The organism is Brevundimonas sp. ALps5, from assembly GCF_058681645.1.
Genome location: NZ_CM178744.1, coordinates 3,781,407 through 3,893,382, shown reverse-complemented (window position 1 = coordinate 3,893,382; position 111,976 = coordinate 3,781,407). Strand labels below are relative to the sequence as shown.

The following is a 111,976-nucleotide window of genomic DNA, read 5'->3' as shown; positions in this document are numbered from 1 at the left end:
TCGCTGCGCCAGATGGCTGTGTTCGCACAGGTGGTTTCGGCTGGCTCGATGGTCGCGGCGGCGGAGCGGCTGAAGATGTCGCCGTCGGCCGTCAGCCAGCATATCCGCGCCCTGGAGCGGGAGACCGGCATTCGCCTGCTGGCGCGCACGACCCGCCGCCTTCAGCCCACGGAAGACGGGCTGCGATTCTTCGAACATTGCCGTGCGATGCTGGACAACGCCGAAGCCGCGATGTCGGGTGTCGATGCGGCACGCGACACGCCGAGAGGCGATCTGCGCGTGACGGCGCCACTCGGCTTCGGCAAGCCGATCGCGGCGGCCCTTGCACCGCTGCTGCGGACATATCCCGATCTGCGTTTGACGCTTTCCCTGACGGACGACACCGTCGCCCTGAATGCAGAGCGTTGCGATATCGCCATCCGCGTCGGACATCTGGCCGACACGGACTGGGTCGCCAAACGGCTCGGCGGTCTGCCCGTCCATCTCGTCGCTGCGGCGTCCTATCTGGAACGGATCGAATGGCGGCCCGATCTCGAGCGCCTCAAGGCGCTCGACTGGCTGGTGCTGGAGGCCCACCATACGCGTGGCGCGGCGTTGGATGTTATCGACCCTTGCGGTGCGCCCCATCGTATCCGTCTCGACAGAAACGCCGTCCGAGGCATCGGCAGCACACAGGACGCGCTTCAGGCGCTCTGCGAAGCCGGCGCCGGCGTAGCCGTGCTGGCGGGACGCGATATAGCGTTTGCCATGGGAGATGACCGACTGCGGCCTGTGCTTCCCGGCTGGACCATCCCCGATCTGCGAATATCCGCGCTGACGCCGGACCGCGCATCCCGACTGGCCAAGGTCCGCTTCGGTCTGGATGCGCTGCTTCGCCATTTCGCGATGTAAACGCAGAATTGGGCCCCACGGCATTCCGAGACGATCAGCGAACATTCTCATCCGCTATCGACGGCTTCGTTTGATGGGATAGGTCAGCAGATCGCGATAGCCGCCGCGCATGTAGAACAGGCCGTCCGCAACGAGGCGGCGGACCTGGTTCTTCAAGGGGCTGACTTCCCAGTCGTTCTTGGACCGGCCGCGAAATCCGAGCAGCGCTTCGGCGATGACGCGGTAGCTGGCCCCGGCCAGTTTTGCGTCGAGCGCGCGCAGGATCAGGATATGCCGGTCGCGGGTCTGCGTCGGCAGGTCGTGCCGCCGGTCGCCGGGCGGGCGTCCGGCCAGCGCCAGCCAGAAGCGCAACGCCGCTTCGGCGCGCAACTCGAACAGGGTGTCGAGCGGCAGGATGACGACGAAGCCTGTCGGACCTTCGGGCGGAGCGTTCGCGAGCCAGAAGCGATGTTCCTCGCCCGATCCGCGCCAGAGACCGTGCCAGGCTCTGTCAACGGCCGGTCGTGCAGCCAGACCGGGAAGCCCCGGCAGCACGACGGGCATGGCGAAGTCACCGGGCGGATCGCCAGAGGGGCGAAGTTCGAAGGCGTCAGGCTGGAGCGCAGGTGTCCAGAAGAGCGATGCGCGATCGGCGGGCTGGTCCGGGTCCGCCGCGAAATCGCAACCCCCAGCGGTTGGAGAACGCGGTCTGCGCTTCGGTGTCGTGACCGGATATCCGTTTCATGCGATGGAAATCGCGGCGATACTCGTCGTCGCGGCGGAGATACTCCCAAGCGAAGCCGGCGGCAGGAATGCTTTGCGCATGTCCATAGGCGGCCGGCGCGCGCCAATCGAATCCTGGCATGGCGTCACCTCTTTCTTCCAGCATGGGATCAGCGCTGGAAAGACGAAGTGTCCACAACTTCCGATATACTTTGAAGTCAGCGTTATCGGATATGTAGATCGCGCATTGCGATCAATATTGGTGAATCATGACTTAACATAGCAGACGTGTTTTGGCGAGCCGGGCGCAGCCCGGCGAGCGGCGGCCGTGGCATCGACACGGCCGCGCCGCCGATCCGGATCGACGGATCGGCGGAAAATCGGATAGCCGCAAATAAGCAGAGCCGTGCAACCGGAAACCCGGCTGCACGGCTCCACGATCATCCGCGTTTCAGGCGCTGCATCCCTTCGGCCAGCGTCCACAGCGCGCGGTTCAGCCCGACATTCTGGTCGATGCCGTTGATGGCGCGGGTCTGGCTGCGACGAATACGGCCCTCGGCATTGGTGCGGCGACCGTCCAGCCCGCCGCGTATCATGTTCTCCTGAATGACGTTGAACGTGGTCCACAGGCTTTGCCCGACATCCTCGCGGCGGCGCGGGGCGATGATCTGATCGGGGCGGACGGGGCTTTCGTCCTCGCCATAGCGGGCGACAAGGCTGGCCTGGGCCAATACCCGCTGTTCGTCGTGCGACAGCCGGGTGTCCTTCATCGTCTCGGTCGCATCGATCAGACGCGGGAAGTCTTCGGCGACCGTGTAGACCCCTTCGATGATCTGATCCTGTATGCCGCCCTTGTGGGGGACGCGGACTTCCTCGAAGCGCTCGCCCGCGATCATGCTGTTGGTGCAGACGAACCGCAGCATCCCGGCGAACATCTGATAGGCCGACGTTCCATCGTGTGAATTCACGATGATGACTTCCGCCGCCTCGGGCTTGCCGATGCCGTCATCGCGGCGCAGGCGCAGCATATGCTTGGCGTGGCCGTGGCGGCTGCCGTCGCGCGGCACCGACTGCACGGCGAAGAACGGAAACCATCCTTCCTTCCGCAGCCCCTCCACGATCTCGATGGTGGGGACGTACACATAGCGGTCCGACCGGCTGTCATGCGCCTCGCGGGCGAAAACGGACGGGACGTGGCGGTAAAGGGCTTCGTTGTCGAGGGCTTCGCGCCCGCTGATCTGGTGGCTGTTGCGGCCGAACCGGGTGGCGAGTTGATGATACATGATCTGTCTCCGTGGGTCTGGGTTGGAGCGCAGCGCTGCGCTGCAACCCTGGCCGTCGCCGAGACCGGGGTAGCAAGGTGCAAGGGCGGCCGGGCCGGAGGGGGATCACCCGGCCTGCACGGAACGGAGGAACGACGTGGAGGAAGGCCGGGGACACCGGCCCGGACGAGCGTCAGCGATCCCTTGCAACGCGCGGGGGCAGCGCCCCTAGCCAGACCCGCCCGGCATGAGCGCCAACGGGCGCCGGGCATCAGGATCTGATCGGGATGTGCAAAGCCGTGGAACCTGAAAACCGTACATCCTGATCGCCGCATTCCCTGACAGGCGGTGACCGCCATGACCATGACGAAGCCCCGCTCCGGTGAGCGGGGCTTCGGGGCGTGTCCGGCTCAGTCGCCGTTGCGGCGGGACCAGATGAGGTTATGGGCTTCGCCGTCCTCGCCCTCGACCAGGCTGGCGTAGATGGGTGCGGGAAAACTCGGATCGTCCAGCTTGACGGAGAGGTACTCGCGCTGCGTCTCGCGGGCGGTCTTCTTCCAGGCTGCACCGAATTCTGTAGCCCCTGCGAAGATACGGAAGTCGGGGCCGCGCTCGCTTTCGCCCTCGGTGGGGACGAACTTGGCCTTGACGTTGAGGGTCAGGGTCTTGACTGCGCCGGTGAAGCCCGCGCCGTTTTCGTTCTTGGTGAAGGTGCCGATGGTCGCCATTGCCGTGTTCCTTTTCGCATCCGGCCGCGCCTGTCGCGACCTCGATGGTGGTCGTGCGACCGGGGACGATCGGCCCCGCACCCGTCAGGGCGGGAATGCAATGTACGGCGGACGGCGGCAGCTTTTTTGTCTCGCGATGCAAAGCGCGCCTGCGCGCGGCGGAAAAAAGCTGGCGACGGACGTTGCGGGAAGACGAGCGAGGCGCAGCCGGTCTTCGGTCAGACCCAATCCATTCGAGGACGCCGTGGGCGTGGCTGTCAACGAAATCGGAGGAACACAGCACTGGTGGCGGTCGGTCCCCGCGCCACTCACCGGAAACGTTCGCAAACCTTCGGTCGAGTCAACTTTACGCCTGACCTTCGATGGCAAGGTCCGCTCATGTTCACCGGCGGGCTTGGGTGCTTCCTGATCTTCGCCTTCATCACAGCACCGGCGTTGGCAGGCCGGAGACCATTGTCAGGCTGAGCAGCGTGACCGTCCTTACCCACGGGCGATCCGAGAATCCACGCGCGCAACCCGGCGAGATGTCGCTACCGAGACCGGAGAAACCGTCGTCATGGTCCTGCCGCCGTTGCTTTGAACGGATATTTCTGCACCCTCGCGCGTCTGAGCGGGGCATCATCAGCGGAAGGGCTACAACGCCGCCTTTCGTGTCAGCGATCGAAGCCGAATGGCGGACACGCGCCGTCGGCGTGGTTCCGGCGCAGCCGAGAGCGCGGCCCGCAGGGGACACCCGGATTTGCCCCTCGCATCACGTCGGCTGTTGAACGATACTCGGCCAAAAGCGATACACGCCGACCGGGGAGCAACGATTACATGATACTGCCGAGTCCGACCCATTCGAACTACACAAATCTTCTGACCGACATTGAGCGCGGTCAGGTCAAGATTCCGCAATTCCAGCGAGACTTCGTCTGGACCATGCAGAAATCCGCCGCCCTGCTCGACAGCGTCCTCAAAGGATATCCGGTCGGCACTTTCATCTTCTGGTCAACGAAAGACCGCCTGCGCAGCGTCCGCGATCTCGGCAACACGCCTCTGCCGGAGCCGAAAGACGGGGAAACCGTCTCATTCGTACTCGACGGCCAGCAGCGTCTCACCAGCCTTTACGCTGCGCTGCGCGGGATCAAGGTCGAGCGCAACTCGGGCAAGACCGACGACTTCGCCGACATGTTCATCAACCTCGACGCAGGCGAGGACGATCAGATCGTCGTGACGGAGGTCGCCGATCTGGCGGACGGAACGTGGATCAGGCTGCGCGACCTGATCCACGGCAGCTTCAAGACGCTCGCGGCCTACCCGGCCGACTATCACGAGCGACTATCGGAATACCGGCGCCGGATCGAGTCCTATGACTTCTCGATCATCCTTGTGAAGGACGTGCCGATCGACGTCGCCACCGAAATCTTCACGCGCATTAATGTTGGCGGCAAGCCGCTTAGCGTGTTCGAGATAATGGTCGCGAAAACATATGACGAGCCGCGCGAATTCGATCTGGCGGAGAAGTTCGATGAGCTGGTCGCCAGACTGGAGCCGCTCGACTACGAAACCGTCTCCGACGCGACGCTCCTGCAACTGGTGTCGCTGATCCTGACTAAGGAGTGCAAGAAGCAGACGATCCTCAAGCTCGGCAAGACCGCATTCATCGACACGTGGCCCCGTGCCACCGATGCGTTCGAGCGGGCCGTTGAGTTCTTCCGCAACAGCTACCGCATCCCGGTGTCGCAACTGCTGCCGTACAATACGTTGCTCGTGCCGTTCGCATATTTCTTCTTCCATCACCCGGACAAGCCGTCTGCCGCGCAGCGTCCGCTGCTCGAAGATTTTTTCTGGCGCTGTTCGCTGGGGGGGCGCTACTCGTCGGCGGTCGAAAGCAAGCTCGCGCAGGACGTTCGCCGGATCGACCGCATCCTGAAAGACAAGTCACCCGACTATGATTGGGCGGTGGACATCTCGCCCGACTTCCTGCTGGAAAATGGATGGTTCAACGCAGGACGCAGCTCGATCAAGGCGATCCTGTGCCTCTACGCCTTCCACGAGCCGAAATCGTTCAACGACGATTCCATCGTCAGCATTCGCAATTATTGGCTGAAACAGGCCAACAGCAAGAATTATCACCACTTCTTCCCGCGCACCTATCTCGGCAAAAAGAATGTCGAGGAATGGCGGATCAACAACATCCTCAACATCACCATCGTCGATGACTATCTGAACAAGCGAGAAATCCGCGCCAAGCCGCCTGCGACCTACATGAAGACATTCAAGAAATCGAACAAGGCGCTGGACAAGACTATGGCCTCGCATCTGATCGGCGACCTGGACGACTTCGGCGTGTGGGAGAACGATTACGACACGTTCCTTGCCGAACGGGCGAAGCTGGTCAGCGAGGAACTGAGCAAGCGGATTATCAGCCGTCAGATCGACACAGACGGTCAACCGTCGCGTGACGACGACTACGAAGAGGAAGCCGTCGCCTTCGAATGAGAAGCGGTTTCGATCCGGCAGAATGGAGGCCGCATGTTTGCGTCCCTTGATCTATGAGCGCTGATGACAATGCCAGCCTTGTCGAACGGAAAGACGCATCCGCGACCTTTGTAGTCCTCTCGGGCTGTTCGGGCGGTGGTAAATCGACGGTGCTGGCGAAACTGGCGGCGTTAGGCCACGCGGTGGTCGAGGAACCGGGCCGCCGTATTATAGCCGAAGAGATCGCCAGCGGCGGAACGGCGCTGCCGTGGATCGATTTGGAAGCGTTCCTGCGCCGTGCGATCGACATGGCGCTAGCGGACAGGGCGGCGGCGGCGGCAAACCAAGCTTGGACGTTCTTTGATCGCGGCCTTGTCGATGCCGCGTCGGCTCTGGAAGATCTGACCGGCGAGCCGGTGCTGCGCTCGCTCTGCATGGCACATCGCTATCATCGGCGCGTGTTCGTGACGCCGCCGTGGTCGGAGATTTATGTCACTGACGCGGATCGCAAGCACGATTTCGATGAAGCGGTCGCCGAATATGATCGGCTCGCACAAGCGTTCCCGAGCTTGGGATATGAAGTTGTGCCGCTTCCGAAGACGACGCCAGCGGCACGAGCAGACTTCGTGCTTGCGTCTCTCGAAGCTTTCAACGCGCCGGGTCGATAGACGAATCGGCCAACCGCACCAATGCCGACGCCCCGACGACACTGCCGCCGATGACGCAGAAAATCTGCCGCCAGACCTCTGACGGCATGGCCTCGCCGGTGACGCCGTGGACAAGGGCGTAGCCCGCAACGGCGGCGGGCGCGGCGAAGACCAGCGCCACGATCAGGCGCAGGACCGGCGAGCGTAGCGACGCGAAGGCGAACACCAGCAGGCCATAGGCGGCGGACCCGGCGACGAGGCCGACAAGGCCCGCGCCGATCAGGCCGGAGCCGGTGGCGTAGGCCATGCGCGCCGCTTCGACGGAGAGCATGAAGGGCAGCGCATACACGGCGAGCGTATAGGCCAGGACGCACAGTCCCGCGATCAAGGCCACGCTCATCAACATCACGGCGATCATGACGGAGTCTCCATAGCGGCGATGACGGTCGAAGTCATCGAACAGTCGAGGTCGGCCGGTCGCGCGGTGAACACCGCGCGACCGGAATTTTGGGGTGTCGGGCGGAAGGAAGGCCGGGACCGCTGATGCGATCCCGGCCCGGTCCTCACTCGGCGGCGATCTGGAAGGCGTCACCGTCCTGCTGCGCCTCGCCCAGCCACGCGGGCCGCGCCGTCTTCATGACGGCGGGAAGCCAACCGGTTCCAGCCAGAAGCTGTGCGGCAGCCTCCGCCATGTCCGTCTTCTTCAAGCCCGCGATCCGCTCCGCCGCCGCGTCGCTGACGGCCTCGCGCACGGCGGCGAGGATGTGCGCCTTGGTGACGCGACCGAAATAGGTCCGAACGGTGGGCGTCCAGTGCGCCGTCATGTCGAGCGCCACCGCCGTCGCCAGCCTTTCGGCCGTCGCATGGGCATGGGGCTTGCGCTCCCAAGGCTGCTTCACGGCATTGACGGTGAGCGAGGCGCAATGGGCGAACAGCGCCATGACGCTGGCATGGTCCAGACCGGCGATGAAGCCCCACAGGTCGGCCACGTCGCGCGGCATGTCCGCCGCCCATCCGGCATGACGATCCGCTAACGCCTTTCCCGCCGCCGTGTCCTCGATGCCATCCGCGTGGGATGCAAGGGCGCTGCTGGTCGGGCGGATTTCGAGGCAGGCAGCATCCGCCCCGCGATAGAAGGTCTGCGCCGCCAGCGTATGGGTGACGGCGATCAGCGCCATGTCCGGCTGCTCGCCCAGCGCAAGGCGAAGGCCCAGCGTCCGATGCGAGGTCAGGTCGCGGACGAGAAGGTCCGACAGCGGCTTGCCCGCATCCCCGACATCCTCGTCCTCGGTCTCCGATGCGGTAACGGTGTTGCCGTTGCCGTCCCCGTCACGGTCGCCGTCCTCGATGATCTCGCCGTCACCGGTGACGCGAACGCCGTCCACCACGCTGCCACCGTCACCGTCTGCATAATCCTCGGGGGCCGGCTGCTCGTCCTCGGCCCGGATGAAACCGCGCTCGATGCGGGCTTCCCCGTCATGGGAGAGGATGACGAACACACCGCCGCGCATGATCTCGTCGGCATCATAGGCATGACGCAAGGCGTCGATGCGCTCGATCTCGGCTTCCAACTCCCCGAACCGCTGATCCACGTCCTCGGGCAGTTCTTCGGCGCTGTCATACTGCTCGGTCAGCGCTTCATACTCTCCCTGCGCGGCGGCATAGGCGGCCTCGTCTTCCTCTGACAGGGCCACCGGATGCGGATAGGTGCGGCGAAGGCCGTTGCCGTGCGGATAGTCGATATGGGCAGCGGCCCACTTCCAGCCTTCCTCGGCCTTCACGCTCTCCGCGATTTCGTGCAGGTTCTCGATGACAAGCCGGTCCAGAAGCGCGGCATCCTCATAGAAGCCGCCGCGATCCTCGGTGAACAGGTCGCGCAGGATCACGCCGCCCGCTTCGGTATAGGCCTCCGCGCCGACGAAGACCGCCCGCCGATCCGTCGCCGCGATGTGCATCCGGGTCAGGTCGCGGCGGATGGTCGAGGGGTCCTTGTTCCACGACAGGTTCTCGTACACCTGCTCCTGCCGGGCCGGATCGTCCACGATGGCGAAGGCCATCAACTGCTCCAAGGTCAGGCCACCGTCACGGTAGACCTGCATCAGCTTGGGGCTGACAGCGCCGAGACGCATCCGCTGGCGCACGACATGGGCGGTCACGCCGAACCGGGCGGCGATATCCTCCGCACCCCAACCGCGCGTTTCGGCAAGCTCGCGGAAGCGCTCGAACTGGTCGGCGGGCGAGAGGTCTTCGCGCGTGACGTTCTCGTCCAGACTGATTTCGCTGGCGTCGTTCACGGTGTCGATGACGCAGCGGATCGGTTCGGTCTTCTTGATCTGCTTGCGCTTCACGCGCAGCAACTGCGCCAGCCTGCGGCCTTCACCGATGCTGACGAGATAGAAGCCGGTCGCGGCTCCCTCGGCGTCAAGCTCCGGCTCCACCACGAGGTTCTGCAGGATGCCCTTGGCGTGGATGCTCGCCGCCTTCGCCTCGATGGACGCCTCACTGTGCGGCGTCTTGCGGGCGTTGTTCGGATGCTTCTTGAGCTTGTTGAGCGGGATGAACACTTCCGCGCCGGTCACGGCAACGGGGATGGCGGTCGTCTCATTGGCAGGGGTCGTCATGGTCTTTCTCCTATGGGCTTGGGTTTCGCGCAGCGAAGCGCCGCGCTGAAACCCTGCCCGTCGGCGAGACCGGGGGGTGCAAGGGCCAGGGCGGCCGGGGTGGAGGGGGATCACCCGACCTGCACAAGCGGATGTCCGTCATGACGGATGTGCTGAACATCCCATCCGCGCGGAAGGTCGGGGAGACCACCCCGGCCGGCGCGGCTTGCCGCGCTTCACCCTTGACCGCGCCAGGGGGCGGCGCCCCCAAGCAACCCGCCCGGCGTGAGCGTCAGCGGGAGCCGGGGACAAAAAATCGGATCAGGATGTGCAAAGCCGAGAAACCGGAGAACCGTGCATCCTGATCGCCGTATCGTCTTGGGGCGTTGCGGGGTTTCCCCGCAGAAGGGGTCGGACGAGACCTTGGCTCGACCGCAGGGGAAAACATTCCCCTCAATAGATATTTGTGCGTATTTAGTCTGGGCAGACATGAACATCGCGGAGCATGAATGCTTCATCATGGCTCTGCTATTACTTTAACGGTCTTGATGGGTAGCGCAGATACCTCTCAGTTCATCGGATACGGGAGAATTTTTGTGGACTTTGAAGATCTCGTCACGGCGCTTTCGCCGCCACCAAACCGCATTGGAAAATCCAGCGGGGAGCACGAACACCATCTCTATGAAGGGGCGGTGATGGTCGCCTACGCCATGCACCTCTTGCGAACCCAGGACACCCGTCATGTCCGCGTCCACCCCGATGGAGAACATGGCAAGCAGTTCGACTTCTCAGGCTGGTTGCTTCGGCGTGACTTCGCCAAGGTTTCCAGCATCGGCACCACCAGCTATGGCGGCCTCTATCGGAATGCTGCGGGCCAGGAGATTACCGTCAATCCCAAGTCGGGTTTGGGGGATGTGGTCGCGGAGGTCGGCAGCCAGGTCATTTCGGCAGAATGCAAGGGTGGGATCATCAACACACGGCATTCGGGACAGGTGTCCCGGCTCTACAAAGGGCTGTGCGAGACGGTCGGTCTTTTGATGGCGACGCCATCGCAAGGGCGTCAGGTCGCGGTCGTGCCGTTCACGGAAAGCACCTTGCGTCTTGCGGAGCGACTGGCGCCGCGCTGCGCGTTGGCCGGTATCGAGATCGCGCTGGTCGGAAGTCGCGGCGAGGTCAGGGATGTGAAGCCGATCGCAGTCGCAGGGTAACCCTTCGAGATTCGGCGGCGGACGACGTGACATAACAACAATGAGGGAGAGAGAGATAATGAAGCGCGTACTGACGGTCGGGGTCACCTATACCGGCGAGACGATCGAAGGGGTTGAGATTGAAAATCTCGGGCTTTGCCAGGCTGGGGTCGATAAGGCGCGCGCGGCGTTCCCCCTCTACGAATACGACACGATCATTATCAATCCGCAGAGCTACACGCATTTCCTGTTCGGCGCAGAAGGCGAGTTCTCGAACGAGCCTCACGAACTGGGAAAGCTGAAGGGCCAGAACGACAGCTACGACATCGATGCTGCTTTCGATGCCGAGGACCGGGAAAAGGAGATGGAGGCCGCTATTGCGGCCGGTGCCACCGTCGTCTGGTGCCTGTCGGAGCCGAAGCGGATGAACTTCTACGGCTATCGCGAAACCCATCTGGGCTATGCGGCCCCGAAAGTTGCCGCGCTGGTGAAGCGTTCAGCGCTGCTGGTGAAGAAGGGCCGGCGGATGGGCGCGATCGATCACGACAGCCCGTTCGTGCGCTATTTCGATGTCCTGTCGAAGACGGGCTGGAGCTTATGTCTGTCAGATCCGGCCGAAGGCATGACGTCGATCGCCTCTACGCCGGAGGGCTACAGCCTCGGCGGACACGTTGTGCGGGGAACGACGGTCGGATGGTTGCTCACACCGCCGACATCGGCAGAAGCCGAGAACCAGTTGGTGCGAGACAGCCTGGCGTTGGAGAAGGCCGATCCGGCGCATGAGAAGTATCGTGGTATTTTCCTAAGCCATACCGGCGTCGACAAGCCGTTCGTGCGCCGCCTGCGTGACGATCTCCTCGCGCATGGCGTGCCGCGGGTCTGGCTGGACGAGGCGGAAATCGACATCGGCGACTCGCTCATCGCCAAGATCGACGAAGGCATGAAGCTCAGCCGCTACATTGCCGTCGTGCTCTCCAAAAAGTCGATCGACGCGCCATGGGTGAAGAAGGAACTCGATGTCGCGATGAACCGGGAGATCACCAGCGGCGAGGTTGTCGTGCTACCGCTGCTCTACGAAGCCTGCGAGCTGCCAGAGTTCCTGAAGGGCAAGATGTACGCCGATTTCTCAAAGCCCGAGGAATATGAGGCCATGCTGGCAAAGCTCTTGCGCCGACTGCGGATCACCTAATGGACGACGCAGCGCCGACGCCGAACGAGGCGATGCTTAGCGCGATGGCGGAGCTGTGGCGGCTGAGCCCGCCTGGGCCTGATAATCTCTTAGCTGCACCGGCGTTCGAGCGGCTGCGTGACGCCTGCCGTGACGGTTATCCTAATGTCGGGAAGAAGGGGCCGGCATTCGCCCTCTCGACCGCGCTGCGTTCGCTCGGTCTGCCATGCGGGCTTCGCGCGGACGCGGCGCATCTCGCATCTCCTGTCGAGGCGGCGGCAATGGGGCTCGACATGGCGCTGCGTGCGACTCATGCGCGCCGCCTCCATCTCGCGCCGCTGGATATGGCGGAGGAAATCCCATCGTTGGCGTTCGGGTCGGCGCGGATTGGCCGTTTCACTTCGGACGAGCTTCGCGCGTTCGTCGATACGACACGGTTGCAGCGCGTGTTCCAGGGCGTGGATTTCGATGCCGATCGATTTTCTGAATTCCACTGGCTGGTTGTCGAGGAGCATGTGGCGCTTGAAAACGAGCCGGAAGCGCGTGCCGTGCCGGTCCTTTTCATGGACATGCGAGAGGACTTTGGGCGGATCGAACCGCACAAGGGGCGATTTCCCAGCGCGCTTGAAGACGCGCTGTTTTTCTTCCTGCTCGCGCCTTGGGAAAGTTGGTCGACTATGCCGGAAGTCGATTGGCGCGGTTTCCGCGTCCCATGGGTTTATACGGTCGATAGCGACATCTTCGTGCGCCCCAACTCACCGCCGTCAGCCGATACGCTCAACTGGGAAGACCGCATCTATGACGACGGTTATGGCGGGACGGTCGAAGTCCAGCGCCCGCTGGAACTGCAACTGTCCGACGAGGCCAAGACGGGGATCACCGTCTGGGATCAACATCGGTGGACAATCGTCGAACAAGCGAAGCGGACGGTCCTGTTCGAAACGCCGATCTCCCACTTCCTCGTCCGCGCATTTCTGTCAGAGGACGTCGATGAGTTTCTGGCGCATGTAACCACCATCGAGGCGGCTTTGGGCCTACAGGCCGACTACCAGAAGAGTTTTCGCGTCGTCCCGGATCGGCACAAGAAAATGAGTCCGACGAAAAAGATGCGTGGACGGGTGGCCGGACTGCTGGGCAATCGCGACTATGCCGACCAGTACGAGACGCTCTTCAACGTCAGGAGCGCTTTCCTGCATGGCCGCGCGATGGCGTCGATCTCGACTGACGAGCAAGTTCTGGCTCGGTCGTTGGCGCGTCGCATCGTCGAAGCGCTCATTCTGGCGACACAGGCCGGACCGATCACCTCGCGCGAAGATTTCTTGGACGATCTGCTCGATAAGGGGATTCAATTGATCCAGGCGCCCGCAGCGTCAACGATCTAGGGCCTGTGGGGATTCATCGTGAGTTGATGACACCTGCGGCAAGGTAGATCATGGCTTCGAAGCTGCGGTCGGTTTTGCAGGCGCGCATGGCGATGCGCTTGAACTCTTTGATTTTGCAGAAGAAGTTTTCGATGAGATGGCGCCATGCGTAGATGGCGGCATCGATCTTGAGCTTCTGCGCGCGGGCCGGATGCTGTGAGATGACGATCCGGGCGCCGCGCTTGTTGAGTTCGGCGACGAGTGTATTGTTGTCGAAGGCCTTGTCGGCGATCAGCCCGTCAAAGGCGACGCCCTCGATCAGCGGCGGCACCTCGACACTGTCGTGGCGCTGGCCCGGCATCAGCCGGAAGCGCACCAAATTGCCCAACGCATCGGTCATCGCGAGGATTTTCGTCGTCATGCCGCCTTTGGAACGGCCAATGGCCTGGCTTTGAGTCCCCCTTTTGCGCCTTGACCGTGACGGTGAACCTTGACGATCGTGGCGTCGATCATGGCATATTCCAAGTCCGGCTCATCCGACAGCGCATCGAATATGCGCTTGAAAACATCGGCTTCCCGCCAATCCCGGAAGCGCCGGAACGCCGTGCTCCAGTTCCCGAACCGCTCCGGCAGGTCGCGCCATGGACTGCCCGTACGAGCAATCCACAGCACAGCCTCCAGGAACTGACGGTTGTTCCGACCGCTACGTCCGGGATCGCTCGGCTTGCCCAGACAATGCGGCTCGATCTTCGCCCACTGGGCGTCTGTCAAAACATCTCTGTCCATCCACAGCGTGAATCACATCCGCCTCGACTTGTGAATCCCCACAGGCCCTAGTCGTCTTCGCCATACCGACTACGATAGGCCCCAGGATATCCTCGCCCGAGAGCCACAAAGTCTGCCTCGCCTGCGCTATGGACGTTTAGCAGCCTGTCGGGGCCAAGGTGCGAGGTGGCATATAGGTCGAATCCGCCCCAATCGGTGTGACATGAGAGGGAGCGCGCGTAGAGTGCGATCACCGCTTTGGCCGCTGAATAGGCGTCGGGCGTGACGCCGAGGGGAACGGCGATCTCGAAAACGCGCGGGGTGCCTAGATTCGATAGCTTGTCGAGCATCTCGCCTTCTTCGTGATTGAAGTAGGCGGATTCACCACCCCAATGAGCGAGCAGAGATGTGACGCCGCCATCGTCGATGCGCTGCGGGTGAGATGTCATCCAGAACTTGCCGCCGCGCGAGCCGAGTTGGTCATTCTGAAAAGGGCTGGCCTCGAAAATCACACGCGCCTCGTCGCTGGTGAAGTCACCATCAGCCACTCGATCAGCAAGGCGTGCGCGCAAAAAGTCCAACGTCGCCGGATAAAGACCATTGTTCCTTGCCGAGGCCACTTCGCGGTCGGTCATGCGCGTATGATGCCAAGCCCGGATCGTGCGGGTCTGCATGACGGCCATTAAATCATCGGCGAAACGATAATAGGCGCTGGCATGAGGGTTGGAGGGGGGTGGCCCCCGCCGGTCCGATGCTTCGCGTTCCAGGTAGTTCGCCCGATCGGTTGCAAAGTAATCGACAAAGACCTGTTTTTGGCTGTGCAACACGTCGATCAACGCCGCGTCGAAGGTGTCGAGATTCCAGACGTCGATCGGCGCGGTCGTTGTTCGGTCACCGCGTCCAGCCGTTTGAGAAGATTTCATGTCAATTCGGTCTGAATTCCGCCGTCCAAGATTTGGCTGACAGGCGCGATCAAGAGACCGTCCTTTCCGACGAGCGAGAGACCGCCGATCCGTTCTTGCTGTCTCGGCACAAGGGGTTGTCCTTGGAGATACGTAGAGAACAATTCTTCATCCAGGCCAACGAAGCGAACAAGCCCAGGATCGGGAAGGAGTTTCGACAGCTCGTTGGCCTGGTCGAGGTCAAGATCGAGCGGCCCAAACGGCGTAATCACCACACCCGAGAAATGGCGCTTCTGATCATCGCCCTGTACCCGCACGCGCCGACTCGGCGTCAGGATTTTTCCATCCTCTCCGCCGGGCTTCAATAATCCGAGACCAATCGCCGTTTGTGCGACATGGGTGCGAGCGACCGCCTGGACCAAGTCTTCGATCTCTTCCGGTGTCAGCTTCTCTCCCTCCGTTTCAGGGTCGAGCACATAGAGATAGGGATCGCGCGACGGTGACGCCAAACCCCATCGCGACATGACGGCCCAACCTTTCACGCTCTTGGAACGCCAGCGCGGACCGCGAACAGTCGGTGTACGCTTTTGCACACGGACACCCATAATTTGTCCCTCCGCGGTCTTGATCGGACCAGGTTTACCGCCGCGCGTGGCATTCCCCTTTTGATGCGAGCCTTTTGCCTCGCCAATGGCGAGTTCGCCTGGCCTGGCGCATATCCAGTCGGGCATTTCCGTAAGCGAGCGCGGTTTCCGGCTGACGCGCCAGTTTGGTGAGAGGTGGAAATTGTCGCCATCGATCGCAGCGAACCAGACGAAATCATGGTTGAGCTGGAGATAGGCGCGCGCGAAGAAGCGTCCGAAGAGGGCGGAGAAAGCACGGCGCATTTCCGTACCGCGACCTGGACCCTGTTCGCGCCAGACGAGATTGGTGCCCGGTTCAAGCAGATCTTCGAGGAATGCAAAAAGAGACGTTGCTCGTGGCGCGGTCTGGAGAATTTCATTCCATGCGCATCGCGCGACATCGTCCATGTCGAAGGACATCTGACTCATCGGGTGCCCGCTTGGCATCCGCAGATGGGCTGGGCACGCGCTTGGAGGATCGATTATGTAGCGTTGGAATCTCGTGCTCATCCTGGGCGGGCCTATAAAAACGAATGCACGGTCAACGCGCCTGCGACGCTGGAGCCGACCCATTTCTCACCGTCCGCAGCCTTGAGGTCGATCGCATCGGTTTCATAGTTGACGCAAACGAGCGTCTGGACGGCCGGCTCGTCGAGCTGTGTCAAAGCCTCCACGAGACGGCGCTTGTTGTCGCTATCCAGGCCCAAAAATAGGCTGGAATCCACGATGATCATCCAAGGGGTCGGCCTTGGGTCTGCCCGGATCATTCGGAGAAGGACGTCGAACAGCGCGAAGCTATGTTCGGAACCAGCCAGTCCTCCCGTCTCATAAAAGAAGTCACTGCCGGCCGAGCGGACCTCCGCGCGATACTCGCCGATCCGGCGAATTCGCGATCCGAAGGTCGAGCTACAGAACAACTCTTCGCGCAGCGCGTCCCAGACCTGATCCTCGCTCATCCCAAGTTGCGGCGCGAGCGCGCGCAGATCTCGGCGAAAAGGGTCTTTGATCCGGTTGGGTTTCAGGCTTTGACTATCCAAGTATACGATGTTGAACAGCGATCGAGGCCAGTGTGCTGCGACGTTCCCGTTCACCTCTATATGAAGACGGGTCTGATGGAGTTTCGGGACACGTTTGAGGGCAACAGGCTCTTCGCTGAGCCGCACGGTTGTTCTCGCGCCGTTCACTGAGACGGCCGCCTCGATCATCATTGACGGGGAGCCAGCCCCGAAGAGGCGCCAGCGTTTGCGGAAATTCTCGAAGTTCACGCCGCCTGCAAAGGCCGCAATGCTCTCGCAAAGACTGGATTTCCCGGAACTGTTCAGTCCGAAAACGACATTGTGCCGACCAAGGGAGATGCTGGTCCGTTGGCGAAACGGACCGACATTCTCGATGGAGATGTTGGTAATTCCATGCTTGAGCAAACTGTCGGCGCTGGCGATGCGCGCGAAGACCCATTCCTGGTGTTGCGATTTCCAACGTTTCAGATCGTCAGCGGTGTGTCGGCTGGGATTGTCGTCGATCTGTTTTCCGTGGAGCTGGCACATCCAGATGCCGTTGGCCTCGCTCGCCCGTTCTTCAGACGTGAGGTTGCCGTCGTAGCGCGGCCCTCCTGACGAGGCGGCGGTGATATGGGCGCCCACTCCGACCATCGTCAGGCCCGACCTGCGATCGTCGGACGGGCCAATCGTCAGTTGTCGGCAATCAGGATAGGAACACATGTATCCTGCGCGCTGCGCCATCAGCCTAAGCGTAGGTTTCGTAAAATCATCGCGCGCGCCTGTCGAGGTCATAGGCGCCCCGATGCGCGCAACGGGTTGATGATCGTGACGCCGGCAAAGTCTTTCTCGTTATCGGTGACGACGGTGCATCCGTGAGCCTCGGCGACGGCGGCGATGATCGTGTCGAGCGCGCTGCGGGGCCGACCCTGCGATTTCCCCTCGGCCATCAGGCGCGCCCAGATCAGGCCGGCGTTTTCGTCGAAGGGGAGTATGCGGCCGACGAAAAGTGCCTGTGGACCCTCTGGCCCTGAGAACCATGCCTCAAGCTGATCGCGGCGTTTGCCGGCCGGCTTCTCCAGAACACCTCGACGGATTTCGGCGATGGTCAGCGAGGCGATGAAAAGGTCTTCGTCGTTTTGCTCCCCCATCCATGCGAGCAAGGACTCCGACGGGGCCGGTTTCGCGATGTCGCTGATGATGTTGGTGTCGAGCAGGTAGCGCATCAGATTTCGACGTCTCGCCCTTCTTCGCGGACCCGGACGAGATCAAGGTCAGCGCCCACGAGAGGGGAGCGTCGTAGCGCAGCCAGAATTCCCCCCTTCTTCGGCGGCTCGCCGCCGATGGTCTGGCTCACTGCCGCGCGGAGACGCGACGCCTCTGGGCCGTCTTCCGCAAGGCGACGGGCCAAGGACCGGATAAGGTCGCGATCGGCATCTCGCGCCAGTACCTCAAAGCGCGCCAAGCCGCGCTCGCTCAAGCGAGATCGATAGTTTTGAATGGCACGTTTTTGCGAGCTGCCCATGGCTACCTCCTAGATATTTCCAGTAATATAGCCGCACGGCACAATTTTTCAAGGATGCTCTGAAAGGCGAAGGAGCAGCCTCTCGCAACCATCGAAAACTTGGAAGGCCTATCAGATGAGAGGCATCTCCAAGGCCAGTGACGCGATGGTCGCGGCAATTGAAATGGGCGCAGTGCGGCATTAGAGGGCTATAGCGTAGATGTAGTGCTCATCATCGTCGGGCGCGGCCCGCCATCCTGCTTCGCGCTGCCGCGCTACGCAGGACGGACGTCCTGACCACTCAGGGACGTCTGACATGCCCCCGCGCCGAAAGTGCAGGAAGGGGCCTCTGTCTTCTGAACCTCATCTCCTGACCGGCCCATGCGCTTTGCGAAGCGGTGGGCTCGTCGTGTTCTGAAAGTCCGCTATGTCCGACCCCGTCCTGACCATCGGCATCGACTTCGGCACCACCAATACGGTGGTCGCGGTGACGCGCGGGGACGGCCAGGCCGAGGTGCTGCGGTTCGAGGCGCCGGTCGGCGACCTGACCGCCTTCCGCTCGACCCTGGGCTTCCAGATGCATCAGGCGCCGGGACAGGCGCCGGAGCGGGTGGTGACGGCCGGGCCCTGGGCCATCGACGCCTATGTCGAGGATCCGCTCGACACCCGCTTCATCCAGTCATTCAAGAGCTTCGCCGCCAGCGCCGCCTTCACCGAGACGGTCATCGACAATCGTCGCTACAAGTTCGAGGACCTGCTGGGCGCCTTCCTGCTGCAACTGCGCGGCCATGGCGGGGAGGGGATGGCTGAGCTGCCCGCCCGGATCGTCGTCGGCCGTCCCGTGACCTTCGCCGGCGGCTCGCCCGACGCGGCCCTGGCCCTGGAACGCTACGAGGCCGGGTTCGAGCGGCTCGGCTTCACCGACATCCGCTATGCCTATGAGCCCGTCGGCGCGGCCTTCTTCTTCGCCCGCACCCTGAAGACCGACGCCACGGTGCTGGTCGCCGACTTCGGCGGCGGCACCAGCGACTTCTCCATCGTCCGCTTCGAACAGACGCCCGAGGGCTTGCGCTCCCACGCCCTGGCCCGGTCCGGGGTGGGCGTCGCCGGCGACGCCTTCGACTACCGCATCATTGACCATCTGGTCTCGCCGGAGCTGGGCAAGGGCGGACTCTATCGCACCTTCGACAAGACCCTGCCGATCCCCCAGCGCTACTACGCCGCCTTCGCCCGCTGGGACCAACTGGCCCTGCTGCGCGCCTCGCGCGACATGAAGGACATCCGCGACATCGCCCGGAATGCGGTGGAGCCCGAGAAGTTGGAGCGACTGGTCGAGGTGCTGGACGACAATCACGGCTATGCCCTCTATCAGGCCGTGTCCGCGCTCAAGATGGCCCTGTCGAGCGCGGACGACGCGACCTTCGTCTTCGAGGCCGGCTCGGTGGAGATCGAGGCAGAGGTCACGCGCCAGACCTTCGAGGGCTGGATCGCGCCCGAGCTCCAGGCCATGGAAGCCGCCGTCGATCAGGCCCTGAATGAGGCGGGGCTGGAGCCGGACGGCGTGGACCGCATCTTCCTGACCGGCGGCACCTCCTTCGTCCCCGCCGTCCGCGACATCTTCGCGCGCCGCTTCGGCGCCGACCGCATCGAGACCGGCGGCGAGTTCGAAGCCATCGCCTCGGGTCTGGCCCTGATCGGGCGGGAGACCGATCTCGATCTCTGGACCGAGCGGCGATCCGCCTGAGCCAGGCCTCGGGGTTTCCCCGATGGCGGCGAGCGGGACAAGGCGCGACAGCTTGGCTGGCCGAAGGGGCCAGTCAGGGCAGGATCCTCCCGTGCCGAACCCATACCGCACCCTGCTGAGCGCGACCGCGACCGCGATCTTGGCCGGCCTCGCCGCCGCGCCGGCCCTGGCCCAGGACACCGAGAGCAACGACACCCCGATCGGCGATCATTCCGGAAAGGATGTCCCCTCGGTCGGCCAGACGCCGGACTATGTGATCCCGGACTTCCCGCCGAGAAGGCCGGCGCCGTCGGGGCCGGACGCGCCCTTCTTCACCCTGAGACCCAGCCTCTCCCTGATCGGGGACTGGACCGGATTCAGCCAGGACGACGAGAACATCGCCCAGATGGGCGATCAGGAAAACGGCGCCCAGATCCGTAGCATGCGGCTGACGCTGGCCGGCTCGTTCGGCCGCAACTATCGCGTCAGCTATCAGATCGCCGGCGAATACAAGGGTTTCGCCACGGATCCGGCCACGGACTGGCAGATGACCGACGTCAACCTGACCTTTCCCATCGGCGACCACACCAAGCTGATGGTGGGCAAGTCCAAGGAGAGCTTCTCCTATGAGATGGTCGGGGACTCGGCCAACCTGCCGCAGAGCGAACGGGTGCTGAACCCCTTCTTCATCTCGCGCAATGTGGGGGCGCGGATCACCCATGTGTTCGGGGAGTCCAGGCGGGCGACCTTCGCCTTCGGCGCCTATTACGACGCCTGGGAATTCCAGACAGACACCGACCGCGGCATGGACGTCGCGGCCCGGGCGACCGCCCTGGTCTGGGACGATCCGGACAACAACCGCTTCCTGCACCTGGGCCTGGCCTGGCGACACGTGGCGGTGGACGAGAACGCCCGCTACAAGGGCCGGCCCGAGACCAATATGGGCGACAACGCCGTGGACACCGGCGACTTCGCGGCCGACAGCGCCGAGCATTTCGGCGGCGAGGCGCTGCTCAACATCGGCTCCGTCTCCTTCCTCGGCGAATATATCGTGGCGAAGGTCGATTCCCCGGCCCACGGCGATCCGACCTTCCAGGGCTTCTATGTCACCGGCAGCTGGATCCTGACGGGCGAGACCCGGCCCTATGACCGCAATGTCGGCTATGCGCGGCGGGTGATCCCCGAGGGCCGGTGGGGCGCGCCCGAGCTGGTCTGGCGCTACTCCCGCGTCGACCTCGACGATCAGGACCTCTACGGCGGCTCCTTCGACCGGGTCATGGTCGGGCTGAACTGGTGGGCCACTACCCGCTGGAAATTCGGCGCCAGCTACGGCCACACCTGGCTCGACCGGGCCGGTCTCAACGGCGAGAGCGACAGCTTCCTGACCCGGATCCAGTGGATCTACTGACCGCACCGACGCTCCGGCCTCATCGCCCCTTCGCCGGCCCCGGCAAGCCGTCAACCCACGCCCTGGGCGGTGATCTCAGCAATGGCCGCCACGAGCGCGTCCATGTCCTCCATGCTGTTGAACAGATTGGGCGTCACCCGGACGCAGGCGCCGCGATCGACGCCGTCGCGAGCCACGGTGAAGATCCGGTGGCGCTCCAGCAGTCGCCGGGCGACCAGCTCATTGTCGCGCATGGAAACCCTCCCCGCGAGCCGGAAGGATGTGATGGCCCCGCACAGACCGGGCTCCTCGGGTGTCAGGATTTCGACGTTGGCGATCCCTCGCGTCTGGGCGACCCAGCGGTCGCGAAGCGCCCGAAGGCGCGCGCTCTTTCTCTGAAGGCCGATGCGCGCTTCGAATCCGAGGGCGGCATGGGTGCTCAGGAAGGCGGCCGCGTTCAGGGTTCCTGTGTGAACGCGTTCGGCGATGGCGTCCGGTCCGTCAGGAGGGGTGGCCAGGTCATGGTCGATGCGCGAGAGGGCGCTCTTGCGGATGTGCAACAGCCCGACCCCCAGCGGGGCGGCCAGCCATTTGTGACCATTCAGACCCACGAAATCGCAATCCAGATCCCGCAGGTTGAAGTCGAGCTGCCGCCAGCTGTGGGCGGCGTCGACGATCACATCGATGTCGCGCTCCCGCGCCAGGGCGACGATTTCGCGCACCGGCAGCGCCAGACCGGTCCGGTGGCTGACGTGGGTCAGCAGGGCGAGGCGGATGCGAGGATGGCGCGCGAAGGCTTCCGCATAGGCTTCGATCAGGGACGACCGGGTCGCGGGCTCGGGCAGGGCGATGCGGACCGCCTCGGCGCCCTCCCGCAGGGCGAGGCGCTTCATACCGTCCTGCATGCTGTCGTAGTCGAGATCGGCGTAGAGGACGGCGTCGCCCGGGATCAGGCGGTTGTAGCCGCCGATGAGGATTTTCAACGCCTCCGTGGCGTTGCGGGTGAAGGCGATCTCATCGTCGGGCACGCCCAGGGTTTCGGCGAGGCGGGCGCGGGCGTTCGCCAGGTCCTGCCCCATGCCGCGCCGGGCGTAGTAGCTGGTGTCGCGGTTCACGCGCGCCAAAGTCTCGAGGTAGTGGGCCTGAACAGGACGCGGCATGGCGCCCCAGTTGCCGTTCTCGAGCTGAATCACCTCGCGCGGAACCTCGTATTCCGCGGCGATCTCCTTCCAGAAGCCGTCGTCCTCCGCCTTCGCCGATCCGGGGTCGGCCGACAGGAGGGCCGGGATGGCGGCGCTCCGGGCAAGTAGGTCGCGGCGGGTGATCTCGGCCATGCCGATCCTTGCGATGAGGTCGACGCCCCTGCGGCGTCGGGTTCCGGGGCATGAGCGTCGAGCTCGCGCCACCGGGGTCCATTCTGGCCGCCGTCTGCGTCAGAATTTCTATCCCGACCGGGCGCCGCCCGCCGGCGTCCGAGTGGGACGGGCGCGTGACGGTGGCGACGACGGTCTGATCACCCGATCTTTCCCCGACGTGATCTTGTGAGGCCCCTCGCGGCGGTCTAGGGCTCTGGTCACCGAAATCCGGGCGACAAAACTTCAGGGAGACGACCCATGGCCGATCTGGCTCAAGTCACCGATCACATCCGCAACGCCGTCGGCGACAACTCCGGTCTGGGCAAGACCGTGAAGATCGACCTGGGCGACGCCGGCAAGATCTACATCGACGGCGCCTCGACCCCGAACACGGTCACCAACGAGGACAAGCCCGCCGACGCCACCGTCACCATCAGCTGGGACGACTTCATCGCCCTGTCGGAAGGCAAGCTGGACGGCATGATGGCCTTCATGCAGGGCAAGCTGAAGATCGCGGGCGACATGATGATCGCCCAGAAGCTGCCGGCGCTGCTGAAGCGCTGATGCGCGGCGGATAATCAGACCAGCGGACGGCGCGGCTCCCACGGGGCCGCGCCGTTTTCGTTTCGACCCGACTCCCAAGCCCGGCGCACGACCGGGGATCACGAAAGAGGATACGCACATGGACTTTCAGCACAGCGAACGCGGCCTGCACTGGCAGGAGCGGGTGCAGCGCTTCATGGACGACAAGGTCTATCCGCGCGCGGCGGAATACTGGGCCCAGGTCCATGCCGACCACACCGTCCAGCCGCCGATCATGGAGACCATGAAGGCCGAGGCGCGCGAGGCGGGTCTGTGGAACATGTTCCTGCCGGGCGAGCACGGGGCGGGCCTGACCAACCTCGAATACGCGCCCCTGGCCGAGATCATGGGCCGGTCGCTGTGGTCGGCCGAGGTGTTCAACTGCAACGCCCCCGACACCGGCAATATGGAGGTGCTCCATATGTACGGGAACGCGGCCCAGCAGGAGCAGTGGCTCAAACCCCTGATGGCCGGGACCATCCGCTCGGCCTTCCTGATGACCGAACCGGCCGTGGCCTCGTCCGACGCGACCAACATCCAGACCTCCATCGTCCGCGACGGCGATGAGTATGTGATCAACGGCCGCAAATGGTGGTCGACCAATATGGGCCACCCGAACGTCAAGATCGCCATCGTCATGGGCAAGACCGACACCTCGGCGGCGACCCACCAGCAGCAGTCCCAGATCCTGGTCCCCACCGACACGCCCGGCTTCCGCGTCGAGCGGATGCTGACCGTCTTCGGCTATGACGAACGCCCGATCGGCCATGCCGAGGTCGTGCTCGACAACGTCCGGGTCCCCGTCACCAACCTGATCGCCGGCGAGGGCCGGGGCTTCGAGATCGCCCAAGGCCGCCTCGGGCCGGGCCGCATCCACCACTGCATGCGCACCATCGGCGCGGCGGAGCGGGCCCTGGACCTGATGTGCGAGCGCCTGCTCAACCGCACCGCCTTCCGCAAGCAGCTGGCCGAGCATTCGGTCTGGGAGCAGCGCGTCGGCGAGGCCCGCACCAATATCGAGATGTGCCGTCTGATGGTGCTCAAGGCCGCCTGGATGATCGATCAGGCCGGCGCCAAGAACGCCAAGTCCGAGATCGCCCAGATCAAGGTCGCGGCCCCGCGTATGGCGCTCAAGATCATCGATGACGCCATCCAGGCCTTCGGCGGCGCCGGCGTCTCGGGCGACACGCCCCTGGCCGAGCTCTACGCGGGGGTGCGGACCCTGCGCCTCGCCGACGGTCCGGACGAGGTTCACAACCGCACCATCGCCCGACTGGAATACGCCAAGCACGGCGGCAAGCCGGTTCGGTAAGGGCCAAAGAACGGCGCTCGCCCGTTTTTGTCAGCAGCCGTTCGCCGAAGGGGCTTTTCTTCCGGCGAACGGCGGTTGATCCATGGCGAAGCTGACAGCCATCCCCATCTCCCCGCCATCGACGCTTGCGGTTCCCGACACAGGAACCAAACCGCGCCGGTGACATTTCAGGGCCGGGTGGGGAACCGCCGTGGGCAACCCGGGCGGAGGCTGTCGCTATGAACGATCTCGCACGTATTCCGTCGTCCGCTTCGGACGACATCGACCTGTATCGGGCCGTCCGCGCCCGGATGCCGGAGCTGGCGCAGGGTCTGTCGCCCGAGGATCTGGCCGCCCAGCCCATGGCCGACGCCAGCCCGGGCAAATGGCATCTGGCCCACACCAGCTGGTTCTTCGAGGAGATGATCCTCGCCGCCGAGCCGGGCTACAAACCCGTCGATCCGCGCTGGCGGCAGCTGTTCAACTCCTACTACGAAGCGCTGGGCCAGCGCGTCGCCCGGCCCGAGCGCGGCCTGATGACCCGGCCTTCGCTGGATGAGGTTCTGGCCTACCGCCGCGAGATCGACCGCCGCATGGTCGACCGGCTGTCGCGCGGCCTGACGTCCGGCGCCGAACGCTATCTGTTCGCGCTCGGCCTGCATCACGACCAGCAGCATCAGGAGCTGTTCCTGATGGACCTGCTCTATCTGATGTCACGTTCGCCTCTGGACCCGGCGGCCTATGCGACGGAGCCGCGCGAGGCGTCGGTTCAGCCTGCGGTCGGGGGCGTCACGCGGTTCGACGGCGGTCTGGTCACGATCGGCCATGACGGTCAGGGTTTCGCCTTCGACAACGAGGGACCGGCCCACAGCGTCTTCCTCCCGCCCTTCGCCTTGGCGACTGATCTGGTGACCAACGGCGACTGGATCCGCTTCATTCAGGACGGCGGCTATTCGCGGCCCGAACTCTGGCTGTCGGACGGCTGGGCGACGGTGAAGGCCGAGGGCTGGACAGCGCCCCTCTACTGGCATGCAGGGGAGGGCGGTTGGTCTGTGTTCGGCCTCGCGGGTCTCGCCCCCGTCGATCCGTCAGCCCCGGTGCGCCACATCTCCTTCTACGAAGCCGACGCCTACGCCCGCTGGGCCGGCAAGCGCCTGCCGACGGAAGCCGAGTGGGAGCATGCGGCTGTAACCGGCGGGGGCGCCTTCACGAACCTGTTCGGAGAGGTCTGGCAGCACACGGCCAGTAGCTATTCCCCTTACCCCGGCTTCAAACCGACCGATGGCACGGCGTCCGAGTACAACGGCAAGTTCATGGCCAATCAGATGGTCCTGCGCGGGTCGTGCTTCGCTACGCCTCCGGGCCATGCGCGGGCGACCTACCGCAACTTCTTCTATCCGCATCAGAGGTGGGCGTTCATGGGCCTGAGACTGGCCGAGGACGTCGCGCCCGACCGCGCCGTCGAAGATACCGATGAGAATGCCGCCTTCCGCGCCGAGCTGATCGAGGGGCTGTCAAAGCCGCAGAAGGCCGTGTCGCCGAAGTGGTTCTACGACGCCGAGGGCTCGCGCCTGTTCGAGGACATCACCCGCCTGCCGGAATACTATCCGACGCGGCAGGAGGCGGCCCTGCTCAAGGATCTCGCCCCGCGCCTGACCCGGGACTTCGGCGACAACGCGGTCCTGGTCGAGTTCGGCTCGGGGGCCAGCGAGAAGACCCGCATCATCCTCGACGCGGCGCCCGATCTGTCGACCTACATCCCCATCGACATCAGCCCCGACGCCCTGAACGAGGCGGCCGAGCGGATCACGGCGGCCTATCCGTCGATCGAGGTCGTACCGGTGGTCGGGGACTTCCTGAATCTGCCGCCGCTGCCGGAGCTGGGCCGTGGGCGCCGCATCGGCTTCTTCCCCGGCTCGACCATCGGCAATCTGGACCGCGACGCCGCCATTGACTTCCTGAAGGTCGCGCGCGCCCGGCTGGACGACGGCTCCCTGTTCATTCTGGGCGTCGATCTGGTCAAGGAACCCGAGCTGCTGGTCGCCGCCTATGACGATGCGCAAGGGGTGACGGCGGCGTTCAACAGGAACCTCCTGGTCCGCGCCAACGCGGAACTCGACGCCGATTTCGACCTCGACGCCTTCGACCATGTCGCGGTCTGGAACGCGGCCGAATCCCGGATGGAGATGCACCTGCGCTCGGCGCGGGATCAAAGCGTCCATATCGGCGACACCGTAATCCGCTTCGCGAAGGGCGAGACCATCCACACCGAAAGCTCGCGCAAATACACCCGCGCTTCGGTGATCAAGATGGCCGAGGCGGCGGGCTGGACCGTGACCCTGTTCGAGACCGGGCCCGCGCCCTCGGTCGCCCTGGCGCTGCTCAGCGCCAGTTGAAGGCGGGGCGCGAAGCAAGAAAAAGGCGGCGAAACCGTTCGGGTCTCGCCGCCTGATTTCTGCGTTCTCCGGGGAGGGGCTACTCTGCCTGGTTCTCGACGTCGTCGGGACGCCGCGAGCCATGCGAGGCCTCGCCGCCCTTGCGGCCGGCCTGGGCGGCCAGGCCCCGATCCTGCGAGAAGCTCCGCTTCTCGGACGGCACACTGGCCCCGCCCTTGCGGGCGATTTCGCGCTGACGTTCCGGGTCCATCGAGGCGAAGCCCCGCTTGGAGACACCCGAGGGGCGGTTGGTCTGACCTTCGGCCATTCGGCTGTTCCTTCCTGAGTAGTGTGGTGCTTGCGATGAAGAACCCAATGGGTCGGTCAAGGTTCCGCCTCGCGATCATCGGTTGATCGGAACAATCAACTTGCGTTTTGGTCGAACGTTCTCGAATCGCCTTCATCACCGCCGCCGGGCTGGATTTCAGGCAGTTCGTCGGGGGCGCCGCCCGGATCGATATCGGGCGTCTGCGCGGGCTCGTCGGGGAATTCGGGCGGCTGGCCCGGATCGATATCGGGGTCGGTGTGGCTCATGTCGGTCTCCTGTCGCGAGGAGAACGTTCAAACCTTCGCGATGTTCAGAAACCCGGGAACCCGACCCGGCGGGCGCCGGTTCTTCCGCCGAACTCCAGGGAGCTTTTCCGATGACTGAATCCTACACCCCGACCGCCGACGACATCCTCTCCGATGACCTGCGCGAGGAAGGGCCCGCGCAGCGTCTGGGTCGCAAGGCCGACACCCTGATCGCCGACGCCGAAGGCCGCGCCTTCGCCCGCTCCGAAGGCATCCGCAAGGCCGTCCGCTCGGACCTGCACCAGGGCCGCCTGTGGGCGAAGGATCACGCCGAGCAGACCCGCGAGCTTATCCGCGACAACCCGACGAAGACGGCGCTCTACGCGATCGGCGCGGGCGTCCTGATCGGCCTGCTGCTGCGGCGGTGATCTTTCACGTCCGGGCGCCGCGCGGCTCCAGCAGCGCCCGGATATCCGCCTGAAGGGCCCTGGCTTCGACGGACCCCGAGCCGCTCCGGCCCGTCGTGTGCATTGCCAGCAGCAGGGCCGTGAAGCCGCTGCCGTTGCGGGCATTGATGTCCGCGCCAGCATCCAGAAGTGCCTCCACCGCTGTGGCGGACCGCGTCCGGACTGCCAGGTGCAGCGGGGCCGCCCCGTCCATATTCCGCGCTTCCGGATCGGCGCCGGCCGCGACCAGCCGAGCGACGACCTTTGCCTGCGCGGCTGAACCCCAGACCGGCGAACCCGGTTGACCAACACAGGCGGAGTGGAGGGGCTCGGCGCCCCGGCGGTTGCGGGCGCGGAGGTCGGCGCCCAGGCCGATCAGCAGTTCAACGATGCCAGGGGCGTGGTTCGCCGCCGCGATATGCAACGGCGTGTCGCCGACATAGGCGGCTTTTGGTCGATGGAATGACGCGTCGGCGGTCAGGGCCGCCCTCGCCAGCGCCGGCGCTTCGCGCAGTCGCTGCTCCGCCTGATCCGCATCACCGCCGCTGATCGCCTGCATCAGGGCGAGCAGGGCCGGGTCATTGGGCGCGGACCGGTGTGCCATTGTCGCGGCCTAGGACGGCCCGGTCGGTTCGCGGAACAGCCGCGGCCCCAGCAGCGCCCGGTCAGACACGAACGGATTGGTCTGCCGCTCCTGCCCGAAGGTTGAGTGCGGCCCGTGGCCCGGGACGAAGGTGACGCCGTCGCCCAGTGGCCAGAGCTTCTTCGTGATCGACTGGATCAGGGCCTCGGGATCGCTCTTCGGGAAGTCGGTGCGGCCGACCGAGCCCTGGAACAGGACGTCGCCGACCTGGGCGAAGCCGATGGCGCGATTGAAGAAGACGACGTGGCCCGGCGTATGCCCCGGGCAGTGCACCACCTCCCAGGTCGTCTCGCCCAGCGTCAGGACGTCGCCGTCGTTCAGCCAGCGGTTCGGGGTGAAGGTCCGCGCCTCGGGCAGGCCGTAGCGCTGGCCCTGCATCGGAATGCCCTCGATCCAGAACAGGTCCTCGATGTGCGGGCCGATGATCTCGACGCCCGATTTCTCCTGCATCTCGGCGGCGCCGCCGGCGTGGTCGAGGTGGCCGTGGGTGATCCAGATCTGGTCCAGCGTCAGGCCGCGCCGCGCGATCTCGCCCAGAATGGCGTCGGCCGAGCCGCCGGGATCGATCACGGCGGCCTTCATCGTCTTCGTGCACCAGACGGTCGTGCAGTTCTGCTGCAGCGGCGTGACCGGGGTGATGAAGACGCCGACGGGCGGCTGAGGGGAGGGGCTCTGGCTCATCCCCGACAGATAGCGGCCCGCGCCCTCTGGCGAAAGCCGTCGCGCCGACCGGAGCCCGCCTGCTAGGAAGGCGGCATGCTGACCCGTCGCCACCTTCTGTCCGGCCTCGCCGCCGCCTCAGCCCTGACGGCCACGGGGGCCGCCCGCGCCGCCGACGGCCCCCGCCTGGCCATCACCATCGACGACTTCAACATCGCCGACGGCGCCCTGATGACCGGCGCGGCCCGCCATCGCGCCGTGCTGGACGCCCTCGACGGCGCGGGGATCAAGGCCGCCGGCCTCGTCGCGGGCAAATATGTCGACACCGCCGCCGGCGCCGCCCATCTGGCCGCCTGGGCCGAGGCCGGGCATCTGATCGGCAACCACACATACGCCCACGCCTACTACGGCGGATCGAACCCCGGCGACCTCGGCGCGGACATCGACCGCTGTGCGTCCCTGATCGCGCCATATGCCACGACCCGGCCCCTGTTCCGCTTTCCCTTCCTCGCCGAGGGACGGACGGCCGAGACCCGCGACCGGATGCGCGCCGTCCTCGCCGACCGGGGTCTGCATAACGCTCACGTCACCATCGACGCCTCGGACTGGTATGTGGATCAGCGCCTGCGCGAGCGGCTGGACAAGGACCCGAGCGCCGACGTGACGCCCTACGGCGACTTCCTCGTCCGCCACCTGCTGGACCGCGCCGCCTTCTACGACGGCCTGGCCCGCGACGTTCTGGGCCGCAGCCCGCCGCACACCTTGCTGATCCACCACACCCTGGCCACGGCCCTGTTCCTGCCCAAGGTGCTTCAGGGCTTCCGCGACGCGGGCTGGACCCTGATCGACGCCGAGGCCGCCTTCGCCGATCCGGTGTTCCAGTCGCAGCCCGACATCGCCCCCGCCGCCAACAGCCTGATCTGGCAACTGGCCAAGGCCGACGGCCGATTCGAGGCCCGGTTGCGCTCTCCCGGCGAGGACGGTCCCTATGAGAAGCCCGCCATGGACGGGCTGGGTCTCTGACCTGAGGCTTGCAACCCAAGGGTAGTCGTGCGAACGCCGTTATCGGAGGGTTGCATGACAGAAGAGTTGAACGTTTCGGAGGTGTCAGGCGATGGCCCTATGGCTCGCGCTGAAAAGCGCCGCCGTGCTTATGTGACCAACCTGATCACACTTTTTGCAATTGGCGTGGTTGCCGCTCTGGCATTCGCATTGTCAGATGATTTGGGAACACTGTTTGGCTTCGACTTTTTGCGAGAGTTTGCGTCCTTAACCCGAGTGTACGCTGGGCTCTTCATTTTGTTGGCCATTTTTGGAGCTTTGGGTATAGCGACGCAGGCTTACCTGAAGGACGGGACCTTCAATCCGTTTAGTGATATCTATGGGCTGTCTGAAGTTTTCTTAGATGAACCTGACGATCCTGATCGATCAGATTCTCCAAAGCCCCATTCATCGATCGCCGCACCCGCGAAAACTCCATCGGAGACTATCTCGGCCGATATTTCCACGCGGCTCGAGGCGGAGATCGAAAATCAGGATCGAAAGGCCAATCTCAATCTGATTCTGGGGGGCACGGGTGCGGTTGTTTCGACCGGCATTTTGGCGGTGTCGGTTTTCATGCCGCCTCATCTGGTGGACGCTAGGGCCTTCTGGTTCGTCGCCGGGGCGCGGTCGCTGCTGTCCTTGAGCGCCAGCGTCTTCGCCTTCTTCTTCCTGTCGACCTATCGCCGGAACCTGACCGAGGGCCGCTATTTCCAGAATGAACTCACCAACTTCCAGTCGAGGCTGCTCGCCGTGCGGCTGCATCAGGAGATGAGTCTGGTCAAAGCCGATCGCGGGGACGAGCCGCTTCTGGCGATGCTGGGCCTGCTGGCCGCCACCGAGCGGAACTTCATCCTCCGCAAGGGCGAGACGACCACGGACCTGCTGCAGAAGGATTTCGACCGCCAGGACAATCTCGCCCTGATGGCCACGCTTTCGACGCTGGCGGGGCAGGCGGCGCAGACGAGCGCTCCGGCGGTGGCACCACCGCGCACGGCGCGAGCCTCCGCGAAGAAGGCTACATCTCAGTAGCCGCACGTTCGCGTTGACCTTTGGAGCCTGTCTCGACATAAGGGCGGGCTTCGAGGCCGCCCCTGATCGGGGCGGCTCTTCTGCTTTATCCATTTCGCGTATGGCCGCGTTGGCCGGTTGCGCCCCAGAACGTCAGATCCCGACCATGCAAGTCGTCGAAAAATCCACCGAAGGTCTCAGCCGCGTCATCGCCGTGACCATCCCCGCCACCGAGCTGAACGCGAAGCTGGACGCCAAGCTGAAGGAAGTCGCGCCGCAGATGAAGCTGAAGGGCTTCCGTCCCGGCAAGGTGCCCGCCGCCCACGTCAGGAAGACCTTCGGCCGCGAGATGATGGGCGAGATCATCAACGCCGAGCTGAACGAGACGAGCCAGAAGGCCCTCGACGAAGCCAAGGTGCGCCCCGCCGCCCCGGCCGAGATGAAGCTGGTCTCCGACATGGAGAAGGTCATCAAGGGCGAGGAAGACCTGGCCTATGAGATGGAGCTGGAAGTCATGCCCGACTTCACGCCCGTCGACCCCAAGACCCTGAAGCTGACCCGCCCGACCTATGAGGCGACCGACGCCGATCTGGACGAAGCCCTCACCGAACTGGCCGGCCAGGCCAAGTCCTACGAGGACAAGAAGGGCAAGGCCGTGAAGGCCGCCGACGGCGACCAACTGACCATCGACTTCCTGGGCAAGCTGGACGGCGTGCCGTTCGACGGCGGCGCCGCCGAGGACGCGGACCTGGTGATCGGCTCGGGCCGCTTCATCCCCGGCTTCGAAGAGCAGCTGGTCGGCGCCAAGGTCGGTGAAGAAAAGACCATCGAGGTCACCTTCCCGGCCGACTACCAGGCCGCCAACCTGGCCGGCAAGCTGGCCACCTTCGACATCACCGTGAAGGCCATCAAGTCGGAAGTCGCCGGCGTGGTCGACGACGCCTTCGCCGAGCGCATCGGTCTGGAATCGCTGGACAAGCTGAAGGAGCTGCTGCGCGGCAACCTGAACCAGCAATACGCCGGCGCCGCCCGCTTCAAGCAGAAGCGCGCCCTGCTGGACCAACTGGACAGCGCCCACAGCTTCGACCTGCCGCCCAAGATGGTCGACGCCGAGTTCGACGGCATCTGGCAACAGGTCCAGGCCGACAAGGCCAAGGGCGACCTGCCGGAAGAAGACGCCAAGAAGTCGGACGACGAGCTGAAGGCCGAGTACCGCAAGATCGCCGAGCGCCGCGTGCGCCTCGGTCTGGTGCTCGCCGAGATCGGCCGCGCCAACAACGTCGGCGTCACCGATCAGGAACTGAACAACGCCATCATGGCCGAGGCCCGCAACTACCCGGGTCAGGAGCGTATGGTCCTGGACTTCTACCGCCAGAACCCCAACGCCGCCGCCCAGATGCGCGCCCCGATCTATGAAGAGAAGGTCGTCGACCTGATCTTCGGTCAGGCGGAAACCACCGATACGCCGATCACCAAGGAAGAACTGCTCAAGGAAGAAGAAGAGGGCTGAGGCTCCTTCCTCTGATCTGATCCGATCCTGAAAGGGCCGGTCCGTTCGCGCGGGCCGGCCCTTTTCGATTCCGCGACCCGCGACGGGCGCCCACCTTGCGTCAAGGGCTTGGCAACGCGATATGCTGTTCAATGAGGCGGCGAACTTCCGAGTCGCCGCCCACAAGCATCCGAGAAGGCCATATGCGCGATCCGATCGACTACATCTCCAATAATCTCGTCCCCATGGTCGTGGAGCAATCCAGCCGGGGCGAGCGGGCCTTCGACATCTTCTCCCGCCTGCTGCGCGAGCGGATCATCTTCCTGACGGGTCCCTTCGAGGACGGCATGGCGTCGCTGATCTGCGCCCAGTTGCTGTTCCTGGAATCGGAAAACCCGAAGAAGGAAATCTCCATGTACATCAACAGCCCCGGCGGTCAGGTGACCTCGGCGCTCGCGATCTACGACACCATGCAGTACATCAAGTCCCCGGTTTCGACCGTGGTCATGGGCATGGCCGCCTCGGCCGGCTCCCTGATCCTGACGGCCGGTGAGGCGGGCCAGCGCATCGCCCTGCCGAACGCCCGCATCATGGTCCACCAGCCCTCGGGCGGGTTCCGTGGCCAGGCCTCGGACATCGAGCTGCACGCCGCCGACATCCGCTATACCAAGCGCCGCCTCAACGAGATCTACGTCCAGCACACCGGCCGGACCTATGAGGAGGTCGAATCCACCCTCGACCGCGACCACTTCATGGACGCCGAGGCCGCCAAGGCCTGGGGCATCGTCGACCACGTCTACGACAAGCGGACCGAAGCCGAAGCCGACGGCATCAAGACCGTCTGATCCGACGATCTTTTTGGATCGAAGAGGGGTGCGCCGGACACGGCGCGCCCCTTTTTCTTTGTGCTAGCGTCGTTCCATGACCCTTCGCACGACTCTCTTCGTCATCGCCGTTGCGGCCGCCGCGACCCTGTCCGGCTGCTACACCTATCGCCTGACCGGCGACGACGTGGTTCCGACCGACGCCCGGCTGACGGCGGCGGGAATGCGGATGACGCCGGGTTTGCCGCTTGCCGAGGTCGGCGCCCGGCTGGGCCTGACGGTGACCGAGGAGACGCTGCCTGCGGCCTTCGGCCCGGTGGCCCTGACGCGGTTTGAGCATTCAACACCCAAGCCCCTGATCGTCTTCTGCGGCGGCAACATGTTCCGGCGCGAGCTGGGCGGGCAGAAGGTCGTGGCCCTGCTGGCTCCGCTCGGTGACGTCTGGATCTTCGACTATCCCGGCTATGGCGACTCAGCGGGGCAGGGGACGCCCGACCAGTTCGAGGCGATGAACCAGGCGGTCTCCGCCCGCGTCGACCACGCCTTCGCCACGGGCCGCACCGGCGATCTCGCCTTCTGGGGGCACTCGCTGGGCGGCACGGTCTGCGGCGATCTGGCCGGGCGCACCGACCACGCCTCCGACCTCGTCCTGATCTCGACCTTCCAGAGCTTCGAACAGGTCATCCGCGCCGGCGCCGCCCAGGAGGCCGGCCCCCTCGGCGGTCTGGTCCGGCCCGTGGTCGGCGACGACGTACCCCGCTTCGATCTGGGCGCGGCCCTTCAGGGCTATCGCGGAACGGCCGTCGTGGTTGCGGCCCGCAACGACGACACCGTGCCCTTCCTCGCCACCTCGCGACTGGAGCAGACCCTGCGCCGCGAGGGCGTCTCCACGCGGCTGATCGTCGTCCCCGCCGCCGACCATTCCGGCATTCAGGAGACGCCGGGCCTGATTGACCAGATCGTCGACGCCCTGAAAGCTGCCGGCTTCGGCGACTAATTCGCCGACTCTATGGTATGGGGCCGCCCATGCAGCACACACGCGATCAGAAGGGGACCGTCGAGGTCGACGGCGAACTCTACGACTGGGAGCTGCGCCGCCAGCCCCGGCGCACCACCGGCAACAACTGGGAAGGCATCGCCGTCAGCCTCTGGCTCCAGGGCTACAAGCGCGAGGCCATCATCCAGTTCCCTATGCCGATGCGCGCCAACGGCCACCCGGACCTCGAGAAGCAGAAGGTCAACGTCGACTACGTCAAGAACGCCGTCGCCGCCGCCATCGAGGCCGGCTGGGAACCCACCTCGCGCGGCAAGGCCGTCGAGTTCGACGTCGACGCCCAGGGACGCTAGGTTGGGGCGTTGATCGCCCCTACGGCCGTCCCTTGAACACCCGAAAGCCCTTCTCGGCGGCGATCTGGAGCATTTCCGTATCGCCCGAGGTGTCGCCATAGGCCGCAGCCAGCTTCACCTCGGGGCCATAGGCCGCCTGCAGCCGCCGCACCTTCTCCGGCCCCCGGCAGTTCGGCCCCGCGAAGGCGCCGGACACCCTGTCGTCGGCGTCGAAGAACAGGGGGGTGCCCAGAAGGGCGTCCGCGCCCAGCCGTTTTGCGAACGGCGCGACCGTGGTCACGGGCGAGGCGGTGACGATCACCCGGTGCGCCCCTTTGTCGCCCCACGCCTTCCAGCATTCCAGGGCGTCGGGCCGCATGAACCGATCCCAGACGGCGTCGGCGAAGCGTTCGGCGTCGGCCTCGAGCGTCGTCCGGTCCACGCAGCCGAGAAATTCGCGCACCGAGGCCGCCTTGATCCGTCCCCGGTCGCGGTCGCGCGCATAGTGGGCCACCGCCGGCGCCATCTTCACAAGACCCAGGGCCCAGCCCGCCGGACCGGCCCGCCAGCGCAGGAATTCGGTGAAACTGTCGCGGATCGTCAGGGTGCCGTCGAAATCGAACGCCACAATGGGTTGTCCGTCCGCCAGGCTGGTGTTCGAACCCGCGCCCGGTTCGCCCCTCTGGCGAACGGCGTCCGTGCTCCCCATGTCACTCATAAGCCGTGATCCCCATCCATACAGACCAATCCACGCTCATCACGAACTGCTCACCAGAGCGGGGTTGTGAGTGGCGTTGGGATGGGTGATTGTCATTTTTTGAATATCTTCGCGTCCATAGTGGTGGAATCAACGCGAAGGAAGCGCGTCAGTCTCAACCTCACCTGAGGGGAAAGGCTCCGCGAGAGTGAGAAGGGTCCATGACCAAAGCCGCCGGAACTGACGCCAAGAGCACCCTGTACTGCTCCTTCTGCGGGAAGAGCCAGCACGAAGTGCGCAAGCTCATCGCCGGGCCGACCGTGTTCATCTGCGATGAATGCGTCGAACTCTGCATGGATATCATCCGCGAAGAGCACAAGATCGGCTTCGTGAAGTCGAAGGACGGCGTCCCGACCCCGAAGGAGATCCGCGAGGTTCTCGACGACTACGTCATCGGTCAGGGCCACGCCAAGAAGGTCCTCTCGGTCGCGGTGCACAACCACTACAAGCGCCTCAACCACGCGACGAAGAACAACGACGTCGAACTGGCCAAGTCGAACATCATGCTGATCGGGCCGACCGGCTCGGGCAAGACGCTGCTGGCCCAGACCCTGGCGCGCATCATCGACGTGCCCTTCACCATGGCCGACGCCACCACCCTGACCGAAGCCGGTTATGTGGGTGAAGACGTCGAGAACATCATCCTGAAGCTGCTCCAGGCCTCGGACTACAACGTCGAACGCGCCCAGCGCGGCATCGTCTACATCGATGAAATCGACAAGATTTCCCGGAAGTCGGACAACCCCTCCATCACCCGCGACGTCTCGGGCGAGGGCGTGCAGCAGGCCCTGCTGAAGATCATGGAAGGCACCGTCGCCTCCGTGCCCCCGCAGGGCGGCCGCAAGCATCCGCAGCAGGAGTTCCTGCAGGTCGACACCGCCAACATCCTCTTCATCGTGGGCGGCGCCTTCGCCGGCCTGGAGAAGGTGATCTCGGCGCGCGGCGCGGGCGCCTCGATCGGCTTCGGCGCCAAGGTCAAGGAAATCGACGAACGCCGCACCGGCGACATCCTCAAGGGCGTCGAGCCCGACGACCTGATGCGCTTCGGCCTGATCCCCGAGTTCATCGGCCGTCTGCCGGTTCTGGCCACCCTGGAAGATCTGGACGAAACCGCCCTGGTCACCATCCTGACCGAGCCCAAGAACGCCCTGATCAAACAGTACCGCCGCCTGTTCGAGATGGAGAACGTCAACCTGACCTTCACCGACGACGCGCTCAACGCCGTCGCCAAGAAGGCCATCACCCGCAAGACCGGCGCGCGCGGCCTGCGCTCGATCCTGGAAGGCATCCTGCTCGAGACCATGTTCGAGCTGCCGACCTTCGAGGGCGTGGAGGAAGTGGTCGTCAACGCCGAGGTCATCGACGGCAAGGCCCAGCCCCTGCTGATCTACGCCGAGAAGAAGAAGGCGGCCGACGGCGCGGCCTGAGCCGGCCTTCAAGCCAGACGATCAAGGGGCGCATCCAGCCGGATGCGCCCCTTTTTCATGCCCGGACCGTTCCGTCCCGCTCAGCCCAGCGCTCTCAACAGGGCCAGAGCGAATTCGTCCATGGTGCGCTGGGAAACAGCGGTGTTGTTCAGGATGACCGCCGTGCCGCCACCGTCGAGCCGATGGCCCAGGACCGAGCGATAACCGGCCGTATTTCCGGTCTCCCAGGCCGCGGGGATGGTCATGCCCCCGATCTCCACCTGCCAGATGCGTCCGCCCAGCGCATATCGGTCCGAGGCGATCTCGACCGTGGTCAGGGCGCGGCGGGAGGCCGGGCTGAGGAAGCCCGTGTCATAGACCCCGTGCGAGAAGCGCTGCAGGTCCGCCGCTGTACTGAAATAGCCTCCGGCCGCCACCAGATAGCTGGGCCTCGGACTGATCCATTCCACAGGCGGCGCCACGGTCCGGTATGAGGTCGCATTGGCCGAGGCCAACTGGGTGGTCTCCATCATCCGCAGGGGATTCAGGACCAGCGCCCGCATCGCTTCGGGGTAGGGCAGGCCCGTGACGGCCTCGATTACCCCGAGGATGATGATCCAGTTGGTCATGGCGTAGTCGAAGCGCGCGCCCGGCTCGAACACCATGTCCCCCGAAGCGAAGGTGGCGATGGCCTCGCGCGTGGTCATCGGCTTGTTGATCAGCGTCGGATCGGCGCTGTTCAGCCCTCCGAACAGGTTCGGCACGCCGCTGCTGTTCGACAGCAGCCGGCGCAGGGTGACGCGGGCGCCCGTGTCGGCCCGATAGTCGGTCAGCCAGGTCGTGATCGGGGCGTCGAGATCCAGTTTCCCCTGATCGACCAGCCGCATCACCGCCACCGCCGTGATCCGCTTGGAGATCGAGGCGATGCCGAGCGGCGTGTCCGTCGTCATGGGCACGGCCCGTTCGATGACCGCCTGACCCGTCGCCCGGGCGAACCGCGTCCGCCCGCCCTGGCCCAGGAGCACCACGCCCTGGAACCCGCTGTCCCTGACCATGCCGTCGATCAACGGCGTCACACGGCTCTCCAGCGAGCTTCCGCCCGCGAGGGTGGGGCCGGGCAGGGCGGTCGCGGCTGCGGCGCCGCCGGCCAAAGCCAGCAGGGAACGGCGGTTGAAGCCTTGGGGTCTGGTCACGGTCACGCTAGAAAGCTCCTCACTCTTGTCGGGGACTGGCCGGTCGCGGCAGGGTGATCCAAACACCCAGATCCGCCGCCCGGAGCCCGTCTCATTGGTCCTGCCGACCGTCCTTCCAACCGGATTTCGGTGAACGACCGTGGGCGTCGGTGAGCGTCTGCGCGTCCGGGCGACGGCGCTTTTCCTCCTGCTCGCGGGACTGGCGGTCCTGATCGGGCCGGCGGTCCAGCCGCTGCTGACGTCGTCGACATCTCCCTCCCGTCCGGCCCTCGTCTGGAGCCTGTGCGACACCCCGTCGACCTGCCGACCGGTCCGGATCGACAGCCTGCGTCTCGATCGCCCGGTCACCGTCCTCAGGACCAGTTTCGTCGCCGATCGGGGCCGGACGCCGGCGCCGCTGACGGTCCACCTCGTCGCCATGGCCAGCGGCGAGGTCTGGTGGAACGGCCAACGCATCGGCGCGAACGGCCGCGTCGGTCCCGACCGCACCGCCGAGACCCCGGGCCGGTTCAGCGCCGTCCTGTTCGTGCCCCCGGACCTTGTCCGCGAGGGCCCCAACGCGGTCGAGGTCCGGCTGTCGGCCCATCACCTCTGGGCGCCGGTCGCCCGGCCCATCCATCTGATCGGCATCGGCGGCTATGACGACCCGCTGAAGGGAGCGCTGGTCCACTATCTGCCGACCCTGCTGGCGGTCGGACTGCTGGCCCTCGCCCTGCTGTTCAACGTCCTGCTGTGGGCCACCCGCCGTCCGCCCGCATCGGCCGCCTTCGCCGTCATGGCCGGAACGGTCCTGTGTCAGGCCGTGATCGAGGCCGGGAAGCTGGTTCAGACCTATGGCTATCCCTGGCAGCTGGGAAGGCTGATGGGCATCGTCGCCTGCGCCGCCCTCGCCGCCGCCGCCCTGGGCGGTCTGGCCTCCAGTTTCACCGCCGACCGGCGCGTGCGCCTCGCCCTGAACCTCGTTCTGGTCGCCGGGCTGACGGTCGCTGTCTTCGGCCCGCCCTGGTGGGACGCCAAGGCGCTGTGGGGCTTCCGTTGCGGCCTCGCCGTCCTGCTGGCCGGAGCGCTTGCGGGCCTGCTCGGAGACCGTCGCGGCGCCCTCTGGGTCGGTCTGGCCTGCGTCGCCGCGCTCGGCCTGTCCTGGACCCGCAACTTCCTCGACACCGGCTACTACTGGGGATTCCTGGCCCTGTTCGGCTGGTGGGGCGTCCACTCCGTCCGGTCGCTGCGGCGCGAAGCCTCCGCCCCGGCCTTGGGCCCGGTCGTGCCGGACGAGGCGACCCTGTCGATCCCGAACGGCGGCTCGCGTCACCGGGTCCGGGCCGGTGACATCCTGCATATCCGCGCCGACGACGACTATTGTCTGGTCCGGCTTGCGGACGGGCGAGAGCTGCTGTCGACGGCCAACCTGTCGGCCTTGATGGCGCTGGCCCCCGGCCGCTTCCTACGCATCCACCGCAGTCACGCCGTCAATCCGCGCTGCATCGCCGTGGTCCACCGCGCCGGCCGGTTCGCGCGCACGGTCGAGATGGAGGGCGGCGAGCGCCTCGCCGTCGGCCGCACCTACTGGACCCGACTGGAAGCCGGCCTCGGGTCGTCTGAGGGGTAGCCTACCGGGGGCGGACGGGTCTAGGGAGCGGTTCTGAACCGGAGGCCCCGCCCGTGACCCAAGCTGACACCGATCCCGACTTCGATTCCGGCGGTTATGACATCGACGACTGGTCGCGCCTCGTGGCCTTCACCGGCCGGGTGGCGACGCTGGACGACGTCCAGGCCAAGCGGGCCGTCTTCGCGCTCGACGATACCGAGCGGCCGTTCCCGCTGGATCTCGACCTGCCCCAGCCGGTGATCTGGTGGGAGGAGGACGGCGAACAGGCGGCCGTGGCCGTCCAGGCCGAATGCCACACGACCGCCGAGGGCGAGGAGATGGAGGTCGTCGGCCTGATCCTGCCGGACGGGGAGGCGGCCATCGCCCTGCTGGAAGACCTCGACATCGTCGACGACACCGACCCGACCTGGCGCAAGCTGGTCTCGAGCGCCGTCGACGGCGTTTCGACCGAGGACTGAACCTCAGGCCTCGTAGCGGATCAGCGGCGTATCACCCCGTAAATACAGGGGATGTTTCGGACTGCCGTCGCCGTTCTGGCCGAAGCACCAGAGCTCGACCCCATCGGCCCTCAGGGCGTCGATCAGGGCCTTGCCGGCCGGGGCCAGCGCCTTGTTCAGCTTGCCGTGGCAGACCACGACCTTGCCGGCCTTCGCCGCCTGGGCCCGGATCGTCGGCAGGTTCTCGGACGAGACCGCCTCGACGCCGGGCGCCAGCAGCATTTTCGGATCGGTGGCGCGATAGTCGCCGACATTGGCCTTGACCATGGCGTCGAAGCCCTCGCGCTGCGCAAAGGTCCATTCCCGCGCGCAGGTCGGGTCGTTGACCAGGGCGTCGGCCGTCGAGGGGTTCATGCCGATGAACAGCATGTATCGCTCGGGGAAGACCTCCCCCAGCCAGCGCCGCATCAGCTGGCGATAACGGCCGTCCGCGCTGAACGCCGCATCCCCCTTCACGCCCGGCATCAGGGCCAGCCGCACCTTGCCGCCGGGGTCATGCTGATCAGCCGTCATTATGGGCGCTCCCGGAAATCGGACTGGCGCCGATTCCCGCTGTGTTAGACTTCGGCTCTGGTCTTTGACATTCGCGCCGAACCCGCAAGCCCTTTGCACGCGGTCTTTTCGTTGGCGGACTCGATCGGACTTATTGCTTTCACAAATTCAAATGGTTGTAGATGTCTTCTGAGGTATCGCTTCCGAATTGCACTTTTTGCACTCACTCTTTTTCGAGTGCAAATACGGTGTCCGGATACCGCTCGGCTAGCCCTTGGCCGACCGCTCCGCCACCTTGGCCGCGTCCCACAGGCCGTCCATCTCGGTGAGGTCGGACTGGTCGGGCGTGCGGCCATCCTTCGCCAGCTCGGCCTCGATGAAGCCGAATCGGCGCACGAACTTGGCGTTGGCGCCGCGCAGCGCATCCTCGGGCTCGACCCCCAGCTTGCGGGCCAGGTTGGCGACGACGAACAGCAGGTCGCCCATCTCCTCGCGCGCCTTGTCCAGGTCGCCCGCGGCGATCTCGGCCTTCAGCTCCCCGACCTCCTCGTCCAGCTTGTCGAAGACCTCGTCGGTGGAGGGCCAGTCGAAGCCGACCCGCGCCGCTCGCCTGGTCAGCTTGGCCGCGCGGGCCAGGGCGGGCAGGCCCACGGGGACGTCATCCAGCACCCCGTGCTGGGCCTTGGCCGCCCGCTCGGCCGCCTTGATGTCCTCCCAGCGCGCCTTCTGTTCGGCCGCGTCGCCCTTGGCCGCTTCATCAGCAAACACATGAGGATGTCGGCGTACCAGCTTGTCCGACATAGCGTTTGCGACATCGTCGAAGGCGAACAGCCCGGCCTCCTCGGCCATGCGGGCGTGGAAGACGGTCTGGAACAGCAGGTCGCCCAGCTCGGACTTCAGCTCGGTCATGTCGCCGCGCTCGATGGCGTCGGCGACCTCATAGGCCTCCTCGATCGTATAGGAGGCGATGGTGGCGAAGGTCTGCTCCAGGTCCCACGGACAGCCGCCGTCTGGGTCCCGGAGTTTGGCCATGATGCCCAGAAGGCGCTCGATCGGGGTCATGCCTGAGGGGCCTCGGCGTCGCGGGCCTCCAGCGCCTGGCGGATCTCGTCATGGCGCTCCGGCGTCAGGGGATAGCGCCTCAGGATCACCGCCGCAGAGGCGATCAGCAGGGCCGGAACCGCGATGAACAACACCTGCAGCACCAGCAGCGAGGTCGGGCTGTTGCCCCCGATGGGCGGCTCGGCCTGGAAGCCGACCCAGCCCAGCACGACATAGGGGACCAGGGCGAAGACGTGGCCCAGCTTGGTCGTGGCGCTGAGGATCGAGAACATCAGGGCCGTGCGGTCGACGCCTGTCTCGAGCCGAACCTCGTCGCCCGCATCGGCCATCATGGCCCGCAGCAGGAACAGGCCGGCCGCATAGGGCAGACCCGCGATGAACATGGCCACCGCCGTCAGGGCGAAGCTGCCGCCGGGCAGCAGGGTCGCCACGACATACAGGGCCGCGAAGAGGGTGCTTGCCACGGCCAGGGCCCGGTGCTTGCCGATCCGCGTCGCCAGCTTCGCCCAGATGGGCGCTCCACACAGGCCGCCGACGAAGTAGAGCAGCATGAAGATGGAGGCCGCCGCCTTGTCGTAGCCCTTCACCTGATCGAAGAAGAAGAACAGCAGGGCCCCGGTGATGCCCGGCGCCACGCCCAGCACCACGTCCGAGGCCAGCAGCCGGGCCACCGTCGGGCGTTTGACGATCTCCCAATAGGCCTTCAGGCCGCCGTGGGCGGGCGCCCCCGCATTGACCGGCTCGGGCACGGCGAACAGGGCCAGGCCGATGGTGATCGGCAGGGCGGCGACGATGGCCCAGCCCATGACATGAACCCCGGCGACATAGTCCCCGAGCCCCAGCTGCACCACCGCGGCGGGCAGGATCAGGATGGCGATGACGCCGATGATGTTGAACGCCTGCCACCAGGCATAGACCCGGCTTCGCTGGTCGTACTGGGGCGCCAGAACCGCCGCCCAGCCCAGCTGGCTCAGGGTCCCGATCGAGAAGCCGATGTAGAGCACCAGCAGCCAGGCGAAGAGGTAGAAGGGGCCGGCGCCCGGCTTGACCATGACGAAGACCATCAGGGCCGCCAGCATCAGCACCGGTGTCGAGGCCGCCATCCACGGGCGGTAGCGGCCGAACCGGGTCCGCGTCCGGTCCATCGCCGCCCCGATCAGCGGGTCGGCGGCGATGTCGAAGGCCCTGACCGCCATGAAGACGAAGCCGACCATGGCGATGTCCAGCCCGACGTGGGTCGCATAGTACTCCGGCAGGGTGACCGGCAGGGCCACGCCGAACGCCGCCAGCGGCAGGCAGACGGTCGAGAAGGCCGCCAGCACCGCATTGGACCGGCGCGGCGATGCGGGGGAAGGCGAGGGAGCGGAGGCGTCGGTCGAGGACATGCGGCGATCCGTGCGGCCGGCCGGAGGATTCGGCCTGTCCCGTTATCGCAGCAATGACGCCGGGCGCAGAAGGCCAATTCCGCTTGCGGCCCGGGCCGTCCTCAGGCTTCCTCGCCCCATGGGTATGCGCGCCGTCCTGATGGCTCTGGGAGCCTTGATCCTGTCGGCCTTCGCGGGCGGGGCCTCTGCTCAATCGTGCGATCGGGCAGGGGCCCAGTGGTCGGGTCAGGCCTTCTCCAACGCCATCTCCGTCTATTCGCTGGAGTGGTCGCCGTTCGGCCGGCCCGAGATGGGCTGGGAGACCTATCTGCCCCTGCTGCAGCGCGAGCTGCGCACCGACTGCGCGCCGGGCACGCCCGACTTCGCCGCCGCGCTCGCCGCCTTTCAGGGGCGCTACGCCCTGACCCCGACGGGCGTCTTCGATCAGGCGACCTTCACCGTCCTCAAGGGGGTGCTGCAGGAGCGCCGGCCCTTCGTCATGGCCCGGACCCGCGACGAATGCCCCGACCCGCCGCCGCTGAACCAGTTGGGCTATCTGTCGCCGGAGGAGGAGCACGCCGACCGCCTGACCCGCCTCCTGCGCCGCGACACCCTGGACGCCTACCGCGCCATGGCCGCCGCCGCCCGGCGTGAGGTCCCGGCCATCGCCGCCGATCCGGAGCTGCTGCAGATCTTCTCGGGCTTCCGCGATCCGGAGGCCGACGCCGCCCGCTGCGCCGCCGAGGCCAATTGCGACGGGGTCCGCCGCGCCGCCTGCTCGCCCCACCGCACCGGCGCCGCCGTCGACCTCTATGTCGGCCATATGGAGGGGATGGGCGTCGACTCCACCGACCCCGCCAGCCGCCTCTACATGACGCGTGGGCCCACCTACCGCTGGCTCGTCGCCAACGCCGCCCGCTTCGGCTTTGTCCCCTACCTCTACGAGCCCTGGCACTGGGAGTACGTCGGGACCCCGGCCGCCCGTTACGCCGCTGGATCCTGACCATGCCGAACCCGATCACCCACAACCTGACCCGCCTGACCGAGTTCAGGGGGCGCGATACGCGCAGTCAGTTCTGGCCCTGGGCGGCCTGCGTGGTGGGCGGCGCCTTCGCGCTCTGGATGGCCACGGTGGCCCTGATGGTCTCCAGCACGATCGCCAAAGTCCGGGCCTTCACCGCCGCCCATCCGGAACAGGTCGAGATCACCACCTTCGCCGGCACGACCTCGGTCCAGATCCATGGGGACCATCCCGCGTTGACGCCGGACTTCGCCGTGATGGGCTGGGCCATAGGCGCGATCGCGATCGTCGCGGTCGGGCTGCTGGCCGCCGCCGTGGCCCGTCGTCTGCACGACCGTGGACGCTCGGCCTTCTGGGGCCTGGCGCCCCTGCCGTTTCTCGCCTTCGGTCTGGTCGGGGTTCAGGTGGTGATGCGCGAGATCACGACCGACGTGGAGCCGAACATGACCCTGTTCCTCGCCATCTTCCTGAACAACATCGTCTATCTGGGCGTGCTCCTGACCCTGATCATCCAGTTGTCCGGAGCGGGATCGCGCGAGGCCAACCGCTTCGGGCCGCCCGTCGGCTGATGCTCAGGACGCGGCCCCTGACGTCCGGCGAACAGGCCCTGGCCCGTTCCGTCTTCGCCGACGCCATTCCTCTCGACACAGTGCGCCTTCTGGCCAGTCCCTTCGACCGCGCCTTCGTGCCCGGCATCCTGTGGGGCGGGGGATGGATCGTCTGGCCGGGGCGCAGCCTGCCTGCCGACATCGCCCTGGCGCCCCTGTCGCTGCAGGCGACCCTGATCCACGAGCTGGTCCACGTCTGGCAGGCGCTGAACGGCGTCAACCTGCTGCTGGCCAAGCTGAAGGCGGGCGACAGCGCCGCCGCCTACGCCTATCCCCTTGATCCGGCCTGCGTCTGGGACCATCTGAACATCGAGCAGCAGGCCTCGGCGGTGGAGCACCGGTTCCGCCTTTCGCGTGGCCAGCGCATGCCCGCCGACAGTGTTTTTTACGACCGGTTGTGCCCGTTTCCGAAACCGAGTGTTTCCGCCTTCGGACTTGAACCTTGGGCTGGATGAGCTAAATCCGCTACCGACGCTGTTACTGAACCGCGTCCCTCATTCTCAAGGAGCGCCCCATGGCGAAGGTTCTGGTTCTCTATCATTCCACCTACGGCCATCTCGAAGCCATGGCCCAGGCCGTCGCCGAAGGCGCGGGCTCGGTCGAGGGCGTGACCGTCGACATCAAGCGCGTGCCCGAGACCGTGCCGGAAGAGCTGGCCAAGGCCTCGCACTACAAGCTGGATCAGGCAGCCCCGATCGCCACCGTCGACGACCTGAAGGACTATGACGCCATCATCGTCGGCGCCGGCACCCGCTTCGGCACCGTCGCCTCGCAGATGCGCGCCTTCTGGGACCAGACCGGCGGCCTGTGGTTCACCGGCGGCCTGATCGGCAAGGTGGGCGGCGTCTTCACCGCCACCGCGACCCAGCACGGCGGTCAGGAATCGACCATCCTCGGCTTCATCCCGACCCTGCTGCACCACGGCCTGGTCGTCGTCGGCCTGCCCTATAACTATCAGGAGCAGATGACCCTCGAAGCCATCCACGGCGGTTCGCCCTACGGCGCCTCGACCATCACCGGCGGCGATGGCAGCCGTATGCCTTCGGACATCGACCTCGGCGGCGCCCGCCATCAGGGCAAGCACATCGCCGAGATCGCGAAGAAGCTGCACGGCTAAGGCGATGACCACCCAACCGGCGATCTTCTTCGGTCACGGCTCTCCCATGAACGCGCTGGGCGGTCCCTATACCGCCGCCTGGCGCGAGCTCGGCGAGGCTGTGGGCAAGCCGAAGGGCGTGGTCATGATCTCGGCCCACTGGGAGACCCGTGGGCTGGGCGTCACGGCCCAGGCTCGGCCTGAGACCATCCATGACTTCGGCGGCTTCCCGCCGGCGCTGCATGCGGTCCAATACCCCGCGCCGGGATCGCCGGACCTGGCGGCGCGCGTCGCCGAGCTGGCCGGCGCCCTGCCGGTCGAGCAATGGGGTCTGGATCACGGCACATGGTCGGTGCTGGTCCATGTCTGGCCCGAGGCCGACGTGCCGGTCGTCCAGCTGTCCCTCAACCGCGACCTGACCGCGCGCCAGCACTATGAGCTGGCCAGGGCCCTGCGTCCGCTGCGGGAGGAGGGGATCGTCATCGCCGGCTCCGGCGACTTCGTGCACAACCTGCGTACCTGGAAGCGGGCGGAGGACGACGGCCCCTATCCCTGGGCGACCAGCTTCAACGACGCGGTCAAGGCGGCCTTCCTGCGCGGCGATCACGACGCCCTGATCGACTGGGTCGATCTGGCCGAGGACGCCCAGCTCAGCGTCCCGACCGACGAACACTATCTGCCGCTGCTCTATATCGCGGCCCAGCAGAAGCCCGGGGAACCCGTCGCCTTCTTCAACGACGAGATCGTCGGCGGCTCCATCTCGATGACGGGCGTCCGGATCGGCTAGGGGCCCTAGGCCGCCTCGACCATCTTCTGGATGGCGACGTAGTCGGTCTTGCCGGTGCCCAGCACCGGGACCTCGGCGACGGTGATGATCTTCTTCGGGACCGCCAGTTCGGGCGCGCCGTGGTCGCGGGCCCACTCCGACAGGCGGCTCGAGGAGGCGTCCTTGTTGTCGGTGACCAGCACCAGCTTCTCGCCCTTGCGGCTGTCGGCGATGGCGACCACCGCGTGGCGGTTGTCGGGCCAGACGGCCGAGGCCAGACCCTCGACGGCGGTCAGGGAGACCATCTCCCCGCCGATCTTGGCGAAGCGCTTCACCCGGCCGAGGATGGTGACATAGCCCTCGTCGTCGATATCGACGATGTCGCCCGTGTCGTGCCAGCCCTCGTGCAGCGGATCCAGCGCCTCCGGGTCCTCGGGCGAGATATAGCCCTCCATGACGTTCGGGCCGCGCAGGTACAGCCGCCCGCCGCCGGTGATGCCCGGCACCTCGTCGATGCGGTACTCGATGCCCGGCAGGATCTGGCCGACCGAGCCCGGCCGGTTGCGGTCGGGGTGGTTCACGGCGACCACGGGCGCGGCCTCCGTCGCGCCATAGCCTTCCAGCAGGGCCACGCCGCCGAACTTGGTGTTGAAGATGTGCCGGGTCTCGTCGCGGACCTTCTCGGCCCCGGCGACGGCGAACTCCAGGGTGGCGAAGTCGTCGGGCTCGGCGACCCGGGCGTACTGGTTCAGGAAGGTGTCGGTCGCGAACAGGATCGAGGCCTTCACCTGCGGCAGCAGGTCGGTGATCTGTTTGGCGTGCAGCGGCGAGGGATATTCGAACGCCTTCATCCCCTGCAGCAGCGGCAGGATGACCCCGCCCGTCAGGCCGAAGGAGTGGAAGGTCGGCAGCGGGTTGAACATCACCCACTCCGGCTTCAGGTCGATGTGCAGCGCCACCTGACGGGCGTTGGCGACCAGGTTCTTCTGGCTGAGGACCACGCCCTTGGGCGCGCCGAAGCTGCCGGAGGTGAACAGGACCACGCCCGGGCCGTCCGGGTCGGTCTTCGTGCGAAAGCGCTTCGGCGCGATGCCGGCGGCCAGGCCGAACAGCTTGTCGGCCAGTCCGATGGTGGCGCGGACGTCGTCCAGCCAGGTGATCTCCGCGACCTTGCCCAGGGCGTCGGTCAGCTCTTCCAGCTTGGCCTGCTGGATGAAACGCTTGGCCGAGAGGATGCGCTTGACGCCCGAGGTGGCCAGAGCCGCCTTCAGATTGGCCTCGCCGGCCGTGAAGTTGAGCATCACCGGCACGCGGCCGAAGGCGTGCAGGCCGAAGAAGGTGACCACCACTCCCATCGACGACGGCAGCAGCACGCCCACCCGCTCGCCCGGCTCGGTCATGGCGGCGATCTTGCGGCCCAGCACGAAGGCGGCGCGGATCAGGCCTGTGTAGGTGAGGGGCTTGCGGTCCTGGTCCTCCAGGATCTCCTTGTCGCCGAAGCGGGCCCGCGCCGCGATCAGGGCGTCGAACAGGGTCTCTTCATAGGCGGCCGGCTTAAGGGCGCTGGAGTTCGGGGCGAACGGCAAGCGGTAATCTCCTCCGGGAAGCTCCACGGCTTCCTCGCATAGGCGGCGGAACCTAGAGCCCTCGGCGCGGCTTGAAAAGATAAGTTACGTCGCGTGAAGGCGTTCCCGTCTGACAGGCGCTGAAACCGCTTGTGCTGGGCGCCAGCCTTGCCTTCCGGGCCCGGAAAGCCGAAATACCGGCCATGGTCACCCTGATCGACACCCTGAAGACGTCGCCCTCCGCCCTGCGTCACCCCGAGAAGCAGAACCGCCCGGAATCGGCGGTGCTGAAGAAGCCCGACTGGCTGCGGGTCAAGGCACCCGGCTCGGGCCAGTACAATGCGACCAGGGAGATCGTCCGCTCCAAGGGGCTGGTGACGGTCTGCGAAGAGGCGGCCTGTCCGAACATCGGCGAGTGCTGGAGCCAGAAGCACGCCACCCTGATGATCATGGGCGACACCTGCACGCGGGCCTGCGCCTTCTGCAACGTCAAGACGGGCTTGCCCCAGCCGCTGGATCCGGAAGAGCCCGGCAAGGTCGGTCTGGCCGTGCAGCAGATGGGCCTGAACCATGTGGTCATCACCTCGGTGGACCGCGACGACGTCGCCGACGGCGGCGCCGCCCACTTCGCCGAGGTCGTGCGCCAGATTCGCCTCCAGGCGCCCCAGACGACGATCGAGATCCTGACGCCCGACTTCCTGCGCAAGGACGGCGCGGCCGAGGTGATGATCGACGCCAAGCCCGACGTCTTCAACCACAACCTGGAGACCGTGCCGCGCCTGTATCTGAAGATCCGGCCCGGCGCCCGCTACTTCCACTCCCTGCGTCTGCTGCAGATGGTCAAGGAGCGCGACCCCAACCAGTTCACCAAGTCCGGCATCATGGTCGGTCTGGGCGAGACCAAGGAGGAGGTCATGCAGGTCATGGACGACATGCGCTCCGCCGGCGTCGACTTCATCACCATCGGCCAGTACCTGGCGCCGACCCGCAAGCACGCGGCCATCGAGCGCTTCGTGACCCCGGAAGAGTTCAAGGCCTATGAGGCGATCGCTCGCGCCAAGGGCTTCCTGATGGTGTCCTCGTCGCCCCTGACCCGCTCCTCGCACCACGCCGGCGACGACTTCGCCCGGCTCAAGGCGGCGCGTGAAGGCCAGAACAAGCGTTGAGGGCTGACGCCGCCCCGGTCTGGAGCCTTCTGTTCCGGATCGGGCTCTTCGCGGCCTTCGCCGATGTCGCCCTGCTGACGACATTGGCGGCCGGGCCTCTGCCCTTGAGCGCCAACCCGGTCTGGCTGACCTATGTCGCCGTCGTGGTCGGGATCGCCCTCATTGCCCTGGTGCTGCGCAGGACCGGTCGGCCTCAGCTGGCGGCCATCGTCATTGCGGCCGAGCTTCTGCCATTGGCATTCTGGTGCGTGCTGTTTATCGGCATGACCAACGGGATCGACGTTCTGGAACACCTGTCCCCCAATCCGCCGAGCGTCGCCGCTCCCCGACCGACAGACTGAGTTTGGCTCTCCACCGCGTCACCCGCATCCTGCCCTACGAACCCGCCCAGCTCGCCGCGCTGGTGGCGGACGTGCGCGCCTATCCGGACTTCGTGAAGTGGGTGACCTCCATGCGGGTCTGGAACGCGCGCGAGGAGGCGCCGGGCGTGACCCTGCTGGACGCCGAGGCCCAGGTGGGCTTCTCCTTCCTGAAGGAGCGGTTCTCGACCTGGGTGCGCCATGACCGCAATCTGCCGCGTGTCGAGGTCGGCCTGATCCGCGGGCCGTTCAAGCATCTGAAGAACCGCTGGGACTTCCATGAGGACCCCGCAGGGACCCGGCTGGAGTTCATGATCGACTTCGCCTTCAAGAGCCCGATCCTGAACGCCATGCTGAACGCCAACTTCGATCTGGCTGTCTCCAAGCTGATCTCCAGCTTCGAGGCCGAGGCGAAACGCAGGTACGGATGACCATGGCCTTCGACTTCGACGCGACCGTGGTGGGGGCAGGGGCCGTGGGCCTGGCCTGTGGACGGGCGCTGGCGAAGCGCGGCCTGACCGTTCTGGTGCTGGAGAAGGAAGGCCATATCGGCCAGGGCGTCTCCTCGCGGAACTCCGAGGTCATCCACGGCGGCCTCTACTATCCGACCGGCTCGCTGAAGGCCCGGTTCTGCGTCGAGGGCCGCCGGACGCTGTACGCCTTCCTGGAGAGCCACAAGATCGACTACCGCAAATGCGGCAAGCTGGTCGTGGCGACGGAAGAAGGCGAGGTCGCCCACATCGAGCGCATCTTCCAGCAGGCCACGACCAACGGCGTTGAGGGGCTGGAGCACCTGACCGGGGCCCAGGCGCGCGCCATGGAGCCGGCGCTGAACGCCCACGCCGCCATCCTGTCGCCGGAGAGCGGCCTGTTCGCCAGCCACGACTATATGCTGGCCCTGCAGGGCGAGATCGAGGACGCGGGCGGCTCGGTGGTTCTGTCGACGCCGTTCGAGCGGGCCGAGCCCCTGCCGGGCGGCGGCTTCACCATCACGGCGGGAGGCGAGGGCGGCGCCACGCTCACCACCCGCCTTCTGGTCACCGCACCCGGGCTCCAGTCCCAGCACGTCGCCGGTCTGATCGAAGGTTATCCGGCCGACCGCATTCCGGCGGGCCATTTCGGCAAGGGCGTCTACTTCCGCCTGACGGGCAAGGCGCCGTTCGACCGGCTGATCTATCCGCCGCCCATCGCCGGGGCGCTGGGCACCCATTACCGCAAGGATCTGGGCGGTCAGGCCGTGTTCGGACCGGATCTCGTCTATGTCGAGACCGAGGACTATTCCGTCGATCCGGCCAAGGCGGAGGAGTTCGCCCGCTATATCCGCCGCTTCTGGCCGGGCCTGCCCGACGGCGCCCTGACGCCCGACTACGCCGGCATCCGGCCCAAGCTGCACGGCCCGGGTGAGCCCCAGCCCGACTTCCAGCTGCGCGGCGCCGAGGACCATGGCATCGAAGGCCTGATGGCCCTGTTCGGCATCGAAAGCCCCGGCCTGACCAGTTCGCTCGCCATCGGCGAGGCGGTCGCGGAGCGGCTGATCGGTCAGGCTTCCTGAGAGGCGAAACAGCCTCTTGAAACTTCGGGCGTGTTCCGGCATAAGCCCCCGCTCGCAGGCGGCTCACCGATGGGCCGCCGCTTCTGTTTTTCGCGTTTCCCCTCCGGGAGCGCCGAGCCCTGAGATTGAGACGGACATGGCTGTTCCGAAGCGCAAAGTATCCCCCTCGCGTCGCAACATGCGCCGCGCCCACGACGCCCTGACCTCGAACGCCTACACCGAGGACAAGGACACGGGCGAGCTGCGCCGCTCGCACCACATCGACCTGAAGACCGGCACCTACCGTGGCCGTCAGGTTCTGACGCCCAAGGAAGACTAGTCTTTTCAGGCGTTTGACCGCTGAGGCGGTTGACCGAGATTTGAACGGCGCGCGATAGCCTCGCGCGCCGTTTTCGTGCGTTACAGTCCGGCTTCGATCTCCGGAGCCCTCCCCATGATTCGTCGCGCCGTCGTCCTGACCACCCTTGCCGTCCTCGCGCCCGTTCTGGCCCTGGAGGCCTGCGACCGGTCGAAGCCGGCGGAGAAGGCCGAGGCCCCCGTGGCCCGACCGCCGGTCATGGAGGCCCCCGTCGATCCGAATCTGCTGACCCCCGACGGCATCGGGGCGATTCGCATCGGCCAGACCGTCGGCGAGGTCCAGGCCCTGTCGGGCATGTCCGACACCCCGATCGCGGACCCGTCCGGCTGCAACATCTTCCACCCGTCGCGCGCGCCGGTCGGCCTGGTGGTCATGGCCGAACAGGGGCGCGTCACCCGCATCAGCCTGCACGAGGGGGCGACGGTGAAGACGGCCAAGGGCTTCGGCGTCGGCTCGGACGCGGCGACGATCAAGGCGACCTACGGCGGCGGCGTCATCGTCCAGCCGGCCAAGTACGAACCGGCGCCCGCTCAGGATCTCTATGTCTGGTCGAAGGGCGGCTCGACCCAATATGTCGCCGATCCCGAGGCGCGGGGCGTCCGCTATGAGGTCGGCGCCGACGGCAAGGTCACGGCGGTCCATGCGGGCGGACCCTCGATCCAGCTGGCCGAAAGTTGCGGCTAAGGCGCTCTCATCTGTCACAGAAGCGCTTCCGGGTTTGAGTTTCGGCGGTCGCGGGCTAAACCCCGAGGCATTCCCGAAATCAGCCGTCAGAGCCGCGCCTAAATGACCGACATCGCCGACATCGTCGCCCGCCAGATCCTCGACAGCCGTGGCAACCCGACCGTCGAGGTCGATGTGACCCTGGAGGACGGCTCCTTCGGCCGCGCCGCCGTGCCCTCGGGCGCCTCGACCGGCGCGCACGAGGCCGTCGAGCTGCGTGACGGCGACAAGGGGCTGTGGGGCGGCAAGGGCGTCCAGAACGCGGTCGATGCCGTGAACGGCGAGATCTTCGACGCCCTGTCGGGTATGGACGCGGAAGACCAGCGCCGCATCGACGAGGCGATGATCGCCCTGGACGGCACCGAGAACAAGGGCCGCCTGGGCGCCAACGCCATCCTCGGCGTCTCCCTGGCGGTCGCCAAGGCCAGCGCCATCTCGGCCGGCCTGCCGCTGTACCGCTACGTCGGCGGCGTCTCCGCCCGCGTCCTGCCGACCCCGATGATGAACATCATCAACGGCGGCATGCATGCCGACAATCCGATCGACATCCAGGAGTTCATGATCCTGCCGACCGGCGCCGAGAGCTTCTCCGAAGCCCTGCGCATGGGTTCGGAGATCTTCCACGCCCTGAAGAAGGCCCTGAAGGACGCGGGTCACAACACCAACGTCGGCGACGAGGGCGGCTTCGCCCCCAACCTGGCCTCGGCCGAGGAAGCGCTCAGCTTCATCACCAAGGCGGGCCAGTCGGCCGGCTATCTGGCCGGCGAGGACTTCCATCTGGGCCTCGACGTCGCCTCGACCGAGTTCTTCAAGAAGGGCAAGTACGAGCTGACCGGCGAGGGCAAGTCCTTCGACGCCGACGGCATGGTCGGCTACCTCGCCGACCTGTGCGAGCGCTTCCCCATCGTCTCGATCGAGGATGGCTGCGCGGAGGACGACTTCGACGGCTGGAAGCTGCTGACCGAGCGTCTGGGCGACCGCATCCAGCTGGTCGGCGACGACCTGTTCGTGACCAACCCGGCCCGTCTGGCCGCCGGTATCGGCGAAGGCCTGGCCAACTCGATCCTGATCAAGGTCAACCAGATCGGCACGCTTTCGGAGACGCTGGATGCGGTCGATATGGCCAACCGCGCGGGCTACACCTCGGTGATGAGCCACCGTTCTGGCGAGACCGAGGACTCGACCATCGCCGACCTGGCCGTCGCCACCAACTGCGGACAGATCAAGACGGGCTCCCTGGCCCGCTCGGACCGCACGGCCAAGTACAACCAGCTGCTCCGCATCGAAGAGATGCTGGGCGACCAGGGCGCCTATTACGGCGACGGCATGCTGCTGAAATAAAAGGAGAAGGGGAGGCCGCTCGCGGCCTGTCCACTACCTGACGCCGTTCCTCCACAGACCCGCCCGTCGGCAGCCCCGACCGGCGGGTCTGTTTGCGTTAGACTGCCGACTTCAGCCGGTCGCCACCCGTTCGTCGAATCCCGGTTTCACGATTGAAACAAAGGTTACGAACTTATGGTCAAGCTACCGTTTGTTAGGCATTTTCGGTGATGATCGGTCAACTGTACCCACGCTCAGAAGGAGCGTTCGCATTGCCCGAACGGATGAAACCGTATTCCCTGTCCGCATTCCTGTTTCTGCTGTTCGCCTACCTGGGCGTTCAGGCGATGACCGGGGAGCGGGGCCTGCTCAGCGGCCACGCCCGGGATACGCTACTGGCCCAGCGCGAGGCCGAACTCACCGAGCTTAGCCATAAGCGCGCCGACCTCGAGGTCCGGGCCCGCTATCTGCGAACCAATAGCCTGTCGCGAGACCTGCTCGAGGAGCGGGCCCGCGTGGTGCTCGGTTTCGCCGACCCGCGTGACTATGTGATCCCTGTTTCCGCCCCGGCGGCCTCGGGCGCAAAAGTTATGGCTTCCTGAACTATTGTTACAGCCGGACCGGCTCGCTTTGCGTTATGCGATCGAAGGCTGCTAAAGCCGCTTTCCGTAACGATAAGAAGCCCTGAAGCCAGTGTGGTTCTTCGGGGCTCTAGCCGGGAGATGCCGGATGGCGAAAGCCCCCTCCGCGAAGACCGCCGCGAAACCCGCGGCAAAGACCGACAAGATCCCCAATACGCCGACCGCGTCCAAGGAAGACCTGCTTCGCTACTATCGCGAAATGGTGCTGATCCGCCGCTTCGAGGAGCGCGCCGGCCAGCTGTACGGCATGGGGCTGATCGGGGGCTTCTGCCACCTGTACATCGGTCAGGAGGCCGTGGCCGTCGGCGTTCAGGAGAGCGTCAAACAGGGTCACGACAAGATCATCACCGGCTACCGCGACCACGGCCACATGCTGGCCGCCGGGATGGACCCCAAGGAAGTGATGGCCGAGCTGACCGGCCGCATCGGCGGTTCGTCCAAGGGCAAGGGCGGGTCGATGCACATGTTCGACGTGCCGACCGGCTTCTACGGCGGTCACGGCATCGTCGGCGCCCAGGTGGCGCTGGGCACCGGCTTGGCCTTCGCCGGCAAGTATCGCGGCGATGACTCGGTCGCCTTCGTCTATTTCGGCGACGGCGCCTCGAACCAGGGTCAGGTCTACGAGAGCTTCAACATGGCCCAGCTGTGGAAGCTGCCGGCCATCTACATCATCGAGAACAACCAGTACGCCATGGGCACGAGCATCGAGCGCTCGTCGTCCACGACCGAACTCTATATGCGCGGCGCCTCGTTCGGCATCCCGGGCGAGCAGGTCGACGGCATGGACGTCCTGGCGGTCAAGGATGCGGTCGAACGCGCCGTGGCCCGCGCTCGTGCGGGCGAGGGCCCCTTCATCCTCGAGGTGAAGACCTACCGCTATCGCGGTCACTCCATGTCCGACCCGGCCAAATACCGGTCCAAGGAAGAGGTCGACGAGGTCAAGAAGACCCGCGACCCGATCGATCACGTCAAGATGCTGCTGGAGGAGGCCAAGGCCACCGAGGACGAGCTGAAGGCGATCGACAACGAGATCAAGGCCATCGTCGCCGAGGCCGTGCAGTTCGCTCAAGAGAGCCCGGAGCCGGATCCGTCCGAGCTCTACACCGACGTCTACGTAGAGGCCTGATCCGTGACCGATATTCTGATGCCGGCGCTGTCCCCCACCATGGAAGAGGGCACGCTGACCAAATGGCACATCAAGGCCGGCGACACCGTCAAGGCCGGTGACGTCATCGCCGAGATCGAAACCGACAAGGCCACGATGGAAGTCGAGGCCGTCGACGAGGGCGAGGTTCTGGAAATCCTGGTGCCGGAAGGCACCGAGGGTGTGAAGGTCAACGCCCTGATCGCCCGCCTGTCCGGCGACGACGCCGGCGCCAAGGCCCCGGCCGCCACTCCGGCTGCTGAGGCCCCGGCCGAGGCTCCGAAGGCTGAAGCGGCTCCAGCCGCCGCCGCGCCCGCCGCCCCGAAGGTGGAACTGCGCGATCCGGAGTTCCCGGAAGGCACAAAACTGGTCAAGACGACCGTGCGCGACGCCCTGCGCGACGCCATGGCCGAGGAGATGCGCCGCGATGAGGCCGTCTTCCTGATCGGCGAGGAAGTCGCCCAGTACCAGGGCGCCTACAAGGTCAGCCGCGAACTGCTGCAGGAGTTCGGCGACCGCCGCGTGGTCGATACCCCGATCACCGAGCACGGCTTCGCCGGCCTGGGCGTCGGCGCCGCCATGTCGGGCCTGAAGCCGATCGTCGAGTTCATGACGTTCAACTTCGCCATGCAGGCCATCGATCACATCATCAACTCGGCGGCCAAGACCCTGTACATGTCGGGCGGCCAGATCCGCGCGCCCATCGTGTTCCGTGGTCCGAACGGCGCCGCCAGCCGCGTCGGCGCCCAGCACAGCCAGGACTATTCCGCCTGGTACGCCCAGGTGCCCGGCCTGAAGGTCGTCGCCCCCTATGACGCCGCCGACGCCAAGGGCCTGCTCAAGGCCGCCATCCGCGACCCGAACCCGATCGTCTTCCTCGAGCACGAGATGATGTACGGTATCGAGTTCGACGTGCCCGAGGTCGAGGACTACATCGTCCCGATCGGCAAGGCCAAGGTTCGCCGCGAGGGCACGGACGTCACGATCACGGCTCACGCCCGCATGGTCGGCTTCGCCCTGCAGGCCGCCGAGAAGCTGGCCGAGGAAGGCATTTCGGCCGAGGTCATCGACCTGCGCACCCTGCGTCCGCTGGACCACGAGACCATCGTCGAGAGCGTCAAGAAGACCAGCCGCCTGGTCTCGGCCGAGGAAGGCTGGGGTCCGATGGGCGTCGGCGCCGAGGTCGTGGCCCGGGTGATCGAACACGCCTTCGACTATCTGGACGCCCCGCCGCTGCGCGTGCACCAGGAAGACGTACCTCTGCCCTATGCCGCCAACCTCGAAATCCTGTCCCTGCCGGGCGTGGACAAGATCGTCGCGGCCGTGAAGCAGGTGATGGCGTGAGCGAGCCCGCGGAATTCCTGCTGACCGTTCCGGAGAGCGTCGCACGCGATCCGGACGCCATCGAGATCATCCGCATGTGGTGGTCCAACAAGGAGCCAGTGATGTCGGTGAAGCCGGCGTTCAAGGACCCGCTGCAGTTCGGCGAACTGCTCGCCATCGCCGCCAAGCACATGGCCCACGGCTATGCCGTGCGTCATGGACATGACGAACGCGCGGCCTATCACCGTATCCTTCAGGGCATGAGTGACGTGATCAAGGCCGACAATATCGGGACGGCGACCGAGCCGACCACGCCGACCGGAGGCAATTCCTGATGACCGACATCCTGATGCCCGCCCTGTCGCCCACGATGGAAGAGGGCGTTCTGGCCAAATGGCACGTCAAGGCCGGCGATGTGGTCAAGGCCGGCGACGTGATCGCCGAGATCGAGACCGACAAGGCCACGATGGAGGTCGAGGCCGTCGACGAGGGCGAAATCACCGAGATCCTGGTGCCGGAAGGCGCCGAGGGCGTGAAGGTCAACACCCCGATCGCCCGTCTGAAGGACGAGGGCGGCGCTGCTGCCCCTGCGCCGAAGGCCGCTCCGGCTGCTGCTGAAGCCCCCAAGGCTGAGGCCCCGAAGGCCGCTGCGCCCGCCGCTGCCGCTGCACCGGCGCCTGCCGCATCCAAGGCCGTTTCGGGCGAACGCGTCTTCTCCTCGCCCCTGGCGCGCCGTCTGGCCGCCCAGGCCGGTCTGGACCTGAAGGCCATCGCCGGCACCGGTCCGCACGGCCGCGTCGTCAAGCGCGACGTCGAGGCCGCGGCCAAGGGCGGCGGAGCCAAGGCTCCGGCTGCTGCTGCCGCCCAATCTTCGGGAGTGGCGCCGGAGTTCCGCAAGGTCCAGTCCCTGGCCCAGATGGGCATTCCGGACGGCAGCTACGACCTGATCCCGCTGGACGGCATGCGCAAGGCCATCGCCCGCCGCATGGTCGAATCCATCCAGCAGGTGCCGCACTTCCCCCTGACCATCGACGTCGAGATCGACGCCCTGCTGGCCGCGCGGACCAAGGTCAACGCCCTGCTCGAGAAGTCGGGCGTCAAGGTCTCGGTCAACGACTTCGTCATCAAGGCCGCCGCCATGGCCCTGAAGGCGGTGCCGGAAGCCAACGCCAGCTACAGCCCCGAGGGCATCGCCATGCACCACCACGCCGATGTGGCGATGGCGGTGGCGATCGACGGCGGTCTGATCACCCCGATCATCTTCAAGGCCGAAACCAAGACTCTGTCGCAAATCGCTGTAGAGTCGAAGGATCTGGCCAAGCGGGCGCGTGAGCGCAAGCTGAAGCCGGAAGAGTTCCAGGGCGGCACCTTCTCGGTGTCCAACCTGGGCATGTTCGGCATCAAGCAGTTCTCCTCGATCATCAACGAGCCCCAGGGCGCGATCATGAGCGTGGGCGCGGGCGAGCAGCGTCCGGTCGTGAAGAACGGCCAGCTGGCCGTGGCGACCGTGATGACGGTCACCGTCACCTGCGATCACCGCGTGGTCGACGGCGCCACCGGCGCCCGCTTCCTGCAGGCCTTCAAGCCCCTGATCGAAGATCCCGTGACGATGCTGGCCTGAGGTCAGCGGGATGACCTCGGTCTATGATTTCAGCGCTGTGGCCCTCGACGGCGAGCCGGTCTCCTTCGACCGGTTTCGCGGTCAGGCCCTGCTGATCGTGAACACGGCGTCCAAATGCGGCTTCACCGGCCAGTACGCCGGTCTGGAGACGCTGCACCGTCAGTTCGCCGACCAGCCGTTCGAGGTCCTGGGCTTTCCCTGCAACCAGTTCGGCAATCAGGAGCCCGGACTGGCCGACGAGATCGCGGCCTTCTGCTCGACGTCCTTCGACGTGTCGTTCCCGATGTTCGACAAGGTCGAGGTCAATGGCCCGCACCGGCATCCGCTCTACGCCTGGCTGACCAGCCAGAAGCGCGGCTTCCTCGGCTCGAAGACCATCAAGTGGAACTTCACCAAATTCCTGACCGACCGGGAGGGAAGGGTGGTCGCCCGCTATTCCCCCCAGACTGAACCCTCGGCGATCCAGGCCGACATAGAGAAGTTGATCTGACCATGGCTGCTGAATTTGATCTGATCGTCATCGGTTCGGGCCCCGGCGGCTATGTCGCGGCCATTCGCGCGGCGCAGCTGGGCCAGAAGGTCGCCATCGTCGAGCGCGAGAGCCTGGGCGGCATCTGCCTGAACTGGGGCTGTATCCCGACCAAGGCCCTGCTCAAGTCGGGCGAGAAGTATGAGAGCCTGTCCCATCTGAAGGACTACGGCCTGTCGGCCTCGGGCGCGACCTTCGACTTCGACGCCATCATCCAGCGCTCGCGCGGCGTGGCGTCGACGATGAACAAGGGCGTCACCTTCCTGATGAAGAAGAACAAGATCGAGGTCATCGAGGGCTCGGCGAAGCTCGAGAAGGGCCCGGCCGCTCCCAAGGTGGTCATCGATCTGAAGGCCGGCGGGTCGCGCACGGTCGAGGCCAAGGCGGTCATGCTGGCCGTCGGCGCCCGGGCCCGCGCCCTGCCGCAGATCGGCCTGGAGGCCGACGGCGACAAGATCTGGGCCTATCGCGACGCCCTGGCCCCCAAGAAGCTGCCCAAGACCTTCGTGGTCATCGGCTCGGGCGCCATCGGCCTGGAGTTCGCCAGCTTCTATCGCGCCCTGGGCTCGGAGGTGACGGTCGTCGAGGCCGTGGATCGCATCATGCCCGTCGAGGACGAGGAGGTCTCCAAGGCCGCCCAGAAGTCGTTCGAGAAGCGCGGCATCAAGTTCAAGGTCGGCGCCAAGGTGTCCAAGGTCTCCAAGACCGCCTCGGGCGTGAAGGTCGACGTCGAGATCGCCGGCAAGGCCGAGAGCCTCGAAGCCGAGGTCTGCATCTCGGCCGTGGGCATTACCGCCAACACCGACGGGATCGGTCTGGAGGCGCTGGGCGTCACCCTGGACCGCGGCCATATCGTCATCGACAGTCACTGCCAGACCAACGTCAAAGGCCTGTTCGCCATCGGCGACTGCGCCGGAGCGCCCTGGCTGGCGCACAAGGCCTCACACGAGGGCATCCACGCCGCCGAATACATCGCCGGCTACAAGACCCCGAACGTCGTCTCGCCCATCGCCGGCTGCACCTACACCCAGCCTCAGGTCGCCTCGGTCGGCGTCACCGAACAGGGCGCGCGCGAAGCCAAGCGCGAGGTCAAGGTCGGCCGTTTCCCCTTCCGCGTGAACGGCAAGGCCGTGGCGGCGGGCGAGGTCGACGGCTTCGTCAAGGTGATCTTCGATGCGAAGACCGGCGCCCTGATCGGCGCCCATATGATCGGCCACGAGGTCACCGAGATGATCCAGGGCTATGTCACCGCCATCACCATGGAAGCGACCGAGGAAGACATCCACGGCATCGTCTATCCGCACCCGACCATGTCGGAAGCCATGCATGAGGCGGCCCTGGACGCCTACGGGCGGACGATCCACCTGTAAGACCCAAGCCGCTCCTCATCCCGGCTTTCGTCGGGATGAGGAATGAAAGTGCGTCACTGACACCGGTGGACATTCCGCCGGCTTTCCCCGACATTCGTCATACAAATCGGCTTGAGACCGACGGAGGACGACGATGGGAAGGATGTTCTGGACCGCCACGGCGGCTGGACTGGCGCTGGGCGGGGCAGGGGGCTCGGCCCTCGCACAAAGCCCCGGCTGGTATGCGCAGGGCGACTTCGTTCCGGTCGAGCGGGTCGAGATCGTCATCGCCAATGACCTGAACGAGGACCGAAAGGGTCAGCCCATCGTCCTGCGCCGCGACCAGCTGCCCATGCTGGCCGATATCCAGGAACTGACCGCGACCGTCGTCGATCCCGACGGTGAGCCGCGTCCGGACCCGACCGCCGCCCAGCTGGCGCGTCAGGGGCCGCACGAGCGGCGCGGGGAGACCCACGGCCGGGCGCTCGACTATCAGTTCGACGATCTGGACAAGGACGGAATCTGGGACGAGCTGGTCTTCGCCTCGGACCTCAAGGCCGGGAAGCACAAACGCTTCTACGTCTATCGCGGCTATCAGCAGCGCGGCTGGAATCCGCACCGCACCCATGCGGCCATCGGCTCCTACATGCGCCACACCGTGCCCTTCTGGGAGAGCGAGAATGTGGGCTGGAAGCTGTGGTTCCCGACCGACATCGACATCTACGCCAAGCGCAAGCCGCTCCTGATGTCGAACCGGCTCTACATGGGCAACCTCGACGGCTACGGCGTCTCGGCCGAGAACCCTGACTACGGCGCCGACATCCAGTCGGTCGACGACAGTTTCGGCGGCGGCGGCATCGGGGTGTTCGAGGGGGATACGCTCCAGCGGCCGCGCTTCTCGCCCACGGCCGACCTCGAGCATCGTTTCAACAGCGGCCAGCAGTCCGACACCCGCTACGCCTTCGAGGTGATCACCAACGGGCCGGTGCGCAGCATGGTCCGCATCCGCACGATGAACTGGAACACGGGGCAGGGGACATATGCCCTGGAGCAGACCTACTCCGCCTGGGCCGGCCAGAACTATACGACCGCCGAGGCCCGCTTCCTGACCTGGCGGCCGGGGGCGCAGGGCGCCGACTTCGCCGTCGGTATCCGGCGTCGGCCGGGTCAGAATTTCGAGGTTCAGGACGGGAATCTGGTCGTCACCGCGGCGCCCGAGGCCCTGCGCAATCCCGACGACGTCGAGGGGCTGCAGCAGCAGGCGCCGATCCTCTATGCGGGCACCGCCCTGGTGGTGCCCGACGACGAGAACGGCCGCTACCAGTTCGTCGAGACGCGCGGCGGCAACCACGTCTACCGCATCCCGGCCCGCGCCGACGGGACCTATCGCTACATGCTGGCCGCCGGCTGGAGCGAGGGCGAGGTCCTGAAGACACCGCAGGCTTTCGCCGACTACGTCGCCGCCAGCGCCCGGAGCTACAACAGCCCGCCGCGGCTGGAGGGCGCGCGGGTGGAGCGCAAGCCGTAGGCGAGGGGCCCTAGCGCTTCTTGCCCAGTTCGGCGGCGATGTCCTTGGTCATGCGGCCGACCTTGCGGTGGGCGGCGGTGATCTGGTCCTTCGTCACGCCCCAGCGCTTCATCCAGTATTCGACGGCCTGACGCTCGGACAGGTCGAGCCGGTCCTTGTCGATGAAGCCGCGCTTGTCCTTGAGGCCGGCCATTACATTCTCTCGTTCATTAATAAAATCAGAGGGTAGGGAGTATATCCTGAGTCAGGACGACAGGCGTCCTTCGGCGAAGAAGGCCTCGATCCGGGCCTCGTAGGGGGCGACATCGAAGCCCTGGGCCGCCAGCCAGGCGTCGTTGAAATAGGTCGAGGCGTAGCGGTCGCCATGGTCGCACAGGATGGAAACGATCGAGCCGCGCATCGACGCCTCGGCCATTTCGGTGGCGAGAAGGGCGCAGGCCCAGAGGTTGGTGCCCGTCGATCCGCCGACGCGGCGGCCCAGGCGGCGGCTCAGCACCCGGGCGGCGGCGATGGAGGCGACGTCGGGCACGGCGATCATCCGGTCGACCACGCCCGGAATGAAGGACGGCTCGACCCGGGCGCGTCCGATGCCCTCGATCTTCGACGGGACTTCAGACGTCGTCTGAACTGTGCGGTCGGCCCAGTGACGGTGGAAGACCGAGGCCTCGGGGTCGGCGACGCAGACCTGCGTCTCATGGCGGTTGTAACGGGCGAAGCGACCGATGGTCGCCGAGGTGCCGCCGGTGCCGGCGCCGCAGACCACCCAGCGCGGGACCGGGCACGGCTCACGCGACATCTGGGCGAAGATGGCCTCGGCGATGTTGTTGTTGCCGCGCCAGTCGGTGGCCCGTTCGGCATAGGTGAACTGGTCCATGTAGTGGCCGCCCAGTTCACGGGCGAGGCGTTCCGATTCCGCATAGGCGTCGCCGGGCCGATCCACGAAATGGCACCGACCGCCGTAGAACTCGATCGCCTGGATCTTCTCGGGCGCCGTGGAGCGCGGCACCACGGCGATGAAGGGCAGTTTCAGCATCCGGGCGAAATAGGCCTCTGAGACGGCCGTGGAGCCGCTGGAGGCCTCGACGATGGTCATGCCTTCGCCGATCCAGCCGTTGCACAGCGCATAAAGGAACAGCGATCGCGCCAGACGGTGCTTGAGGCTGCCGGTCGGGTGGCTGGATTCGTCCTTCAGGTAGAGGGCGATGTCGGCGAGGGCCGGCAGGTCGACAGGGATCAGATGGGTGTCCGCCGAGCGATTGTAGTCCGCCTCGATGCGCCGCACCGCATGGGCCGTCCAGTCGCGGGAAACGCTTGAGGAGGCCGGATTTGCGAGGACGTCAGACATGGATACGAAATGCGCCTAAGATATATTATGCGAAATGAGCGATGCGGTCAGAGTGGGAAGGACGCGGTCCAGCCGTCGTATCCAACCTCAACGTTTTTCGGAACTCTGGTGCTCAAGTCGTTGTAATCCAGATCGATGTGCAGGTTCGTCAGCACGGCGCGTTCGACACCGGCGCGCGCGATCCAGTCCAGGGCCTGATCGACTGTCGCGTGCGTCGGATGCGGCGTCCAGCGCAGCGCATCGACGATCCAGAGCTTCGAGCCGCGCACGGCCTCGATGGCCGCATCGTCCAGACCCGACACGTCGCTTGAGTAACTCACGTCGCCGAGTCGATAGCCGACCGACCGGATCGGCCCATGGGCCTGGTCGAAGGTCACGACCGGCACTTCGCCGCCCGGGCCGTTAACACTCCAGCGTTGGCCATGCGGCGGGATCAGGTGAAGGTCCAGCAGCGCCGGATAGCCCAGCTGGCTCTCGAAGATGTAGGGAAAGCGCGGCTGCAGCGCGTCGGCCGTCGCCTGATCCATCCAGGCCGGAATCCGGGCGCGGCGGCGGATGGCGAAGACCCTGAGGTCGTCGATGCCGTGGGTCTGGTCGGCATGGTCATGGGTATAGAGGACCGCATCCACGGACGTCGCCCTGGCCGCCAGCATCTGCTGCCGGAGGTCCGGAGAGGTGTCGATCAGGACGCTGGTGACGCCTTCGGGCCCTTGGCGGCGCGCCAGCATCGAGCAACGCGTGCGCCGGTTCTTCGGCTCGGCGGGATCGCAGACGCCCCAGTCACCGTCGCCGCGTGGCACGCCGCCTGATGAACCGGAGCCCAGAATTGTGATCTCTAGCGCCGAAATCTCATCCATTAGATTAACTCGGGCTCGGGATGCGATCGAACAGATCGAAGAAGGCTTTGGTCGTCCGGGCCTCGGCCTCGGCCCGGTCCCAGCCGCGGACCTCGGCCAGTTTGTCGAGCACGTGACCGACATAGGCGGGCTCGTTGCGGCGGCCCCGGTGCGGCATGGGCGCCAGGTACGGACAGTCGGTTTCGACGATGATCCGGTCCGCCGGCATGGTGCGGATCACGGCCCGAACCTCTTCGGCGGCCTTGAAGGTGGCGATGCCGGAGACCGAGAACCATCCGCCAAGTTCACGAGCGATATCAGCCAATTCCTGACCACTGGTATAGCAGTGCATGAGGAATTTGAAGGCCCCCCTGCCCTGTTCTTCCTTCAGGATCGCAGCCATGACGTCGTCTGCCTCGCGCGTATGCACGACCAGCGGCAGGCCGGTCTCGCGCGCGGCCTCGATGTGGCGGCGGAAGACCTCGGCCTGAACGTCGCGCGGGCTCAGGTCGTAGTGGAAGTCCAGACCGCATTCGCCGATGCCGACGACGCGCGGCCGCCCCGCCAGTTCGACCAGATCGGCGGCTGTCATGGCCGTGTGGTCCCTGGCCTCGTGCGGATGGGCGCCGACGGTGCACCAGATGTCGTCATGGGCCATGGCGAGGGCGTGGGTGGCCTCGAAGGTCGACAGCTTGTCGGAGATCTCGACCATCAGCTGAACACCGGCCTCGCGGGCGCGGACGATGACGGCGTCTCGATCCTCGTCGAACTGGGGCGCGTGCAGATTGACGTGGCTGTCGATGATCATCCGGCGATCCTTCGGGTGCGGGCCACATCCGTCAGAGCCCCCGCCAGGGCGTCGCCACGGTCGAGGTTCAGCCCCGCCGTCCGGTCCGGAAGCTCGCTGAGCCGGCCCCAGAGCTCGGCCCAGGCGGAAGCTCCCTTGCCTGCGGGCGCCTGCAGCGCCTGCTCCTTCACCGCCGCAATCAGCCGGTCCAGCACCATGTCGAACTTCGCCTGGCCCTCGGCGCCCCGGAAGCCGTCGGCGACCGACAAGGCCTCGGCCCGGTCCAGCGACGGCTCCGACACCCAGCGCCGCGCCAGTTGGTCGGCCTCGGAGGTCGCGCCGGCGCTCAGGGCCAGGGCCTGACCGGGCGAGCCCCCGGCCATGGCGGCGATGCGGTCGGCCTCATCCGGGTCGACGCCGGAGCGATCCAGCACCAGCTCGGCCAGCGCATGCTGCGACCAGACCGGAAAGGCCAGACGGCGACAGCGTGAGCGGATGGTGGCCAGCAGGCGGCCCGGGGCATGGGTGACCATCAGCAGCACGCCATGTTCCGGCGGTTCCTCAAGAATCTTCAGCAAGGCATTGGCGGCATTGATATTCAGGTCATCGGCGGCGTCGATGATGGCGACGCGGGCCTGGGCCTGGGACGGGCTCTTGGAGAAGAACTCGGGCAGGTCGCGGGCCTGATCGACCGAGATGGTTTTCTTGGTCTTGCCGTTCTCGACCAGCTTCTCCAGCACCAGAATATCCGGGTGGGCCTGGGCGGAGATCAGTTTGGACACCGGATCATCGGGCCGGGCGCCGAGAATGCCGCGCGACGGGTCGGGCATGGCCCCCAGCAGGCGGCGGGCGGCGCGATAGGCGAAGGTGGCCTTGCCGACCCCCTCCGGCCCACACAGCAGCCAGGCGTGGTGCAGCCGGCCGCGCAGGCGGGCGTCCTCGAAGGCGGCCTCGGCCTGGGGCGAGGGCTGAAGATCGAAACGGTCGCGGGGATGGGCGGTCACCGGCCCATGATGGCGGGGCGACCCGGGCGCAACAAGCCCGGCGCCGCGATCAGACCGTGGAAATCAGCGTCCGGACACCAGAAGGGCGTCGCGCACGCCCCGCGCCATGATGGACTGACGCTCGCGTTCGGCCGCATTGGCGTCGTCCCACGGTCCGACCAGCACCCGGAAGTAGCGCTGACCGTCGACCGAGGCGGTGTTCACACGGGCTCGCCCGCCCAGCGATTCGGCTGCCAGATGAGCCAGGGTCGCGTCGGAAAAGGACCCGGCCTGAACCCAGAAGCGGTCGCCATCGCGGCGCTCGGGCTGCGGGGTTGGACGGTCGTTCGAGGCGATCTGGTATCCGGCGCCGGTCCCGGTGCCGCCGCCGCGCGGGGCCGGGCCCAGATAGCGGACCCTCACCTCTCCGACGCCGCGCGAGAGCAGGTCCAGCTCTTCGGCCGCACCGCGCGACAGGTCGATGATGCGGTTGTCAACGAAGGGGCCCCTGTCGTTGACGCGAACGATGATGGAGCGGCCATTGGCCTCGTTGGTCACCTCGACCAGGGCCGGGAGCGGCAGGGTCTTGTGGGCGGCGCTCAGCGCATGCATGTCGAACCGCTCGCCGGTCGAGGTCGCCCGCCCGTTGAACTGGTCACCGTACCAGGAGGCCAGACCCGTCTCATCATAACCCCTGGCGTCGCTCATCGGCCGGTACCAGCGCCCACGCACCTGATAGGGCCGCATGGTGCCGCTCACGATCGGAGCCGGATCGGTGATGACGGGGATGCGCGGCCGCCCTGCCCCCATTCCGGGCACGCCGGCGCAGGCCGCCAGTGTCGCGGTCGCCGCCGCCACCGCCGCCGCTCTTATGACGCCTTTCAGCGATCCTGCCCGCATGGTCCGTCCGGAAGTCTCGGGCCGATCCCGAGCCTTCAGTGTGGACGACGAAATTTCCGTTTTGGTTAACCGGGGCTTTCACTGCTAAGGAGCCCCTCCTCCACGCGGCCAGCCCACCGCGTGCGTCCGGATGGACAGGTGGCCGAGTGGTTTAAGGCAGCGGTCTTGAAAACCGCCGTAGGTGGAAGCCTACCGTGGGTTCGAATCCCACCCTGTCCGCCAATCTTTCCGTCGCCAGACGCGATGCGCTGCCTGCGCCCACATTCCAACGGTAGGTCGTTGCGCACCAGAACCTTTGAGCGTCAACAGGTCGGACTGAGCGCGATCCAAGATCGTGCGTTTCAGATCGGACGCCAGGAAGACGACCTTGAGCAGTCGCGCGGCTCAGGTGGCGGCGAAGCTCTCAGCGGTAGCAATCTTCAGGCCACGGCCCTCCTGGGCTGCGCATCGAGCATGAGGCGCAGACGACGGGACAGTCCGACCTGCTCATAAGGTTTGTCGATGACCTCGAATTCGTGCGCGTCCTGCAGGGAATTCTCTCCCACATATCCTGAGGTCAGCAGAATTCGCATCTCCGGGAACCGCTCGACAGCCTTGCGGGCCAGCTGAATCCCGTTGACCCCACCCGGCATGACCACATCGGAAAACAGCAGGTCGTAGGGCCCGGACGCGTCCAGCCGATCCAGGGCCTCGGAGGCGTTCGCGGCGGTGTCGCAACGGTAACCCTGGGATTCCAGAAGGTCGACGCACAGTTTCAGCACTTCGGGGTCATCCTCCACGATGAGCACCCGTTCCGACGCCACGACCAAGGTCTCGGGCTCCGCCTGCGCCCGGCTTTCCGCACGTTCGGCGCTGCGAGGCAGGCTGAGGGTGAAGGCCGCGCCGCGGTCCAGCGCCGTGTCCACGGTCACCTCGCCGCCCGATTGACGGACGAAGCCATAGACCTGAGACAGGCCCAGGCCTGAGCCCTTACCGACCTCCTTGGTGGTGTAGAAGGGCTCGAAAATTCGTGCGGCGACCTCGGGCGCCATGCCCGCCCCCGTATCGCTGACGGTGATCAGAACACGGCCTTCCGTCCGGGTCGCCTCGGTCCCGGCGTCGACCCGGATCGACAGCGTCCCCTCTCTCGCCATGGCGTCGCGCGCATTGACCGCCAGGTTGAGCAGGGCGTTTTCCAGATGGCTGGGATCGACGTGGGCGCATACGGAAGCGTCGGACAGGCCGAGATCGAGCGTCACCCCCTCCCCGATCGCCTGCTGCAGCAGGGGGGCGAAGTCCCGCACCAGGCCGTTGAGCTCGACGACGACCGGGTTGAGCTGCTGGCGGCGGGAGAAGGCGAGCAGCTGACGCGTCAGGGTCTGGCCACGCTCGGCGGCCTGGCGAATGGCGCCGACCTGTCGGGTCTGCTTGTCGTCCGAGAGACCCCGGCGCAGCAGGATGTCGGCGTTGCCGAGGACGACGGTGAGCAGGTTGTTGAAGTCGTGCGCCACACCACCGGTCAGCTGGCCCACCGCCTCCATCTTGCGCGCCTGGGTGAGTTGTTCCTCCAGCGACCGCCTGTCGGTGACGTCGAGGATAGTGCCGATGATCTCCATCCCGTCGCCGTCATGGCGCGGGGCCAGGACGCCCTGGTCGAGGAAGACGCGGTAGTTTCCGTCGGCGCAGAGCCACCGGTATTCGCAGGCATAGGCGCCGGTCTGCGACGCCGCCATGAGGCAATCCGCGACCGCCGCCACGTCGTCCGGATGGATGCGGCCGAGACCGATCTCGGGCTCCTCGACGAAGCGCATCGGCGCGAAGCCCGTCATCGGCGTGATGCTGTCGCTGACGAACAGGGCGCCGAACGGGTGCGTCGGCGCGCGCGAGGTGAAAACGATCGGCAGCGACTGGAGGATGGCGTCCTGGCGCGCATGGCTGCGTCTCAAGGCGGCCTCGGCCTCGCTCTTCTCCGCGCTGACCCGGGCGTTCTCCTCCAGCAGCCGGCGGCTCTGGTCAGCCTGGCGGCGGATCTCCAGCGTCTTGAGGTAGAGGTCGACCAGGATCGAGACCTTGGAGCGCAGGATGAAGGGATCGGCGGGCTTGAAGACCACGTCCACGGCGCCGGCCGTATAGGCTTGGAAGATGTGCGCCTCGTCCCGGAAGACGGCGGTGACGAAGACGATGGGCGTGTCGCGCGTGCGGGGATGCTCGCGGATCAGCCGGGCGGTCTCGTAGCCGTCCATGCCGGGCATGTGCAGGTCGAGCAGGATGACCGCGAACTCGTTGGTCAGCAGGCAGCGCAGGGCCTCTTCGCCGGATCGGGCGATGATCAGTTCATGCCCCAGCGAGGCCAGGGCCTCGGTCGCGGCGAAGGCGTTGCGCTCATCGTCATCGACGATGAGCACCTTCGCCGTAAGCGGCGGCAGCGTGAGCTTGTCCGGGGTTTCCATCCTAGCCGGCTGCCGGTTCGGGGGCGGCGATAAGGGTCTGGGACGCAAAGCGAGTGGCGTCGGTGCGCTGTATGGCCACCCGCATCACCGAGATCAGGTAGTCGATGTCCACCGGCTTGGACACATAGTCCGAGGCCCCGGCCTGGATGCATTTCAGCCGGTCCCCCTTCATGGCCTTGGCCGTCACGGCGATCATCGGCAGATTGGCGAAGTTCGACAGGGAGCGGATTTCCTTCATGGTCTCATAGCCGTCCATGTCCGGCATCATGATGTCGACCAGAACGACGTCGACCTCGGGATGCTGACGCAGGAGGTCGATCCCGGCCCGACCGCTCTCCGCATAGTGGAGATCGACGCCGAACTCCTCGAGGGCGCTGGCCATCGAGAAGATGTTCCGGATGTCGTCGTCGATGACCAGCACGGTTCGGCCCGTGAGAATGGCGTCCTCCTTGCGGGTCTGGGCCAGGGTCGCGCGGGCCGAGTCCGACAGCCGGTCCGTCGGCTCATGCAGCATGAGGGTGGCCTGTTCGACCAGTTGGTCCGGCGTCCGGGCCAGCCGCAGATAGCCCGCGAACACCGCCAGCCTCAGCCGACGCTCGTCCTCCGCCGACAGGGCGCCGGCGGCATAGACGACCGCGGGACGGTCCGCCGTCTTCAGATAGTCGATCAGCTCGCCCACCGAGGCGGCGTCGACCTCGATCACCAGACTGTCGCTGGGCAGGGCCGGCAGCTTGGCCAGGTCCTTGAGGCGCGCAACGCGGGTGACGGCGCCGAAGCCCGCCTCCAGCGTCGCGACCGCCTCGGCGCCCTTGCCGACAAGGACCAGACGCCGCTCCGACGTCGCCACGAAGCGGCGAACCTCATCGAGGCCGGCGACCACGCCTTCCCGATCGACCGGCTTGGCGGTGAAGCCGAAGGCGCCGATGGCCAGACCAAGCCCGGCCTGATCGTCGGCGGAGATGACATGCACCGGGATGTGGCGCGTCTCGGGGGTCCGTTTCAGCAGGTCGAGCAGCGCCAACCCGTCCATGTCGGGCAGGCCGACGTCGAGCATGATGGCCTGTGGCGCATACCGTAGGGCGAGCGACGCCGCCGTGATCCCTTCGCGGGTGATCACGCCCTTGAAGCCGCAGTCGTGGGCGAGCGCGAGCAGGATCGACCCGAAGCGCGGATCGTCCTCGACGATCAGCACCACCGCATCCTCGGGCGACAGGGTCTCGCGGTCGTCGGTGACCGGCTCGACCACGTCCTCGACCATTTCGGCGGGCGCGCTGCGGACCGTGACCTGTTTCATCGGCTCGCGGGTCGATGGAGCCTGGGCCAGGGCCGGGGTGAAGGCCAGCGGCAGGTACAGGGTGAAGACGCTGCCCTGATCGGGCTCGCTTTCGACCTTCAGCTCGCCGCCGAGGGTGCGGGTGATCTCGCGGCTGATGGAAAGACCCAGGCCGGTCCCGCCGTATTTGCGGCTGGTGGTGCCGTCGGCCTGCTGGAAGGCCTCGAAGATGATCCGTTGCTTGTCTTCCGGAATGCCGATGCCGCTGTCCTGGACTGAGAAGGCGACGACGCTGTCGGCAGCCGCCAGATGCTCGTTGCCGGGCGTCCAGCCGCTCTCGACCCGGGCGACGCGCAGAGCCACGGACCCCGCCGCCGTGAACTTGAAGGCGTTCGACAGCAGGTTCTTGATGACCTGCCGCAGGCGCTTGTCGTCGGTGTAGATCGAGGCCGGCAGGGTCGGGTCGATGTCGATCGTGAAGTCCAGCTTCTTGTCCTGCGCCAGCTGGGCGAAGGTCCGCTGCATCTGCTCGCGCAGGGAGGCGAACGGGGTGTCGCTGACGTCCAGGGTGACGGTGCCGGACTCGATCTTGGACAGGTCGAGAATGTCGTTGATCAGGCCCAGCAGGTCCGAGCCGGCGGCGTGGATGTTTTTGGCGAACTCGACCTGTTTGAGCGTCAGATTGCCTTGCGTGTTCTCGCTCAGCATCTTGGACAGGATCAGCAGGCTGTTCAGCGGCGTGCGCAGCTCGTGGCTCATATTGGCCAGGAACTCGGACTTGTATTTCGACGTCAGGGCCAGCTGTTCGGCCTTTTCCTCCAGCGCGAAACGGGCCTGTTCGACCTCCCGGTTCTTGGCTTCCACCTGCTTGTTCTGGGTCGACAGCAGGATCGCCTTGTCTTCCAGCTCGGCGTTGGACTGCTGCAGTTCCTCCTGCTTGGCGCGGAGCAGTTCCTCGGACTGACGCAGGGAGGCCGCCTGCTGCTCCAGCCGGTCGTTGGTGGTCTTGAGTTCGCCCTGCTGGACCTGAAGCTCGGCGGTCAGCAGCTGCGACTGGGACAGCAGCCCCTCGGTGCGCATGTTCGCCGCGATGGTGTTCAGAACGATCCCGATCGACTCCATCAGCTGGCTCAGGAAGGACTGGTGGGTCTCGGAGAACTCGCCGAAGGTGGCCAGCTCGATCACCGCCTTGACCTCGCCTTCGAACAGGGCCGGCAGGACGATGATGTTCAGGGGCGCGGCGCTGCCCAGGCCTGAGGCCACCCGAATGTAGTCCTGCGGCACATTGGTCAGAAGGATGCGCTCCTTCTCCTTGGCGCACTGGCCGATCAGGCTCTGCCCCATCCGGAAGGTCTTGGACAGCAGCTCCCGCTCGGTCGAGGCATAGGCGGCGGCGAGCACCAGGATCGGCTCCTCCTCGGCGTCCCGGTCGGAGACATAGAAGACCGCGTGCTGGGCGTTGATCAGCGGCGCCAGCTCTGACAGCACCATGTTCGACACCGTGGCCAGGTCGCGCTCGCCCTGCAGCATGCGGGTGAACCGGGCGAGGTTGGTCTTCAGCCAGTCCTGCTCGGTGTTCTTCAGCGTCTGATCCTTCAGATTGCGGATCATCTCGTTGATGTTGTCCTTCAGCGCCGCGACCTCGCCCGAGGCCTCGACGGTGATGGACCGGGTCAGCTCGCCCTTGGTCACCGCGGTCGAGACCTCGGCGATGGCTCGGACCTGGGTCGTCAGATTGCCGGCCAGCTGGTTCACGTTGTCGGTCAGGTCGCGCCACAGGCCCGCGGCGCCGGGCACCCGCGCCTGGCCGCCCAGCTTGCCTTCGATGCCCACCTCGCGCGCCACGTTGGTGACCTGGTCGGCGAAGATGGCGAGGGTCTCGATCATGCCGTTGATGGTGTCGGCCAGGGAGGCGATCTCGCCCTTGGCGTCGACGGTCAGCTTGCGTTTGAGGTCGCCGTTGGCCACCGCGGTCACGACGTCGGCGATGCCGCGCACCTGACCGGTCAGGTTGGCGGCCATGGAGTTCACATTGTCGGTCAGGTCCTTCCAGGTGCCGCCGACGCCTTCCACCCGCGCCTGCCCGCCCAGCTTGCCCTCGGTGCCGACCTCCTTGGCCACCCGCGTCACTTCCGAGGCGAAGGCGTTCAGCTGGTCCACCATGACGTTGATGGTGTTCTTCAGCTCCAGGATTTCGCCCTTCACGTCGACGGTGATCTTCTTGGACAGGTCGCCCTTGGCCACCGCGGTCGTCACTTCGGCGATGTTGCGCACCTGACCGGTCAGGTTGCCGGCCATGAAGTTCACATTGTCGGTCAGGTCCTTCCAGGTGCCGGCGACGCCCTTCACGTTCGCCTGGCCGCCCAGCTTGCCCTCGGTGCCGACCTCGCGCGCCACGCGGGTCACTTCGGAGGCGAAGGCGTTCAGTTGGTCGACCATGGTGTTGATCGTGGATTTCAGCTCCAGGATCTCGCCCTTCACGTCCACGGTGATCTTCTTGGACAGGTCGCCGTTGGCGACGGCGGTGGTCACCTCGGCGATGTTACGCACCTGACCCGTCAGGTTGTCGGCCATGGAGTTGACGTTGTCGGTCAGGTCCTTCCAGGTGCCGGTGACGCCGGTCACCTGCGCCTGACCACCGAGCTTGCCTTCGGTCCCCACTTCGCGCGCCACCCGCGACACTTCCGAGGCGAAGGCGTTCAGCTGGTCCACCATGACGTTGATGGTCGATTTCAGCTCCAGGATCTCGCCCTTCACGTCGACGGTGATCTTCTTGGACAGGTCCCCGTTGGCGACGGCGGTCGTCACCTCGGCGATGTTGCGCACCTGGCCCGTCAGGTTCGCCGCCATGAAGTTCACGTTGTCGGTCAGATCCTTCCAGGCCCCGCCGACGCCCCGGACGTTCGCCTGACCGCCCAGCTTGCCCTCGGTGCCGACTTCCCGCGCCACCCGCGAGACTTCGGACGCGAAGGAGTTGAGCTGATCCACCATGACGTTGATGGTCGACTTGAGCTCAAGAATTTCACCCTTCACGTCGACGGTGATCTTCTTGGAAAGGTCGCCGTTGGCCACGGCGGTCGTGACCTCGGCGATGTTACGCACCTGACCGGTCAGGTTGTCGGCCATCAGGTTGACGTTGTCGGTCAGGTCCTTCCAGGCGCCGGTGACGCCCTCCACCTGGGCCTGACCGCCCAGCTTGCCGTCGGTGCCGACCTCCTTGGCCACCCGCGTCACTTCCGAGGCGAAGGCGTTCAGCTGGTCCACCATGACGTTGATGGTGTCCTTGAGCTCCAGCACCTCGCCGCGGACCTGCACCGTGATCTTCTTGGACAGGTCGCCCTTGGCCACGGCGGTCGTGACCTCGGCGATGTTACGCACCTGACCCGTCAGGTTGTCGGCCATCAGGTTGACGTTGTCGGTCAGATCCTTCCAGGTGCCGCCGACGCCTTCCACCCGCGCCTGGCCGCCCAGCTTGCCCTCGGTGCCGACCTCGCGCGCCACCCGGGTCACTTCCGAGGCGAAGGCGTTCAGCTGATCGACCATCGTGTTGATGGTGGACTTGAGTTCGAGGATTTCGCCCTTCACGTCGACGGTGATCTTCTTGGACAGGTCGCCCTTGGCCACCGCGGTGGTGACTTCGGCGATGTTGCGCACCTGACCCGTCAGGTTGGCCGCCATGAAGTTCACATTGTCGGTCAGGTCCTTCCAGGTGCCGGCGACGCCCTTCACGTTCGCCTGACCGCCGAGTTTGCCCTCGGTGCCGACCTCGCGCGCCATCCGGGTCACTTCGGAGGCGAAGGAGTTGAGCTGGTCCACCATGGTGTTGATGGTGTTCTTGAGCTCCAGCACCTCGCCCTTCACGTCCACGGTGATCTTGCGGCTCAGGTCGCCGTTGGCGACGGCGGTGGTCACCTCGGCGATGTTACGCACCTGACCCGTCAGGTTGGCGGCCATGAAGTTCACATTGTCGGTCAGGTCCTTCCAGGTGCCGGCGACGCCCTTCACGTTCGCCTGACCGCCCAGCTTGCCCTCGGTGCCGACCTCGCGCGCCACCCGCGTCACTTCGGAGGCGAAGGAGCCGAGCTGGCCCACCATGGTGTTCACGACCCGGCCGATGCGCAGGAACTCGCCGCGCAGGGGCTGTTCCTCGTTCTCCAGATCCATGGTCTGCGACAGGTCGCCCTTGGCCACGGCGCCGATCACCCGGGCCATTTCGGCGGTCGGGTGAACCATGTCGGCGATCAGGGTGTTCACCGCGTCGACGCTGGCGGCCCAGGATCCGGTCGCGCCCGCGACCTTGGCCCGATGATTGATCTTGCCTTGCCGCCCCACAATTTCGCCGAGTCGATTGAACTCCCTGCTCATTCCGTCGTTCAGCTCAACGACGTCGTTGAAGGCCTCGGCCAGATCGCCGTCCATTCCGGTGAGATCGTCCGGCAGCCGGACGGAAAAATCCCCGCGCCGGAACGCCCGAAGCGCGGCGAGAAGCTGGCGGTTATCGAGGGTCGGTTGAGCCACGGCGGCAGCGGTCATCATGCGCTCACTACAGACAGGGCCGGGGCCCGGAAATCGGCCTGAACCCGCAAGCAGCGAACACGTGGGACACGACGATCGGCGCGTCTCCGCTCCGAAGCCCGACCTGAATGTAGCGCTGTCCCCGTAAGCCCCAACCAACCCAAACAAACCCGCTAACCCGCCGTCGGGTTCCGTACGCCGGCGAAAACTTCACGGGTTGCGCTGCGGACCGGACTCGCTAGCTTCTCGCCGCTGAACCCGATGCCGAAAACGCGGCGACACCGGAAAGGCCCAGTGGCTTCAAACACCCTCGGCGACGACCTGATCTCTTTCATCGACGCCGCGATTCCGTCCGTCTGGGCGCTCGACCTGATGATCCTGATGCGCAGCGAAGCCGGGCGCGGATGGACGTCGGAGGCCCTGATCTCGACCTTGCGCGCCAGCGATCAGATCGTGGCGGAAAACCTCAGGTCCCTCGAGCGTGCCGGGGTTGTGGTTTCGGAGGGCGCGGCCTGGCGATACGCGCCGCCCGCGTCGATCGACGCCCTTTGCGTGGCGATCGAAGCGACCTACCGTGACCGTCCGGTCTCGGTCGTCAACGCGATCATCCGACGCCGGACTGATTCGCTCGCGACCTTTGCGAACGCCTTCCGCCTTGGGGGAAAGAAGACGTGATCGGATCAGGTCCACAGATCGTTTATGGCCTGTGCCTGCTCGCCAGCACGGCGTGTGCGGTCTTGCTCAGCCGCGCCTGGTGGACGAGCCGCCAGCCCTTGCTGTTCTGGAGCGCGATCTGTTTCGCCCTGCTGGCGCTCAACAATCTGTTCGTGGTTCTGGACATGGTGGTCTTCGCGGACATCGACTTCACCCTCGCCCGTCAGATCAGCGCCCTGGCCGCCGTCGCCACCCTGCTCTACGGCTTCATCTGGGAGAGCGAGCGATGAACGCCCTGGCGCCGGGCGCGATCGTCATGGGCTATGCCCTGGCGAGCCTGTTCTTCCTGAAGTTCTGGCAGAGAACGCGGGACGGCCTGTTCCTCGCCTTCTCCGCCGCCTTCCTGCTGATGGCGGCGACGCCCTGCCTGACCGCGCTCCTGCAAATTCCCAAAGAGGAGCAAAGCCCCTTCTATCTGCTCCGGCTGATGGCTTATCTCCTGATCATCGGCGCCATCACAGCGAAATCCTTGAAGAAGAACCAAAATCCGGATTCATAGGCCCCAAGGGGGCAAAGGATTCTCGCGGCGATCGGGCGCGTGCCCATTCCGAAAGTCCTCCGGCAGGCGGACGACCCGAGGCATGAAGCGGCAGGGGAAACAGTCCGCTTCGGCCTCGAAGCGGAGGCGGTGTCGCGAAACGCCGGTGCGCCGGCCCGTGCTGAAGATTCCGCCGAACCCTCACCCTCTCAGGATGGAAGGCTGTCCAGCGCCGCGATCACCGCGGCTACGAAAGCCTTCGTGGTCCCCTGCCCGCCCACGTCGGGGGTGCGGGCGCCCGCATCCGCGAGGGCCTGATCGAGCGCCCGGTCGATCCGCCGCGCCGCCGAGCAGAGGCGGTCATCTCCGTCCCGCCGCCCACGCCAGTCCAGAAGCATCGCGGCCGAGAGGATGAGCGAGGTTGGATTCGCCGTTCCGGTTCCCGCGATATCGGGCGCCGAGCCATGCTGGGCCTGGGCGACGCAGACCTCCTCCCCGACGTTCAGCGAGCCGCCGAGGCCGAGGCCGCCGGCCAGTTCTGAGGCCTGATCCGACAGGATGTCGCCGAACATATTGGTGGTGACCATGACGTCGAACCGGCCCGGATCGCGGATCAGCAGGGCCGCCGCCGCATCGACGATGACCTCATCCAGGGTCACATCGGGATAGTCGGCCGCGACCGATCGGACCTCGCGCAGGAACAGGCCGTCGGTCATCTTCAAGACATTGGCCTTGTGAACGGCCGTGACCTTGCAGCGCCGTCCGCGTGCGAGCTCGAAGGCGGCCCGCGCGACCCGGCGGCTGGCGGCGGCGGTGATCTTTCTGACCGACAGGGCGGTGTCCGGATCGGTCATGAACTCGGGGACCCCGGCGAACATGTTGCGGTCGGCGTAGAAGCCTTCCGTCGCCTCACGCACGATCACGAGGTCCATCTCTGCATATCGTGAAAGCCCGGGGCGACTCCGGCAGGGCCGGATGTTGGCCCCGAGGGCGAACCGTGTCCGGAGGACGCCCGAGGGATTGGGACCGCCCTGGTCGACGGGCGGATAGTCGTAGTGGGACACCGGACCGAGGATGACGCCATCCACCTCGGGCACACGCGCCAGCACCGCGGGCGGCAGGGTCGTTCCCTGGGTCGCCAGGCTGGCCAGCCCGATCCCGGCGATCTCGATGTCGAGGCCGAGGTCCATGGAACGATCGACGGCCGCCAGCACCTCGAGTGTGGCGGCCGTGATTTCGGGTCCGATACCGTCGCCGGGCAGAACGAGAATTCGCATGTTCGTTCTCTCCGGCGACGGCCCCGGCCCGTCAAGCGCGTGGGGGAGTTAGAAGCGCGCCTTGACGCCGACGAAGAAGGTCCGGCCGATGATGTCGTAGGTGCCGGAGTCCGTCGTCAGCGGTTGGCCGCTGACGAACGGCGGGGCTTCATCGGTGATGTTGGTGAAGCCGGCGGTGAAGTCGTACCGGTCATTCAGATGCAGGGCCGCGTTCAGGTCGAAGTAGCTGTACGACGGCACGCCGGGCGTCGCCGAGGCCGGGTTGGCGACCTTGTCCTGATGGATCATGGCGTCGATGTAGCGCCACGTCGCGCTGATCGTGAACGGCCCGTTGGTGTAGCCGATCGAGGTGTTGGCCTTCCACTCGGGGTGGGCGATCTGCGGGCTGACCGACGAGTTGCCGATACTGCCCGCATAGTCGAGGACCGGCGAGCCCGGCAGCGAGGCCACATTGAAGCCGAGCAGATAGGTCACCGTCGAGTGCAGCCGCACCGAACCCCAGCTGGGCGACAGGCCCAGGGCCTCAAGCGGGAAACCCCAGTCGACCTGGGCGTCGATGCCGTCCGTCTCATAGGTCGCGATGTTCAGCGCCCCTTCACGAGCGAAGGAGATGGCGCCGGAGCTGCTGTCCCGGCTGAACTGCTGACAGAAGACGTTGCTGGTCGAGTAGGTCGGGTTGCTGACCCCGTCGCTGTTGAAGCAGCGCGGGATGATCGTGGTCAGCGCCAGGTTGCCGATCGCGTCGCTGATGCTGATGTTGTAATAGTCGATCGACAGATTGAACGACTGGAACAGCGGGCTGTCGAACTTCGGCGAATAGACCGCGCCGATCGTATAGCTGTCCGCATTCTCAGGCGTCAGATTGGGGTTTCCGCCCGACGATCCGAAGACCGTGTCATTGGTATAGACATAGGTCGGATAGAGGGCTGCGGGCACGCCCTGGGCGAGGCACAGGGCCTGGACCTGGGAGGCGTTCGCCCCCGTGCGATAGACACTGCGGCTGTCGCAGGGGTCGCCGGAGGTCGGCGGCGCGCCGATCGCGTTCGAACCCGTGATGGTCGGCGCATAAAGCTCGCCGAGGCTGGGCGCGCGAATGGCGTGCTGGAAACCGCCACGGAGCAGCAGGGAGTCGATCGGCTTCCAGCTGAGGTCGGCCTTGTAGGCGCTGACGCCGCCGAAGCCGGTGTAGTCGGCATAGCGATAGCCCAGATCGAGGGTGGCGCTGTTCCCCAGGATCCAGTCCTGGAATAGCGGGATCGAAAGCTCGCCGAACACCTCCTTCACCGTCTGGGTCCCGCCGGTGGGCACCGACGAGTCGAACGAGGGCGTGTCGCCACGCGCCAGAGCCGAGTCCGGCTGATAGTCGAAGCTGTTGCTGCGGTAGTCGACGCCCAGGGCGAAGCTCAGGTCGCCCGCCGGCAGGGTGTACAGCGGACCCGTGATCGAAGCTTCGAAGACCTTCTGTTCGGTGATGCTGGAGTTGTGGTTGTTGCGCACCGCGTACTGGCGGCAGGCGGCGCTCAGCGGGACGTTGCCGAACGGATTATACGCGAAGCCGACGCAGTTGCCGGCGGTGCTGGTGTAGTTGGCGGTGCCGTCCATGATCGTCTGGAAGGCGGCCTTGGAGACGTCATTGAACTGGACGTTGGCGTAGTCGGTCCGGCCGAAGGAGCCGTAGACGTCAAAGTTCCACGGCGTGCCCGGGACAGCCCCGCGCAGACCGGCGACGGCCTGGTAGACGTTGTAGTCGAAGGTCTGCTCCCGGTTGCCGGCGAAGGCCAGCAGCTTGGTCAGATTGAGCGGCGCGCCGGAGGGGCCGGGCCGGGAGGCCAGCAGGGCCTGCATCGCGGGGTTGCCGGTGATGAAGGGGCTGTTGACGGGGACGCGGAAGTACTTCCCGGGGCCGGACGAACCCGGCGCCGAGCTGTCGAACCCGCTGGAATGCATGAAGTTGAACAGGCTGTAGGCGGTGATGTCGTCGGTCAGGCGATAGTCGAACTTGGCCATCGCATTATGCTTCTCGAGCGGAACCTGCACCGAGAAGTAGTTGCCGAGGGCGACCGAGACCTGGCGGCAGTTGTTGGTGATGCCCAGCCCGACCAGCCCCTGATCCAGGCCACGGTAGTTCTGCACGCAGTTCGAGCCGGCCAGGGTCGTGAAGATGGTGCCGTCGGTATTGACGCCGATGGCGCCCGTGTAGAGACCGGTTCCGCTGATGGGCGTCGTGCCCGGATAGGTCGCGAGAATGGCGTTGACGGCCGCGATGGTCGGCTGGGAGCCGCCGAACTGGCCGGCCTCGATCAGGCCTTCCGGCGGCCGCGCCAGCAGACGGATGTTCTGGAAGAAGGGTCGCGTCGAGCCCGACACGCCTTCGCGATCGGCGTATTCATAGGCCAGAATCGCGCTGCCGCGGTCATCGGCGAAGTCGGACCCGATGACGGCCGTGAATTGATTGGTGGCGCCGTCGCCCTGGGTGGTGCCGCCGCGGCGGTAGCTGAGCTCCACGCCGTTGAAGTGGCTCCGGAGCTTGAAGTTCACGACGCCGGCGATGGCGTCCGAGCCATAGGCCGCCGAGGCGCCGCCGGTGATGACCTCGACAGTGCCGATCATCGAGGTCGGGATGGTGTTCAGATCGATGGAGCCGTTGGGGTTCTGGGCGACGAGGCGGCGGCCGTCGAGCAGCACCAGCGAGCGGTTGGAACCCAGACCGCGAAGGTCTGAATAGGATTGGCCGCCCGAGAAGCCGGTCCGGGCCTGGACGTCGCCGACCTGTGACACGCCCTGGGCCGCGGCGAACTGGGGCAACTGGCCGATCGCCCGGTCGAGCGTGGGCTGCCCGGCCGAAGAGAGAACTTCCTCGCCGACGGTGACGATCGGGCTGGAGGACTGATAGTCGCGGCGAGCGATCCGCGACCCCGTGACGATGATCTCTTCCACCGTCGTCGCTTCATCGGTCGCCTGGGCGTCCTGCGAGGGTTCCGGGAGAGCGGTCTGGGCGACGGCCGGAGACGTCAGGGTGAGAAGGCATGCCAGCGCCGCAGCCGAGATCGCCAGTTGCGAGCAACCTTCGGACAATGGGCGGCGACGGCGCGGGCTCAAGGCATGCGGCGTCGTTTCCCCACGAATGGTCATTGTAGTGCCTCCCTAGTTCTTCTTTTTCGATGCCGGTCCTTGTGGCCGACATTGCAACGTTAGGCCTGCTTTCCTGTCACCAACCTGTCACCGCTGATGATCATCTGAAGCATACTTTGCGAGGCGCACGGCGAGCCACGGACCGACCATCATGATGACCAGGAAGCGCACCACCTGAAGCGCCATGACGAAGGGCGCATCCGCGGCGCTGGATGAGGCGATGACGGCGATCGCATCCATGCCGCCCGGGCTGGTGGCCAGATAGGCCGTCAGAGGATCAATCCCGGTGAACCGTACAAGCAAAACCGCCATGGCGCCGCCGAAAGCGAGCAGCACGGCGCTGGCGAGCGCGAGGCGCGGCAGGGCGCGCGCCGACAGCAACAAGGTCTCACGGGTGAAACCGAGGCCGATGCGCCAGCCGATCAGGGCATAGGCGGGAATCATCGCCAGACGGGGCGGATCCACTCGCGCGATGTCCGTCAGGTTGAGAAAGGCGCCGAGCGCCATCGTGCAGATCAGCGCTCCGGCGGGAATCCGCAGCCACCGGCCGAGCAGGATGCCGGCCGCAACAACCGCTGCGGACAGTCCAAGCGTGTCCAGGGCCAGCCCCTGTGACCAGCCGGCGATCAAGGGCTGGCGCGCGACATGTCCGGTGAAAACAAGGGCGACGACCGAAGCGAGACCGGCGACCATCACCACCCGTAGATAGACCATCACCGCGACCAGCCGGGCATCGGCGCCCCAGGCCTGGGCGAGGATCACCATCGCTGTCGCGCCGCCCGGTGACGATCCCCAGATCGCGACCGTACCCGGCACCACACGCCAGCGCGCGAGCAGATAGCCCAGTAGTCCGCTGGCGAGAATGGTCGCCACGGTCGTCGCCAGAAACAAGGCCCAGTCCCGGGCAAGGGTGAGGAAGATTCCCGGCGTGATGGCGTGGGCGATCAGACATCCGACCAGGGCCTGGGCGATGACCGACAGGCTCTCGGGCGGCTTCAACCGCATACCGCCGGCGGCCAGGCCGATCGCGACGAGCATCGGCCCCAACAGCCAGGCGGCTGGGAGCAGCAACAGATCGAGACACAGGGCCAGGGCGACGGACGCGCCGCCCAGGACCAGCCAGTCGCGCGCCGCCCCCGCTCGATTCAAGGTGTCGAATACAAGGGGAAGACCCCCAGCAGCAGCGACGCCAGGAAGAAGACGACGAACGACCCGCACGCCCATTTCAGGGTGAAGCGCTGATGCTCGCCCATCTCGATCCCCACCATGCCCACCAGCAGATAGGTCGAGGCGACCAGGGGGCTGAGCAGATGGATCTGCTGCCCCACCAGAGCCGCGCGTCCCATCTCCTCCGCGCTGATGCCGTATTGCGCACCGGCCTGCGCCAGGATCGGCAGCATTCCGAAATAGAAGGCGTCATTGGAGATGAAGAAGGTGAAGGGCGCGCTGATCATCGCCGTGATGGGCGCGAGATAGGGACCCAGGGCCGGCGGGATGTTCGAGGTCACGGTCATGGCCATGGCGTCGACCATATGGGTGCCCGAAAGGATGCCGGTGAAGATCCCGGCCGCGAAGATCAGCCCGCCGACGGCCAGAGCGTTGCCGGCATGGGCGGTCAGCCGGTCACGCTGGTCGGCCAGGGATGGGAAGTTGATCATCATCGCGACGGCGAAGGCCAGCATGAACAGGACCGCCAGCGGCATGATACCGATAACCAGAGCGACCATCAGGGCGACGGTCAGCGCGAGATTGACCCAGATCAGTCTGGGACGCCGCGCCTCGGGATGGCTCTCTTCGTCTTCAGCCAGAATGGTTTCGCCGCTGGCGTCCTCATCAACGGCTTCGGGCGGCAGCTTGGCCAGGCGGTTGCGTTCGTGGATTCCGAAGCGGTAGGCGACGAACAGGACCCAGACGGCGGTCAGGGCCATCGGCAGGATCAGGGGCACGAAGATGGCCCCGGCGTCGAGCTTGAGCACGCTCATGACCCGGGCCGTCGGGCCGCCCCAGGGGAGCAGGTTCATGACCCCGCCGCTCATGATGACCACACAGGCCAGCATGCGGGGGTCCATCTTCATATGCCGATACAGGGGGAGCATGGCCGCGATGGTGATCATGTAGGTCGTCGCGCCGTCGCCATCGAGAGACACGACCAGCGCCAGAATCGCCGTTCCCATCAGGATCCGGACGGGATCGCCCTCGACCAGCCGCACGATCAGCTTGATCAGCGGGTCGAACAGACCGACGTCGATCATCAGCCCGAAATAGAGAATGGCGAAGACCAGCATCACGCCGGTGGGGGCCAGATCCTTGACCCCCGCCATCATCATGTCGCCCAGACCCGCCGCAAAGCCCGAAAGGATGGCGAAGGCGGTCGGAACGAGGATCAGGGCGATCAGCGCAGACATGCGCTTGGTCATGATCAGGGTCATGAAGGTCGCCACCATCGCGAAGGCGATCAGTGACAGCAAACCGTAGTCCGGACCGGTCATCAGCGCGGGGCCCGTGTGGAAGACGCGGTCTTGACCGGCGCGGCCTGGGCCGTCGGCGGGTTTGCAGGTTTCAGCATCGTTCCTCCCGAAGCGCGGACCGGTACATGCCGGGCCGTCTGCCGCTCATTTGCCCTGCGAACCTGTCATGACGCTGTCACCGACGCACGGACTCCGCGGAGACGATCACAGCGGCGAAAGTGACGGTGGCGCGGAGCCCGGAGCCCGACGGCCCGGCGTCAAGCTCGACCTCCGCGCCGATGGCGCGCGCCAGTGAATCGACGATGGACAGCCCCAGCCCGCTGCCAAGAGCCGGATTCCTGTGCAGCCGGGCGAAGCGCCCGAAGACAGTCGCGCGCTTGTCCGGTGGAATGCCGGGACCGTCGTCCTGAACAATCACCCTGACGCCGGCGTCGGTGTTTTCCAGCCCGACCCAGACCTGCCCCCCTTCCCGGTTATGCTTGATCGCATTGTCGATGAGGTTGCCGATCATCTCGACGGCCAGCATCTGGTTGGTCGACACCGGCCGCGCGCCTGGCAGGCGTTCGAATGTGAAGTCGATGCCGGCGCGCACCGCGGCCATGGCGTGTTCGGCCGCGGCGACGGCGGCCACCTCATTGGGGTCCACGGCTGATACGTCGACCCGCGACTGATCCGCGCTGTCAGCCCTCGCCAGGGCCAGCAGCTGGACGATCAGATGCTGAAGTCTGTCGCTGGCCTGGCTGATATCCTCGATCGACTGCCCGGCCTCCGCGCTTCCGGGGCGCGCCTGCCGCAGCAGGGAGATGTGGGTGCGCAGGATAGACAGCGGCGTCCGCATCTGGTGCGACGCGTCGGCAGTGAAGCGTCGTATTCCGATGATCGCGGAATCCAGTCGCGCGAGCATGGCGTTGAAGGCGCCTACGAGATCCTGCAGTTCGGTGGGCACCTGATCGAGCGAGAGGGGCGCGAGATCCGACGCCGCGCGACGATCCATCTCGCTTTGAACCCGATGTAGCGGGCGCAGTCCCCAGCGGATCGCCAGAGGCAACAGCGCCAGGGTGGCGCCCATGAGCACCAGCTCAAGGACGATGAGCCCGCCGAGCAGACGGTGGGAAATGCGCTGTCGGGCCCCGAGAGTCTCCGCCACCTGGACGATCACGACGCCGTTGATCTGGGGCAGTCGTCGCGCCTCGGCGACGATGCGCACGGGCTTGCCGAGATAGACCGCGTCGCCGAAGACCACACGGGTATCGCCCAGATCCGGCGGCGCGACATTCGGCAGATCGGCATAGCCGGTCAGGATTTTTCCGTCATGGCGCACGCTGTAGTAGACATTGTCCCGGGCCGCGTCTTCCAGCATGCCAAAGATGGCCGGCGACAGGTTCAGGCCGATCGCCCCATCCTCGACCGTCAGGGAATCGATGATCGCGCGTGACGCCGCGCTCAGGATCCGGTCGTTGACCGCCTGCACCGATTGATTGATGACCCACGCGGCTCCGATCCCGAGGATCAGGGCCAGCGACATCACCGGAACCACCATGCCGCGCAACATGCGCGAAGACAGTGACGGTGCGTGACGTTTGACGGTCGCTCCGCCCGCGGTCACGGGACCTCCAGCACATAGCCCAGGCCGCGGATCGTGCGGATGCGCGGGCCGTCGGGCTCCAGCTTGCGTCTCAGGCGCGCGACATAGACCTCGATGGCGTTGGGAGCGACGGCCTCGTCATAGCCGAACACCTCTGACGTCAGCCGCTCCTTGTCCACGACCTTGCCCACACGCGCGGCAAGCCGTTCCAGGACCGCCCACTCGCGTCGCCGCAGATCGATTGGACGGCCGTCGATCTCCACGGTGGCGCGGACGGCGTCGATGACCAGTTTGCCGATCGTCACGACAGCGTCCGCGTCGCCGCGGGCGCGACGCAACAAGGCCCGGATCCGGGCTTCCAGTTCGCTGGGTTCGAAGGGTTTGAGCATGTAGTCGTCGGCGCCGGAATCCAGCCCGGTCAGTCTGTCCTCCAGGGCGTCCCGGGCCGTCAGGATGAGGACCGGGGTCTTGTTTCCCGCTGAACGCAGCTTGCGGAGAACGTCCAGTCCCGACATCGCGGGCAAGCCGAGATCCAGGGTGATGAGGGCATAGGGCTCATCTGAGGCCATCACCCAGGCGGCTTCGCCGTCCATGGCGATGTCGATCGTGTATCCCGCGGTCCGGAGGGTGGCCGCCAGTCCTCGCGCCAGCGATTCATCGTCCTCAACCAGCAGAATTCTCGCCACGACCTGTATCTGCCCCTGCGTTGACTCGTCGGGACTATAGGGCGAACTCTGCGGCTGGCGATATCTCGACGAACGATCGAGAATCCGGGAGACGTCGATACCCTTGCCTATGACGCGGTCACTGCTGGCGCCCCTCATCGCCGTCGGCGTCGTCGTAGCGGCGCTGGCGGCATGGATCGTCGTGCCGATGGTGACGCGCGAAGACTTCACAGCAGCGGCCGATCGCGAAGGCGCCGTCGAGATCTGGTCGACAACCGACAGCGACCGGGTTCAGGAGCTGCTCGCCGACTTTCGCCGACTGCATCCCCGGATCAAGGTCACCTACACCGATCTGCACGGCGGCGATCTGCAGGCCGATTTTCTCCGCGCGGCCAAGGCCGGAAACGGCACGGCGGACCTGCTGTGGAGTTCCGCGATGGATCTGCAGATCAAGCTGGTCAACGACGGCTACGCGATGGCCTACGCCTCTCCTGAAGCCCCTCACCTGCCCGACTGGGCCAAGTGGAAGGACCAGGCCTGGGGTGTCACCGCGGAGCCGATCGTCATCGTCTATAACAAGAAGCTGATCGCCGCTGACCAGGTTCCCGACAGCCACGTCGCCCTGCGCCGCTTCCTTGAGTCCGACGCCGCTGCGGGACAGCGCGTCGTCGCCACCTATGACCCTGCACAATCTGCGGTCGGTTATCTCTATCTGTCGCAGGACGCCCAGGCCTCCAGCGAAATCTGGCGTCTGGTCCAGGCCATGGGACGTGACCGGCTGGACCTCTACACCTCCGCCGAAGACATTCTGCGCGAGGTTTCGGCGGGCAGGGCCGCGATCGGGTACAATATCGCCGGCTCCTACGCCCTCGACGAGCTGCCGAACCAGCCCGATCTCGGCGTTATCATGCCGCAGGACTATACGCTGGTGATGTCCCGGATCGCCATGATCCCCAGCACGGCCCGGCATCCTGCTGCTGCAAGGGTGTTTCTGGACTTTCTGTTGTCCCGGGCCGGTCAGGAACGGCTGGCCCAGAGGCACATCACGCCGGCGCGTCTCGACGCGGGCGCTCCTCCCCTGCTCAGCCGTTCGGTTCCACGGCGTGCGATCCGCGTGGGACCGGGCCTGCTCGTCTCCGAAGACCGTTTGACCCGGGCGCATTTCCTCTCGCTCTGGAGAGAGGCGGCAGCGCCGCCCGCCCCTGAGGTTGCCTCCCGCGGAAGGGCGCCGAGATAATCTGGCGGTTGACTGACAGCCCCGCCAATCCCGCTCAGACCGCTTCCAGAGCCCCGCTGGCGATAACCGGGCCTGTGGGCGCGCCGGTCGGGGAGCCGCCGCGCGGTTCGAGGCTGATGGCCAGGCTGCGGGTTTCGCCGTTGGGGCCGATCAGGCGGCGTGCGTCGATGGTGACGACATTGGTCCCGTCCAGCACGCCCATGGAGACCGGCGCCGAGCCGTCCGGCAGCATCCACAGCTCATAGGACCTGTCCTTGGGGCTGGGTCCGGTCACGGGGGCGATGATCAGCCGCTGGGCCGCCTTGTCGAAGGTGACGACGAAGCTGGTCGGGCCATCCTCGGAGGGCTTCAGCAGGCCGACCGCGGTGACGGCCGCGGCAGGCTGTTCGACAGACGGCGTCACGGGCGGCGCGACCGACTCCGGGGTCAGGACGATGACGGCAAGCGCGGCCGCGGCGGCCGTGGCGAAGACGGCCGTGCCCGCGCGCCAGACAGCGATGTTGCTCCAGAAGCCGGCGTTGTCATTCACCGGCGTCCTGGTCAGCCCCAGCTGGGCGGCGATGCGCAGCCAGACCACGCGCGGCGGCCGGACCGGGGCGACCTCGTCGATCATCGGCGCCAGGCGTTCGTTCCAGGCCCCGACCTCATCGGCGAAGGCGGGGTCCGAGGTCATGCGGCGCTCGGCCTCAGCGCGTTCGGCGGCCGTCTGGACGCCCAGGGCGTATTCCGCCGCCTGCTCGTCCGGGAAGGGATGTTCGGTCGTGTCGGTCATCCGCCGAGACAGGCCTTCAACCTGATCAGGGACCGGCGGATCCAGCTCTTCATTGTGCCGGTCGGTACGGCGAACATCTTCGCCACGTCTTCATAGGTCCGGCCTTCGAAGAAGGCGGTGCGGATGGCGGTGCGCTGCTGGTCTTCCAGCTCGTTCAGGCAACCGTCCAGCCGCGTCGAGGTCTCGGCGCGCAGCACCGTGTCCAGTCCGTCCTCGGCGTCGTCGGCGATTTCGCCCGCCTCGTCGATCGGGCGGGTGGTGCGGCGGCCGACCTGACGCTGACGGTCAATGGCGCGGTTGCGGGCCATGACGGCCAGCCACGTGATCGGACTGGCGCGCGTCTCATCGAAGCTCCCCGCCCGGGTCCAGACATTGATGTAGACTTCCTGCAGCACGTCCTCGGCCTCGCTTCGATCGTTCAAGATACGAAGCACCACGCCGAAGAGTTTCGCCGAGGTCGCATCATAAACGGCCTGAAGCGCGGAACGGTCCCCGCCGGCCACCCGGTGCAGGTTCAGCGTCAGGGCCTGGCGGCTGAGATCGGCGTCCATGCGTAGGCGTCTGCAATCCGTTGTGCGTCAACGCCTTGGGTCGCACGGCCCGCTCCGGTCCGCAAGTCAGCGGACGAGCAACCGCGACCCGAAATAGCCGGCGAGGGCCGCCGTGGCGCTGATGAAGGTCCCCCAGGCCATGTCGGCGAGGGTGATCCCGGTGCTCCACCGCGTCAGGGTCGCCTGGTTGGTGAGGTCATAGGTCGCATAGGCCACGAAGCCGAACACGGCCCCGTTGATCGCCGCCCGGCTCCACGCCCCCTCGCGCAGGGCCGGTCCCACCGCCAGGAAGACGATCCCGAACAGGAAGATGAAGTAGAAGGCCGCCGCCGGGGCCAGATTGACCTTCGTCCGCATCCAGTCGCCGAGCACCGGCCGATACAGCCGGTCGCCCATGACCGTCAGCCAGGCCACATCCAGCACCAGCATGGCGACGGCGGAACAGCCATAGGCGGCGACGTATTTCAGCATGGGCTCAGGCCTTCTTCAGACGATAGTGGCTGACGCCCCAGACCTGACCGTCGGAATCCCCGAACAGGCCGGCGGTGGCCATGTAGAAGCGCCGCCAGCGCCGGGTCCACAACGCCGCCTGATCGCCATAGACCTCGGTCATCAGGCCCCGGATCTCCTCGGCGTTGGCGTCCATGTTGCGCAGCCAGTCGTCGGCGGTGCGCTGGTAGTGGGTCCCGCTCCAGCGCCACTGGTCCTCGATGGTCAGAAGGTCGCCGTACTGGGCCATCAGCCCGTGGCTGGGCATGACCCCGCCGGTGAAGAAGTGCTGGGCGATGAAGTCCGCCTGGTCGGAGACCTCGAAGCGATAGGGCCGGTCGCGGTGGCTGAAGACGTGAATGAACATCCGCCCGCCCGGCTTGAGCCAGCCCGCGGCGCGGCCCAGCAGCGCCCGCCAGTTGGCCATATGCTCGAACATCTCCACCGAGACGATGCGGTTGAAGGTCCGGTCGGTCGAGAAGACGTTCATGTCGGCGGTGATCACCGTCAGATTGGTCAGGCCGCGCTTCTTAGCCTCCCCGTCGATGAAGGCCTTCTGGCTACGGGAGTTGGAGACGGCGGTGATCGTCGAGGCCGGATAGGTCTCGGCCATCCACAGGGACAGCGAGCCCCAGCCGCAACCCAGCTCCAGCACGCTCTGGCCGTCGCGCAGATCGGCATGCTCGCAGGTGATCCGGAGCGCGCTGGCCTCGGCCTCGTCGAGGGTGGCGTCGGGCGTTTCGTAGAAGCAGCTGGAGTATTTCCGGTGCTTGCCGAGGCAGAGCTCGAAGAAGCGGGCGGGCAGTTCATAGTGCTGCTGGTTGGCCGCGTCCGTGTGCTCCGCCACGGGGCGGGCGGCCATCTCGCGGGCGAACTCAGCGTCGATCCCGGACGGCTGGGTCTCGAGACCCCGGCGCGCATTGGCGACCAGAAGGGCGATGGCCGGGCGGGTCAGGAAGTCCGGAAACGGCGCGTCCTGCAGACGGTTCACGCTGTTGGCGATCAGGCTCATTCGGGTCGTCCTCAGGCTTTCGAAAATCGGGGGAAAAACGCGCCGACCCGCTTCTGATAGTCGGCATAGGCCTGCCCCTTCGACTGGAGCATCGCAGCCTCCAGCGGCGGCACGCCCGTCAGGCGGGTCAGGATCAGATACATCACAACGGGGGCGATCAGGGCCGACCAGCCCCATGGCCAGGCGCCGGTCAGGTCGATGGCGATGATCGGCCAGGCGACCCAGCCCAGCCACTCGAAGACGTAGTTGGGATGACGCGACAGGCCCCACAGGCCCTGATCCATGATCTTGCCCCGATTGGCCGGATCGGCCTTGAAGGCCTTCATCTGTCCGTCGGCACGGCCCTCGCCGAGAATGGCGATCAGCAGGATGGCTGCGCCGATCAGGTCCTCGGCGGTCAGGCCGCTTCCGGGCCTGAGGGCCGCCGCCGCGATCGAGGCGCTGAGCAGGGTTGTCGCGGGCGCCTGGACGATCGCCAGCCCGAAGAGCCGCCGGTCGAAGTCCTTGCCCCACTCGGCCTTGAGCAGCCGGTAGCGGGTGTCCTCCTCGGTTCGGGCGACGCGGATGGCGATGTAGGAGCCCAGCCGGATCGACCAGATCGCCACCAGAACCGCAACCAGCAGCTGACGCTCGGTCGGCGCGCCCTCGATCCAGCCCCACGGCGACAGGGCGGCGAGCACGCCGGAGGCGCCCGTGCCGAAGGTCCAGAAGACATCCGTCCAGCCGGCGTTTCCGGTCCTGCGCACCGTGGCCCAGGCGGCCGTCATCACGACCAGCATGAAGATCAGGACGACAGCGTGGACGATCAGCATGACGGTCGTCTCAGCGAGAAATCAGCTGACGGGTCGGCAGGCCCAGCCGCCCCATGCGCGCGATCAGCTCGGCCTTGCGCGCCGCCGTCATGGTCGGTTCGCGCGACAGCAGGGCCGGGAACTGGCCGTCCGCCGTGGTGGCGATCATCCAACTGTAGTCCGGGGCGATGTCGATGACCCAGTAGCGCTGGCGGATCAGGCCCGCGAAGAAGCTGGCCTCCCACTTGGCGTTGGTGCGGCCGTCCAGCACCCGGGCGCTGGTGTTGACGGTCGTTGTGCGTCCGTCGCGGCTGCCGCGATGGCAGGTCTGGGTGATGCCGAAGCTGTTCTCGCCGCGCCGGCTCCAGTTCTGGCTGGCGGCCCAGCAGTCGCGCTGATGATCGTTCGGCGTACGGGCGATCTCGTACCAGCGCCCCATGAAGCGATCGAGGTCGACGGTGACGCGCGGCTCGGGCGCTTGAGCATGAGCCGCGCCGGCCGCCCCGCACAGGAGGAACAGGGCCAGGGCGGCAGATTTCAGGTCAGGCATGATGCCCTCCGGTTTCGAGAGGTGAACCCCCGACGGTGACGGGATGGGACGGTGTGACGCCCCCGCGCAAACGCAGTCCCTTGAGCAACAGCCGAACCGCCTCCCAATGGATGCCGGCGATGACCTTGAGCGTCAGCAGCGGATGGCCCAGCCAGGCCGCCAGCAGGGCGCGGTCGGTGATCTCGGTGCGATGGGCGTTGAAGGCGGTGTGGAGGATGGCCCCCTCCCCGTCCTCGACGGTGATCGCCACGCTCGCGGCTTCGTCCGGCAGCCCTTCGGGCGGCCGGACGGTGAAGCGGTAGGTCAGGCCCATGTCCATGAAGGGAGAGACGTGGAAGGCCTTGTCCACCGCCTGCCGCACCGGCCCCTCAGCCCCACCAACCGGCATCAGATAGGAGTGTCGCCCGCCGAAGGTGTTCGACACCTCATAGAGGATGGCGCTCAGCCGCCCGTCCGCCGCATGGCAGAAGAAGACGCTCAGAGGGTTGAAGCCGTATCCCAGGATGCGCGGCAGGGTCAGCAGTTGCACCGGCCCGTCGCCCGCGATCCCGGCCTCGGCCAGCCGCGCCGCGATCTGGGCCTTCAGGGGCGTATCCGAGCGGTCGCCATGGTCCTTCGCCCGCAGGGTCATCAGGCCGAAGCGACCGGCGCCCAGCATCCTCAGCCGCCCGATCAGCCCGTCCCACTCGTCGAGATCGACCAGCAGCATAAAGACCCGGTACTTGAGGAAATGGGGGCGCGGACGGGTCCGGCGGTGGAACACCGTCCCGGCGTAGACGCCCGACGTGGTCCCGGAGGTGTTCATTCGGCGGCCATCTCGACCGCGACCGGCGCCGTCAGGGGAATGCGCCCGCTCTCATCGGCGACGGTCCACGGACGCCGCACCCCGCCGATAGCCTCGGCGACGGCCAGGCCCGCCTGAAGTCCGTCCTCGTGGAAGCCCGAGCCGAACCAGGCGCCGGCGAACCAGGTGTGGTTGACGCCCTGCAGCGCCCACAGCTGGCTCTGGGCGGCCATGGCCGTGGCGTTGAAGATGGGGTGGTCGAAGTCGCGGTCCTCCAGCACCAGGGCCGGGTCGGGCTCGCGCTCGGGGTTCAGGGTCACGAACAGATCGTCGCCAGGCAGCCCCTGCAGCAGGTTCATCCAGTAGGTCACCCCGGGCCGCGACTCCGCGTCCGCGGCCGGCCGGTCGCCGACATAGTTCCAGGCCGCCCAAGCGTTGCGGCGGCGCGGCATCAGACTACGGTCGCGGTGCAGGACGACGCGGTTCTTGCCGTACTGGATGTTTCCCAGCAGACCCCGCTCGCCCGTCGTGGGCTTCTCCAGAAGGGCCAGGGCCTGATCCGAATGGCAGGCCAGGACGACGTCGTCATAGGTGCGGGCATCGCCGCCGGACCACACCGTCGCCCCCGCTTCGTCACGGACGATCCGCTCGACCGGGCGGCTGGTCAGGATTTCGCCCCGGAAGTCGGCCGCCAGGGCCTCGACATAGGATCGGCTGCCGCCCGCCACCGTCTTCCAGTTCGGCTTCATGTCGACTTCGAGCAGGCGGTGATTGCGGTAGAAGCGCACGAAGGCCGCCGCCGGATAGTCGGCCATCTGCCGCGAAGACGACGACCAGATCGCCGCCGCCTGGGGCAGCAGATGCAGGTCGCGGAACCCTTCCCCGTAGCGCTTGCGGTCCAGATAGTGGCCCAGCGAACAGAGGGAGACGTCCAGATCGGCCAGGTCGCCCTCGGCCGTCCGGTGGAACCGCTTCAGGTCCGCCAGCATGCCCCAGAATTTCGGACTGGCCAGGTTGCGTTTCTGGGCGAACAGACCCTTCAGCCCGTGGCTGGAATATTCGAAGGCGCCCGCGTCCACGGACACCGCGAACGACATATGCGCCGCCTTCGCCTCCACCCCGAGGTGGTCCAGCAGGGCCGTGAAGTTCGGATAGTTGGGCTCGTTATAGACGATGAAGCCGATATCCACCGCGACGTCGTCCGGCGTGGTCACGGTGCAGGCGTGGCCACCGACCCGGTCGCCGGCCTCATAGAGATCGACGTCATGCGCCTGCGACAGCAGCCAGGCCGCCGACAGGCCCGAGACACCCGAACCGACCACGGCGATCCGGCGGCGTTCGGCGCCGGCGCCGTGAGAGCGCTCGGGGGGCGTCGGGATGCGGTCGTACATGAAGGCCCTGCGTTCTGAAGGTTGACAGTCATGCGCAGCTACGGACGGCGACGCATTCCGGATGTGGCGAACTGAAGCCTTGCAGTCTTTTTCGGTTCCCTTGACGGTTCGACGCATCCCTCCCACGTCTCGGGCGTAGCTGTTTCCGGCGTCTTGCCTACGCCGCCATGCCCGGAGACCATGATGACCGCGCCTCTCGTCGAAGACGCTCGCCCCGTCCGCCCCTCGGTGAATGAAGGGAGCCTGTCCCGGCGCGGACGGATTCTGCTGTGGGCCTTCCAGATGGCCGATCGGGACTGGCAGGGGCGCGGACTGACCTTTTTGACGCCCGACCGTCAGGCGCATGATTTCGGCCCCGCCTCGCCGGAACGCGCCGTGCTCGATATCCGCGACTGGCGCTTCTTCCGCCGGATCCTCGCCGGCGGCGCCATCGGCCTGGCCGAGAGCTATGTCGCCGCAGAGTGGGTCACGCCGGATCTGGCCCGCACCCTGATCGTCCTGGCCGACAATTTCGAACGTCTGGGCCGGCTGACCAGCGGCAATGCGGCCATCCGCGCCTTCAACTGGGCGGTTCACAACCTGGGCCGCCTGAACACCCGGGCCGGGGCCAAGCGCAACATCGTGGCCCACTATGACCTGGGCAATGACTTCTACGGCCGCTGGCTGGACCCCAGCATGACCTATTCCTCGGCGCTCTGGACGCGGCCGGACCAGGCGCTGGAGGCCGCCCAGCGCGAGAAATACGCCGCCCTCGCCGCCGCCGTCGATCTTCAACCCCACCACCGCGTGCTCGAGATCGGTTGTGGCTGGGGCGGGTTCGCCGAATACGCGGCGAAGGAGATCGGCTGCCACGTCACCGGCCTGACCCTGTCGCCGTCACAGCGCGATTTCGCCATTGCCCGGCTGGCGAGGGCGGGCCTTTCCGACCGCGTCGACATCCGGCTTCAGGATTACCGCGACACGCCCGAGACCTATGACCGCATCGTCTCCATCGAGATGTTCGAGGCCGTCGGTGAAAAGTGGTGGCCAACCTATTTCCAGACCCTGCACGACCGTCTCACCTCCGACGGCAAGGCCGGCCTCCAGATCATCACCATCCGCGAGGACCTGTTCGAAGCCTACCGGCGCGAGGTCGACTTCATCCAGAAATACGTCTTCCCCGGCGGGATGCTGCCGACCGAGACCCGGCTGGACCGGCTCGCTGCCGATCATGGGCTGAGCGTCTCTGGCCGCCTGCGCTTCGGCCAGGACTACGCCCGCACCCTGTCGCTCTGGCTGAAACGGTTCGACGAAACCGGCGGCGGTCCGGGTCCCGAGTTCACCCGGCTGTGGCGCTTCTATCTGGCCTATTGCGAGGCGGGTTTCACGACGGCGCGGACGGATGTGATCCAGCTGACCCTGACGAAGACGCCCGCGACCGACCTGTAGCGTTGCGAACGCCGGATTCGGGGGGCGGTCGCGAGCGTTCGGCGTCAGCCCCCGGAACGGCGTCCCCAAGCCCGTCCGTGGACAAGGCTGTAGAGGGCCGGAAGCACCAGCAGGGTCAGCACCGTTGAAGAGACGATGCCGCCGATGACCACCGTGGCCAGCGGACGCTGGACCTCCGCCCCTGCCCCGACGTTGAGCGCCATCGGCACGAACCCCAGGCTGGCGACCAGGGCGGTCATCAGCACAGGCCTCAGACGGCCGAGAGCGCCCTCGCGGATCGCCTCGCCGACGGGTCGTCCCTCGGCGATCAGGTCGCGGATGAAGGTGACCATGACCACGCCGTTCAGCACCGCTACCCCGGACAGGGCGATGAAGCCCACCCCCGCCGAGATCGACATCGGCAGCCCCCGCAAGGCCAGCGCCGCCACGCCTCCGGTCAGGGCCAGAGGCACGCCGGAGAAGACCACGGCGCTGTCCTTCCACGAGCGGAACAGGGCGAACAGCAGACCGAAGATCACCAGCGAGACCGCCGGCCCCACGATCTGGAGACGTTTGGCCGCCGAGATCAGCTGCTCGAACGTGCCGCCATAGGTGATCCAGTAGCCGGGGGGCAGGTCCACATCCTGTTCGACACGCTGACGCACCTCGCCGACGAAGGAGCCCAGATCACGGTCGCGCACGTTGGCGGTGACGACGATTCGTCGCTTGCCGTCCTCGCGGCTGATCTGGTTCGGGCCGGTCTCCAGCTGGATCGTGGCGATCTCGTTCAGCGGTACGAATCCGCGTGGCTGCCCCTCCGCCGCCGGCAGAGGGATCTGGATACGGCCGATGGCGTCGGTGTTGGAACGCAGGTCTTCGGGCAGGCGGACCACCACGTCGAAGCGGCGGTCGCCCTCGAACACCTGGCCCGCCGTGGCGCCGGCCATTGAGGTGGCGACGACCGACTGCACCTCCTCGACGCTGAGACCGAGGCGGGCGAGCGCCGCCCGGTTCGGTATGATCTGCAGCATGGGCAGGCCGGTGACCTGCTCTACCTGCGGATCGGCGGCGCCGCGGACGGAGCCGACGATCTCCTCGATCTCGGAGCCGAGCCGCGCCAGTTGATCCAGATCATCGCCGTGAACCTTGACGGCCACGTCGGCCCGGACGCCGCTGAGCAGTTCGTTGAACCGCATCTGGATCGGCTGGGTGAACTCGTAGTTGCTGCCGGGTATGGCCTGGACGGCCGCCTCCATCTCGGCGACCAGTTCGGTGCGTGGCTTGCGCGGATCGGGCCAGTCCTTGCGCGCCTTCAGAAGGATGAAGGTGTCCGTGACCGAGGGCGGCATCGGATCGGTGGCGACCTCCGCCGTGCCGGTCTTGCCGACGACCCGCTCGACCTCGGGGAACCGCGCCAGTCGGGCCTCAAGCGCGGTCTGCATGGCGATGGCCTGGGTCAGGCTGGTCCCGGGGATGCGCAGGGCGTGCATGGCGATATCGCCCTCGTCCAGGCTCGGGATGAACTCCGACCCCATCCGGGAGGCGACCAGACCCGCGACCAGCACCAGACCGACCGCGCCCGCCACCATCAAACCCCGCGCCCGGAGGGCGAACTCGAGCGCGGGCTGATAGGCGACCCGCGCCCGGCGCATAAGGAAGCTGTCCTTCTCACGCACCTTGCCCGTGACGAACATGGCCACCGCCGCCGGCACGAAGGTCAGAGACAGGATCAGGGCGCCGGTCAGGGCGATCACGACCGTGATGGCCATCGGGTGGAAGGTCTTCCCCTCCACCCCGTCCAGGGCGAAGATCGGCACATAAACGAGTGTGATGATCATCACCCCGAACAGCGACGGCCGGATCACCTCGCCTGAGGCTTCGGAGGCCAGGCTGAAACGCTCGTCGCGGGTCAGCAGACGGCCTTGGCGATGCTGGGCCTCGGCGAACCGCCGCAGGCAGTTCTCGACGATGATGACCGCGCCGTCGACGATCAGACCGAAGTCCAGGGCGCCCAGCGACATCAGATTGCCCGAGACCCCCGCCTGCACCATGCCGGTGATGGTCATGAGCATGGTGATCGGGATGACCGCCGCCGTGATAACGGCCGCGCGGATGTTCCCGAGCAGCAGAAACAGGACGACGATCACCAGCAGGGCGCCCTCGGCCAGGTTCTTCTCGACCGTTTTGATGGCCCGCTCGACGAGGTCGGTACGGTCGTAGACGGCCGTGGCGACAACGCCGGGCGGCAGCGCCTTCGACGCCTCCTTCAGCCGGGCGGCGGCGGCCTGGGCCACCACGCGGCTGTTCTCGCCGGCCAGCATCAGGACGGTGGCCAGCACCGTCTCCTTGCCGTTCTCGGTCGCCGCCCCGGTGCGCAGTTGCTCGCCCAGGCCGACATCGGCGACGTCGGCGATCCTGACCGGGACCGGGCCGCGCGTGGCGATGACGATGGAGCCCAGATCGGCGACCGACGAGGCCTGACCCGGCACGCGGATCAGATACTGCTCCCCGAACCGCTCGACATAGCCGGCGCCGACGTTGGCGTTGTTGCGCTCCAGCGCGCTCACCACCTCGGCCAGGGTGACGCCGTAGGCCGAGAGCCGTTCCGGGCGCGGAGTGACGTGGTACTGCCGCTCGAAACCGCCGATGGTGTTGACCTCGGTGACGCCGGGGGTGTTGCGCATCTGCGGCCGGATCACCCAGTCCTGAAGAGTGCGCAGGTCTTCGGGCGTATAGGGCGCGCCGTCCGCCTTGCGGGCGCCGGGCTCCGCCTGCAGCGTGTACATGAAGATCTCGCCCAGGCCGGTGGCGATGGGCCCCAGTTCGGGCGAAACGCCGTCCGGAAGCTGGGCCCGCGCGGTTTGCAGCCGCTCGTTGATCAACTGCCGGGCGCGATAGAGGTCCGTGCTGTCCTTGAAGACGACGGTCACCTGGCTCAGGCCGTAGCGCGAGATCGAGCGTGTGTAGGAAAGATCCGGGACGCCGGCGATGGCCGTCTCCACCGGGAAGGTGATGCGCTGTTCAGCCTCCAGCGGCGAATAGCCGGGCGCCTCGGTGTTGATCTGGATCTGGACGTTGGTGATGTCCGGCGTCGCGTCGATGGGCAGGCGCTGGAAGCTCCAGACGCCGACCGCGCAGGCGACCAGAACCAGCGCCATGACGACCCAGCGGAACAGGATCGACAGGCGGATGATGCGTTCAAGCATAGTGCGTCCCCCGCCTAGTGATCGTGGCTCGCGCCGGACTTCTCGATGTCCGCGCGGATGAGGAAGGCGCCGTCGACGACGTATTCGGTTCCGGGTTCGATCCCGCCCAGCACCTCGGTCCACTCTTCAGTGCGTCGTCCGAGGTTCAACATGCGCACCTCGTAGGTGTCGCCCACCTTCGCATAGACGACGGTGAAGTCCCGGAACGGCTGTAGCGCCTTTGTGCGCACCGCCAGCGGCGCCTCGGCCGCGCTGACCTGAACCGAGCCCTCGACGCCCTGACCCGAGCGCCAGCCGCCCGAACCGGCCGGGAGATGGACGTGCGCCACCTGGGTCTGGCTGAGGATGTCGGACGAGGGCAGGATCGCCTCGATGGTCGCATTGACGCGGCTGTCGCTGGTCAGGCCGCGCACTTCGACCTTCTGGCCGACCCGCACCCTCTCCGCGTCGCGCGGATAGAGGAAGAACTCGGCATGCAGTTGGGTCGGATCGCCGATCTCCAGCATGGGCTCGCCGGCGCCGGTGATCTGGTCGGGGTTGGCGTTTTTGGCCGTGATGATGCCCGGGATCGGGGCGGTGACGGCGTAGGTCTGAAGGCTTTCGCTGGATTCGACCCGCGCCAGCACCTGACCGCGCCGGACGGGGCTGCCCAGTTCGACGGCCATGGATACGATCCGGCCGGGATAGCGGGCGTGGACCTCGGCCAGACCCTCCGGCTTGATCTCGACCCGGCCGGTCAGCGGCAGGCTTTCGCCCAGCACCGCCGGACCTGCCCGCTCCGTGGCCACGCCGCCGGCGCGCGCCGCCTCCGCGGAAATGACCGTGCGACCTTCATAGGAGGCATAGGCCCAGTCCGAGCGTTTGCCCGAATGGACGGCCGCGACCGCCACGTCGAAGGAGTGCGGCTCCGACACGACGCCCGGACTGGCCAGATGGTCGCCCTGGGGGGCGAAGGTGAAGCGATCGATCTTGGCCCCGAGCCGGGTCAGGGCGATCGTCGCCTGAACCTGACGCGGATCCAGGGGCCTGTCCTTCAGATAGGGATAGAGGCGGAACAGCGGCTCCGGCCCTTCCTCGACAATGGTGACCTCCAGCGCGAAGTCTCCGTCGCGCAGCATCCGCCCGCCATGCGGGCCGCGCTCAGGGTCGGCGGCGGCTTCACCGCCCTCTGCCTTCTCACCGCCGCCCGAGCCGCATGCCGCCAGGGCGAGGGCCACGGCAGTCAGGGTCGCGCCGAACCATCGGCGCGAAGGTTGGAACGCTCTCATTGTTCGATCTCCGGGTTCTGTTGGGCGGCCCCCTGGGCCTCCATGCCGATCAGGTCGGCGTGCGCGCCGGTCAGCCTGTCGAGGCGCGCGCGGTCGTTGTGGAAGGCCTGCAGCACGGCGACGCGGCGCGCGCGGGTTTGCAGGAGGGCGGTGTGGGCCGCCATGACGTCGTTGTAGGTGAAGCCGCCCCGGGCGAAGCCTTCGCAGACCAGCGCCACGGCCCGCTCGGCCTGGGGCAGCGTCTCCGCCTCGATCCTGCGCGCTTCATTGGCGCGTGACAGAAGCTGGACCTGAAGCCGGGCGATCTCCCGCTCGCGTTCCATCCTCAGGGCGTCGGCGTCGGCCTGAGCCGCCGTTCCCTCGGCCCGGGCGCGATCGATGGCTCCCTGGTTGCGGTGATGGCGTTGCAGGGGGATCGAGCCGCCGAAGACCAGCGACAGGTCGTTGTCCCACATATGCCGGACACCGATGCTGACGGTCGGATCCGGGACGGCGCGGGCCTCCTCGACCCTGGCCTGGGCCTCGAAGATCGCCCTCTGGGCCTGAAACACCTCCAGATCCGCCGCCGCGACCTCGCCCGCGACGATCCGGGAGGCGCCGGTGTCCTCGAAGGCCGCTGGATCGAGAGAGAAGTCGGCGACCCCGCCCCAGAACTTGGCCAGGGTGATGCGGGCGATACGAGCCTCGACCTCGGCCTGATCGAAGTCGATCTGGGCCTGTGCCAGTTCCGCCTCGGCGCGGGCGCCGGCGAACAAGGGATCGCGGGCGGCGTCGACGCGGCGCTGAACCTCGCTCTGGAACCGCTCGGCGAGGTTGAGACGCTGCCGGGCGATCTCGACCAGGGCGTCGGCCGACAGGGCCTCGCCCCAGGCACGCTGAGCCTGTTCCAGCCGGTCGAGCGCGGCGACCGTCGCGCGGGCCACGATCAGATCGCCCTCGCTGCGCGCCAGGCCGGTGCGAGCCCGGCGATCCCCTCCCCGCTCCAGCGGCTGCTCATAGCTGAGGGTGGTCTGGGTCTGGCCCATGACGTTCCCGGCCCCGAGCGTGGGCAGGTTTTCGACCGTCAGGCCGATCGTGGGATTGGGCCGGACATCGGCCTGGCGCACCCCGGCCTCGGAGGCGCGCAGACGAGCGGCCAGACCCGGCCGGGCAGGATCGGCCCGGGCGGCGCGGGCCAGCGCCTGTTCCAGGGTGAGTTCGGGGACGGCAGGGTGCGCCCAGGCCGCTGGATCAGCGGTCTGGGCCAACGCGGGCGAAGCCGCGCCGAGGGCGAGCGCGAAAGCGGACAGGGCCGCACCTCGCGCCCATGATCCGGCGACGCCGGACATGACGATAGACAAGGGAAATCTCCAGAAAGAAGCGCGCGCGGCCGCGAGGCCACGCAGATCGGGTTCAGGCGATCAGGGGCTTCAGTCTGGGAGGGTCGAGAGGGCCGTCATGATCCGCGCCGGGCGGCGCGTGATCGAGGTTGGACTTCAACACGGCGCTGTCGGGCGCTCCGGGCTCGATCGGATGATCGACAGGCAGGATCGCCACCTGGACATCGCCGCCGTGATGATGATGCCGCATCGCCGGCTCGTCGGAGCCGTCCGCGGGAGCGCCTGTCAGGGCCGAGGTTCCGCTGTGCTCATCGCCGTCATCGACCAGAGCGTAGTCGTGGGCGTAGTCATGGGCTGTGAGCCCGGCCTTCGTCTGGCCCGCCATCGAGAACGGCCCGACAGGCTCGACACGATGCTGCATCGACAGCGCGCCGTCGATCTGGCCCGCGATCATGACGAGCGCGACAAGACCGATCCAGAACTGTCGCAACACCTGCGGCAAGAGGCCCCTCCGATGACCTCCGCATAGGCGGGTTGCGAGACGGTTGCAATGTGAGCCGTGGTCGCAGGTCGGGCGGGGATCGCAGGGTCAGCGCCGGGCGTTCGGGTCGGGGTTCCAGACCGGAGCGCGCCGTTCCTCGAAGGCTTTCGGCCCCTCCTCGAAGTCGGGATGGGCCCACTGGGACTTGAGCAATTCCCAGCCGTAGACATGGGCCGCCGGGTCCGAAAGCTCGGTCGAGCCCCAGATGGCGCGCTTGGTCAGGGCCATGGCCTGGGGCGAGTTGGCGCACATCATGGCGGCCAGTTTGCGGGCCAGGGCCATGGCGTCCGCGGCCGTGGGCTCCAGCAGGTCGACCATGCCGAGCGCATGGGCGCGCGACGCCGGCATCCGGTAGTCGCGCCCGGCCAAGCCCATCAGCAGGGCGGCTCCGATCCCCGCCTTCCGCGCGATCCCGACCGACTCCAGCGCGGACACGAGTCCGACGCTGACGTGGCTGTCCATGAAGTCAGCGCCTTCGCAGGCGATGACGATGTCGCTGTCGGCGACGAAGTGCAGGCCGCCGCCGTTGGTCAGGCCGTTGACGACGCAGATCACCGGCTTGGTCACCTCGCACATGCGCGAGGAGAAGCGGTTGGCCGCCGCATAGGTCTGGTTGTTCAGCCCGCCCATGCCGACGTGCAGACCCGAGACGTCGGCGCCGGTGCAGAAGTGACGCTCGCCCGCTCCGGTCATGATGACCACGCGGATGGCGTCGTCGCGGTTGACCCGGCCCCAGGCCTCTTCCAGCGCCAGCATCATGTCCGGGCTGATCGCGTTGCCGCGCCCGGGCCGGTTCAGGGTCAGGATCGCGACCTGGCCCTCCATTTCGAAGGTCAGGGGTGATTCAGGCGGGGACGACACGGTCACGCTCCAGCTGCTGGGCCGCGAGATCCTCTTTCAGGGCGCGGGCGGCGAGGAAGAAGTGCAGCGCCGACCAGGCCATGGTCACGGCCAGGAGGCACATGGCGTAGCGCAGCGACAGATGGCCGAAGCGCGGCGTCAGATAGTCGCTGGCCCAGCCGATGACATAGGGGCCGGCCGAGGAGCCGACGATGGTCAGGCAGAACAGCAGCACCGCCGAGGCCGTGGCGCGGATCTCGTCCGGCGCCAGCGACTGGGCCGCCGAGAAGGTCGGGGCGAAGTACATCAGCCCCAGCATGTAGACGAGGGCCAGAAGGATCATGGAGACCAGGGCGTCGGGGGCCAGCCAGGCGCCGAGCGCGACGGGCACACAGACCGCCATGGCGATGGCCGGCACCCATTGACGCCAGCGGGTGTCGCGCTTGCCCAGGACGTCCGCCAGCATGCCGCCGGCGAAGGTGCCGACCAGTCCGCCGATACCGCTGACCAGACCCAGCCCCAGACCGGCCTCGGCCGAGGTCATGCCGTGGGTCCTCATCAGGAAGGCCGGGGCGAAGACGTTCATCGCATAGCTGCCGATGGCGAACAGCGACGAGGCGGCGGCCATGTGCCGGAAGGAGCGCAGGCCGAAGAGGAACTTCATGGCCGAGAGGTAGCTGGTCCGGGCCACCCCGACCGTCGGCTCGCTGGAGGCGCCGCGCGGCAGGACGATCAGCGACAGGATGGCGACGATGACCCCCGGCAGGCCGACGAAGAAGAAGGCCTCGCGCCAGCCCCAGGCGTCGTTGATCCAGCCGCCCAGCGCCAGGCCGATGGTGCCGCCGATCGGCACGCCCAGCGAGAAGATGGCCAGGACCAGGGCGCGGCGGCTGTCGGGGAACAGGCGTGCGATCATGGCGTGGGCGGCCGGGGTGCTGCCCGCCTCCCCCGCCGCCACGCCCGCCCGGGCCAGCAGCAGGTGGAAGAAGTTCTGGGCCAGACCGCCCGCGGCCGTCATCACGCTCCAGAAGGCCAGGGACAGCCCGATCACCCAGCGCGCGCTGAACCGGTCCGCCGCCCAGGCGAGACCCAGGGCGGCGAAGGAATAGACGACGGCGAAGGAGACCCCGGCCATCAGCCCGATCTCGGTGTCGTTGAGGTGCAGTTCCGTCCGGATCGCGTCGATCAGGATGAAGGGCAGCTGGCGGTCGACGAAGTTGAGGATGTTGACCAGCAGCAGGACGATCACGATCGCCAGGCCCCGGCCGCTGAACGGTTTGATTTTCAAGCGTTTCGTTCCCAAGCCGCACAAATGGCCTGCGCGAGCCTAACGAGGGGGGCGCCCGCCGACCACGACATCGGCTTGACTTCATGCGACGGGGGTCGTGATCGCAACCGCAAGTCCTTGTTCTACGACGATGGATGATCCTATACCCGTGAGTATGGCTCCGACCCAGACCTCGCCGTGGAAGTCCGCCGACGACCGCCTTCGGGAGCGGGAGATCAAGCGCGAGGCGGTGCTGCGCGCCGCGGCCCGCGCCTTCAGCGAGCGGGGCTTCCACAATACGGCGCTGGAGGATGTGGCGCGGGACCTGAAGGTCACCAAGCCGACGGTCTACTATTACGGCGAGAGCAAGGAGGCCCTGCTGGCGGCCTGCTATCGCCGGGCGCTGGACACCCTGGACGACGTCACCCTGGCCGCCGGACCCGAGAGCGCCAGCGCGCGCGACCGGCTGCGCGTTCTGATCATCGCCTATGCCGAGGCGATTTTGTCGATCTACGGCCGCTGCCTGACGCGGGTGCCGGACAACAGCGTCTCGCCGCCTATCCGCGCCGAGCTGCGGGCGATCAAGCGCACCGTCGACGACCGCATCCGCGCCGTCCTTACGCAAGGCGTGCAGGACGGCTCCCTGATCGCCACCGACGTGAGGATGACCGCCTTCGCCATCGCGGGCGCCCTGAACGCCGCCGCCCTGTGGTTCGAGGACGATGGCCCGAAGACGGCGCGTCAGATCGGCGAACACTATGCCGAGCTGTTCGTCGGGGCGCTGGAGCCGCGCTAGTGGCCGGTGAAGACCGGGACTCGCTTGCCGAGGAAGGCGTCCAGCGCCTCCTCGAAATCCTCGGTTCCTGCGCAGGCGACGAAGGCCTCGAGCTCAGTGGCCAGGTGGTCGGCGAAGTCCCTGCCCGTCGCCTTGGCGATCAGGCCCCGGGTCAGTCGTGTGGCCAACGGCGGGCCGGATGCGATGCGGTTCGCCCAGGCCAGGGTCTCGGTCTCCACATCGGCGTTTGGAACCACGCGATTGACCAGCCCCAGCGCCAGCGCCCCCGCCGCATCGATCGGCTCGCACAGCAGGGCGATCTCCATCGCCTTGCGGGGGCCGACCAGCCGGGTCAGGGACCAGGCGCCGCCGCAGTCCGTGGGGGCGCCGACCTTCAGATAGGCCATGTTCAGCTTCGCATCCTCGCCCGCGATGACGAGGTCTGCGAACAGGGCGAGGCTGAGACCCGCGCCGGCCACCGCGCCCTGGATCGCCGCCAGTACCGGCAGGCCGCTGTCGTTGAGCGTGACCAGGGCCTCATGGATCGGGGCGATCAGCTCGCGCGCCGCCCGAGGGCGATCTTCGGCGGCCTTCAGATACGCCAGATCCCCGCCGGCCATGAAAGCCCGCCCCTCCCCCGACAGGACGACGACCCGCACCGAAGGGTCGGCGACGATCCGTTCGACCACGGCCCGGAACCCGGTCGTCATGGCGAGATCCAGCGCGTTCAGCCGCTCGGGCCGGCGGAACCGGATGCGGGCGATCCCGTCCTCGACTGTCAGTTCAACGACGTCGGTCATCGACGAAACTCCACTCTAGAAGACGCCGGGGTAATGGCCGCCGTCGACGACGATGCTCTGGTTGGTCACGTATCCGGCGTCGGCGCCGCACAGGAAGGCGCAGACGGCGCCGAACTCGCGCGGTTCGCCCAGCCGTCGAGCGGGCAGATCGGCGACCACGCCCTCGACGAAGGCGGCGTAGTTGACCCCGGCATTCGCAGCCATGGCGTCGAAGCCCGCGCGGGCGCGGTCGGTCAGGATCATCTCGGGCAGCAGATTGTTGATGGTGACATTGTCCGACACGCCCTCGCGGGCCAGCCAGGACACCGCCGCCGTCAGCCCGGCGCGCGGCCCGACCGACAGGGCCAGCAGCGGATGCGGCGCCTTCACATAGGCCGAGGTGATGTTGACGATCCGCCCGAACCTGCGCGCCCGCATCCCCGGATGCACCGCCCGGATCAGGCTCAGAGGCGCCAGCATGTTCGCCTCGACCGCCTGTCGCCATTGCTCTTCGTCCAGATCCCCGAACGGGCCGAGCGGTGGGCCGCCGCCGTTGGTGATCAGGATGTCCGGCTGAGGACAGGCCTTTAGCGCCAGCCGACGACCATCCTCCGTGCCGATGTCGCCCGCGGCGAAGCCGACCTCAACACCCGCCATCGCCCCGATTTCGGCGGCAGTCGCCGACAGGGATTCAGGATCGCGACCGGTAACGGTGACCCGCACGCCCTCGGCGGCCAAGGCCTCGGCGCAGGCCCGGCCCAAGCCCCGGCTGGCGGCGCAGACCAGGGCCGTGCGTCCGCGGATCTTCAGGTCCATCGCGGGCCTTCGTTTGAGTATGCCCCCAAAAGAGGAGCCGCCGGTCGCCCTGCCTGGAAGTGCAGAGGGGCGTCCGACGGCCTGAGGCGCGGGAGGAAGGGCTTCAGAAGTGGGCGGCGATGCCGACCCCGACGAGGCGCGGCGGCGAGAAGGCGTCCGACAGGCCCGGAGCCCCGTTGGTGCTGTTCATGCTGTAGCGTTCGTCGGTCAGGTTCTCGACCCAGAGCGAATAGGTCAGACGGCCTTGCGGGTCGGTCCAGGCCGCCTTGGCGTTGATGGTCGTGTAGGACGACTCCTGGGTCAGGTTTCCGGCCTGCCAGTAGAAGCCGTCGTTGTAGGACAGGTTGGCGGTGGCATAGAGCTCGCCGCCGGCGACGGTATTCTCATAGGTCAGGCGCGCATTGGCCTGGTACTTCGGCGCCCGCAGCATCCGGCTGCCCGAGGCGTCATAGGGCACCACGCTGGTGGCGCCGCCCGTCACGGGGTTGGGGATGAAGACCGAGGCCGTGGTGTATTCGTCGTAGTTGGCGGTCGGCAGGGCCGACAGGCCGACGTCGAACGACAGATGGTCGGTGATCGGCCCCCGCGCGGTGAACTCGAAGCCCTTCACCGTCGCCGCCGCCGCATTGTTCAGGGTCGAGACATAGGCCCCGCCCGGCAGGGAGGTGTAGGCCGTCACCTGGATGTCGGTGTAGTCGTACCAGAAGGCCGCGGCCGTCATGGTGATGCCCGAGAACCGGCCCTTGGCCCCGACCTCGACTGCCGTGATCTTCTCCGGCGCGACCGGAATGGCCGGCAGGGAGTAGGAGTTGTAGACCCCGCTCTTGAAGCCGTTCGAGGCCGAGACATAGATGTTGGCGTCCGGTGTGAAGTCGTACTGCAGCACGCCCCGGAAGGTCGGGCTTTCCCAGGTGTTCTCGGCCGAGCTGGTACGCAGGCCGGCGGCCCGAACGATGTCCGCGAAGTCGAACTGCTTCTTTTCGGAGGTGTAGCGGGCGCCGAAGATGCCGTGCAGCTTCTCGGTAAAGTCGTAGTTCAGCTCACCGAAGGCGGCATAGGAGGTCGTCTTGACCGTGTCGGTGAAGTTGGAGACCACCGTGCCCGTCGGGGCGTTGCCTGACACCGCCTGGAAGTAGGGGTTGCCCGCGGTCGAGTGGTAGTAGAACAGGCCGCCGATCCACGACAGGCGATCCTCGGACGGGCCGGAGAAGTTGAACTCCTGGCTGAAGGTGTCCTGGTCCTGGATCAGGCGCAGCGAGCTGACCGCGGCGCTGGACCGGTCGGTATCGGTCTGGAACAGACCCGAGGCGCTGCGATAGGCGGTGATCGAGCGGACGGTCAGGTAGTCCGACGGGTTCCAGGTGCCATCCAGGCTGACGCCCTTGGCGGTCGTGTCGATGATGGGGAAGGTGCCGCCCGGATAGTGGTCCAGGCTGCCGACCAGGACGCCCGGCGTGCTGGCGTTCAGGTTCTTGCCGTCGCGCGGGATAGCCGAGAAAATCGAGTTGTCGCTGCGGTCGGAATAGTCGGCCGCGAGGGTGAACTGCAGGGTGTCGCTGGGCTGGAACAGCAGCTTTCCTCGGATCGAGGAGTTGTCCGCCTTGGCCACCCGGGCGCCGTTCAGGGCCGGGGCGACGCTCTCGACATAGCCGTCGTTCTCCAGATGGAAGAGATTCAGCGAGCCGGCGATCGTCGAGGTGATCGGGCCGGTGACATAGGCGCCCAGCTTCACCTGTTTGAAGTCGAAGCCATAGTCGGCCGACAGCTCCGCGCGGGGCGTGAAGGACGGGGCCAGGGTGACGATGCGGATGGCGCCGCCGGTGGCGTTACGGCCGAACAAGGTGCCCTGCGGCCCCTTCAGGACCTCGACCCGCTGGATGTCCTTCAGGTCGAACATGCCCGCCAGGGGCGCGCCGATATAGACATCGTCGAGGTACATGGAGACGTTGGCTTCATCGCCCGCCGAAGTACCGACCGAGGAAATGCCGCGGATCGCCGGGGTGAAGGCGAAGCCGTTGTTCACGGTCACCAGACCGGGACTGATGTGCTGCAGGTTGGAGGTCGAGCCGATCCCGGCGTTCGAGAGCTCCTCCCCCGAGGTGGCGGTTACGGACATAGGCACGTCGAGCAGGCGCTCGGACCGCTTCTGGGCGGTGACGACGACGTCATCGACCTTGGCGGAGTCGTCCTGCGGCGCGGCTGACTGGGCGAAGGCGGCTCCGGCCGTTCCCAGTGCGGCCATGGCCACGCTGACGGTCAGAAAGCGCTTCATACGATAGGTCCGGTTCATTCCTGTGCCTCCCTCTGGCGGGTCCCTTATGGCGGGACCTTGATTTCCTTATACTGGAGAGTAGCCCCTATACGGCCCGTGCGAGACGACATTGGATTGACATGCCCCGACACGATTTTCGCCCGTGTCGCCTGCTGTCGCCGAGCAGAAAAAGCCGCTCCCGCCATGGAATTCCAGCGCTTTTGACGAAGAGCTAGACGCCGCCCGACATCGCATTGACTTCAGGCGACCGAGGCCGTCCGGGCCGTTGCCAACCCTGTCGCCGCCGATCACTGAGGACCGGTCGCGGACGTCCCGAGGGACCACCGCAGAGCCGGAAGCCGCCTGTCGTGACCCGTTTCAAGTCCCTGCTCATAGACGTCGATGACACGGGCGTGGCCGTCGTCCGACTAAACCGCGCCCCGGCCAACGCCGTCGACCGGGACATGTATATCGAGCTGGCAGATCTGTTCGCCGATCCGGACCAGATGGGCGACGACATCCGCGCCATCGTTCTGGCTGCCGAGGGCCCGCACTTCTGTGCCGGCAACGACCTGGCCGAGTTCATGTCGATGACTCCGGACAACGGGACCGAGCGGATGTGGCGGGTGCGCCAGGCCTTCTTCGCCATCCAGGACTGCCCTCTGCCCGTCGTCGGCGCCGTACACGGGGTCGCCATCGGCACCGGTCTGGCCATCGCCGCGTCCTGCGACTTCGTGGTGGCGTCGGAGGACGCGAAGTTCGGTCTGCCTGAGCTGACCGTTGGCGTCATGGGCGGCGCCCGGCATCTGGCGCGGATGGCGCCGCAGCCTCTGGTCCGGCGCATGTTCTTCACCGGAGAGCATATCCGCGCCGCCGACTTCGCCGCCGCCGGTGGGTCTGTTGTCGTCTGCCCGCGCGAGGACCTGCTGGACCGCGCCCGCGCCTATGCCCGCCGCATCGCCGGCTTCAGCCCCACCGCTGTCCGCCTCGCCAAACAGATCCTGAACCGGATCGAGATCATGGATCTGAAGGAAGGCTATGCGTTCGAGCAGGGCTTCACCGTTCAGATGAGCGGCCATCCGGATTCGAAAGAGGCCCTGCGCGCCTTCGCCGAAAAGCGACCGGCCGAGTACCGCCCCCGCTCCCCCACATGGAAGATCGAGGCATGAGCCGACCTGTCGCCCTCATCACCGGCGCCGGCACCGGCATCGGCCTCGCCACCGCCTTGAGGTTCCTGAAGGACGGCGTCGCCGTGGTCGGGGTCGGGCGGCGTCCCGAGCCCCTCGCCGAACTGCAGCGGCTGGCCGGCGACAAGGCCGACCGCGTCGCCGTCCTGTCCGCCGACGTCACCGCCAAGGACACGCCCCGCCGCGCGGTCGAACTGGCCATGTCGGCCTTCGGGCGGCTGGACTATCTGGTCAACAACGCCGGCGCGGGCAGCCCCAAGCCTCTGCACGAATCCGACGACGCCTTCATCGACGAAAGCCTCGACCTGATGCTGCGCGCGCCGATCCGGCTGACGCGCGAGGCCCTGACCGTGATGGGCAGCGGCGGGGCGATCGTGAACATCAGCTCGACCTTCGGTCTGATCGGCGGGATGCGGGCCGGGACCTATGCGGCGGTCAAGGCGGGGATCATAGGCCTGACCCGACATCTGGCGGTTCAGTACGGGTCGCAGGGTATTCGCGCCAACGCCGTGGCGCCCGGCGTCATCGCCACCGACATGACGAGGGATCGCCTCAACGACGAGCGCCTGCGCCGGATGAATTTCGACATGACCCCGGCCGAGGGCTGGGGCGAGCCCGAGGACGTGGCGGCGGCGATCTGCTTCCTGTGCTCGCCCGACGCCCGCTGGATCAACGGCCAGACCCTGGCCGTCGACGGCGGCTGGTCGACGACGAAGTTTCTGTCGCAGAAGGCGCTCGAGGCCGACTGGGTCGAACGGCCGGGCGCCGCCTGATGGCGACTTACCACTATCTCGTTCTGACGAAGGCGGTCGAAGGTCAGGAGCAGGCCTTCGCCGACTGGTACGACGACCAGCACATTCCCGACTGCCTGCGGGTGGCGGGGGTGACCGGGGCGAAGCGCTACAAGATTCTCAATCAGGTGCTGTCGCCGAACTCGGCCACGCCGACGCAGGACGCACCGTTCGATTCCCTCGCGATCTATGAGTTCGAGACGGACGACCCGACCGCTCTGGCCTTCCACCTGCTGTCGATCGCGGGGACGCAGGCCATGCCGCTGAGCCCGGCCTTCGACCGGACGGGGACGGTCAAGTTCATGGCGGTCGATGCCTGAGGTCCGGTCAGGACATCCAGCCGCCGGCGACGTCCACGACGGCGCCGGTCATATAGGCCGCGCCCGGTCCGGCCAGGAAGACGACCACCCTGGCGATCTCCTCCGGCTCGCCCAGTCGCTTCATGGCGGTGACGGTCAGCTGGGCCGCGACCTGTTCGGGCGCGATGGCGTCACTCATCGGCGAGCGGATGACGCCGGGCGCCACGGCGTTGACGCGGATTCCATGCGGGGCCAGCGCCTTGGCCAGACCGCGCGTCAGGCCCAGCACCGCCGCCTTGGACGCCCCATAGGCGACGATGGGGCTTCCCAGCTTTCCGGCGATGGAGGCGATGTTGACGATCGCCCCTTCCCGCCCCTCCTCGACCATCCAGCGGGAGACGATCTGGCTCAGCTGGAAGGGGGCGGTGGCGTTGATCCGCGCCGACCGTTCGAAGTCCTCGACCGAGGTCTCGAAGAAGGGTTTGGGGTCGTAGTGGCCAGCGTTGTTGACCAGCAAGTCGACCGAGCCGCCGCCCTCGCGATAGGCCTGCATCGCCGCGTCCACACTGGCCGGATCGGACAGGTCGCAGGTCAGGTAGGACCCTTGCGCGAAGGCCGCGCCCTCGATCCGGTCCATGCCGACGACGCGATAGCCCGCCGCCGCCAGCTCGATGCAGATCGCCTGTCCGATGGCGCCGAGGCAGCCGGTGACCAGGGCGGTGCGGGGCGTGTCTTCCGGAATGCTCATGGCGGGTTTGGTCGCTCTCCGGGCCGGCCGCCGCAATGGCGATCCCTGCCAAGTCCAGTTGCAAAACTGCGCGCACTTAGGCGTCTCGCCAAGGGGGACGACGCGATAGGCTCGCCGCCGAACGCCTCCTGGCGGAAATCAGGAAACCCCAGAATGTACAAACCCTTCGACGCGCCTTCGATGAGCCGGTTTGAACCCGTGCCGATGACGTTCGCCCTCGCCCGGACCGAAGGCGCGACCTGGTCGGCCGACGCCCTCACCGGCCTGAAGCAACGCGACCTCGGCATCGGCGCGGCCTCGGACGGTCAGGTCGTCGGCCGGGCGCTGAAGGCGGACGGAGCGGGTCAGGCGACAGGCTGGAGCGCCGCTTCCGAAGGCGCGCTCGGCCTCCTCTATGTCACCTCCGGCGAGATCGCCTTTACCGGAACGGACGGGACGACCGTGCGGCTCGGCCCGGACGACTGCGCCTTTCAGGGCGTGACCTCGGACGCCCTGGCCGTCGAATGGTCGGCGGACTTCGAAGGCTTCGAAACCACGACCACTGGCCGTCCCCCGCACCCGACGCTGGACTTCTCGTCCGTGCGCCTGCCCGAGGGCGTGCGCCGCTATGGCCCCGAAGTCTTCAAGGCTGACGGTGGCCCACGCACCTTCTTCGTCTATCGCGATCTCGGAACCACAGCCGCGACCGGCGGGCGGGTCCATATCCACGTGGTCCGCGCCATCGGTCAGATGGAGGGCGGCACCGGCTGGCACGTCCATTCCATGAGCCAGATGTTCCTCGTCGTCGCCGGCTGGGTCGACATCGCCGTCGATGGACAGCCGCCGGTCAGGATGTTCCCCGGCGACGCCATGTGTCTGGCCAACGGCATGCGGCACGACGTGGCCGGCTTCTCGCCCGACTATGTGGTGTTCGAGCTGTGCCTGCCCGCCGACTATTCGACCGTCCCGACGGTCGCTCCCGAAGACGCGGGAGCCGCCGCCTGAAACCGCGAACCACCAGATGAACCCGCTCAACTGGGACGACTTCCGCTTCTTCCTGACGCTGGTGCGCGCGGGCAGTCCGGCGCGTGCGGCCAAGATCATGTCGGTGGATCACACCACGGTTCGCCGCCGCGTCGCCGCTCTGGAGCGGGCGCTGGAGACCAAGCTGTTCGACCGGCAGAAGGATGTCTTCCAGCTGACGGCCCAGGGCGAGCGCATCCTGGAATCGACCGAGGCGGTGGAGAGCATCGTGCTCGGCGCCTCCGAGGAGGTGTCCGGCTCCGACACCTCGATCTCCGGGCCGGTCCGGGTCGGCGCCCACGACGGCTTCGGCAGCTACTACCTCGCTCCCCGGCTGGCCGAGCTGTGCCGCCAGCATGAGAGTCTGCGGGTCACCCTTGTCGCCAAGTCGCGCTTCTTCGACCTGTCGAAGCGCGAGGCTGACGTCGCCTTCGTGATCACCCGGCCGCAGCAGAGCCGGCACATCATCCGCAAGCTGACCGACGTCTCCCTCTACCTCTACGCCTCGCGCGCCTATCTGGACCGGTCGCCGCGCATCCGCTCGGCCGACGACCTGAACCCGCACCGGTTCATCGGATACATGCGCGACTTCGATTTCGAGCCGGCGCTCGACCCGACCTCCATCGCCTATTCCCGCCTGTCCCAGCCGGAGTTCGCCAGCTCCAATCTGGTCGCCCAGCTCCATGCCGCCTCGGCCGGCGGCGGCCTGTGCCTGCTGCCCGGATACATGGTCGAGAACGCGCCCGGCGATCTGGTTCAGGTCCTGCCGAAGGAGATCAAGGTCGTGCGCCAGCTGTGGATGATCATTCACCGCGATCTGCGGGCCGTGAAACGCTACCGCGCCGTCTGCGACCACGTCCTCGACTGCGTCGCGCGCGAAAAGCACCTGTTCGTCTGACAAGGAGAGACCCGTGACCCTCAGACTGGACGGGCGGACCGCCAT

At 66.6% G+C, this 111,976-nt stretch carries 107 protein-coding genes, 1 tRNA gene and 1 pseudogene (2 of these 109 only partly in view); 54 read left to right on the top strand and 55 right to left on the bottom strand.

Annotation, left to right across the window (positions count from 1 at the left end; all coding sequences use genetic code 11):
• Positions 1 to 891, top strand: partial view of a LysR family transcriptional regulator gene (locus ACW172_RS18595; RefSeq protein ID WP_492032891.1) — the 3' portion only. The gene continues 24 nt to the left of window position 1, outside the view; 891 of the gene's 915 nt are visible here — the last part of the coding sequence; its start codon lies off the left edge, out of view; the stop codon is at positions 889 to 891.
• A gap of 54 nt (positions 892 to 945) precedes the next feature.
• Here ACW172_RS18595 and ACW172_RS18590 read toward each other — a convergent pair whose 3' ends face one another.
• The 4 genes from ACW172_RS18590 to ACW172_RS18575 form a co-directional block, all read right to left on the bottom strand.
• Complete coding sequence (locus ACW172_RS18590) at positions 946 to 1,434, bottom strand: DUF2285 domain-containing protein (protein ID WP_248117531.1); 489 nt, start codon at positions 1,432 to 1,434, stop codon at positions 946 to 948.
• Positions 1,435 to 1,480: 46 nt separating this feature from the next.
• Positions 1,481 to 1,759, bottom strand: coding sequence for a transcriptional regulator domain-containing protein (locus ACW172_RS18585; protein WP_248117529.1), 279 nt, complete (start codon positions 1,757 to 1,759; stop codon positions 1,481 to 1,483).
• A gap of 274 nt (positions 1,760 to 2,033) precedes the next feature.
• Positions 2,034 to 2,876, bottom strand: a complete 843-nt coding sequence (locus ACW172_RS18580) for a DUF932 domain-containing protein (protein WP_248117527.1) — start codon at positions 2,874 to 2,876, stop codon at positions 2,034 to 2,036.
• A 389-nt stretch (positions 2,877 to 3,265) separates the two neighbouring features.
• The gene (locus tag ACW172_RS18575; protein ID WP_227439335.1) at positions 3,266 to 3,583 is read right to left on the bottom strand and encodes a DUF736 domain-containing protein; all 318 of its coding nucleotides are present in this window, start codon (positions 3,581 to 3,583) and stop codon (positions 3,266 to 3,268) included.
• An 816-nt stretch (positions 3,584 to 4,399) separates the two neighbouring features.
• Here ACW172_RS18575 and ACW172_RS18570 point away from each other — a divergent pair.
• Positions 4,400 to 6,067 (top strand): DUF262 domain-containing protein, encoded by a 1,668-nt coding sequence (locus ACW172_RS18570; protein WP_248117525.1) that lies wholly within the window; start codon positions 4,400 to 4,402, stop codon positions 6,065 to 6,067.
• A 53-nt stretch (positions 6,068 to 6,120) separates the two neighbouring features.
• Entirely contained in the window at positions 6,121 to 6,714 is a 594-nt protein-coding gene (locus ACW172_RS18565) for an AAA family ATPase (protein ID WP_248117523.1), read from the top strand.
• Here the strand turns inward: ACW172_RS18565 and ACW172_RS18560 are convergent.
• Positions 6,695 to 7,111, bottom strand: coding sequence for a hypothetical protein (locus ACW172_RS18560; protein WP_248117521.1), 417 nt, complete (start codon positions 7,109 to 7,111; stop codon positions 6,695 to 6,697). The genes ACW172_RS18565 and ACW172_RS18560 overlap by 20 nt on opposite strands.
• A 145-nt stretch (positions 7,112 to 7,256) precedes the next feature.
• A complete protein-coding gene (locus ACW172_RS18555) occupies positions 7,257 to 9,428 on the bottom strand; it encodes a ParB/RepB/Spo0J family partition protein (RefSeq protein ID WP_492032890.1) in 2,172 nt (723 codons plus the stop codon).
• A gap of 374 nt (positions 9,429 to 9,802) precedes the next feature.
• Between ACW172_RS18555 and ACW172_RS18550 the strand changes: the two genes are divergently transcribed.
• From ACW172_RS18550 to ACW172_RS18540, 3 genes are read left to right on the top strand one after another with little or no spacing between them, the layout of a single operon-like run.
• The gene (locus ACW172_RS18550) at positions 9,803 to 10,501 is read left to right on the top strand and encodes a hypothetical protein (RefSeq protein ID WP_248117516.1); all 699 of its coding nucleotides are present in this window, start codon (positions 9,803 to 9,805) and stop codon (positions 10,499 to 10,501) included.
• A gap of 58 nt (positions 10,502 to 10,559) precedes the next feature.
• On the top strand, positions 10,560 to 11,669 hold the full coding sequence (locus ACW172_RS18545; RefSeq protein WP_248117514.1) for a toll/interleukin-1 receptor domain-containing protein: 1,110 nt from the start codon (positions 10,560 to 10,562) through the stop codon (positions 11,667 to 11,669).
• A complete protein-coding gene (locus ACW172_RS18540) occupies positions 11,669 to 13,030 on the top strand; it encodes a hypothetical protein (RefSeq protein WP_248117512.1) in 1,362 nt (453 codons plus the stop codon). The genes ACW172_RS18545 and ACW172_RS18540 overlap by 1 nt, the downstream gene beginning before the upstream one ends.
• A gap of 13 nt (positions 13,031 to 13,043) precedes the next feature.
• Here ACW172_RS18540 and ACW172_RS18535 read toward each other — a convergent pair.
• The 6 genes and pseudogenes from ACW172_RS18535 to ACW172_RS18510 all read right to left on the bottom strand — a co-directional run bounded on the left by ACW172_RS18535 (position 13,044) and on the right by ACW172_RS18510 (position 17,819).
• Positions 13,044 to 13,795, bottom strand: a pseudogene (locus ACW172_RS18535) (IS5 family transposase).
• Between the two features lie 47 nt (positions 13,796 to 13,842).
• Positions 13,843 to 14,697, bottom strand: a complete 855-nt coding sequence (locus tag ACW172_RS18530) for a hypothetical protein (RefSeq protein ID WP_248117510.1) — start codon at positions 14,695 to 14,697, stop codon at positions 13,843 to 13,845.
• Positions 14,694 to 15,719, bottom strand: a complete 1,026-nt coding sequence (locus ACW172_RS18525) for a hypothetical protein (protein ID WP_248117508.1) — start codon at positions 15,717 to 15,719, stop codon at positions 14,694 to 14,696. Before ACW172_RS18525 ends, ACW172_RS18530 begins: the two co-directional genes overlap by 4 nt.
• Positions 15,720 to 15,820: 101 nt before the next feature.
• Entirely contained in the window at positions 15,821 to 17,089 is a 1,269-nt protein-coding gene (locus tag ACW172_RS18520) for an AAA family ATPase (RefSeq protein WP_492032889.1), read from the bottom strand.
• On the bottom strand, positions 17,086 to 17,520 hold the full coding sequence (locus tag ACW172_RS18515; RefSeq protein ID WP_248117506.1) for a type II toxin-antitoxin system VapC family toxin: 435 nt from the start codon (positions 17,518 to 17,520) through the stop codon (positions 17,086 to 17,088). The genes ACW172_RS18520 and ACW172_RS18515 overlap by 4 nt, the downstream gene beginning before the upstream one ends.
• Entirely contained in the window at positions 17,520 to 17,819 is a 300-nt protein-coding gene (locus ACW172_RS18510) for a ferritin family protein (RefSeq protein ID WP_041795963.1), read from the bottom strand. The genes ACW172_RS18515 and ACW172_RS18510 overlap by 1 nt, the downstream gene beginning before the upstream one ends.
• 406 nt (positions 17,820 to 18,225) lie before the next feature.
• Between ACW172_RS18510 and ACW172_RS18505 the strand changes: the two genes are divergently transcribed.
• Positions 18,226 to 19,542, top strand: coding sequence for an Hsp70 family protein (locus ACW172_RS18505; protein WP_492032888.1), 1,317 nt, complete (start codon positions 18,226 to 18,228; stop codon positions 19,540 to 19,542).
• Between the two features lie 91 nt (positions 19,543 to 19,633).
• Positions 19,634 to 20,929 carry an OprO/OprP family phosphate-selective porin gene (locus ACW172_RS18500; protein WP_492032887.1) on the top strand — a complete coding sequence of 432 codons (1,296 nt, stop codon included), beginning with the start codon at positions 19,634 to 19,636 and terminating at the stop codon, positions 20,927 to 20,929.
• A gap of 50 nt (positions 20,930 to 20,979) precedes the next feature.
• Here the strand turns inward: ACW172_RS18500 and ACW172_RS18495 are convergent, their stop codons facing one another.
• Entirely contained in the window at positions 20,980 to 22,242 is a 1,263-nt protein-coding gene (locus ACW172_RS18495; RefSeq protein ID WP_492032886.1) for an aminotransferase class V-fold PLP-dependent enzyme, read from the bottom strand.
• A gap of 279 nt (positions 22,243 to 22,521) precedes the next feature.
• Here ACW172_RS18495 and ACW172_RS18490 point away from each other — a divergent pair, with 279 nt between their 5' ends.
• The 3 genes from ACW172_RS18490 to egtB all read left to right on the top strand — a co-directional run bounded on the left by ACW172_RS18490 (position 22,522) and on the right by egtB (position 26,532).
• Positions 22,522 to 22,827 (top strand): SCP2 sterol-binding domain-containing protein, encoded by a 306-nt coding sequence (locus ACW172_RS18490; RefSeq protein ID WP_492032885.1) that lies wholly within the window; start codon positions 22,522 to 22,524, stop codon positions 22,825 to 22,827.
• 118 nt (positions 22,828 to 22,945) lie between these two features.
• Positions 22,946 to 24,157: an acyl-CoA dehydrogenase family protein gene (locus ACW172_RS18485; RefSeq protein WP_492032884.1), complete on the top strand. Its 1,212-nt coding sequence runs from the start codon at positions 22,946 to 22,948 to the stop codon at positions 24,155 to 24,157.
• A gap of 218 nt (positions 24,158 to 24,375) precedes the next feature.
• Positions 24,376 to 26,532 carry an ergothioneine biosynthesis protein EgtB gene (gene egtB, locus ACW172_RS18480; protein WP_492032883.1) on the top strand — a complete coding sequence of 719 codons (2,157 nt, stop codon included), beginning with the start codon at positions 24,376 to 24,378 and terminating at the stop codon, positions 26,530 to 26,532.
• 79 nt (positions 26,533 to 26,611) lie between these two features.
• Here the strand turns inward: egtB and ACW172_RS18475 are convergent, their stop codons facing one another.
• The gene (locus tag ACW172_RS18475) at positions 26,612 to 26,839 is read right to left on the bottom strand and encodes a con-10 family general stress protein (protein WP_492032882.1); all 228 of its coding nucleotides are present in this window, start codon (positions 26,837 to 26,839) and stop codon (positions 26,612 to 26,614) included.
• A gap of 95 nt (positions 26,840 to 26,934) precedes the next feature.
• Entirely contained in the window at positions 26,935 to 27,105 is a 171-nt protein-coding gene (locus ACW172_RS18470) for a hypothetical protein (RefSeq protein WP_492032881.1), read from the bottom strand.
• Positions 27,106 to 27,215: 110 nt separating this feature from the next.
• On the opposite strand from ACW172_RS18470, the gene ACW172_RS18465 reads away from it, so the two are divergent.
• Positions 27,216 to 27,512 (top strand): hypothetical protein, encoded by a 297-nt coding sequence (locus ACW172_RS18465; protein WP_492032880.1) that lies wholly within the window; start codon positions 27,216 to 27,218, stop codon positions 27,510 to 27,512.
• 4 nt (positions 27,513 to 27,516) lie between these two features.
• Here ACW172_RS18465 and ACW172_RS18460 read toward each other — a convergent pair whose 3' ends face one another.
• On the bottom strand, positions 27,517 to 28,134 hold the full coding sequence (locus ACW172_RS18460; RefSeq protein ID WP_492032879.1) for an ankyrin repeat domain-containing protein: 618 nt from the start codon (positions 28,132 to 28,134) through the stop codon (positions 27,517 to 27,519).
• A gap of 9 nt (positions 28,135 to 28,143) precedes the next feature.
• Positions 28,144 to 28,854 (bottom strand): MBL fold metallo-hydrolase, encoded by a 711-nt coding sequence (locus tag ACW172_RS18455; RefSeq protein WP_492032878.1) that lies wholly within the window; start codon positions 28,852 to 28,854, stop codon positions 28,144 to 28,146.
• A gap of 75 nt (positions 28,855 to 28,929) precedes the next feature.
• Between ACW172_RS18455 and ACW172_RS18450 the strand changes: the two genes are divergently transcribed.
• The 6 genes from ACW172_RS18450 (at position 28,930) to ACW172_RS18425 (ending at position 34,545) form a co-directional block, all read left to right on the top strand.
• Complete coding sequence (locus tag ACW172_RS18450; protein ID WP_492032877.1) at positions 28,930 to 29,856, top strand: polysaccharide deacetylase family protein; 927 nt, start codon at positions 28,930 to 28,932, stop codon at positions 29,854 to 29,856.
• Between the two features lie 54 nt (positions 29,857 to 29,910).
• Positions 29,911 to 30,906 carry a hypothetical protein gene (locus ACW172_RS18445; protein ID WP_492032876.1) on the top strand — a complete coding sequence of 332 codons (996 nt, stop codon included), beginning with the start codon at positions 29,911 to 29,913 and terminating at the stop codon, positions 30,904 to 30,906.
• A gap of 145 nt (positions 30,907 to 31,051) precedes the next feature.
• Positions 31,052 to 32,395, top strand: a complete 1,344-nt coding sequence (tig, locus tag ACW172_RS18440) for a trigger factor (protein ID WP_492032875.1) — start codon at positions 31,052 to 31,054, stop codon at positions 32,393 to 32,395.
• Between the two features lie 182 nt (positions 32,396 to 32,577).
• On the top strand, positions 32,578 to 33,219 hold the full coding sequence (locus ACW172_RS18435) for an ATP-dependent Clp protease proteolytic subunit (protein WP_492032874.1): 642 nt from the start codon (positions 32,578 to 32,580) through the stop codon (positions 33,217 to 33,219).
• A gap of 76 nt (positions 33,220 to 33,295) precedes the next feature.
• Positions 33,296 to 34,195: an alpha/beta hydrolase family protein gene (locus tag ACW172_RS18430; RefSeq protein ID WP_492032873.1), complete on the top strand. Its 900-nt coding sequence runs from the start codon at positions 33,296 to 33,298 to the stop codon at positions 34,193 to 34,195.
• A gap of 29 nt (positions 34,196 to 34,224) precedes the next feature.
• Entirely contained in the window at positions 34,225 to 34,545 is a 321-nt protein-coding gene (locus ACW172_RS18425) for a hypothetical protein (RefSeq protein WP_492032872.1), read from the top strand.
• 19 nt (positions 34,546 to 34,564) lie between these two features.
• On the opposite strand, the gene ACW172_RS18420 is transcribed toward ACW172_RS18425, so the two are convergent.
• On the bottom strand, positions 34,565 to 35,242 hold the full coding sequence (locus ACW172_RS18420; protein WP_492032871.1) for an HAD-IB family hydrolase: 678 nt from the start codon (positions 35,240 to 35,242) through the stop codon (positions 34,565 to 34,567).
• Positions 35,243 to 35,442: 200 nt separating this feature from the next.
• On the opposite strand from ACW172_RS18420, the gene clpX reads away from it, so the two are divergent.
• Entirely contained in the window at positions 35,443 to 36,708 is a 1,266-nt protein-coding gene (gene clpX, locus ACW172_RS18415; protein ID WP_492032870.1) for an ATP-dependent Clp protease ATP-binding subunit ClpX, read from the top strand.
• An 80-nt stretch (positions 36,709 to 36,788) separates the two neighbouring features.
• On the opposite strand, the gene ACW172_RS18410 is transcribed toward clpX, so the two are convergent.
• A complete protein-coding gene (locus ACW172_RS18410; RefSeq protein WP_492032869.1) occupies positions 36,789 to 37,880 on the bottom strand; it encodes a serine hydrolase domain-containing protein in 1,092 nt (363 codons plus the stop codon).
• A 139-nt stretch (positions 37,881 to 38,019) separates the two neighbouring features.
• On the opposite strand from ACW172_RS18410, the gene ACW172_RS18405 reads away from it, so the two are divergent.
• Positions 38,020 to 39,489, top strand: a complete 1,470-nt coding sequence (locus ACW172_RS18405; RefSeq protein WP_492032868.1) for a LytR/AlgR family response regulator transcription factor — start codon at positions 38,020 to 38,022, stop codon at positions 39,487 to 39,489.
• 53 nt (positions 39,490 to 39,542) lie between these two features.
• Complete coding sequence (locus ACW172_RS18400; RefSeq protein ID WP_492032867.1) at positions 39,543 to 39,947, top strand: hypothetical protein; 405 nt, start codon at positions 39,543 to 39,545, stop codon at positions 39,945 to 39,947.
• Positions 39,948 to 39,950: 3 nt separating this feature from the next.
• On the opposite strand, the gene ACW172_RS18395 is transcribed toward ACW172_RS18400, so the two are convergent.
• From ACW172_RS18395 to ACW172_RS18385, 3 genes are all read right to left on the bottom strand, one after another.
• A complete protein-coding gene (locus ACW172_RS18395) occupies positions 39,951 to 40,499 on the bottom strand; it encodes a DUF1643 domain-containing protein (protein ID WP_492032866.1) in 549 nt (182 codons plus the stop codon).
• Positions 40,500 to 40,745: 246 nt separating this feature from the next.
• Positions 40,746 to 41,540 carry a nucleoside triphosphate pyrophosphohydrolase gene (gene mazG, locus ACW172_RS18390; RefSeq protein ID WP_492032865.1) on the bottom strand — a complete coding sequence of 265 codons (795 nt, stop codon included), beginning with the start codon at positions 41,538 to 41,540 and terminating at the stop codon, positions 40,746 to 40,748.
• Positions 41,537 to 42,925, bottom strand: coding sequence for an MFS transporter (locus tag ACW172_RS18385; RefSeq protein WP_492032864.1), 1,389 nt, complete (start codon positions 42,923 to 42,925; stop codon positions 41,537 to 41,539). The genes mazG and ACW172_RS18385 overlap by 4 nt, the downstream gene beginning before the upstream one ends.
• Positions 42,926 to 43,043: 118 nt before the next feature.
• Here ACW172_RS18385 and ACW172_RS18380 point away from each other — a divergent pair, with 118 nt between their 5' ends.
• The 5 genes from ACW172_RS18380 to ygiD are packed head-to-tail and all read left to right on the top strand — an operon-like array spanning position 43,044 to position 46,416.
• The gene (locus ACW172_RS18380; RefSeq protein ID WP_492032863.1) at positions 43,044 to 43,907 is read left to right on the top strand and encodes a M15 family metallopeptidase; all 864 of its coding nucleotides are present in this window, start codon (positions 43,044 to 43,046) and stop codon (positions 43,905 to 43,907) included.
• 2 nt (positions 43,908 to 43,909) lie between these two features.
• Entirely contained in the window at positions 43,910 to 44,494 is a 585-nt protein-coding gene (locus tag ACW172_RS18375; RefSeq protein ID WP_492032862.1) for a DUF805 domain-containing protein, read from the top strand.
• Complete coding sequence (locus tag ACW172_RS18370) at positions 44,494 to 44,988, top strand: hypothetical protein (RefSeq protein ID WP_492032861.1); 495 nt, start codon at positions 44,494 to 44,496, stop codon at positions 44,986 to 44,988. The genes ACW172_RS18375 and ACW172_RS18370 overlap by 1 nt, the downstream gene beginning before the upstream one ends.
• A gap of 59 nt (positions 44,989 to 45,047) precedes the next feature.
• Entirely contained in the window at positions 45,048 to 45,650 is a 603-nt protein-coding gene (wrbA, locus tag ACW172_RS18365; protein WP_492032860.1) for an NAD(P)H:quinone oxidoreductase, read from the top strand.
• Between the two features lie 4 nt (positions 45,651 to 45,654).
• On the top strand, positions 45,655 to 46,416 hold the full coding sequence (gene ygiD, locus ACW172_RS18360) for a 4,5-DOPA-extradiol-dioxygenase (RefSeq protein ID WP_492032859.1): 762 nt from the start codon (positions 45,655 to 45,657) through the stop codon (positions 46,414 to 46,416).
• A 5-nt stretch (positions 46,417 to 46,421) separates the two neighbouring features.
• On the opposite strand, the gene ACW172_RS18355 is transcribed toward ygiD, so the two are convergent.
• Positions 46,422 to 47,981 (bottom strand): AMP-binding protein, encoded by a 1,560-nt coding sequence (locus ACW172_RS18355; protein WP_492032858.1) that lies wholly within the window; start codon positions 47,979 to 47,981, stop codon positions 46,422 to 46,424.
• Positions 47,982 to 48,163: 182 nt separating this feature from the next.
• Between ACW172_RS18355 and lipA the strand changes: the two genes are divergently transcribed.
• The 15 genes from lipA to ACW172_RS18280 all read left to right on the top strand — a co-directional run bounded on the left by lipA (position 48,164) and on the right by ACW172_RS18280 (position 61,573).
• Positions 48,164 to 49,126 carry a lipoyl synthase gene (gene lipA / locus ACW172_RS18350; protein ID WP_492032857.1) on the top strand — a complete coding sequence of 321 codons (963 nt, stop codon included), beginning with the start codon at positions 48,164 to 48,166 and terminating at the stop codon, positions 49,124 to 49,126.
• Positions 49,123 to 49,467 (top strand): hypothetical protein, encoded by a 345-nt coding sequence (locus tag ACW172_RS18345; protein ID WP_492032856.1) that lies wholly within the window; start codon positions 49,123 to 49,125, stop codon positions 49,465 to 49,467. The genes lipA and ACW172_RS18345 overlap by 4 nt, the downstream gene beginning before the upstream one ends.
• A gap of 2 nt (positions 49,468 to 49,469) precedes the next feature.
• Positions 49,470 to 49,916 (top strand): type II toxin-antitoxin system RatA family toxin, encoded by a 447-nt coding sequence (locus ACW172_RS18340; RefSeq protein ID WP_492032855.1) that lies wholly within the window; start codon positions 49,470 to 49,472, stop codon positions 49,914 to 49,916.
• Positions 49,917 to 49,918: 2 nt separating this feature from the next.
• Positions 49,919 to 51,037 (top strand): NAD(P)/FAD-dependent oxidoreductase, encoded by a 1,119-nt coding sequence (locus tag ACW172_RS18335; RefSeq protein WP_492035018.1) that lies wholly within the window; start codon positions 49,919 to 49,921, stop codon positions 51,035 to 51,037.
• A gap of 136 nt (positions 51,038 to 51,173) precedes the next feature.
• A complete protein-coding gene (gene rpmF / locus ACW172_RS18330) occupies positions 51,174 to 51,356 on the top strand; it encodes a 50S ribosomal protein L32 (protein WP_207931837.1) in 183 nt (60 codons plus the stop codon).
• A gap of 114 nt (positions 51,357 to 51,470) precedes the next feature.
• On the top strand, positions 51,471 to 52,079 hold the full coding sequence (locus ACW172_RS18325) for a hypothetical protein (protein WP_492032854.1): 609 nt from the start codon (positions 51,471 to 51,473) through the stop codon (positions 52,077 to 52,079).
• A gap of 102 nt (positions 52,080 to 52,181) precedes the next feature.
• Positions 52,182 to 53,459 carry a phosphopyruvate hydratase gene (gene eno, locus ACW172_RS18320; RefSeq protein ID WP_492032853.1) on the top strand — a complete coding sequence of 426 codons (1,278 nt, stop codon included), beginning with the start codon at positions 52,182 to 52,184 and terminating at the stop codon, positions 53,457 to 53,459.
• Positions 53,460 to 53,722: 263 nt separating this feature from the next.
• Complete coding sequence (locus ACW172_RS18315; protein WP_492035017.1) at positions 53,723 to 54,040, top strand: FtsB family cell division protein; 318 nt, start codon at positions 53,723 to 53,725, stop codon at positions 54,038 to 54,040.
• Between the two features lie 127 nt (positions 54,041 to 54,167).
• Positions 54,168 to 55,205 (top strand): pyruvate dehydrogenase (acetyl-transferring) E1 component subunit alpha, encoded by a 1,038-nt coding sequence (pdhA, locus tag ACW172_RS18310; protein ID WP_492032852.1) that lies wholly within the window; start codon positions 54,168 to 54,170, stop codon positions 55,203 to 55,205.
• A 3-nt stretch (positions 55,206 to 55,208) separates the two neighbouring features.
• A complete protein-coding gene (locus ACW172_RS18305; protein ID WP_492032851.1) occupies positions 55,209 to 56,567 on the top strand; it encodes a pyruvate dehydrogenase complex E1 component subunit beta in 1,359 nt (452 codons plus the stop codon).
• On the top strand, positions 56,564 to 56,881 hold the full coding sequence (locus ACW172_RS18300; protein ID WP_492032850.1) for a DUF5076 domain-containing protein: 318 nt from the start codon (positions 56,564 to 56,566) through the stop codon (positions 56,879 to 56,881). The genes ACW172_RS18305 and ACW172_RS18300 overlap by 4 nt, the downstream gene beginning before the upstream one ends.
• Positions 56,878 to 58,167, top strand: coding sequence for a pyruvate dehydrogenase complex dihydrolipoamide acetyltransferase (locus tag ACW172_RS18295; protein WP_492035016.1), 1,290 nt, complete (start codon positions 56,878 to 56,880; stop codon positions 58,165 to 58,167). The genes ACW172_RS18300 and ACW172_RS18295 overlap by 4 nt, the downstream gene beginning before the upstream one ends.
• Before the next feature lie 10 nt (positions 58,168 to 58,177).
• Positions 58,178 to 58,657, top strand: a complete 480-nt coding sequence (locus ACW172_RS18290) for a glutathione peroxidase (RefSeq protein ID WP_492032849.1) — start codon at positions 58,178 to 58,180, stop codon at positions 58,655 to 58,657.
• 2 nt (positions 58,658 to 58,659) lie between these two features.
• Positions 58,660 to 60,066: a dihydrolipoyl dehydrogenase gene (gene lpdA / locus ACW172_RS18285; RefSeq protein WP_492032848.1), complete on the top strand. Its 1,407-nt coding sequence runs from the start codon at positions 58,660 to 58,662 to the stop codon at positions 60,064 to 60,066.
• Between the two features lie 133 nt (positions 60,067 to 60,199).
• The gene (locus ACW172_RS18280) at positions 60,200 to 61,573 is read left to right on the top strand and encodes a DUF4861 family protein (RefSeq protein ID WP_492032847.1); all 1,374 of its coding nucleotides are present in this window, start codon (positions 60,200 to 60,202) and stop codon (positions 61,571 to 61,573) included.
• Between the two features lie 10 nt (positions 61,574 to 61,583).
• Here ACW172_RS18280 and ACW172_RS18275 read toward each other — a convergent pair whose 3' ends face one another.
• The 6 genes from ACW172_RS18275 to ACW172_RS18250 form a co-directional block, all read right to left on the bottom strand.
• Complete coding sequence (locus ACW172_RS18275) at positions 61,584 to 61,766, bottom strand: DUF3606 domain-containing protein (protein WP_087120133.1); 183 nt, start codon at positions 61,764 to 61,766, stop codon at positions 61,584 to 61,586.
• Between the two features lie 51 nt (positions 61,767 to 61,817).
• On the bottom strand, positions 61,818 to 62,918 hold the full coding sequence (locus tag ACW172_RS18270; protein ID WP_492032846.1) for a PLP-dependent cysteine synthase family protein: 1,101 nt from the start codon (positions 62,916 to 62,918) through the stop codon (positions 61,818 to 61,820).
• 47 nt (positions 62,919 to 62,965) lie between these two features.
• Positions 62,966 to 63,775: an MBL fold metallo-hydrolase gene (locus ACW172_RS18265; protein WP_492032845.1), complete on the bottom strand. Its 810-nt coding sequence runs from the start codon at positions 63,773 to 63,775 to the stop codon at positions 62,966 to 62,968.
• A gap of 4 nt (positions 63,776 to 63,779) precedes the next feature.
• Entirely contained in the window at positions 63,780 to 64,562 is a 783-nt protein-coding gene (locus tag ACW172_RS18260) for a TatD family hydrolase (RefSeq protein ID WP_492032844.1), read from the bottom strand.
• Positions 64,559 to 65,545 (bottom strand): DNA polymerase III subunit delta', encoded by a 987-nt coding sequence (locus tag ACW172_RS18255; protein WP_492032843.1) that lies wholly within the window; start codon positions 65,543 to 65,545, stop codon positions 64,559 to 64,561. Before ACW172_RS18255 ends, ACW172_RS18260 begins: the two co-directional genes overlap by 4 nt.
• Positions 65,546 to 65,608: 63 nt before the next feature.
• Positions 65,609 to 66,424: a septal ring lytic transglycosylase RlpA family protein gene (locus tag ACW172_RS18250; protein ID WP_492032842.1), complete on the bottom strand. Its 816-nt coding sequence runs from the start codon at positions 66,422 to 66,424 to the stop codon at positions 65,609 to 65,611.
• 132 nt (positions 66,425 to 66,556) lie between these two features.
• Here ACW172_RS18250 and ACW172_RS18245 point away from each other — a divergent pair.
• Positions 66,557 to 66,646, top strand: a tRNA-Ser gene (locus tag ACW172_RS18245).
• Between the two features lie 197 nt (positions 66,647 to 66,843).
• Here ACW172_RS18245 and ACW172_RS18240 read toward each other — a convergent pair.
• The gene (locus ACW172_RS18240; RefSeq protein ID WP_492032841.1) at positions 66,844 to 68,853 is read right to left on the bottom strand and encodes a response regulator; all 2,010 of its coding nucleotides are present in this window, start codon (positions 68,851 to 68,853) and stop codon (positions 66,844 to 66,846) included.
• Position 68,854: 1 nt separating this feature from the next.
• Positions 68,855 to 74,659: a HAMP domain-containing protein gene (locus tag ACW172_RS18235; RefSeq protein ID WP_492032840.1), complete on the bottom strand. Its 5,805-nt coding sequence runs from the start codon at positions 74,657 to 74,659 to the stop codon at positions 68,855 to 68,857.
• Positions 74,660 to 74,935: 276 nt separating this feature from the next.
• Here ACW172_RS18235 and ACW172_RS18230 point away from each other — a divergent pair, with 276 nt between their 5' ends.
• From ACW172_RS18230 to ACW172_RS18220, 3 genes are read left to right on the top strand one after another with little or no spacing between them, the layout of a single operon-like run.
• Entirely contained in the window at positions 74,936 to 75,316 is a 381-nt protein-coding gene (locus tag ACW172_RS18230) for a hypothetical protein (protein WP_492032839.1), read from the top strand.
• Positions 75,313 to 75,585 (top strand): DUF5985 family protein, encoded by a 273-nt coding sequence (locus ACW172_RS18225; protein ID WP_492032838.1) that lies wholly within the window; start codon positions 75,313 to 75,315, stop codon positions 75,583 to 75,585. The genes ACW172_RS18230 and ACW172_RS18225 overlap by 4 nt, the downstream gene beginning before the upstream one ends.
• On the top strand, positions 75,582 to 75,854 hold the full coding sequence (locus tag ACW172_RS18220; protein ID WP_492032837.1) for a DUF5985 family protein: 273 nt from the start codon (positions 75,582 to 75,584) through the stop codon (positions 75,852 to 75,854). The genes ACW172_RS18225 and ACW172_RS18220 overlap by 4 nt, the downstream gene beginning before the upstream one ends.
• Positions 75,855 to 76,042: 188 nt before the next feature.
• Here the strand turns inward: ACW172_RS18220 and ACW172_RS18215 are convergent, their stop codons facing one another.
• From ACW172_RS18215 to ACW172_RS18190, 6 genes are all read right to left on the bottom strand, one after another.
• A complete protein-coding gene (locus ACW172_RS18215) occupies positions 76,043 to 77,110 on the bottom strand; it encodes an isocitrate/isopropylmalate dehydrogenase family protein (RefSeq protein WP_492032836.1) in 1,068 nt (355 codons plus the stop codon).
• A 48-nt stretch (positions 77,111 to 77,158) separates the two neighbouring features.
• A complete protein-coding gene (locus ACW172_RS18210) occupies positions 77,159 to 80,242 on the bottom strand; it encodes a TonB-dependent receptor domain-containing protein (protein WP_492032835.1) in 3,084 nt (1,027 codons plus the stop codon).
• 87 nt (positions 80,243 to 80,329) lie between these two features.
• On the bottom strand, positions 80,330 to 81,466 hold the full coding sequence (locus ACW172_RS18205; RefSeq protein ID WP_492032834.1) for an AbrB family transcriptional regulator: 1,137 nt from the start codon (positions 81,464 to 81,466) through the stop codon (positions 80,330 to 80,332).
• On the bottom strand, positions 81,388 to 82,731 hold the full coding sequence (locus tag ACW172_RS18200; RefSeq protein WP_492032833.1) for a CitMHS family transporter: 1,344 nt from the start codon (positions 82,729 to 82,731) through the stop codon (positions 81,388 to 81,390). Before ACW172_RS18200 ends, ACW172_RS18205 begins: the two co-directional genes overlap by 79 nt.
• A 154-nt stretch (positions 82,732 to 82,885) precedes the next feature.
• Positions 82,886 to 84,316: a sensor histidine kinase gene (locus ACW172_RS18195; RefSeq protein ID WP_492032832.1), complete on the bottom strand. Its 1,431-nt coding sequence runs from the start codon at positions 84,314 to 84,316 to the stop codon at positions 82,886 to 82,888.
• The gene (locus ACW172_RS18190) at positions 84,313 to 84,981 is read right to left on the bottom strand and encodes a response regulator (protein WP_492032831.1); all 669 of its coding nucleotides are present in this window, start codon (positions 84,979 to 84,981) and stop codon (positions 84,313 to 84,315) included. Before ACW172_RS18190 ends, ACW172_RS18195 begins: the two co-directional genes overlap by 4 nt.
• Positions 84,982 to 85,090: 109 nt before the next feature.
• Here ACW172_RS18190 and ACW172_RS18185 point away from each other — a divergent pair, with 109 nt between their 5' ends.
• Positions 85,091 to 86,197: an ABC transporter substrate-binding protein gene (locus tag ACW172_RS18185; RefSeq protein WP_492032830.1), complete on the top strand. Its 1,107-nt coding sequence runs from the start codon at positions 85,091 to 85,093 to the stop codon at positions 86,195 to 86,197.
• A gap of 34 nt (positions 86,198 to 86,231) precedes the next feature.
• On the opposite strand, the gene ACW172_RS18180 is transcribed toward ACW172_RS18185, so the two are convergent.
• The 8 genes from ACW172_RS18180 to ACW172_RS18145 form a co-directional block, all read right to left on the bottom strand.
• On the bottom strand, positions 86,232 to 86,969 hold the full coding sequence (locus ACW172_RS18180; protein WP_492032829.1) for an anti-sigma factor: 738 nt from the start codon (positions 86,967 to 86,969) through the stop codon (positions 86,232 to 86,234).
• Positions 86,966 to 87,520, bottom strand: a complete 555-nt coding sequence (locus ACW172_RS18175; RefSeq protein WP_492032828.1) for a sigma-70 family RNA polymerase sigma factor — start codon at positions 87,518 to 87,520, stop codon at positions 86,966 to 86,968. The genes ACW172_RS18180 and ACW172_RS18175 overlap by 4 nt, the downstream gene beginning before the upstream one ends.
• Positions 87,521 to 87,586: 66 nt before the next feature.
• A complete protein-coding gene (locus ACW172_RS18170) occupies positions 87,587 to 87,991 on the bottom strand; it encodes a DUF2177 family protein (RefSeq protein ID WP_492032827.1) in 405 nt (134 codons plus the stop codon).
• A 4-nt stretch (positions 87,992 to 87,995) separates the two neighbouring features.
• Positions 87,996 to 89,021 (bottom strand): SAM-dependent methyltransferase, encoded by a 1,026-nt coding sequence (locus ACW172_RS18165; RefSeq protein ID WP_492032826.1) that lies wholly within the window; start codon positions 89,019 to 89,021, stop codon positions 87,996 to 87,998.
• A gap of 11 nt (positions 89,022 to 89,032) precedes the next feature.
• The gene (locus tag ACW172_RS18160) at positions 89,033 to 89,833 is read right to left on the bottom strand and encodes a DUF1295 domain-containing protein (RefSeq protein WP_492032825.1); all 801 of its coding nucleotides are present in this window, start codon (positions 89,831 to 89,833) and stop codon (positions 89,033 to 89,035) included.
• Positions 89,834 to 89,843: 10 nt separating this feature from the next.
• Positions 89,844 to 90,362: a lipocalin family protein gene (locus ACW172_RS18155; protein WP_492032824.1), complete on the bottom strand. Its 519-nt coding sequence runs from the start codon at positions 90,360 to 90,362 to the stop codon at positions 89,844 to 89,846.
• Positions 90,355 to 91,167, bottom strand: a complete 813-nt coding sequence (locus tag ACW172_RS18150; protein ID WP_492032823.1) for a DUF1365 domain-containing protein — start codon at positions 91,165 to 91,167, stop codon at positions 90,355 to 90,357. Before ACW172_RS18150 ends, ACW172_RS18155 begins: the two co-directional genes overlap by 8 nt.
• Positions 91,164 to 92,537 (bottom strand): NAD(P)/FAD-dependent oxidoreductase, encoded by a 1,374-nt coding sequence (locus ACW172_RS18145; protein WP_492032822.1) that lies wholly within the window; start codon positions 92,535 to 92,537, stop codon positions 91,164 to 91,166. Before ACW172_RS18145 ends, ACW172_RS18150 begins: the two co-directional genes overlap by 4 nt.
• A 183-nt stretch (positions 92,538 to 92,720) precedes the next feature.
• Here ACW172_RS18145 and ACW172_RS18140 point away from each other — a divergent pair, with 183 nt between their 5' ends.
• Positions 92,721 to 93,965 carry a class I SAM-dependent methyltransferase gene (locus ACW172_RS18140; protein ID WP_492032821.1) on the top strand — a complete coding sequence of 415 codons (1,245 nt, stop codon included), beginning with the start codon at positions 92,721 to 92,723 and terminating at the stop codon, positions 93,963 to 93,965.
• A gap of 44 nt (positions 93,966 to 94,009) precedes the next feature.
• Here ACW172_RS18140 and ACW172_RS18135 read toward each other — a convergent pair whose 3' ends face one another.
• From ACW172_RS18135 to ACW172_RS18110, 6 genes are all read right to left on the bottom strand, one after another.
• A complete protein-coding gene (locus ACW172_RS18135) occupies positions 94,010 to 97,150 on the bottom strand; it encodes an efflux RND transporter permease subunit (RefSeq protein ID WP_492032820.1) in 3,141 nt (1,046 codons plus the stop codon).
• A 14-nt stretch (positions 97,151 to 97,164) separates the two neighbouring features.
• Positions 97,165 to 98,418 carry an efflux RND transporter periplasmic adaptor subunit gene (locus ACW172_RS18130; RefSeq protein ID WP_492032819.1) on the bottom strand — a complete coding sequence of 418 codons (1,254 nt, stop codon included), beginning with the start codon at positions 98,416 to 98,418 and terminating at the stop codon, positions 97,165 to 97,167.
• Positions 98,415 to 99,758, bottom strand: a complete 1,344-nt coding sequence (locus ACW172_RS18125) for a TolC family protein (RefSeq protein ID WP_492032818.1) — start codon at positions 99,756 to 99,758, stop codon at positions 98,415 to 98,417. Before ACW172_RS18125 ends, ACW172_RS18130 begins: the two co-directional genes overlap by 4 nt.
• Before the next feature lie 52 nt (positions 99,759 to 99,810).
• Entirely contained in the window at positions 99,811 to 100,239 is a 429-nt protein-coding gene (locus ACW172_RS18120; protein ID WP_492032817.1) for a hypothetical protein, read from the bottom strand.
• A gap of 87 nt (positions 100,240 to 100,326) precedes the next feature.
• Positions 100,327 to 101,139 (bottom strand): enoyl-CoA hydratase/isomerase family protein, encoded by an 813-nt coding sequence (locus ACW172_RS18115; protein WP_492032816.1) that lies wholly within the window; start codon positions 101,137 to 101,139, stop codon positions 100,327 to 100,329.
• Positions 101,123 to 102,406 (bottom strand): spinster family MFS transporter, encoded by a 1,284-nt coding sequence (locus tag ACW172_RS18110; RefSeq protein ID WP_492032815.1) that lies wholly within the window; start codon positions 102,404 to 102,406, stop codon positions 101,123 to 101,125. The genes ACW172_RS18115 and ACW172_RS18110 overlap by 17 nt, the downstream gene beginning before the upstream one ends.
• Positions 102,407 to 102,560: 154 nt before the next feature.
• On the opposite strand from ACW172_RS18110, the gene ACW172_RS18105 reads away from it, so the two are divergent.
• Positions 102,561 to 103,181 carry a TetR/AcrR family transcriptional regulator gene (locus ACW172_RS18105; RefSeq protein ID WP_492035015.1) on the top strand — a complete coding sequence of 207 codons (621 nt, stop codon included), beginning with the start codon at positions 102,561 to 102,563 and terminating at the stop codon, positions 103,179 to 103,181.
• On the opposite strand, the gene ACW172_RS18100 is transcribed toward ACW172_RS18105, so the two are convergent.
• The 3 genes from ACW172_RS18100 to ACW172_RS18090 all read right to left on the bottom strand — a co-directional run bounded on the left by ACW172_RS18100 (position 103,178) and on the right by ACW172_RS18090 (position 107,027).
• Positions 103,178 to 103,960: an enoyl-CoA hydratase/isomerase family protein gene (locus ACW172_RS18100; RefSeq protein WP_492032814.1), complete on the bottom strand. Its 783-nt coding sequence runs from the start codon at positions 103,958 to 103,960 to the stop codon at positions 103,178 to 103,180. The genes ACW172_RS18105 and ACW172_RS18100 overlap by 4 nt on opposite strands.
• 15 nt (positions 103,961 to 103,975) lie before the next feature.
• Positions 103,976 to 104,755, bottom strand: coding sequence for an SDR family oxidoreductase (locus ACW172_RS18095; protein ID WP_492032813.1), 780 nt, complete (start codon positions 104,753 to 104,755; stop codon positions 103,976 to 103,978).
• 103 nt (positions 104,756 to 104,858) lie between these two features.
• A complete protein-coding gene (locus tag ACW172_RS18090) occupies positions 104,859 to 107,027 on the bottom strand; it encodes a TonB-dependent receptor (RefSeq protein WP_492032812.1) in 2,169 nt (722 codons plus the stop codon).
• A gap of 347 nt (positions 107,028 to 107,374) precedes the next feature.
• Between ACW172_RS18090 and ACW172_RS18085 the strand changes: the two genes are divergently transcribed.
• From ACW172_RS18085 to ACW172_RS18075, 3 genes are read left to right on the top strand one after another with little or no spacing between them, the layout of a single operon-like run.
• The gene (locus ACW172_RS18085) at positions 107,375 to 108,175 is read left to right on the top strand and encodes an enoyl-CoA hydratase-related protein (RefSeq protein ID WP_492032811.1); all 801 of its coding nucleotides are present in this window, start codon (positions 107,375 to 107,377) and stop codon (positions 108,173 to 108,175) included.
• Positions 108,172 to 108,966, top strand: coding sequence for an SDR family NAD(P)-dependent oxidoreductase (locus ACW172_RS18080; RefSeq protein WP_492032810.1), 795 nt, complete (start codon positions 108,172 to 108,174; stop codon positions 108,964 to 108,966). The genes ACW172_RS18085 and ACW172_RS18080 overlap by 4 nt, the downstream gene beginning before the upstream one ends.
• A complete protein-coding gene (locus ACW172_RS18075; protein ID WP_492032809.1) occupies positions 108,966 to 109,304 on the top strand; it encodes a hypothetical protein in 339 nt (112 codons plus the stop codon). The genes ACW172_RS18080 and ACW172_RS18075 overlap by 1 nt, the downstream gene beginning before the upstream one ends.
• A gap of 7 nt (positions 109,305 to 109,311) precedes the next feature.
• Here the strand turns inward: ACW172_RS18075 and ACW172_RS18070 are convergent, their stop codons facing one another.
• Positions 109,312 to 110,031 (bottom strand): SDR family NAD(P)-dependent oxidoreductase, encoded by a 720-nt coding sequence (locus ACW172_RS18070; protein ID WP_492032808.1) that lies wholly within the window; start codon positions 110,029 to 110,031, stop codon positions 109,312 to 109,314.
• Between the two features lie 153 nt (positions 110,032 to 110,184).
• On the opposite strand from ACW172_RS18070, the gene ACW172_RS18065 reads away from it, so the two are divergent.
• The 3 genes in view from ACW172_RS18065 to ACW172_RS18055 are tightly spaced (at most 16 nt apart) and all read left to right on the top strand, a layout consistent with a single transcriptional unit that may run on beyond the window.
• Entirely contained in the window at positions 110,185 to 111,015 is an 831-nt protein-coding gene (locus tag ACW172_RS18065) for a cupin domain-containing protein (RefSeq protein WP_492032807.1), read from the top strand.
• 16 nt (positions 111,016 to 111,031) lie between these two features.
• Entirely contained in the window at positions 111,032 to 111,931 is a 900-nt protein-coding gene (locus ACW172_RS18060; RefSeq protein ID WP_492032806.1) for a LysR family transcriptional regulator, read from the top strand.
• 13 nt (positions 111,932 to 111,944) lie between these two features.
• Positions 111,945 to 111,976, top strand: the start of a protein-coding gene (locus ACW172_RS18055; RefSeq protein ID WP_492032805.1) for an SDR family NAD(P)-dependent oxidoreductase. It continues 886 nt past the right edge of the window; 32 of the gene's 918 nt are visible here — the first part of the coding sequence; its start codon is at positions 111,945 to 111,947; its stop codon lies beyond the right edge, outside the window.

Excerpts from the sequence above, each read along its gene's own strand:
- ACW172_RS18200 (WP_492032833.1), bottom strand. The coding sequence starts at position 82,731 with ATGACCGGTCCGGACTACGGTTTGCTGTCACTGATCGCCTTCGCGATG.
- ACW172_RS18205 (WP_492032834.1), bottom strand. The coding sequence starts at position 81,466 with ATGGGCGTGCGGGTCGTTCGTCGTCTTCTTCCTGGCGTCGCTGCTGCT.
- ACW172_RS18325 (WP_492032854.1), top strand. The coding sequence starts at position 51,471 with ATGATTCGTCGCGCCGTCGTCCTGACCACCCTTGCCGTCCTCGCGCCC.
- ACW172_RS18290 (WP_492032849.1), top strand. The coding sequence starts at position 58,178 with ATGACCTCGGTCTATGATTTCAGCGCTGTGGCCCTCGACGGCGAGCCG.
- ACW172_RS18505 (WP_492032888.1), top strand. The coding sequence starts at position 18,226 with ATGTCCGACCCCGTCCTGACCATCGGCATCGACTTCGGCACCACCAAT.
- tig (WP_492032875.1), top strand. The coding sequence starts at position 31,052 with ATGCAAGTCGTCGAAAAATCCACCGAAGGTCTCAGCCGCGTCATCGCC.
- ACW172_RS18270 (WP_492032846.1), bottom strand. The coding sequence starts at position 62,918 with ATGTCTGACGTCCTCGCAAATCCGGCCTCCTCAAGCGTTTCCCGCGAC.
- ACW172_RS18180 (WP_492032829.1), bottom strand. The coding sequence starts at position 86,969 with ATGACCGACACGACCGAACATCCCTTCCCGGACGAGCAGGCGGCGGAA.
- ACW172_RS18510 (WP_041795963.1), bottom strand. The coding sequence starts at position 17,819 with ATGGGCAGCTCGCAAAAACGTGCCATTCAAAACTATCGATCTCGCTTG.
- ACW172_RS18570 (WP_248117525.1), top strand. The coding sequence starts at position 4,400 with ATGATACTGCCGAGTCCGACCCATTCGAACTACACAAATCTTCTGACC.
- ACW172_RS18165 (WP_492032826.1), bottom strand. The coding sequence starts at position 89,021 with ATGAGCCTGATCGCCAACAGCGTGAACCGTCTGCAGGACGCGCCGTTT.
- lipA (WP_492032857.1), top strand. The coding sequence starts at position 48,164 with ATGGTCACCCTGATCGACACCCTGAAGACGTCGCCCTCCGCCCTGCGT.
- ACW172_RS18470 (WP_492032881.1), bottom strand. The coding sequence starts at position 27,105 with ATGAGCCACACCGACCCCGATATCGATCCGGGCCAGCCGCCCGAATTC.
- ACW172_RS18140 (WP_492032821.1), top strand. The coding sequence starts at position 92,721 with ATGACCGCGCCTCTCGTCGAAGACGCTCGCCCCGTCCGCCCCTCGGTG.
- ACW172_RS18175 (WP_492032828.1), bottom strand. The coding sequence starts at position 87,520 with ATGGACGCCGATCTCAGCCGCCAGGCCCTGACGCTGAACCTGCACCGG.
- wrbA (WP_492032860.1), top strand. The coding sequence starts at position 45,048 with ATGGCGAAGGTTCTGGTTCTCTATCATTCCACCTACGGCCATCTCGAA.
- ACW172_RS18145 (WP_492032822.1), bottom strand. The coding sequence starts at position 92,537 with ATGTACGACCGCATCCCGACGCCCCCCGAGCGCTCTCACGGCGCCGGC.
- ACW172_RS18135 (WP_492032820.1), bottom strand. The coding sequence starts at position 97,150 with ATGCTTGAACGCATCATCCGCCTGTCGATCCTGTTCCGCTGGGTCGTC.
- ACW172_RS18425 (WP_492032872.1), top strand. The coding sequence starts at position 34,225 with ATGCAGCACACACGCGATCAGAAGGGGACCGTCGAGGTCGACGGCGAA.
- ACW172_RS18315 (WP_492035017.1), top strand. The coding sequence starts at position 53,723 with ATGAAACCGTATTCCCTGTCCGCATTCCTGTTTCTGCTGTTCGCCTAC.
- ACW172_RS18430 (WP_492032873.1), top strand. The coding sequence starts at position 33,296 with ATGACCCTTCGCACGACTCTCTTCGTCATCGCCGTTGCGGCCGCCGCG.
- ACW172_RS18185 (WP_492032830.1), top strand. The coding sequence starts at position 85,091 with ATGACGCGGTCACTGCTGGCGCCCCTCATCGCCGTCGGCGTCGTCGTA.
- ACW172_RS18545 (WP_248117514.1), top strand. The coding sequence starts at position 10,560 with ATGAAGCGCGTACTGACGGTCGGGGTCACCTATACCGGCGAGACGATC.
- mazG (WP_492032865.1), bottom strand. The coding sequence starts at position 41,540 with ATGACCCCGATCGAGCGCCTTCTGGGCATCATGGCCAAACTCCGGGAC.
- ACW172_RS18460 (WP_492032879.1), bottom strand. The coding sequence starts at position 28,134 with ATGGCACACCGGTCCGCGCCCAATGACCCGGCCCTGCTCGCCCTGATG.
- clpX (WP_492032870.1), top strand. The coding sequence starts at position 35,443 with ATGACCAAAGCCGCCGGAACTGACGCCAAGAGCACCCTGTACTGCTCC.
- ACW172_RS18540 (WP_248117512.1), top strand. The coding sequence starts at position 11,669 with ATGGACGACGCAGCGCCGACGCCGAACGAGGCGATGCTTAGCGCGATG.
- ACW172_RS18090 (WP_492032812.1), bottom strand. The coding sequence starts at position 107,027 with ATGAAGCGCTTTCTGACCGTCAGCGTGGCCATGGCCGCACTGGGAACG.
- ACW172_RS18590 (WP_248117531.1), bottom strand. The coding sequence starts at position 1,434 with ATGCCCGTCGTGCTGCCGGGGCTTCCCGGTCTGGCTGCACGACCGGCC.
- ACW172_RS18435 (WP_492032874.1), top strand. The coding sequence starts at position 32,578 with ATGCGCGATCCGATCGACTACATCTCCAATAATCTCGTCCCCATGGTC.
- ACW172_RS18530 (WP_248117510.1), bottom strand. The coding sequence starts at position 14,697 with ATGAAATCTTCTCAAACGGCTGGACGCGGTGACCGAACAACGACCGCG.
- ACW172_RS18265 (WP_492032845.1), bottom strand. The coding sequence starts at position 63,775 with ATGGATGAGATTTCGGCGCTAGAGATCACAATTCTGGGCTCCGGTTCA.
- ACW172_RS18490 (WP_492032885.1), top strand. The coding sequence starts at position 22,522 with ATGGCCGATCTGGCTCAAGTCACCGATCACATCCGCAACGCCGTCGGC.
- ACW172_RS18080 (WP_492032810.1), top strand. The coding sequence starts at position 108,172 with ATGAGCCGACCTGTCGCCCTCATCACCGGCGCCGGCACCGGCATCGGC.
- ACW172_RS18420 (WP_492032871.1), bottom strand. The coding sequence starts at position 35,242 with ATGAGTGACATGGGGAGCACGGACGCCGTTCGCCAGAGGGGCGAACCG.
- ACW172_RS18150 (WP_492032823.1), bottom strand. The coding sequence starts at position 91,167 with ATGAACACCTCCGGGACCACGTCGGGCGTCTACGCCGGGACGGTGTTC.
- ACW172_RS18370 (WP_492032861.1), top strand. The coding sequence starts at position 44,494 with ATGCTCAGGACGCGGCCCCTGACGTCCGGCGAACAGGCCCTGGCCCGT.
- ACW172_RS18095 (WP_492032813.1), bottom strand. The coding sequence starts at position 104,755 with ATGGACCTGAAGATCCGCGGACGCACGGCCCTGGTCTGCGCCGCCAGC.
- ACW172_RS18280 (WP_492032847.1), top strand. The coding sequence starts at position 60,200 with ATGGGAAGGATGTTCTGGACCGCCACGGCGGCTGGACTGGCGCTGGGC.
- ACW172_RS18525 (WP_248117508.1), bottom strand. The coding sequence starts at position 15,719 with ATGTCCTTCGACATGGACGATGTCGCGCGATGCGCATGGAATGAAATT.
- ACW172_RS18375 (WP_492032862.1), top strand. The coding sequence starts at position 43,910 with ATGCCGAACCCGATCACCCACAACCTGACCCGCCTGACCGAGTTCAGG.
- rpmF (WP_207931837.1), top strand. The coding sequence starts at position 51,174 with ATGGCTGTTCCGAAGCGCAAAGTATCCCCCTCGCGTCGCAACATGCGC.
- ACW172_RS18170 (WP_492032827.1), bottom strand. The coding sequence starts at position 87,991 with ATGCTGAAATACGTCGCCGCCTATGGCTGTTCCGCCGTCGCCATGCTG.
- ACW172_RS18585 (WP_248117529.1), bottom strand. The coding sequence starts at position 1,759 with ATGCTGGAAGAAAGAGGTGACGCCATGCCAGGATTCGATTGGCGCGCG.
- ACW172_RS18495 (WP_492032886.1), bottom strand. The coding sequence starts at position 22,242 with ATGGCCGAGATCACCCGCCGCGACCTACTTGCCCGGAGCGCCGCCATC.
- ACW172_RS18275 (WP_087120133.1), bottom strand. The coding sequence starts at position 61,766 with ATGGCCGGCCTCAAGGACAAGCGCGGCTTCATCGACAAGGACCGGCTC.
- lpdA (WP_492032848.1), top strand. The coding sequence starts at position 58,660 with ATGGCTGCTGAATTTGATCTGATCGTCATCGGTTCGGGCCCCGGCGGC.
- ACW172_RS18065 (WP_492032807.1), top strand. The coding sequence starts at position 110,185 with ATGTACAAACCCTTCGACGCGCCTTCGATGAGCCGGTTTGAACCCGTG.
- ACW172_RS18235 (WP_492032840.1), bottom strand. The coding sequence starts at position 74,659 with ATGACCGCTGCCGCCGTGGCTCAACCGACCCTCGATAACCGCCAGCTT.
- egtB (WP_492032883.1), top strand. The coding sequence starts at position 24,376 with ATGAACGATCTCGCACGTATTCCGTCGTCCGCTTCGGACGACATCGAC.
- ACW172_RS18070 (WP_492032808.1), bottom strand. The coding sequence starts at position 110,031 with ATGAGCATTCCGGAAGACACGCCCCGCACCGCCCTGGTCACCGGCTGC.
- ACW172_RS18335 (WP_492035018.1), top strand. The coding sequence starts at position 49,919 with ATGGCCTTCGACTTCGACGCGACCGTGGTGGGGGCAGGGGCCGTGGGC.
- ACW172_RS18565 (WP_248117523.1), top strand. The coding sequence starts at position 6,121 with ATGAGCGCTGATGACAATGCCAGCCTTGTCGAACGGAAAGACGCATCC.
- ACW172_RS18560 (WP_248117521.1), bottom strand. The coding sequence starts at position 7,111 with ATGATCGCCGTGATGTTGATGAGCGTGGCCTTGATCGCGGGACTGTGC.
- ACW172_RS18395 (WP_492032866.1), bottom strand. The coding sequence starts at position 40,499 with ATGACGGCTGATCAGCATGACCCCGGCGGCAAGGTGCGGCTGGCCCTG.
- ACW172_RS18250 (WP_492032842.1), bottom strand. The coding sequence starts at position 66,424 with ATGCGGGCAGGATCGCTGAAAGGCGTCATAAGAGCGGCGGCGGTGGCG.
- ACW172_RS18520 (WP_492032889.1), bottom strand. The coding sequence starts at position 17,089 with ATGACCTCGACAGGCGCGCGCGATGATTTTACGAAACCTACGCTTAGG.
- ACW172_RS18385 (WP_492032864.1), bottom strand. The coding sequence starts at position 42,925 with ATGTCCTCGACCGACGCCTCCGCTCCCTCGCCTTCCCCCGCATCGCCG.
- ACW172_RS18060 (WP_492032806.1), top strand. The coding sequence starts at position 111,032 with ATGAACCCGCTCAACTGGGACGACTTCCGCTTCTTCCTGACGCTGGTG.
- ACW172_RS18380 (WP_492032863.1), top strand. The coding sequence starts at position 43,044 with ATGGGTATGCGCGCCGTCCTGATGGCTCTGGGAGCCTTGATCCTGTCG.
- ACW172_RS18240 (WP_492032841.1), bottom strand. The coding sequence starts at position 68,853 with ATGGAAACCCCGGACAAGCTCACGCTGCCGCCGCTTACGGCGAAGGTG.
- eno (WP_492032853.1), top strand. The coding sequence starts at position 52,182 with ATGACCGACATCGCCGACATCGTCGCCCGCCAGATCCTCGACAGCCGT.
- ACW172_RS18445 (WP_492032876.1), top strand. The coding sequence starts at position 29,911 with ATGACAGAAGAGTTGAACGTTTCGGAGGTGTCAGGCGATGGCCCTATG.
- ACW172_RS18130 (WP_492032819.1), bottom strand. The coding sequence starts at position 98,418 with ATGAGAGCGTTCCAACCTTCGCGCCGATGGTTCGGCGCGACCCTGACT.
- ACW172_RS18550 (WP_248117516.1), top strand. The coding sequence starts at position 9,803 with ATGCTTCATCATGGCTCTGCTATTACTTTAACGGTCTTGATGGGTAGC.
- ACW172_RS18220 (WP_492032837.1), top strand. The coding sequence starts at position 75,582 with ATGAACGCCCTGGCGCCGGGCGCGATCGTCATGGGCTATGCCCTGGCG.
- ACW172_RS18475 (WP_492032882.1), bottom strand. The coding sequence starts at position 26,839 with ATGGCCGAAGGTCAGACCAACCGCCCCTCGGGTGTCTCCAAGCGGGGC.
- ACW172_RS18160 (WP_492032825.1), bottom strand. The coding sequence starts at position 89,833 with ATGCTGATCGTCCACGCTGTCGTCCTGATCTTCATGCTGGTCGTGATG.
- ACW172_RS18215 (WP_492032836.1), bottom strand. The coding sequence starts at position 77,110 with ATGCGAATTCTCGTTCTGCCCGGCGACGGTATCGGACCCGAAATCACG.
- ACW172_RS18260 (WP_492032844.1), bottom strand. The coding sequence starts at position 64,562 with ATGATCATCGACAGCCACGTCAATCTGCACGCGCCCCAGTTCGACGAG.
- pdhA (WP_492032852.1), top strand. The coding sequence starts at position 54,168 with ATGGCGAAAGCCCCCTCCGCGAAGACCGCCGCGAAACCCGCGGCAAAG.
- ACW172_RS18105 (WP_492035015.1), top strand. The coding sequence starts at position 102,561 with ATGGCTCCGACCCAGACCTCGCCGTGGAAGTCCGCCGACGACCGCCTT.
- ACW172_RS18485 (WP_492032884.1), top strand. The coding sequence starts at position 22,946 with ATGGACTTTCAGCACAGCGAACGCGGCCTGCACTGGCAGGAGCGGGTG.
- ygiD (WP_492032859.1), top strand. The coding sequence starts at position 45,655 with ATGACCACCCAACCGGCGATCTTCTTCGGTCACGGCTCTCCCATGAAC.
- ACW172_RS18450 (WP_492032877.1), top strand. The coding sequence starts at position 28,930 with ATGCTGACCCGTCGCCACCTTCTGTCCGGCCTCGCCGCCGCCTCAGCC.
- ACW172_RS18575 (WP_227439335.1), bottom strand. The coding sequence starts at position 3,583 with ATGGCGACCATCGGCACCTTCACCAAGAACGAAAACGGCGCGGGCTTC.
- ACW172_RS18515 (WP_248117506.1), bottom strand. The coding sequence starts at position 17,520 with ATGCGCTACCTGCTCGACACCAACATCATCAGCGACATCGCGAAACCG.
- ACW172_RS18210 (WP_492032835.1), bottom strand. The coding sequence starts at position 80,242 with ATGACCATTCGTGGGGAAACGACGCCGCATGCCTTGAGCCCGCGCCGT.
- ACW172_RS18465 (WP_492032880.1), top strand. The coding sequence starts at position 27,216 with ATGACTGAATCCTACACCCCGACCGCCGACGACATCCTCTCCGATGAC.
- ACW172_RS18075 (WP_492032809.1), top strand. The coding sequence starts at position 108,966 with ATGGCGACTTACCACTATCTCGTTCTGACGAAGGCGGTCGAAGGTCAG.
- ACW172_RS18455 (WP_492032878.1), bottom strand. The coding sequence starts at position 28,854 with ATGAGCCAGAGCCCCTCCCCTCAGCCGCCCGTCGGCGTCTTCATCACC.
- ACW172_RS18155 (WP_492032824.1), bottom strand. The coding sequence starts at position 90,362 with ATGCCTGACCTGAAATCTGCCGCCCTGGCCCTGTTCCTCCTGTGCGGG.
- ACW172_RS18100 (WP_492032814.1), bottom strand. The coding sequence starts at position 103,960 with ATGACCGACGTCGTTGAACTGACAGTCGAGGACGGGATCGCCCGCATC.
- ACW172_RS18580 (WP_248117527.1), bottom strand. The coding sequence starts at position 2,876 with ATGTATCATCAACTCGCCACCCGGTTCGGCCGCAACAGCCACCAGATC.